The following is a 115,343-nucleotide window of genomic DNA, read 5'->3' on the forward strand; positions in this document are numbered from 1 at the left end:
TTCTTCGGGCTCTTTTACTCCTCTTATCCTTTGTAAAATTGGGTTGCTCTTAGCGTAGGTATGTGCTGGATATTCTTTTTTACACTTTATTATAAACCGATCCTCACGTGTTTGTGTTTCAACTGCTTGTCTATAATGCTCATTGGTATTAAAATAGATGGTTTCTGCCTCTGTCATTAAATCAAAAAACACCTTGTCAAAATCAGTTAACCAATATATAGTTTGAATTCCAGAGACATTTGTAGCTGCTTCCTTTGTTAATTTTTCTCCTTCCCAAACAGCAATATGCGCGTTAGTTTCCCTTACAAATAACACCTCTCTATGTTTAGGGTCTATAGCATCTGGAAAAAGCACAAGAATAGTTTCTTCTTGGTCTGCTCCAGACAGATAAAAAAGGTCTCTATCTTGCTCAAATGGTAAGGTACTATCTGCCCCAATGGGATAAATGTCATTTGCATTAAAAACAGCAATACTATTTGGCTTCATCTGCGCCATGAATTTCTTTCTGTTTTTTACAAATAATTGACTGTCTATTGGGTTGTATTTCATATATCCTGTTTTTTTCAAAATTAAGGAATGCCCATTGCATAGAAAAACCAACGGTTTTTAAATAAGTATTAGAACGAACGAATATAGTGCTCTACTTGCGGCTAACCGGACTAATTACTACCTTTCTACAGACTAATTCAACCAGAAAAAATGAACAGATTTTATTTGCTATTCGCCCTTTTCTTAACAACGGTTCTACAAGCGCAACTTAGATCAACCTCAGAAGAAAAAACCATTGAAGCATTACAACTAAAAGCAAAGCTAGATTCTACTTCACTTTTAAAAAATTTAAAATTAAAGAACATAGGACCTTCCATTATGAGTGGTAGGGTTGTAGATTTAGCCGTTAATCCGAAAGACCCAACGGAATTCTATGTGGCATATGCCTCTGGTGGGCTTTGGCATACCACGGATAATGGCATCTCTTTTACCCCTATAATGGATAATTCCCCAACTCAAAATCTGGGAGATATTGCCGTGCATTGGCCAACCCGAACCATATGGGTGGGTACGGGAGAAAACAACGCCTCTAGATCTAGTTACGCAGGCATTGGATTGTTAAAATCCACTGATAACGGTAAAAATTGGAAATTTGCTGGTTTAGCGGATAGTCATCATATAGGTAGAATATTAATTAACCCAAACAATCCAAACCATGTGGTAGTTGGTGTAGCTGGGCATCTGTATTCCACCAACGACCAAAGAGGGGTTTACAGCACAAAAGATGGGGGTAAAACGTGGAACAAAACCCTCTTTATCAATGACCAAACAGGTATTATTGATTTAGCTAGTGCCAGCAACAACTTTAATGTGTTGTATGCCGCTGCCTGGCAAAAAGACAGAAAAGCTTGGAATTTTGATGGAAACGGAACTGGATCAGGAATTTATAAAAGCACGGATGCGGGTGAAAACTGGGAGCTAATTAGCACTGCCAATAGTGGTTTCCCAACGGGGAACGGTGTGGGTAGAATTGGTCTTTCGGTTTATAATGATTCTATTGTTTACGCGGTTTTAGACAACCAAAACCGAAGAGAAAAAGAATTAAAAACCGTTATTGATGGAGATAAACTGGTAAAGGATGATTTTAAAACCATGAACAAGCGTAGCTTTTTAAAACTGGACAACAAAAAGCTAAACACCTTTTTAAAAACCAACGGTTTTCAAGAAAAGTATAGGGCAGAAAACGTAAAATCCTTAGTTAGGGACGATGTTGTTGAACCTATAGATTTGGCCAAGTATTTAGAAGATGCCAACTCCCTTTTATTTGACACTCCTGTTATTGGCGCAGAGGTATATAAGAGTACCAACGCAGGTAAAACCTGGGTAAAGACGAACACAGACTACATAGACGATTTATTTTATAGTTATGGGTACTATTTTGCTCAAATTAATGTAGACCCAACTAATTCAGATATTATCTATCTAGCTGGTGTTCCTTTGATACAATCAAAAGACGGTGGCAAAACCTTTGAGTCTATAGATAAGAACAATGTACATTCTGACCACCATGCGTTATGGATAAACCCAAATAAACCGGGGCATTTAATAAATGGCAACGATGGGGGTATTAATATAACCTATAATGATGGTAAGGTATGGAGTAAAAACAATGCACCAAGTGTAGGACAATTTTATGCTATAGCCGTGGATAACGAACAACCTTACAACGTTTATGGCGGATTGCAAGATAATGGTGTTTGGAAAGCGCCACACACTTCAGAAAACAACAATGATTGGTTGGCATCTGGTAAAAACCCTTGGGAAATGCTCATGGGCGGAGACGGAATGCAGGTAGAAGTTGATGCAAGAAATACCAATATTGTATATACGGGATTTCAATTTGGAAATTACTTTCGTCTTAATCTAGAAACTGGGGACAGAAAATACATTCAACCAAAACACGAATTAGGAGAAGCTCCTTATCGTTTTAACTGGCAAACTCCCATTAGGCTTTCTCAGCATAATCAGGATATTCTTTATTTAGGAAGCAACAAATTGCATCGATCCATGGATAAAGGGGAAACTTGGACCAGCATTTCAGACGATTTAACAAGGGGCGGTAAAAAAGGTAACGTGGCGTATGGAACTATTACCACAATTTCGGAATCTCCATTTCAATTTGGCTTATTGTACGTAGGTACGGACGATGGCTTAATACACGTAAGCAAAGATGGCGGTGCCAACTGGACCAATGTGGCAAACCCGCTACCCAAAGACCTTTGGGTAACGGAAGTTGTAGCTTCTAAACATAAAAAAGAACGTGTGTATGCTACCTTAAATGGATACCGTTGGGATAATTTTACTACCTATGTTTATGTGAGTGATGATTACGGTGTAAGTTGGAAAAACATTGGAGAAACTCTACCCTTATCTCCCGTGAATGCTATTGTAGAAGACCCTGTAAACGAAAATTTATTATTTGTGGGTACAGACAACGGGTTATACGCCAGTCTAGATGCTGGCAATCATTGGCAATCCATAACTAATGGACTTCCTAATGTGGCTATTCATGACCTTGTAATACAAAACAGAGACAAACATTTAGTAGTTGGCACCCACGGGAGAAGCATTTATAAAATGAACATTGCTAGCCTACAAAAAGTAGATTTTGACCTTAATAGAGAAAGTTTAAAACTTTTTGATATAGCCAACATTAAACATTCTAGAAGATGGGGAAATAGTTGGAGTTCTTGGGGCACCCCAAATACACCTGGCTTAAATGTTGATTTTTATACCAATACCAAAGCAACTTTTAAAACCAAGATTAAAACTACAGATGGTGTGGTGGTAAGCTCTGGAGAATTAAATGCAGATAAAGGTTTTAATACATTACAATATGATGTTGCCTTTGACAAGGAAGGTAAGGCGAACTACCTATCTAAAAACAAAACAAAATTAGAAACGGCCAAAAATGGTAAAACCTATTTACCAAAAGGTGAATACTCTGTAGAGGTTAGTGGCAACGGCGCTACAAAAAGCTTAAATTTTAAAATAGAATAATGAATTTGACCCTTAGCATACCCGCCTTATTATTTCCGGCAATTTCTTTAACCATGCTTGCATATAACGCAAGATATTTAGCAATTGCAGGTTTAATAAGGCAATTGCATGGGCAGTTTACAGAAACCAAAGCAGCACCGCTAAAAAAACAAATTTCATCTCTTAAGAAACGTTTAGAAATCATAAAAGGAATGCAGGCAACCGCAATTGCCAGTTTTCTGTTAGCGGCGGTAACCATGTTCCTAATTTACATTGAACTTGTTGTTTGGGCTAATGTAATTTTCGGAATAAGTTTAATTCTCCTGATGATTTCTCTGATTTTATCTTTTGTAGAGGTGCAACTCTCTACTAAAGCATTGGGGATACAATTAAAAAATATGGAAGAATGAAAATAGTTGACCAAAATACGATACAAGCTGTTGGAGTGACCCATGACCCTGACATTAAAAAAAAAGTTTTTATCACCAAGGGCGAGATTAGCCAGTTAATGATGTTTGGCTCTGCTATCTTAAAACCTGGCCAAAAAGTTACGCCACATAGCCATGAAACCATGACCGAAGTATTTTACATTCAAAAAGGTAAAGCGATTTTTACGGTTAACGGCGAAAACCATATTTTAAAAGAAGGGCATTGTATAACAATTGAAGCCAAAGAGCTACATAGCCAAGAAAATCCTTTTAAAGAGCCTGTAGAATGGATCTATTTTGGTGTTGCTTTGGATTAAAACCTTTGATTTGGTTAACTTTAACCATACTATTTTATGGTTTTCATCTAATTTTTAAGATTTAATTAATAGTCCTGTTGTATTTTTGTAGTCCATCTAAAACGATTTACCCATGGAAAGAGTGACAGACATCGCTTTTTTCGAAAATATTAGAGAAATAAGGGAGTATAATTTTGGAAAATTCTACTTCTTTGATAGGCTTGTTATATCTGAAATTAAAGAGGGCGTAACCTTTGATTGGAATATGGCAAAGCGGGTAATAGAAGCCGCCTACGAAGTATATGACGCTAATAATTTGCCTGTGGTTTATGTTTCAAATAGAATAAACCGATATCAAATTGTTCCTAAAGACTGGCTTAAATTCTACAAAAACAGACATAGTTTAAAGTGCTATGGTGTGGTTGCAAAAAACAAGTCAACCTACGCCAATGTAGTTTTAGAGCGTATGTTCTTTAAAAATGCAATTAGGCAATTTACCAATTTGGAAGATGCCGTTTCTTGGGCGCAAGAACGAATTTTAGAAGAAAATAATACCACGATCTAATGCCCTACGTGGTACAAAGCATCACCTTGATTAACAACCGCCTGATTATTTATACAAAAGACATACCCATCAAAAGGTGCTTTAATCCTTTTTATTTTTTGATCGTTGGTATCCGTTATATACCCCAAAGACTGTCCCTTTTCAATTTTACTACCATTAGCAACTTCAGATAAAAACATACCTGCTCTTGGAGCTCGTATCCATCTTCTTTTGGTCAAAGCAATAGAATTCTTTTTTAGCGGTGCTTCGTTCGTTTTAATCATTTGCAAATGATTTAAGACATTTAAAATACCTGATTTGGCAATCCGCATGGCTTCTGCACTAAAACGCATGCTTTCTCCCGCTTCATAGACCAATACTGTTTTTCCCAACTTAAAGGCTTCGTTTCTAAAACTTCCTCGAATAAGACTAGATGGAAAATTGAATGGCGCGTTAAAAACTTCTGCTAAGGTTTTACCTCCTAAATCTTCTGCCGTATAGCGTATCTGCGGATAATTGTAACGTTGACCACCTCCTGTATGTAAATCAATAGCTATATCTGCCAGTGGCAATACCTCTTGTGCATAGGTATAGGCTATTCTACTTGCCAATGAACCTTTATTGCTACCAGGAAAACTTCTATTAACATCTTTACCATCCGGAACATCTCTAGAAAAATGAATAAAACCAAATAGGTTAAGAATGGGCACAACAATAAGTGCTCCCCTTTTTAATTTTATTTTCTTATCTACCAATAGCTTACGCAAAACTTCCACACCATTAATCTCATCGCCATGCAAGCCTGCTTGCAGCAAAACCACCGGCCCTTTCTTTGATGCATTAAAAACATGAACCGGTAAATCTATGACTGTGCCAGTTGGGAGTTTGGCTATCTCTATTTTTACCAATTGCTGTGCGCCCGGAACAATTGTTTGTCCATTAAGCTTTAAATCCGCATTACCTTTTCCTTCCCACATTTTTCTCTATGTACTGTATTATTTGCTTGGAAACGTTAATATCCGTAGCGGCCTCTATCCCTTTAAGACCAGGAGAAGCGTTAACTTCTAACAATAAGGGGCCTTTTCTAGACCTAATTAAATCTACGCCTGCTACACCCAGCCCTAAAAATTTGGTAGCTTGCAAGGCTATATACTTTTCCCTAGGTGTTAAAACTACCCGTTCCCCTAAACCTCCTCTGTGGATATTGGAGCGAAATTCATCTATATCACTAGTACGTTTCATACCAGCAATTACTTTTTTACCAACCACTATTATTCGTATATCCGTGCCGTTTGCTTCTTCTATAAATTTTTGCACCAAAATACTGGTATCCATTTTGTAAAAAGTGTCTATTATAGATTTAGCAGATTTTTTGCTTTCTGCCAAAATAACACCTAGACCCTGGGTACCTTCTTGTAACTTAATAATAACCGGAGGCCCACCTAACAAACGCAGTTGTTCCTCTATGTTATTTGGGTTTATGGAAAATAAAGTTTCTGGAATTGGCAATCCTTGTTGCGCCAATAATTGTAAGGTCCTAACCTTATTTCTTGCGTTGGATATAGCTACCGCACTAGCTGTAGTAAATACACCATTATCTTCAAATTGTTGTACAATTGCCGCACCATGTCTGGTAACCTTTGTGCCTATTCTTGGAATAATGGCATCAAACTCATGGGTAACATCCTCTTCTTCTAAATAAATTTTAGGCTTTTCTGCACCTAGTTTTACGGTACACTTGGTATGGTCTATTAACTCTACATAGTGGCCAGCTGCTTGTGCTTCCTCTACTAATCTACGTGTAGAGTGCACATGTAAGCTAACAGAAAGAATGGCTATATCCATTTAAATTATCAAGGGTTGTAAAATTAAATTCAATATCGCGCAAAAAAAACAAATGGTTGGGTAATTCTGATATTAAATAAAGTTTAACAACTCATTTTGTTCAATTTATAGACAGACTTGTAACCAAAATCAGTTGAAATTATCAAACGTTTTCGAAAATTGCTTATAACGTTTCTAAATAAGCTGCTTTGCAATGTTTAAAGCTTGTTAAAAACTTGATCCTGCCGTAAATTTGCTAGTAAAACTAATAACTAATGAGTGGATTGATAAAATCTTCAATTGCCAGAAAGCTAGTGATGGCCCTTTCTGGACTTTTTCTTGTGGTTTTTCTTACCCAACACTTTGTCATCAATTTTACTTCTGTTATAGCGCCAGAAACCTTTAACCAGTGGTCTCACTTTATGGGTTACAACCCTTTAGTGCAGTTTGTATTGCAACCTATCTTAATTGCTGGGGTTGTTATTCACTTTGTAATGGGCTTTATTTTAGAAGCAAAGAACAAAAGCGCACGCGGTGTTTCTTACGTAAAGTATAATGGAGGTGCCAACGCATCTTGGATGTCTAGAAACATGATTTACACCGGATTGGTTGTATTGGCTTTCTTAGGCTTGCATTTTTACGACTTTTGGGTGCATGAGATGGCTTACAAGTACGTAGAAGTAAAAGTAGAGGACCCTACAAGATACCATGCAGAAACAGTTGAAAAATTTGCGCCAATATGGAGAACGGTACTTTATGTAGTTTCTTTTGTGCTACTAAGTCTACACCTATGGCACGGCTTTGCTTCTTCTTTCCAGTCTATGGGAGTAAACAATAAGTACAGCCCGGTTATTCAAAAAATTGCTAAAATATTTGCGGTGGTTATTCCTTTGGGCTTTGCCTTTATTGCAATTTACCACCACCTTAACCCAATAACACATTAATCATATGGGAGTATTGGATTCCAAAATTCCATCTGGGCCGTTGGCCGACAAATGGACAAAACATAAAAATGAAATTAATCTGGTTAACCCAGCCAACAAGCGTAACATTGATGTTATTGTTGTAGGTACAGGTCTTGCCGGAGGTTCTGCTGCGGCTACTTTAGCAGAACTAGGTTATAACGTAAAAACCTTTTGTTACCAAGATTCACCAAGACGTGCGCACTCTATTGCGGCACAAGGTGGTATCAACGCAGCAAAAAATTACCAAGGGGATGGAGATAGTCCTTATCGCTTGTTTTATGACACTATTAAGGGAGGAGATTACCGTTCTAGAGAAGCAAACGTGTACCGTTTAGCAGAAGAGTCTGCCAATATCATTGACCAATGTGTGGCTCAAGGTGTTCCTTTTGCACGTGAGTATGGTGGTTTGTTAGACAACCGTTCTTTTGGTGGTGTATTGGTATCTAGAACCTTTTACGCTAAAGGACAAACAGGGCAACAGTTATTATTAGGCGCCTATGCAGCCATGAACCGCCAAATTAATCGTGGTAAGATAAAGTCTTACACCCGTCATGAAATGATGGATTTGGTATTGGTAGATGGTAAGGCTAGAGGAATTATTGCTAGAAATTTGGTGACCGGAGCGATTGAGCGTCATTCTGCACACGCCGTAGTTTTAGCTACCGGTGGTTACGGAAACGTATTCTTTTTATCTACCAACGCAATGGGTAGTAACGTAATGGCAGCGTGGAGAGCACACCGTAGAGGAGCCTTCTTTGCAAATCCTTGTTTTACACAAATTCACCCTACTTGTATCCCAGTATCTGGAGAACATCAATCTAAATTAACTTTAATGTCAGAGTCGTTACGTAACGATGGTAGAATCTGGGTGCCTAAGAAAAAAGAAGATGCTATTGCAATACGTGAAGGTAGATTAAAACCAACGCAGTTAGCAGAAGAAGATAGAGATTACTATTTAGAAAGAAGGTATCCTGCATTTGGTAACTTGGTACCTAGGGATGTGGCTTCAAGAGCTGCTAAAGAGCGTTGTGATGCTGGTTTTGGAGTTAACAAAACAGGCGAGGCCGTATATTTAGATTTTGCTGCTGCTATACAACGTTACGGTAAAGAAAAAGCGTTGACCTCTGGTATTAAAAATCCAGACGCTGCAACTATTACAAGATTAGGAGAAGAGGTTGTAGAAGCCAAATATGGTAACCTTTTTCAGATGTACGAGAAAATTGTTGATGAGAACCCGTACAAAACCCCTATGATGATTTATCCTGCCGTGCACTATACCATGGGCGGTCTATGGGTAGATTACAACTTGCAAACTACCATTCCTGGGTGTTATGCCGCAGGTGAAGCTAACTTTAGTGATCACGGAGCTAACAGATTAGGAGCTTCTGCTCTAATGCAAGGATTAGCAGATGGTTATTTTGTATTGCCTTATACTATTGGAGACTACTTGTCAGATGATATTAGAACTGGTGCTATCCCAACAGATTCACCAGAATTTGAAGCTACCGAAAAAGCTGTTCGTGAGCGTTTAGAAAAACTAAAAGCTGGTTCAGGACAAAATTCCGTTGATTACTACCACAAGAAGCTAGGTAAAATTATGTGGAACAAATGTGGTATGGCTCGTAACGAACAAGGCCTTAAAGAAGCCATTGAAGAAATTTCCGCACTTAGAAAAGACTTCTGGGAAAACGTAAGAATTCCTGGTGAAATCAATGCTAAGAACGCTGAACTTGAAAAAGCAGGTAGAGTAGCCGATTTCTTAGAGTTAGGTGAATTGTTTGCAAAAGATGCTTTAGAAAGAAATGAATCTTGTGGTGGTCACTTTAGAGAAGAGTACCAAACCGAAGAAGGAGAAGCATTAAGAGATGATGAAAACTTTAAATATGTAGCGGCTTGGGAATACAAAGGCGAGCCTAAGGATGCCCAGCTACATAAAGAAGATTTGGTGTACGAGAATATAGAATTAAAGACAAGATCTTATAAATAAAATTGCTATGAAATTATTTCTAAAAATATGGCGTCAAAAAGATGCCAGTACCAAAGGACAAATGGTAGACTATACCTTGGACGGGGTAGAAGGCGATATGTCCTTTTTGGAAATGTTGGATATCTTAAATGAAGATCTTATAAATAAAGGTGAGGAGCCCGTAGAATTTGATCATGACTGTAGAGAAGGTATCTGTGGTACATGTTCTTTACAAATTAACGGGGAGCCTCATGGACCAGATAGGTTAGTTACTACTTGCCAATTGCACATGCGTAAATTCAACGATGGTGATACTATTGTAATAGAACCTTTTAGAGCAAAAGCTTTCCCAGTTATTAAAGACTTAATTGTTGATAGGAGTTCTTTTGACCGTATACAACAAGCTGGTGGCTACATTTCTGTAAATACTTCAGGTAATACGGTAGATGCCAACGCAATACCTATTGAAAAGCACGCAGCAGACTCTGCTATGGATTCTGCTACTTGTATTGGCTGTGGTGCCTGTGTAGCCGCTTGTAAGAACGCAAGTGCTATGTTATTTACGTCTGCCAAGGTGTCTCAGTTTGCGCAATTACCACAAGGTCGTGTAGAAGCTACGGACCGCGTTATGAACATGGTTAGACAAATGGATTTAGAAGGATTTGGTAACTGTACCAATACCGGTGCTTGCGAAGTGGAATGTCCAAAAGGTATTTCTTTAGAAAATATAGCTAGAATGAATAGAGAATATTTAGCAGCTAGCGTAAAAGGATAATTCTTTTAAGTTAACAATACAATTAACCCGAACTATTTTTATAGTTCGGGTTTTTTAATTTAGTACTATGGCATCATATACGGAACATCCCATAAAAGTACCTCGTTTTAATGAAGCTAATGGGTTTTATACCACACCAGAACGTTCTAAACTTATGGGCAAAATAAGAGGTAAGAATACCAAGCCAGAACTCGCTTTTAGAAAGGCCCTATGGCACGCAGGATACCGATATAGAATAGATTATAAAAAGCTTATAGGAAAGCCAGATATTGCTTTAAAACAATACAAAACGGTTATTTTTATCGATGGTGAGTTTTGGCATGGAAAAGACTGGAATACACGCAAACAAAAACTGAAATCCAATAGGGAATTTTGGATTGCCAAGATAGAACGAAACATGCAACGAGATCTAGAGGTAAATAGAAAACTTAGCCAAATGGGTTATACTGTTTTTAGGTTTTGGCAAAAGGAAATACAACAAAACCTCAATGGCTGCTTACAACAAATTACACAACACCTAGAAATTGTTAAGGTAAGGGCATAAAAAAGCCCGAAACGAATTTCGAGCCAATAATTTTTTAGGAACTTTAATTTTGGTGGCTTTTATAACATAAATAGCTTTTTAACCAACCTCATAAATCCGCTGAAAAAATCAGTTCGGTAAACCTGAATATCCTCTTCAAAGGCTACAGATTCTTGGTTAAAATTAGAAGTCATGGGAACAAATATTTTATAGGGTTAATTTGGGAATTTTTTTAATCATTTCAAACTTAACCTAAAAGTATTTTTTAAAAAACAATTTGTTGCAGATGCATTTAATCTTGTTGTAAATGCATCTTTTTAACTAATTAACCGCTATTGTTTATTAAGAAACCTGTTAAAGCTGCATTTCTGGTATATTCCCTTCTACTATTAAATTACCTTCTGTAGCTGCTTTAATTTCTTCTACGGAAACACCCGGAGCACGCTCTAACAACATAAAACCATCTGCTACTACTTCTAATACCGCAAGATTGGTAACTATTTTGGTAACGCAACCAACTCCTGTAAGTGGTAAAGTGCACTTCTTTAAAAGCTTAGATTGGCCAGCCTTATTGGTATGCATCATTGCAACTATAATATTATCCGCAGAAGCAACTAAATCCATTGCCCCGCCCATTCCTTTCACCATTTTACCCGGTATTTTCCAGTTTGCGATATCACCGTTTTCTGAAACTTCCATAGCACCTAAAATTGTCAAATCAACATGCTTGCCTCTTATCATTGAAAAACTAGTTGCCGAGTCAAAAAAAGAAGCGCCCGGTAAGGTGGTTATGGTTTGCTTACCAGCATTGATCACATCTGCATCTTCATCACCCTCAAAAGGAAAAGGACCCATGCCCAAAACCCCGTTCTCACTTTGAAATTCTACACTTATATCATCTCGCACAAAATTGGCCACCAAGGTGGGGATACCTATACCAAGGTTTACGTAGAAACCGTCTTTAACCTCTTTTGCAATACGTTTAGCTATTCCATTCTTGTCTAACATACTATCTAGGTCTTACGGTTCTTTGTTCTATTCGCTTTTCAAACTTTTCTCCTTGAAATATTCTTTGTACCAAAATACCGGGCACATGAATCTCATTTGGGTCTAATTCTCCGGCTGGCAACAACTCTTCTACTTCCGCAACCGTAATTTTGGCAGCACCACACATAACCGGGTTAAAGTTACGGGCCGTACCTTTAAATATTAAGTTGCCCGCCTCATCTCCTTTCCATGCTTTTACTAAAGCAAAATCTGCTTTGTACGCTTCTTCCATTACGTACATTTTACCATTAAATTCTCTGGTTTCTTTACCTTCTGCTACTTCTGTACCGTAACCAGCAGGTGTATAAAATGCAGGAATGCCTGCTTGTGCAGCCCTGCACTTTTCTGCAAGCGTTCCTTGGGGCGTAAGCTCTACCTCCAATTCCCCAGATAACATCTGGCGTTCAAATTCATCATTTTCTCCCACATAGGAAGAAACCATTTTATCTATTTGCTTTTTTTGAAGCAACAAACCAAGACCAAAATCATCTACACCGGCATTATTGGATATGCAAGTAAGATTTTTGACATTTTGTTTCACTAGATGTGCTATGCTATTTTCGGGAATTCCGCATAAACCGAAACCACCCAACATAAGCGTCATACCGTTTTGGACACCATCTAAAGCCTCCGCAACGGAATTTACAGTTTTGTTAATCATATGCAGTCTATATCAGTAAGTTTAAAAGTCTAAATCATCCAAATCATCATCGGTGTCCATATCTTCTGTAAGCTCCTTAACTACCTTGGTGCAATCTACGTTAATAGACAAATCACTTGGTTTATCAAATGCCGATTTGGATACTGCCAACTCCTCATTGTCATAGTTGGCCTTCATGTATAAACCCCATATAGGTAAAGCCATAGAAGCGGCCTGTCCGTAGGTTAAAGACCTAAAGTGGGTTGCTCTTTCTTCGCCCCCAACCCATACTCCGGTAACTAAATTAGGAACAATACCCATAAACCAACCATCACTTTGATTTTGTGTTGTTCCTGTTTTTCCCGCTATAGGATTCGTCAAATTATAAGGGTAACCCGTCATAATTTCCTTATAAACCCTAGAATTCTTATTGTAGGAATGTCTTAACCTACCTCCTGATCCAAATTGGGTTACACCCTCCATTAAGTTAAGCATGGCATAGGCAACATCTCTACTTAAAACATCTTTGGTTTCCGGTACATACTCAAACAAAACGGTACCATGCTTATCTTCAATACGCGTAACCATCACAGGTTTTACATAAACACCCTGATTGGCAAATGTACCATAGGCACCAACCATTTCATAAACATTAACGTCCGGCGTGCCTAACGCGATAGAAGGCACTTCTGGTAAGTCTTTGGTAATACCCATATTCCTTGCCATTTTAACCACGGAAGCCGGCCCAACATCATCTATAAGCCTAGCGGTAATTGAGTTAACCGAATTGGCCAATGCATTTTTCAAGGTCTTTTTTTCCCCGGAATATTTACCATCAGAATTCTTAGGGCACCAAGCTTCAATGTTACCATGCTTCATGGGTTCTATACAATACTGCGTATCTGGTAAAGAATCACAAGGCGATAAGCGCAATTGATCTATAGCTGCCGCGTATACAAAAGGCTTAAAGGTAGAACCAGCCTGCCTAGCTCCCTGTATTACATTATCATATTGAAAATGTTTATAATCTATACCACCAACCCAAGCTTTTACATGGCCGGTTTGTGGCTCCATGGACATCATTGCCGTACGTAAAAACGTTTTGTAGTATTTGATCGAGTCTAAGGGAGTTAAAATAGTATCCTTTTCATAAGAATCGCTATTCCAATCAAAAACGGTCATTTCTGTTTTCTTTTTAAAGGAAGCCCTAATTTCACTTTCGCTTTTGCCTGCCCTGCTCATGGTTCGCCATCTTGCGCTAGATTTCATGGCACGCTCTAAAATATTATCTATTTCGTGCTTCTCTAAATCCAAAAATGGTGTTGTAGGGTTTCTTTCTGGTGTATTTTGTACAAAAAATTCGGCCTGTAATTTTTTCATGTGCGCTTCTACTGCCATTTCTGCATTCTGCTGCATTCTAGAATCAATGGTAGTATACACCTTTAGACCATCTAGGTAAATGTTATATTTTTCCCCATCTAATTTAGGATTGTTTTTAACCCACTGGTTTAACCAGCGTTGCATATACATCCTAAAATAAGTGGCCAGACCCTCCCTGTGCGACTCAGGATTAAAATTTAAATCCATCTTTGTTTTTTGAAGGGAATCTTTTTCTTTTTCTGAAATGTAACCATATTTAGCCATCTGCGCCAATACCGTATTTCTACGATTAAACACCAATTCTTCCCTCCTTATAGGATTGTAATACGATGAGTTCTTAAGCATCCCCACCAACATTGCCGATTCTTGGATCCTTAAATCTTTAGGCTCTTTACCAAAATAGATTCTTGAGGCAGAACGAATACCATCTGCGTTATAGTGAAAATCATAAATGTTCAAATACATTGCTATAATTTCCTCTTTGGTATAATTACGCTCTAAACGAGTTGCCAAAACCCATTCTTTTAGTTTTTGGGTAATTGCTTCAAATTTATTCCTAGATCTTACCCCAACAAATAATTGTCTTGCCAATTGCTGGCTAATTGTACTTGCACCGCCCTTGCTTCCTAAATAGGCAACCGCCCTTAAGGTGCCCCTGGCATCTATACCTGCATGATCAAAAAACCGCGCGTCTTCCGTGGCTACAAGGGCATTTACCAAATTGTCTGGTAATTGATCAAACGGTACCGGCGTACGGTTATCTTCTAAATAGTATTTTCCTAATGTTTTGCCATCTGCAGATATTAACTCTGTAGCTAAATTGGTTTCTGGGTTTTCTAAATGTTCATATTCTGGCATTGGCCCCAAAAGACCCCATGAAGCAAATAGAAAAGGTAATGCCACTAACACAACACCACATATAAATAATATCCAGAACCACTTTATAAATTTCAAAAATGGATTTTTGGTTTTCTTTTTTGTCGTTGCCATTTTATTCCTGTATCGTTTCTAATTGCAGTCCAACATCGGTAATACCTTTAAGACTTTGCAAGCCCTCTACCATCCCGTTTTTACGCATGGCATGTTGCACCTTTAAGGTATATACGCCAGAATCTGGAAATTTGATGTTTTCGCGAAGCCAAAGTTTATTTTCTTTAGTACTGCCCGTACCTGTACCCAACCACTCGCCATTTGGCAATGCCATTTCATACTCCAGTGTATCTACTTGTGCTTGTTGGTTAGGCTTTATTAATTTAGTGATTAGAAAAAGATTACTAAACTCATAGTCGTTATCATTTCTAACGTTTAAAAAAAGGTTGTAACTGGTAGTGCTATCCAAGTCTTTTATCTCAAAATCCAAAGTGTCCGCATTGTCCCAAATCCCATTGTTCAATGTTTTATATTCGGTATAGACCACATTAGAATTACATGCTATAAAAAGTAAAGCAAAGAGCATGGAAATACATAACCTACTTGCCATTGTTCACCTTATTTTTAGGATTTCTATTTCTTCTTCCCTTACCACCCTTGCGCTTTTTGTTCTTTTTACGTTTTGGGGCATCAAAACGGGTAAGACTATCTTGGCCAACTACATTTTCAAATACTAGCTTTTCATCCAAGGCTTCGTCTACCACGGCGAATGCTTCCAAGCTTTCAATTTTTTGCTCCTTTTTATTTAATGCTATTAATTCTAAAACCTGTTCTTTTTTTAGGGCATGCCAATTAGAAACATCTCCGCGATAAGCAAACCATAACGTTTCTTTGAAAATATCTACCTTCTGGCAAAAAGCTATGCCTTTCTCTGTTAATAACTTGGTGTCAGATGATGGGAAATCCTTTAAGGCTTCCAAATACATATCCAACTCAAAATTGAGACAACATTTTAGTTTACCACACTGGCCCGCCAATTTTTGCGGATTTAATGCGAGCTGTTGATATCTAGCAGCAGCGGTACTTACCGACCTAAAATCTGTTAACCAAGTAGAGCAACACAATTCTCTACCGCAAGACCCTACACCACCTAAGCGCTGTGCCTCTTGGCGGTAACCAATTTGGCGCATTTCAATACGGATACCAAAAGCCTTGGCCATGTCTTTTATTAACTGCCTAAAATCTACCCGATCTTCTGCTGTGTAATAAAACGTAGCCTTAGAACCATCTCCCTGAAACTCTACATCACTAAGTTTCATTTGTAGATTTAAGGAAATAGCAATTTCTCTTGAACGCTTTTTTATTGCTTCTTCGCGTTCACGACTACTGATCCAAATATCAATATCTTTTTCTGTGGCTTTTCTATAGATTTTTGGTAAAGCATCGTCGGTAGGATCTACCTTTTTCTTTTTCATTTGAATCTTTACCAGCTCGCCCGTAAGGGTAACCGTACCAATATCATGGCCAGATTTGGCTTGGGTTGCCACCACATCGCCAATTGCTAAGGCAAGCCCTTCTGAATTTCTAAAGAATTCTTTTCTACTATTTTTAAACCTTACCTCTACACAATCAAAAGGTGCTTGCCCATTGGGTAAGGACATGTTGGAAAGCCAATCAAAAACGGTAAGTTTATTGCATCCGTCCGTGCCGCAAGTGCCGTTGCTCTTACAACCACGTGGTTGGCCATCCTTACCGGTAGCACAACTACTACATCCCATATATTATATATTGAGTTAGGCAACTTTTGTTGCCCAACAAAGGGTTCATAAAAATGTTGAAAGTAAAGATAGCACAATTTAACAATACGCTTGTCTAGCGTTTAAATTTTAGCACTTCTGATCTACCCTTTTTGAAAATTTTATTACTTGCCTTCTTACCTTTTCTTAGTTTCTTTTGCTCCTCAAAAGGTAAGGCGTTTACTTCCTTACAATGATCGGAACAACAATTGTCCATTTTGGCCTTGCAATCATCGCACTGAATAAATAGTAGATGGCAAGCCTCATTGGCACAGTTGGTATGCGTATCACAAGGCGCGCCACATTGGTGGCATTGTGCAATTACATCTTCAGATATACGCTCTCCCCTTCTGTGATCAAAGACAAAATTCTTACCTAAAAACTTATTTTCTAAATTCTTATCCCTAACCTGACGGGTGTACTCAATAATACCGCCCTCTAGTTGGTATACATTCTTAAAGCCTTTGTGTTTGTAGTATGCACTCGCTTTTTCACAACGGATGCCTCCCGTACAATACATAACCAATTTTTTATCTTCCTTATGTTCGGCCAGGTTTTCCTCAATTATGTCTAAAGAATCCCTAAAGGTATCTACGTCTGGGGTAATTGCGTTCTTAAAGTGTCCTATTTCACTTTCGTAATGGTTTCGCATATCTACCAAAATGGTATTTGGATCTTCTATTAGCTCATTAAACTCTTCTGCTTTAACATGCAAACCCTTATTGGTAACATCAAATGTGTTGTCGTTTAAACCATCGGCAACTATTTTATGCCTAACTTTTACCTTTAATTTTAAGAAAGACATATTATCTTGCTCAATAGCAATATTTAAACGAACTCCTTTTAAAAAAGAGATGCTATCCAAATGTTTTTTAAATGCTTTAAAATTCTCCGCAGGAACAGATAACTGAGCGTTAATGCCCTCTGTAGCCACATAAATTCTACCTAGAACTTCCAAATCGTCCCAAGTAAGAAATAAATGGTCTCTTAAAATTTGCGGATTACCAATGTGTGCATATTTATAGAAAGATATGGTAAGCCTGTCCTTACCAGCCTCTTTAATAAGAGCGGCTCTTTCTTTTGCACTTAATTTATTGTACAGTTGCATGCTATACCAATATTTAAGTTAAAGAATAATTTTTTTTGCAAAAATACACAAAGTATAAGGGCGCCCAAATGTTTGGGCGCCCTTAGATTAACCATCTTTCTTTTTCATAGAAATATATGTTTACCATTAAAAATGATAAACGGAGATTGAGTTAGTTCAAATAATAGATGTAAAAGATTAAAAATGGTTGCGTTAGGCAAAAATGGCAAAGAAGTGGTATTTTAGTCTCCTAATTTTTTAAAAACACTATGAGCAAAGATAAAGACGCCAAATTAAAGGCACTGAAGTTAACCTTGGATAAGCTGGATAAAACCTATGGCAAGGGCGCGGTAATGAAGATGGGAGACAGTGTTGTTGAAGATGTAGAAGTAATACCCTCTGGATCTTTAGGGTTAGATTTGGCATTAGGTGTTAGTGGCTACCCAAAAGGGAGAATTATTGAAATTTATGGCCCGGAATCTTCTGGTAAAACCACATTAACCTTGCACGCTATGGCCGAAGCACAAAAAGCAGGTGGCATAGCTGCATTTATAGATGCAGAACACGCTTTTGATCGTTTTTATGCTCAAAAACTTGGGGTGGATATTGACAATTTAATCATTTCGCAACCAGACCACGGAGAACAAGCTCTAGAGATAGCAGATAACTTAATACGGTCTGGCGCTATAGATATTGTTGTAATTGACTCGGTTGCCGCATTAACCCCTAAAAGCGAAATTGAGGGCGAGATGGGTGATTCTAAAATGGGATTACATGCTCGACTAATGTCTCAAGCCTTAAGAAAGCTTACCTCTACCATTAGCAAAACGCAATGTACGGTAATCTTTATTAACCAATTGCGTGAAAAAATTGGTGTTATGTTTGGCAACCCAGAAACCACGACTGGTGGTAACGCATTAAAATTTTATGCCTCTGTACGTCTAGATATTAGACGATCTACACAAATTAAAAGTACGGACGGTGAAGTAATGGGTAACAAAACAAGGGTAAAAGTGGTTAAAAATAAGGTGGCACCACCATTTAAAACTGCTGAGTTTGATATCATGTATGGAGAAGGGGTTTCTAAAGTAGGTGAAATCCTTGATTTGGGCGTAGCTTATGAAATTATAAAAAAGAGCGGTTCTTGGTTTAGCTACGGCGATACCAAATTAGGACAAGGTAGAGATGCCGTTAAAACATTGATTGACGACAATCCTGAACTGGCCGAAGAGCTAGAAGGTAAAATTAAAGAAGCAATTGCGGCTCTAAAAGAATAAAGTTTTCTTAAAAACGTAGGGAATACGCAACCCCTAGAGCAAGTTATCATCTTTATAGTGTTGAAACTAAAGACTATGAAGAAACTAGTTCTAGGGGTTGTTCTATTTTCATTTTGTTTGTTTTTCTCTAATTGCGACGTGGATACCGGAGAAAATTTTCATTTTGAAACCTTGGCCATAACCAATGCCCAAGTACCAGATACGTTTAGACTTAATGAAAATTATAAGATTGCAGTATCGTTTATTCGCTCAGATAATTGTACCTTTTTTGAAGGATTTGATGTTGTATCCGGTGATGGTGGTGTGCGATACATTACAGCCGTTGGTTCTATTTTAGATGGAAATGAATGCGCAGTATTGAATGACACGGTAACCGCGAATTTGGATGTGACCATTCTAATAGACCAAACGTATGACCTTAAATTTTATGCTGGATTAGATAGTGACAATAAAGCTAAATATTTGGAATATACCGTTCCGGTAGAATAATTACGAACAATACTAATTACCCAACCAACAACTTGAGTCTAGAAGAACTCATAAAAAACTGTAAAGCGAACAAGCGTAGCGCGCAAGAGCAATTGTACAAGCAATATGCTGGAATTCTCTATGGAATTTGTTTAAAATATTCTAAAAACAAAACAGAAGCCGAAGACAATTTGCATGACAGTTTTATGACCATTTACGAAAAAATAGGGCAATATACTTTTAAAGGTTCTTTTGAAGGTTGGATAAAAAGGATTACCGTAAATACCGTCTTACAGAAATATAGAAAAGACGCATACTTAGATGTCGTTTCTGAAAACTGGCCAGAAAATGAAGATGAAGATGAAGAATTACCAACTATTAATTTAAGTACCCTATTAAGTTACATACAAGAATTACCCAACAAATACCGGGTAACATTTAATCTTTATGTTTTAGATGGATATTCCCATAAAGAAATTAGCGAATTATTGGGTACCTCTCCGGGAACATCCAAATCTAATTTGGCACGGGCACGGAGCATTCTAAAAGAAAAAATAATAAAAGAAAGCATAAACATTGCTTAAATACCTACAGTGATAATGAGAAGGAATAATTTGGATAAACTCTATCAGGAGCAATTTAAAGATTTTGCGCCGCCACCAAACCCGGAGGTTTGGCAAAGAATAGAGGCATCTTTAAATGAAAAGAAAAACCGGAGGGTAATACCCATTTGGTGGCGTTTTGGTGGCATTGCCGCAATATTAATTTTGGGGCTAATCACTTTTAGCATTTTCTTTAGTGAAAATAACCAACCACCTACAGAACCAAAAATTACTACCACAACTATTAAAAAAATTACAGAACCAACCGAAATTGATAATTCTGTTAATAATAACGATGCCCTGGTAAATAGTAATCCCGACTCAAAAGAAGATGGTACTAATGCCATAACCACTAATGCTACTCCAAAGGCTAAAGAAGGGAATAGAACTAGTGTAGAAAATTCAATTTTAAAAACAACTAGTTCCGTTGTTTCAAATAAAACCCAAAAAAATAATGTGGGTTTTCTAGCTACTGAAGCAACTCTAAATAAGCAATCAACCCATAAAACTTCTGCTGATATAGTAGGGACTAATAATAAGTCTAATGACAATGAAACTGACATCGCCATTTCTAAACAAAATAAAAAAAATGGTATTTTAAATGGAGAATCTGAAGTAGCCCAGAATGAAGCAACAAAAGACACCCTTACAAATCAGCAAAAGAAATCCATTTTTGAAGCTATTGAAGAAACAGAAGAAGTAGTAAAACAAAAAGACGGTGAAACTAAAAAATGGTCTTTAGGCCCATCTGTAGCGCCAGTTTATTTTGATGCTATTGGTCAGGGCTCCCCTATACATTCTACTTTTAACACCAATAGCAAATCTGGTAATCTTAACTTAAGCTACGGGCTTACGGTTGCGTATCAAATAAGTAACAAAATTAGCCTACGTTCTGGTATACACAAAGTAGATTATGGGTATGACACTAAAGGTGTAAGCTTTTCTTCGTCTTTAAGTGCTTTAAATAATGGACAAATAGAAAACATTGATTATTCGCAATCTGCAAGAACTATTGTGGTTTCTAGTGCCAAAGAACGGACTGCTGCTTTTAGTGATAATGCAGAAGTAGCCAACACCATTGCTCCCCTATCTGGTAGCATGGTGCAACAATTAGGCTATTTAGAAGTGCCCATGGAATTAAACTATCGTTTATTAGACAATAAGTTCGGTATAAACGTCATTGGAGGTTTATCATCTTTATTCTTATTAGACAATGCGGTTTCTTTAGAAAGCAATGAGCTGGTTACAGAAATGGGCGCCGCCAATAATGTAAACGATGTAAGCTTTAGCACCAATATTGGCCTAGGTCTAGACTATAAAATCAACAACGCGCTAAAAATTAATCTAGAACCTATGTTTAAATATCAATTAAACACATTTAATAATACATCTGGAGAATTTAGACCTTATACCATTGGTGTATACAGCGGTCTACGTTTTCAGTTTTAACTAAAGAAGTTGGTTAGGTTGGTCGATTTATCGACAATCTTTGAGACCCCGTAGGAGCTTACGGGGTCTTTAAATTTTAAATTAATTCTTGATAAAGTAATTGCCATGTCTGTTGTTTCAACATCTGTGTATCGCTTACATCTAGCAATTCTGTAGGCACAAACGGAAATGTCTTTACCCTTAAAGGTCCTGGTGCCCCACTAAAAAACTCCCAAGGAAATCGTTTTTTACAATCATAAAAAACCATGGAAACGATTGGTATATTATGCCTAATTGCCATACGAAATGCACCATCCTTAAATCGGTCTAGTACCACATGACTTTCTGGAACTCCGCCCTCAGGAAAAATACAGATACTTAAGCCCTGCTGTAATCTAGCCTGTACCCTCTTGTAAACCGCCGCCCTACTTTTAGGGTTCTCCCTATCTACCAAAATACAAACCCTCTTATAAAAGAACCCAAATATTGGAATTTTAGCTAGCTCTTTCTTACCCACAAAAACGAAAGGATTTTTACTTACATATAGCATAAGCATTATATCTAGCATACTAGTGTGGTTAGCTACAAGCATATAATTTTTGTTTTCCTCCATTTTCTCTACTCTAGTAATTTTTGGGAAACAGCCCATGCCGTATAAAATTGTTTTGCCCCAAATATTACGTGCCAACCAATAAAACTGAGGATAGGTTTTCTCAGAAAAGGTAGTAGCCAAAAGCAACGGAGAAAAAACCAAAATTGGTATTGTTACCAGCAGGTAAAACCATATTCGATATAATGTATGGCCTATATACTTCAAAATCTTTATCACCGGGTAAAAATACTTATTCTAGATTATACCGTTCAAAACTAAATCTAATGCTTGTTTTTTTGTAGTTGAATCCATTTTATAATCTTCTGCATATTGCTACTTTTACCTTTTTAAATTACTATGGCAAGAGTATTAACAGGAATACAAAGTACAGGAGTACCGCATTTAGGAAATATTTTAGGCGCTATTAAGCCTGCAATTGAGCTTTCTAATGACCCAAAGAACGAATCGTTCTTATTCATAGCAAACATGCATACCCTAACTCAAATCAAAGATGGGGAATTACTTAGACAAAATACCTATGCGGTTGCCGCAACTTGGCTGGCGTTTGGCTTGGATATAGATAAAACCGTTTTTTACCGTCAAAGCGATGTACCTCAAGTAGCCGAATTATCTTGGTACTTAAGTTGTTTTTATCCTTACCAACGTTTAACCTTGGCGCATTCATTTAAGGATAAGGCAGGCCGCTTAGAAGATGTAAACAGTGGTTTGTTCACTTACCCCATGCTAATGGCCGCAGATATTCTGGCATATGACGCAGATATTGTACCAGTTGGTAAAGATCAATTACAGCACATAGAGATGACTAGGGATGTAGCTAATCGGTTTCATAACACAATGGGAGACACCTTTGTGATTCCAGAGGGTAAAGTACAAGAAAACACCATGTACATTCCAGGAACAGACGGTCATAAAATGAGCAAGAGCAGGGGTAATACCATAAATCTTTTTCAAACCGATAAAAAGTTACGAAAGCAGATAATGGGTATTGTTACGGACAGTACACCAATGGAAGAACCAAAGAACCCAGCAAAAGATAACATTTTTGCCCTTTACAAATTGCTGGCAGCACCTGAGCAGATAGAAGAAATGAGTGCGAACTATTTAGCGGGCAATTATGGATACGGCCACGCCAAACAAGCTTTGTACGAAGTTATTTTGGAAAAATTTGCAGAACCTAGGGAGCGTTATGAATATTACATGAACAACCTTAAAGAGGTAGACGAAGCGCTAGCGATAGGAGCAGAAAAAGCAGCTAAAATCGCAAACAACGTAATTGACAGGGTACGAAATAAAGTTGGCTATTAGATTACAACCAGAAAGAGACGGATAGCTAATTTAAAGAACTGTATTTAGTCGACAATTTTTGTGTAAAAGACTGTATACAAGCATAGAAATTGTAGTTGAAAATTTTATCGATTATCCTTTTAATAGGGATAAAAGTCAAAATAATCCTGCTCAATCACTAAATCCATTGTACCAAACAGTCTGGTATAAAAAAGAAATAGAAGTAATCGTTTAACCGCCTAGACCACCTCAAACAATTTACCTGGTAACGGGCGTATCAAACCTTTCATTTCCATGTTTAACAATGTGGAAGACGCTTTGAATATGGGCAAATTACACTCTAAAGCAACGATATCTAGTAGCTGTTTTCCGTTTAACTGCAAATAATTGTAGATAGACTTTTCTGTTTCGTCCATAGATACGAACAACTGTTTTTGAATAACTTTCTCCTCTTGTTTTTCTAGTTGCCAACGCAATAAATAAATCAGCTCTGCAGCGCTTGTAAGCATTTGGGCCTTTTGGTTTTTAATAAGATTGTTACATCCTAAACTATAATTATCCGTAACCCTACCCGGTACCGCAAAAACTTCACGATTGTAGCTATGGGCCAAATCCGCGGTTACCAAACTACCTCCTTTATCCGCAGACTCAACTACTATGGTTGCCTCACTTAAACCCGCTATAATCCTGTTACGCTTTAAAAAATTCTCCCTATCTGGTTTACTATTACTCCAAAACTCGGTGTAAAAACCACCATTTTCTAACAATCTGGGCACATACTTTTCATGTGCTTTAGGATAAATCTGATTTAGACCATGGGCCAAGCACCCAATTGTTTGTAGTCCATTATCCATAGCGGCACGTTGAGCAGTAATATCTACCCCATAAGCAAAACCACTAACAATTACTGGGTTTAGCGGTGCAATTTCTTCTATAAACTCATTGCAGAACCGTTGGCCATAACTGGTTATTTTTCGGGTTCCAACTATACTAATCAATTTTCGGTTTTGCAGGTCAATATTCCCCTTTTGGAATAATAATAAAGGACTGTCTATACAATGTTTTAAGTACCTTGGATAAGCCGGGGATTTATAATGCGCATAGCTAATGTTGTTTTGTTGTATGTAGTTAAGCTCCGCTTCTGCTTCTTCCAAAAAAATTGGGTCAAAAAACTGCGCTAACATTACAGAACCAATACCGTCAATTTTTTGAAGCGTGCTTTGTTTCTCGTTAAAGAGGGTAGAAACATCGCCACAGTGTTCTAATAATTTTTTAGCATTTATTGCCCCAATTTTGGGAATTCGCTGCAATCTTAACAACCCAAGTAACTCACTATCAGTTAGTGGAGTATTCATTCAAAAGTTTTTCACAATATACCCAAAACCAAATGTTAATAAAAAGTTACTCGTAGATATTTTACACTCGTTCATTTTTTACAATATTTGCCCTTATGCGTTTGGAACACTATATAGCAGAATTATTATACCGTTACAATTGTGTAGTAGTACCCGGGTTTGGGGCTTTCTTAGCAAATACAAACTCAGCTCGTATAGTGGGCAATACCATTCATCCGCCTTCTAAAAGTCTTTCTTTTAATCAGCAACTTCATAAAAATGACGGTCTGTTGGTATCTCATATTGCCAGTAGCAAACAATTATCTCATGACGCCTTGTTAGAAGAGGTGGTTTCCGTAGCCAAAAACTGGAAGGAAAAATTAGTTGCGGGTGGTGAGTTACGATTAGAAAAGATAGGCAAATTATGGATGGGCCAAGAAGAGCGTATCTTGTTTGCACCAGAAGGGCAAGAAAATTATTTAGCCGCTGCTTTTGGTCTTAGCACCGTTAGCGGCCAAAAAGTTACCAGAGAAATTCTAAAAGAAGAGGTAGAAACTTTGGAAGAGGCTATTCCATTTTCAATTACGCCAGAAAAAAGAAGTAATCCAATACGCCCTTTGTATAAATACGCTGCTGTGGCATTACTATTACTTGCAACCGGCACCACTTCGCTATTGTTGCACAAGCAAAACCAATCCAATAAATTATTGGTTGCAGAACAAGCTAGGGAAGCGGTAGATAGACATATACAAGAAGCCACTTTTTTTCAAACCTCACCGTTGGAATTGCCACCGTTAGATGTTAAGGTTACAAAAAAAGAGACCGCTGTAACATACAACCACCATATTATTGCGGGCGCATTTAGAGAAAAGGCCAATGCAGACCGTAAAATTAGCCAACTGAAGGCTATGGGTTATAAAGCAAGATATTTGGGCACCAACAAATTTGGACTTCACCAAGTGGCCTACCAAAGTTTTGTAGAAAGCAATGAAGCTTTACGTTATTTACGTAAAATAAAACGAACGGTATCTATGGATGCCTGGATGCTTTCTGAAAAGTAAATAAACGACCCTAATTAAGCATATTTATTTAACTACCTTTGCGCAAAATTTTAAACATGCGCACAAAAACACCTAGCGAATCCCGTACAATTATGACCGATATGGTTTTACCAAGTGAAACCAATCCGTTAAATAATTTATTTGGAGGCGAATTGCTGGCGCGTATGGACCGTGCCGCAAGTATAGCTGCAAGAAGGCACAGCAGAAGAATTACCGTAACCGCATCTGTAAATCACGTAGCTTTTAACCGCTCCGTTCCTTTGGGCAGTGTTGTTACCGTAGAAGCAGCTGTTTCAAGGGCTTTTAACTCTTCTATGGAAATTTATATTGATGTTTGGATGGAAGACCGCATAAGTGGTGAAAAAGTTAAAGCTAATGAAGCTATTTATACTTTTGTGGCGGTAGACGAAACCGGTACACCTACAGAAGTGCCTAAGTTAAAACCCGAAACAGAACTAGAACAACAACGTTTTGATGCGGCGCTACGCAGAAAGCAACTTAGTTTAGTACTTGCTGGTAAAATGAAACCGGACGATGCCACTGAGCTTAAGGCTTTGTTTACAAAATAAAACGCCTTAAAAATCAAAATTATCTGGGTCTGGCCCAAAGCGATGTTGCTTATCCATACCATCTAACAAGGCCACATCCTCTGCGGATAGTTCAAAATCAAATAGGGCTGCATTGGCAACAATACGGTCTTTTTTTGAAGATTTTGGTATGGTAACCACACCTTTCTGTAAATCCCAACGCAATACAATTTGAGCGATGCTTTTATTGTACTTTTTGGCCAATTCTTTAAAGGCGTCCATCTCAAATATTTTACCCTGCATCATTGGGGACCACGCTTCGTATTGTATCTGGTGTTTTTTACAAAAATCAATTAAATCTTGCTGCACCAAATACGGATGAAATTCCATTTGGTTAACCATGGGAACAATTTCGGCAGTGGTAAGTAAGTCTTCTAAATGATGCTGCAAAAAATTACTGACCCCTATGGCTCGTATTTTTTTATCCCTGTACAATTGCTCTAAAGCTTTCCAAGTCTCTTTATATTTTCCTTTTACCGGCCAATGAATCAAATACAAGTCTAGATATTCTAATTGTAATCGCTCCAAGCTTTCGTTAAAGGCTTTTATAGTACTTTCATAGCCTTGGTCTGCGTTCCATACCTTAGAAACCACAAAAATGCTTTCTCTGGCAATATTACTTTCCTTTATGGCCTGGCCCACGCCTTCCTCGTTTTTATAAATAGACGCTGTATCTATATGCCTATAGCCAGCTTCTAAGGCCCATTTAACCGCATTAATAACTTCCGTACCATCTTCTGACAAATAAACACCTAATCCAAAATAAGGCATTTTAACACCATTATGTAATGTAAAAGTTCCTTGTAAGTTTGTTATTTGTTCCATAAATCTACATTTGGTAAATCCATTGCTCTGGATTTAATTTAACGGTATTTTGATAGAGGTAAAATTTTAATTTGGTTTCGTTATTCAATGCATTGGTATATACCTCGCCAATAGCTTCCTTAACTTTTACCTTATCTCCCTTTTTAACATATACACTGGCCAAATTAAAATACATACTTATGTAATTTCCGTGTCTTACATAAACTCCTTTTTGGCCCGTTCTTAACGACATAATCTCAATAACTTCGCCCTCAAAAATGGCTCTAGCCTTTTCGCCTTTATCGGTGGTTATGGTAACGCCATTATTTTGGTGTTTAATTCCTGGATATAACTTATCTGCATACACCCCATATCCTTGGCTTTTAACTCCTTTTTCTACTGGCCAGATTAACTTTCCCTTATTTGCAGAAAAATTATTAGCAATAAGTTTGTACTCTGGTGTCAATTCAAACTTAGAGGAACTTTTTCCCCCAGTTTTCTTATTACTACTGGCAATTGCACTTTTAATTAATCGGTCAATTTCCCGGTCTATCCGTTTAGATTCTTTCTGTTTGTCCGATATTATTTTGGCATATTTACTCTCATTGGAACGAATGCTTTTTAATAAATCTTTTTGGGACGCCACCTCTTTTGCCAATTGATTTTTTACCTGAGTATTTTCTTGTACCAATTGGTCTTTTATCTTACGCTGTGCAACCAAATCTTTGTTTAAGGCGGTAAGTTCTTGCGTACGGGCAATAATCTGTTCTCCCTGGGTTTTACGGTATTTGGTATACTGTTTTATATATTGTAGACGTTTAAAAGCTTGAAAAAAATTCTCTGCGGATAACAAGAACATGATACGGTTCTCGTCGGTCTTGTTTTGATACGATTTTTGAATCAATGTGGCATACTCTTCCTTAAGCGCCTTTAGTTCTTCCCTAAGCTTACTAATCTTACGTACATTGGCATTGATTTGCCTGTTCAACAAATTAGCTTGCTGGTTGGTAACTTTAATTAATTCTTGACTTTTGTTTATTTTTTGATCTAGTGCGTCTAATTGATCAAGAACATTACCCCTTTCTTTTTTTTCTTGAAAAAGTAAGCGGTTCATTTCTTTTATTTCTTTCTGAATCCGCGCTCTTTTTGCCTCTAGGGCCTTTTGTTCACTAGATTGAGAAATACCCCAGTAAGGCAGTAATACCAAAAGCCCTAATAGTAACCCTTTATGTATCCAAAGCCTATACATTAGCGAGCACTAATATTTTTAAAACCACTTGGTATTTTATAGGGAAAATTTAAAGCCTTGCCCAGTTCTAAGTTTCTATACTCTAAGTTGATATTGGTGTTTTCACCTTTATTATCAATTTGAACACGTACCGTATTTGGAATAATCTTACTGCTTACTTGTTGGTAGGTGTAATCCATATCAAGAGACCGTGCTTCTGTATGCTGGATCAATTCCTGTCTAGATATTTTGAAGTATTTAGGGTCCATAAAAAAGAAAATACTGTACAAATCTTCTTGTTTCTTAGGTGTTAATTTATAGGTGTTGTTTACTACGTTTGCCTCATACTTTTGATTTTGTAAGTCTAAGATGGCATTACCCAACAACAAGTTTTGGACTTTTTCAAAATTCATTTCGGTACCCAGCATTTCGGTAAGATAAGCAAAGTCACCATCAAAATACTCGTTATCCAAACGGTTGTAAAAACTCACTCGGTCTGGAGTAATCAATGCTTTAAACATCCCAAAAGGGGCACTTAACCAAATGGCCTCATCTCTTTTCATTCGTAAACTTACGGATACCGCCTGATTTGCATCAGCGCTGGTATACTCAATCTTTAGCTTAGCTGTCAAGGTACTATAGTCCGTTTGGTTTTTGTAATGTTGTTGTATTATTTTTTTAGCTGTTAAAGAAGGTTCTGCCGTACCAGAAGACAAAACCGCAGCACTTTTACAGCCCCCCATAAAAAGCAAGGTTAAAAAAATAAATCCCAAATAAATATTCCCTTTCATACAATCGAATTAAAAACCTGGTCTAATTTTATTTCTATAGAAGTTAGCCTTGGTTGGGTTATGCATGGCCGTATAGGCTTCTGCCAATGTATTGTAAAATTTATTGGCCAGCTTTATATCATCAAACAAATAATCCAGACCACCTTCTAAAACCTCAATTGCTTGGTAATTTTTACCTTTTTTATGCAAGGCAAGACCATGGGCATAATAAAAATAGGGTTGTAAAGGATAGGACTCTAGAGCGGATGCTGCTCGTAGTTCTACAATCCCATAATTTTCCATCTTAATTTGCTGCTCCAAATTAAATTGAATACTAGATACCGGATTGCCCTGTTGCCTAACTACGGTGCTGGAAAACGTTTTTTGAACATTGTTTTGCCTTCTACTTAAGGCATCTTCTACCTTTACCGTTAAGTTGTTTTTAAAATCACCATTGGTAATTTTTTCTAGCTGCTCTTTGGCCAACGTATAACTACCTAAGTTGTAATAAGCCAATGCCAGATTCTTTCCTATTTTCTCATTATCCAAATCTAAGTTATGGTCTATTCCAACCAAATTGGTGTTTTGCGTATTTAAAAGCTCTACCAAAGAATATAAGTACCAGTAATTTTCTGGCTCATTGGCCAATGCTTCCAAAATAAACTCCTGCGCTTTAACATAGGACTTATCCAAGGCATAAACCTTTCCTAGCTCATGATTTAGAACATTAGAATTGGGCTCTAACTGTTTGGCTTCTAAAAACAGGTTAATTGCCCTATCGTAATTTTCAATGCTTTTTTGCCGTAGACCATCAAAAAACAACTCCTGAAACCTATCGGTATAATCTCCAAGAAATACTTCGGCAGATTCTTCTACCTGGGGAATAGAATCGTTATTGTTTTGAGCAAGGCTTTTTAGGCCTGTGAGGAAGCAGGCAATATAAATTGCTAAAACAAAATAACTTTTCTTCATAAAATTTTATTCCAAAGTAGAATAATCACCTATGCTTATGGTTTCAAAATTACCATTGTATTTTACATGATTTCCAATCATAGCATTGTCCAAATTAGCATTTTTGATAGAGGAATGCGCTTGGATTAAACTATTTTTAACGGTAGAATTCTCAATAACGGTATTGTTTCCTATTGAAACAAACGGCCCTACCGTTGTGTTCTTAAGAACCACATTATCCCCTATAAAACAAGGTGGTATAATATTCGCATTTTCTTCTTGTACGGTATCCGAAATTAATTTTTCTCCATCTTCCTCTAAGAACCCTAACATACGTTGGTTGGTTTCTACGGTTACATTTTTGTTACCACAATCCATCCATTCACTTACCTTACCTGTTACAAAAACCTTACCATCTGCCATCATGCGCTTGATACCATCGTTTATTTGATACTCTCCCCCATTAATAATATCGTTATCTAATACATACTGCAATTCTTTTTTAAGTACGGCAACATCTTTAAAATAATAAATGCCTATTACGGCTTGGTCGCTAACAAAAGTATCTGGCTTTTCTACCAACTCTACTATATGGTTATTCCCGTTTAGGTTTACTACACCATAAGCAGAAGGATTAGCTACTTTTTTGGTCCAAATAACGCTATCTGCTTCTTTATCCAAATCAAAATCTGCCCGTATAAGCGTATCTGCATAGGCAATTACAGCAGGGCCAGACAAGGATGGCTCTGCACACATTATAGCATGGCCAGTACCTTTAGGGTCTAGCTGTCTGTAAATTGATGCCTTTGCGCCTAATTCTTGGGCAAGGTTCTCTAAGCTAGTTACCACATCTGCTCCAAAAAACGCTGGGTCTCCTAAAATAAAAGCAATCTCTTCTATAGGTTCGCCCAACACTTTGGCAATATCGCTCACCAAACGATGTACAATAGGTTTACCTGCAACAGGGATCAAAGGTTTTGGAACGGTTAAGGTATGTGGGCGTAGTCTAGAACCACGACCGGCCATTGGTACAATGATTTTCATTTTCTTATTCAGTTAGTTGTCGTTTATACACGACTAGTTTTACTTTTCAATTTTTATCCTAAAAAAGGGACTATTTATACTATAGTTATTTTACACCAGTACTGCCAAATCCGCCGGCTCCACGCGCTGTTTCAGTAAGTTCGTTAACTTCCACCCATGTTGCACGTTCATGTTTGGCAATAACCAATTGCGCCACACGCTCACCATTTTCAATGGTAAATTCTTCATTGGACAAGTTCACCAAAATAACACCAATTTCACCTCGGTAATCGGCATCTACCGTTCCCGGGGCATTAAGTACGGTAATTCCTTTTTTTGCTGCCAGCCCACTTCTTGGACGCACTTGAGCCTCAAAACCAACAGGTAGTTCAATAAACAAACCCGTTTTAACAATTGTTCGTTCTAATGGTTTTAGGGTAATAGGCGCTTCAATGTTAGCCCTTAAATCCATACCAGCAGACGCTAAAGTTTCGTAATGCGGCAGGGCATGAGCCGATTTGTTGATAATTTTAATTTCCACGTTTAATGAATATTGCTTTTAACTTATCGCCTTCCATCTTATAAATGACTCCCAAAAATAGGCAAAGCAAAAAGGAACCAACGATTAAGTTACGGTTAAAAATATAGAATGATGAAAAGGAGAATAGAATAGACAACCCTCCATAAAATAAAATCTTACGCATGTTATACGGTACAGGATACAATTTTTTGCCCAAGTAATAACTCAAACACATCATTACTGTGTAGGCACTTAAGGTTGCTATTGCTGAGGCCATATACCCCATTTTAGGTATAAAAATAATATTGATGACCAAGGTGATGATGGCACCAATTACCGAGATAAATGCACCATAGCGGGTTTTATCCGTAACCTTATACCAAACGGACAGGTTATGATATATACCTAAAAAGAAATTGGCCAGAACAATAAACGGCACAATTTTTAAGGCCTCCCAATAAGCTTCATTGGGTATTAAGACATGTTTTATTAAATCGGCAAAAACAACTACCCCTAGTAAAATGATACTTCCAAAAATGACAAAATAACCCGTAATCTGAGCATAGCCTTTTTGCGGATTTTTAGAATCTGCATGACTAAAAAAGAAAGGCTCTATACCCAATCTAAAAGCTGTAGAAAAAAGCGTCATAAAAACCGCCAATTTATAACATCCGGAGTATTTTCCTATTTCAGATTTAGAGATATCTGCCGGTAGCAGCCACTCGAGCAAGTACCTATCAAAAACCTCATTTATAGCATAGGCAATACCCGCAATTAATACTGGTAGGGCATAGCGCATCATTCGTCTCCATAGCGTAGCATCAAAAGTGTAATCGGTATCTAGATAAATACCACCTACCCACAAAAAGGCTATACCGCTAGAAATGGCATTGGCTATAAAAACATATTCTACCTGAAAATCCTGTACATAAATTGCCTGCCACAAAGCGTTATCGCCTACTTGTAGCATCGGCAGTATGGACAAAAAGAATAAATTGAGAAATAAATTAATTGCCACTGTGGTTACTTTAACCACTGCATAGCGCATAGGGCGCTCTTTGGCACGCAACCAAGCAAAAGGGATAATGGTCAACGCATCAAAGGCCAAAACCGCTACAACGATTAGAAACAAGGTGTTGCCTAACTCTAAAAATGCTGCGATACCCGACTTAAAAATCCAAGAAATTATTACAAAGCCAAATGTGGTGGCTGCAACACTTATTAGACTAGTAGAAACTACGTTTTGTTTGTTGGCCTCTTTATTAAAAAAACGAAAAAAAGACGTTTCCATTCCGTAGGCTAAAACCACATTACAAACAGCGATAAAAGTAAACACCAAAGAGGTTTCACCATAGGTACTGGTATTCATTACCCCAGTATGAAAAGGCACTAATATAAAAGAGAGTATCCGTGGTAAAACCGTGGCCAAACCATAAATAAATGTTTGCTTAAACAGTTTGTTGAGGATGCTCAATTGGGTAGATGTTTAACAGAAACCCCGAAGTAAGACTCCGGGGATATTTAGACGATAAAGGTACACATTTTAAGCCTACTGATACATTTTTGGCTTTAGTTCCTTTATGTTTTCAATTTTAAGATATTTGAGCTCTCCGTTTTCCGTATAGCTGATTACACATTCATTTTCTGACAGTTCAAACGGATTTTCCTTTTGCAGTTTTGGAGGTTTGTTACCCACTTCTTTCTTTGGGTCTGCATGCATTACAATGTCTGGTTTATCCATTTTATTACTAAAATTTGCCTCGGCATACATTTCATCTGAGTTCTTCACTATTTTTAAATCCGCAACTTTGCCCCTAAAAAAAGCTTGGGCAAAAGTTACTCCTTCTTTATCTATTTGACCAACAGGAATTTTTAGTTTGGTGCCCGAACCACTTTCCGCCCTACCACCGGCCCAATACTGGCAAGTAGCATTACCCGTGGTAAATGGGGCTTCCTTAACAAAAACCTTTTGGGATGAACAACTACTTAGCGAAAACAACAAACTAAAAAATATATAGGTAAACCATTTCATTTTGTACAATTTATTATTCTTATAAAGATAGAAAACCAAAATTAGTGCCAAAACAAAAAAAGCCCCTGAAATTCAGGAGCTTTTCTAGAACTATACGTTCTTATTAGTTGTTTAAAATAATTGATAAGCTATCTGTCATTGAATCTATTTCATATGAGTTCCAATTTGGAATCATACGAATTGTATATATACCTGGAGCCAAACTGGTTCCAGACAAAGGGTTATAGTAACTATAATTAATTTCGTTATTATTTTGATCAAGTAGCACTAACCTGTACGAACTATAACCAATGGATATATTGTAGGTAGTAACTAACTCTGTGATTGTAAAGGTATATTCTAACAAATCGTCAGTATCTGATTTGGTAAATTCTATGTTATATGATTGTGAAAAGGGCAGTGTAAGCTCTCCTAAATCAATATCGGTTGCGTTAGGTTCGCCTATGGCTAGTTTTAAAGTTCCAGAATCACTGTAGTAACTATTAACGGAAACAAAATACTTGCCAGGGACATTAAAATTTCCATAAACCTTTCCATAGCTTGAATAACTTGTATTTATATAATTGCCATTTTCAGATATAATCTCAAAATTTAGGTCTGTATTAGCATAAAAAGAAAAACCTGTAGCTTCTGCAACATCAATAGTATAAGTAATCCTAGAGTCTGGCTCTACTGATAAGTCAAAGGTAGTTTCTAAAATTTCAGTAGTACTAAGTTGACCTAAATCTAGATTCGTTTCTTCTGAATCTTTAAAGTTGAAATTAATGGTTCCCGAGTCTGTTTGGTTATAATAACTATTAAGGTAAACCAAATAAGTTGTCCCTGGAAACAAGCTTGGAACTTTTATGCCTCCGCTTGTACTAGAATAATTAACATAATTACCATTTTCGTCTCTTATGTATAAATCATAATAATTATCAACGGTGATTATTGCGCCAATTTCTTCTTCTACCGTGAATTTATAAATTATGGCATTATCAATTTCTTCACTTAAATCGAATATGTATGATTCAGTAAACGGAGCAATAACATTGCCCAGGTCAACATCAGATAAATTAGCATCTGCTAATTGAATAGTTAACGCAGAATTACTTGACGAATAATAGGATTCTACTTCCACATAATAATTTCCAACTTCTAAATTAAACCCATTTACAGAGTTGTAATTAGAATTTATCAAGTTGCCATTTTCATCACGCAAGATTACATTATTATCACCAGCTTCTATTAGATAATCTGAAGGTTCTGTAATAGAGAAAGTAAATCCTATTCGGTCGTCTGGCTCCTCTTCAGCCAAAGAAAATTCTTGTGATGTTATAGATGGAAAATCCAGTGAACCCAAATCTATATCCGTAGCTCTAAATTCATAGACTTGCTCTATAAACGTTTCTTGTGCAGAACCATCAGAAGCAACCACTTTAATGGTAATAGGTTCGTTCAGTAAATCATAGAAATTGTTGTTATAATAATAATAACCCCGGTTGTAATAACTATCCACACTTGTATCGTCCGTAATCAGTTCATCATTAATGTAAACCGTATAAACAATTGAATCTCCGTCAGGATCATCCGTTAAGCTCCAAAAAATCTCTATACTGTCATAGCTATAGAAATTAAAATAAATGTTTTCAAACTCAAATTCGTTAGGAGAGCGATTTACATTCAATGTTTTAATTGTACTTTCATTAGAGAAGGAACCATTTCCATCATAGGCTCTTATTTCTATTCCCAATACAACATCAACACCGCTTTTACCTGCAAAATTGGCAACTCCATTTTTATTTATTTTAACCTTATTTCCTTGATTTGCAATATATTCCTGAACATCTATTTCCACAGAGGTTTCCAAATAATCAGCAACCAATATTTCATTGTTCACGATTACTTCATAGGTAACAGAATCACCATTATCATCTGTTGCTGCATCCCAAGTAATGTTCACTAAAGTACCTTCAAGAACCGTTGCCTTAATGTTGGTTACCCTTGATGGAGGTACATTAACATAAACCTCTTTGACTTCTTCATCTGAATCATCTTTGGAACACGAAAAAAACATGCCTAAGCAAAAAAGGGTAATAAATAATCTAGTAATCTTCATTTTAATTAGGTTGGTTATAAAAAATAATATACATCGTTGAAAAGGCCAAAACTCCGTTAAATGGCTTAAACATCTCCGAATTCATATACCAGAAGGTTAAATATAGACTTTATTGTTTAATAGAAAATATTCGGCATAAAAAAAGCCCCTGAAATAATTCAGGGGCTTTTCTGGAACTATACGTTCTTATTAGTTATTTAAAGCTTCGGCACCACCAACTATTTCAAGAATTTCGTTGGTAATGGCGGCTTGTCTTGCTTTATTATACGTTAAGGTTAACTGGTCTCTTAACTCACCAGCATTATCCGTAGCCTTGTGCATAGCGGTCATACGCGCTCCATGCTCACTGGCAAAAGAATCTCTAATTCCCTTATACAATTGAGTTTTTAAAGACTTAGGAATCAATTGCTCCACAATTTCTGGCTTAGAAGGCTCAAAAACGTAATCTAAAGCCACTTCGCTACCTTCTGATGCCACCGGCACAATAGGTAAAAATTGTTCTGTAGTAACAATCTGCGTTGCGGCATTCTTAAACTTATTGTAGATGATAAGAATTTTATCATACTCCCCAGCCACAAAACGCTGCATTAAATCTTCAGCAATGGCCGCTACATTATCAAAAGTTAAGTCATCAAAAACCGAACTATGATTAGCAATTACCGTATCCGCTTTGGTAAGGGCATCATTGGCTTTTTTACCTATAGTAACAAAGTTTACTTGCTTACCTTGATATTGTTGCTTTAAAGCTGTTGTTTGTTTAATGATATTGGCATTAAACGCTCCGCAAAGACCCCTGTTAGAAGTAATGGCTACTACCAATACCTTCTTAACCTCTCTCTTTTCTGCGTAAACACTACCAGCATCACCTTCTAAACTAGCGCTTAAACTTTGCAATAACTCCGTTAATTTATCTGCATAAGGACGCATAGCGGTAATGGCGTCTTGTGCTTTCTTAAGCTTAGCAGCAGATACCATTTTCATGGCACTGGTAATCTGCATGGTAGACTTTACCGATGAAATCCTATTACGTATTTCTTTAAGATTTGCCATCCTTTAGATTAATTTTTAAGCTTTATATTTTGCAGAAAGTTCTTTACTAACAGCTGTTAACGTTTCAATTACTTCATCTGTTAGTTTACCCGCTTTTAACGTATCTAGAACATCTCTGTGTTTAGCATTTAAGAACTCTAAGTAATCTCTTTCGAACTCTTTTACTTTATCTACAGGAACATCTCTTAACAAGTTCTTAGAACCTGCAAAAATAATCGCTACCTGGTCTTCTACCGTAAATGGATCGTTTTGAGCTTGCTTTAAGATTTCTACGTTACGCTTACCTTTCTCAATTACGTTTAAGGTAGCCGCATCCAAGTCAGAACCAAACTTAGCAAATGCTTCTAGTTCACGGAACTGTGCCTGGTCTAACTTAAGTGTACCAGATACTTTCTTCATAGACTTAATCTGCGCAGAACCACCTACACGAGATACAGAGATACCTACGTTAATTGCAGGACGCACACCTTGGTTAAATAAATCTTGCTCTAAGAATATCTGACCATCTGTAATAGAAATTACGTTAGTTGGGATATAGGCAGAAACGTCACCTGCTTGCGTTTCAATAATTGGCAATGCTGTTAAAGAACCACCACCTTTTACAATTGGCTTTAACGATTCTGGCAAATCGTTCATGTTCTTTGCAATTTCATCATCTGCAATCACCTTAGCGGCACGCTCCAATAATCTTGAGTGTAAGTAGAAAACATCTCCAGGGTAAGCCTCACGTCCTGGTGGTCTTCTTAATAACAAAGACACCTCACGGTAGGCAACCGCTTGCTTAGACAAATCATCATATACAATCAATGCTGGTCTACCTGTATCACGGAAGTACTCACCAATTGCTGCACCGGCAAATGGAGCATATACTTGCATTGGCGCAGGATCAGATGCGTTTGCAGCTACAATTGTAGTGTATGCTAAAGCACCTTTTTCTTCTAATGTTTTTGCAATAGCAGCAACGGTAGAAGCTTTTTGACCTACAGCAACGTAAATACAGTATACAGGCTCACCTGCATCATAAAATTCTTTTTGGTTTAGAATGGTATCTATACAAACGGTAGTTTTACCTGTTTGACGGTCACCGATAACCAACTCACGCTGACCACGACCAATAGGAATCATAGCATCAATAGACTTGATACCCGTTTGCATTGGCTCATTTACTGGCTGACGAAAGATTACCCCAGGCGCTTTACGCTCTAATGGCATCTCATAAGTATCTCCAGAAATTGGACCCTTACCGTCTATAGGAGTACCCAAAGTATCTACAACACGACCAACAATGCCTTCACCAACTTTGATGGAAGCAATACGCTGTGTACGCTTAACAGTAGCACCTTCAACGATTTCTTTTGAAGGACCTAAAAGTACCACACCTACGTTATCTTCTTCTAGGTTTAATACGATACCTTGCATACCGCCATCAAACTCTACCAACTCACCATATTGTGCGTTAGAAAGACCGTAAACACGTGCAATACCATCACCTACTTGAAGTACAGTACCCACTTCGTCTAAAGAAGCGGATGCTTCAAATCCTGATAATTGCTCTTTTAAGATTGCTGATACCTCAGCTGCTTTTACTGCTGCCATTGTTATAGACTATTTGTAAATTCCCTTTTTAAACTTTTTAATTTGCTTACCACACTTGCATCATATTGCAAGTCGCCAACACGTAGTACAAAACCACCGACCAATGCTTCATCAACCTTATTTTCCAAGGTAACTTTTTTGCCGGTTAAGCTAGCTACTTGTGCCAATATTTTATCTTCTAATGCCTTTGTTAAAGGCACAGCAGACGTAACATAAGCCACATCTTCTCCCTTACGCTGTTCGTATTGGGCTATATATTTTAAAGCAACCTCGTTCAACAAATCCAAACGTTTGTTAGCCATTAAGGTATCTAACAAGCCCATGGTTATTTGCTCACCATCTTTAAAGATAGCTTTTAAACTAGCTTTTTTGATTTCTGACTTTACGACAGGGCTAGAAAGAACCTGTTTAAGTTCATTGCTTTCTGCAATAGTAGCAATGATATCTTTCATGTCTTTCTCTACCTTATCAGCGGCTTTTTGCTCCATGGCAAAATCTAGCACCGCCTTGGCGTAACGTGTAGCTGCTCTTGAATCGCTCATAGGATTCTTTTCTTACTATTAATTTAATTTGATATCACCCAACATATTTTCTACAAGCTGTAATTGCTTGTCTTTGCTGGACAATTCTTCTTTGATTACTTTTTCTGCAATATCTACAGAAAGGGTAGCCACTTGAGATTTGATTTCTGCCATAGCTGCTTTCTTTTCACTCTCGATAGCTGCTTGCGCCTGAGTAATCATTTTATCACCTTCTACTTGCGCTTGTTCCTTGGCGTCAGATATCATTTTTTCTTTGATTTCTCTTGCTTCTTTCAACATGGTTTCGCGCTCCGCTCTAGCTTCTTGCAACAACCTATCATTATCTGCCTGCAAGTTTTGCATTTCTTTACGCGCATTTTCTGCAGCGTCTAATGCATCTTGGATTCCTTTTTCCCTTTCATTCAAAGATTGCATAATTGGTTTCCATGCAAATTTTGCTAGTAAGAAAATCAACACCAACAAAATGATGGCCTGCATCACAAATAAGCCCGGTGAAAAATCGTTTAACAAATCCATTTTAAAATACTTTTATCAATTATTATTTAATCGCAAATCTTTAAAAAACACTTCCTGCAACCAACCGTTGCAGGATGAGTGTTCTTTGTAATTAGTTTCCTAGGATTAACGCACCAAAGGCCAAACCTTCTAAAAGTGCACCGATGATGATCATCGCAGTTTGGATTTTACCAGCTGCTTCTGGTTGACGAGCGATACCTTCCATCGCTTTACCACCAATCTGACCCAAACCGATACCACCACCGATAACGATTAATCCAGCTCCAATTAAGTTGTACATAGTAATTGACTTTATAAATAATTAAACAATAATAATTCTAAACAAAATTCTCTCTTACATCTTCTACATCAGAAACCTCATCTCCGTGCGCATCGTGCTCATGGTCGTGATCATGCTCAGCAACTGCCATACCTATAAAAAGGGCAGAAAGCATGGTAAAGATAAACGCCTGTAAAAACGCTACCAACAATTCTATAACCGTGATGAACAAAGTCAACACAAAAGAGATTCCCGTAGAGCCAACAGCTCCAAAAGAAGATTTAAGTAACACCATTAAAGCAATTAAGCTCATTACCACAAAGTGCCCTGCGGTTATATTTGCAAACAAACGAATCATTAAAGAGAATGGCTTTGTAAACATTCCCAAGATTTCAATTGGCATTAAAATAATTTTCATGGGTACCGGCACTCCTGGCATCCAGAAAATATGTTTCCAATAATCCTTATTAGCACTAAATTGTACAATCAAAAATGTAAACAAGGCCAAACAAAATGTTACAGCAATATTACCGGTTACATTAAAGCCAAGTGGCGTCATCCCCAACAAGTTCAACACCCAGATAAAGAAAAATACCGTTAACAAGAAAGGCATAAAGCGTTGGTACTTTTTCTCGCCAATATTAGGCCTTGCAATCTCGTCTCTTACATACAACACCAACGGCTCTAAAACACGACCAAAACCGGTAGGCACGCTTTTATTTTTGTATTGCTTTGCTAAAGAAGCAAAAGCCCACACCAACAATAAACCAGCTAACAACATACCAAAAACACCTTTAGTGATAGAAAAATCTAACACCTTATGCGCATTGGTTGGGTGGTGTGCCTCATCAAAAGCAACTTCGGCAACCCCATTATCTAACTCGTATATTTTCTCGTGAATCTTTACAAATCTAGACCCTCCTTTTTCTACAATCACATTTCCTGCATCATCATGATGAAAGGCAGAAGACATAAATGTTTGCAACCCATTACTGGACCAAACAATTACAGGTAACGGAAAACCAATATGCTTACGCTCGCCGTGAGAATCTGTATAGGAAAATACATGAAAGTCGTGTGCGTCTTTAAGGTGATGCTGAATGTACTCGTTAACCTCTTCTTTGGTATTTACCTCACCACCATGGTCAGTAGCATGTTCTTTGTCAGAAATGGCAAATGATTGAACGGATACAAACAGTGCAAAAAGCAAACTAGCAATACCTAGATTTTTCTTCATCATGATAAATTTCAAAAATGAGGCTCGTCAAAATTTTGCGCAAAAGTAATACATCTTGCTGTAATCCAAACCATTTTCATCGAATATTGTTTGATGTATCTATTTTGGTCAAGATTTTTGCGATGAAATACACCTCTAGCAACAGACTTAAGAAAAAGGGAATCAGCAAAGAAAGTAATTCTGACTTGGGTGTTTCTTCTTCTGCAAACAAAGGTTCTTTAAACAACAAAACAAACAGACCCATTTTTACAAACAGCATAGCCAAGTAGACGATGCCTAGTGAATTTTTCAAACTGGCTTGTTTGGATAAGAATTGAATGGACAACACCAAAACCAGCGAAAAAGTAAAATGGAATATGTAGGTGTTGGTTAAAAAAGTCCTAAACGGACCATTCTCCAAAAAAAAATTGGTGTGCAATCCGTAAGAAAGGATGGCAACACCAATAAATAATGCGATTATTTTTAAAGCTTGTTTCAATATTGTGCTATTTACTCATGTCCATGGCCTTTTTAATTACAAGACCCATAGCCATAAAAACAGCTAGCAAAGTTATAATTTCTTCCCAATAAGTTGATGCAAACTTTTGATCCAACCATTCCCCTAATAAATTACCTAGATAAATGGTAACTCCCATTTGAATAGCTACTCCAGAGAAACTGGCAATATTTTTTAATAGTTGTTGGCGCTCGTTATGAGGCTTTTGCTGGTTCATTTTGTTTTGGCTGCTGTGTACGCTGTGCGTTTGGGTTAGGTTTACCCATGGTACAGGTAGCATTAAAAGTAGCACCTGGCTCAACGGCAAGTTTTGCCACATTTACGGTACCCTCAATTTTAGCGTCACTTTTTAAGGATAATAATTCAGACACATAAAGCTCACCATCAAAATTACCTTCTATGTCTGCATTTACGCACTCTACTTTACCTTTTATTAGGCCGCCTCTACCAATAACTACCTTGCCAGAAGTTTTTACATTACCCTCTAATTTGCCATCTATCCTAAAATCGGCCTCAGAAGTAATATCTCCTTTAATTACAGTGTTTTTTTCTATTCGGTTGGGCTGACCACCACCAAAGCCCTCATTTGGGCGTGGCTTTTTGTTGTCTGAAAACATTTTACTCACGGTTTTGGGGTTAAAATTTGTTCTTTATACGTTTCTAAATTTTTATGGACTAGGATAGTTTGGTAGTTCTTTGATAAAATTACGAAATTCTTATCCTTTATTTTGTAATCCTTATTGTTTTTTATCAGTTCTGCAAAGCCTAAGGCAAAGTCTTTTGATTTAAAGCCATGCACCACTACAAATTGGTCTTCTAATGTGTAGGTGTCTTTACTTACCGCATTTTTATATCGAAGATCTATTACCACCTCCTCTAAACGCTCTTTTAACGCCAAGGCCGCTTCATTATTTGAAATCTTAAACGGAAAGACCACCTTCCAGTTTCCTGTACCAGTTGCGCCAGTTTCCGGACTAAATTCTTTATTGGCCAACTTGGGAAGCTGTTGGGCAACTATTTGTTCTGCTTTTTTACCTTCTGGATTATTAGGATACGTTAAGGCCACATAATTAAGTGCTTCCTTAAAAGGTTCAAACCCTTGTAAACGCCCTATGGCGTTTGCCTTAAGCAATTCAAACTTGGGCACAATAGGATCACCCGTAAATCTATTGATCCATTCTTGGGACTGGGTAATAACCTCTATGAATTTTTGTTCTTGGTACAATTTAAAGAGTTGTGCATATCTAGCATCCGGACCCTCTTCGTTTAGACCCAAAACCGCTTGCGGGTTTAACAACAGCTCTGCGTACCTACTACCATCATGATTGCGGATAATGTCTTGTTTCATTCCTGCCGCAAGAGGACTACCCTCTTCTTCATATATTTTATACAAATTATACTTAGAAGGTAGTATTAGGCGTTCTTCTGGGTTTCCCTTAAGCACACGCTCTAGTTTCCCTGCTGCCAAAAGATTCTCTTTAAACTTTTCCTTGTAAATAAGCCCCAATTGGTAATTGGCAAAATTACGTTCTGCCGCTAGGCTATCTATGCTATGTGTGTCTGTTGGTACTTGGCTTAAATAATAGTCTAAAGAAAACTTTTCGTTTTCTGGTACCGCTACTTCTGTACTTGCTACCGCGTCTCCTGTTGCTTCGGATATAGCTACTGTATTTTTATTGCTCCAACGCCAATCGTCTTCCAAGGTACGTTCTCCCCATTGGGTTCTAAAAGCAGTTTTACCCTTGCCCAAACTTACAACATTGTAGAAATAGAACTTACCCTGATTTTGTTTACCACCAGATGAAGCCGCAAATTGCGCAAAACCAGCATTAGCTCTTTTTTCTTTCTCCTTTTCAAGTGCCTCTTCTTTAGCTTTTAAGTCTGCAATGTAAGCTTCAAAGTACGTTACCCGCTCTTCCTCTGGCATGTTATAAACGGTAATAACACTGTCTGCATATGTTACAATATCCTCGTAGGCAATTACATCTTCAAGATTGTCAAATTTTTTCTTGATAGTTCTATACTTTCTAGTGTTTTCCGTTAGGTTTTGTAATACACTATCATAATATGAACCCGCTTGCTTGTAGTTGTTTAAATCAAAATTATATGCGGCAAGTGTTTCGTAATTAAAGGCATTGAGTTTTCTATCGTTTTGAGTAGCCTTAATTGATTTGTTATAATAGACCAAAGCCAAACTATCCGAGCCTGTTTCTAAATGATAATTTCCAATTTGATGGTAAATTTTATCCAAGAACGGACGATTTTCGCGATTTTCTTCCAAATCCGTAAGGTATTCCAGTAAATACTCTTCATTTTCTGGTGTAACCTTGGTATTTAAAATCTTTTTTAGGTGCGCATTTACCATGTACACCCTAGGCGATTTCCGGTTTAATGCAATTACCTTGTCAAAGGCGTAGTTTGCACTGTCTTTAAACCCTAGTTGATTGTAAAGCTGCCCAATTATGAACAAATAGCGCCCTCGCTCTTCATTTTTTTTGGTGTAAGCTTGTGCAATTTTTAGTTTTTGTATTGCGGTATCTTTAATAGCAATATCTAAATACGATTGTGCCATTACCGCATTGGCATCTGCGTACTCTTGGTCTTTTAACCGTTCAAACTTTTGTAAGCGCTTTAAGTTTTTTATGGCCAATTCTGGATTACCCAAACGCATGTTGGTTTTTTCTCTCCAAATGGTAGCCTCATTAAGCTTATCACTAGACTCGTATTTCTTTAAAATGTAATTGAACGCTTCTAAAGCAGGAATGTAACGTTCGTCAAAATAACGGGCTTTACCCAAAAGCAAGAAGGCTTCGTCCGTTTGTGGATTGCGTTCCAAATCTTGTATGTCCATACTATGCTTTTGTATGGCCTTGGTAGCCTTTTCTTCTGCCCTTAAAAAGTTTGGGTTGTTATCTTCTGAATCTAGTTTTACCTGATCCGAAACTTCTAGCCGTTCTACGGGTAACAGGTCCCAAAAATCATCTTGATAATTGGCGTTTAATTCTGCTCTGCCTTCCTCAAAAGCAATATTACCATTGTACAAGGTATTGTACTTGGTATTTAATGCATGCCAGTTTCTGTTTACAAAGGTGTCTTTTTTAGTAGAACACCCAATTACAGCTAACAAAGCCGCTAAGGGAACGTAATTTTTAAAAGTATGAAGCTTCAACTTGTTGCAATTCTGTACCTATGCATAACTAAAAAAATAGCTATTTAGTATAGGCCTCATCGATAAAATGCAACTACACCAATTTTTCCCCCGCAAAAAACTGTTCCAATTCTTTTAAGGTTGCCTCAGAAGTGGCAATATCTTTTACAATTTCGCCTTTATTTAACACCACAATACGTTCACAAACCTCCGTTACATGTATTAAATCGTGACTAGAAACCAGAACGGTAACATTTTCTTTTGCCGCAAGTTCCTTTATTATGCCTTTTAACCGAATTTGAGTTGTTGGGTCTAAGTTTGCAAAGGGCTCATCTAAAATAACTACCTCCGGACTACCTATAAAACTTGCTACAATTCCAACTTTTTTCTGATTTCCCTTAGATAAATCGCGCAAATACTTTTTCTGACCCAAAATTTCACCATGGAAAAAGTCGCTAAACTGGGCCAGGTGTGCATTAACGTCTGCTCTGTTCTGCCCTCTTAATTCGCCAATAAAGTAGAAATATTCTTCTGGAGTTAGATAACCAATTAAAAAACTTTCATCTATAAATGCTGCCGTAAACGGTTTCCAAGCTTCACTTTGGTCTACTTGTATTTGGTTGTTAACAATATGGCCAGTTGTTGGTTTAATCAAATCTAGAAGCGCACTGAACAAGGTAGTCTTGCCAGCGCCATTATTGCCTACTAGGCCAAAACTTTGACCTTTTGGTATTTCTAGTGAATCTATATTTAACACGGTATTATCTCCGTAGGTTTTTGTAAGGTTAGTGGCTGTAATCATGTTTTTTTATGTTATGGTTGATGCTATTTCTTATTTCTGCTTGTAGGCAAGCAATGTTTTATATTTTTCCTCTTTGTAGATACTTTCTATCATTTTAAAAGCCTTTTCTTTAAAAACGAAGCCTAAAAGCCCTGTTAGGGCCACTAAAACATAACCTATTAGCGGACTCACTAAAAAATGACCAATGGTATACACTATAATTGGTAAAAGTAATTTAGGAAGGGTAAGTAAAAGGGTTTTTGAATTAAAGGCCTGTTTGTCTCCAAATGCTTTTTTGTTAGATGTTAAATCTATAGGCGTTTTTACGTAAGCTCCACCCCACAGTACCATATAGCTATTTACGCCCAAATTGTAAATACCCCCAACTAAAACGGCAGCATATGCTTCCCATCCAAAATAGAGATAAAATATACCTAAAAAGGTAGAGATAACCGTGGCAATGTTCACCAAGTACCACTTAGAATTTAGGTAATCCTTGTATTTTATGTTCTGGCTCATCATCAAAGGATAGTAACTACTGTCCCAACTGGGAACATACTGCCCAAAACCAAACATAAAACCACCGGTTACAAAAATACCCGCAAAAATTTTCATAAAAGGATTATCATAGGCCTCTATACCTCCGGTAAAAAAGAGAAGTCCGTAAAACAAGAACAGAAAACTCATAAGAACTGCTGTTTTGGCCCGTTTGTTTCGGCGTATCAGTTTAATATCATTTTTTAAAAATGTACCTAAAGTTCCGTATTTATTTAACCAATCGTATTCTTGGGTGTTAACGGCTACTGATTTTTTAGCTAAACCGCCATCTAAGTACATCCTGTTTAAAAAATAGTAGAATGCGGCAAAATATAAACCAATTGTTAATATCCAAGGTACAACTGCCGTCCAAGGCAAATCGTAAAAAGCATCGAAAACAGGTTGGGTATACAAGGTAATATCTAACCAGTTGTAATATTGTGCGGCACCCAGTAATGCAAATACGGCCAAAAAGGAATAAAAGACCACATCCCTATTGTTGGCCAAAATATTTATAAAGTTGTTGGCATATATTAATGCCATAATTCCCAAATGCCACCCTAGAACATTTATAAAAGGGTAATCGTTCATCAAAAGAATGATACTAAAGGGTATAAAAAAGAAGGCGTGTGTCCAATTAAAAAACGAACTTACTGTTTTGCCTAAGGTAAAGTTGACAATCTGACTTTTCTTTATGGGTAAATACAGCATCGGTTTTATGTTGGCTACCGGCATTTTTTGCAACATGTACCTAAACGCAAGGTCTACTACCCAATAGTAAATTAAGTATTTGTTTACCACCCTAAGGGGATCTCCTAGATTGGCTTTTTCCAAAAAGAAATAAGCGCCAATACCAAAGCCAAGAAGATAAATAGCTACAAAGAACGCACCTAGACCCATCAAGATTTTTATCCATAATTCGGTCTGGAAAGATGCTTTTCTAAAAAAAGATTTCCATTGAAGGTTTAATAAACGTTTAAACATGGTTGGTGGTTTTGTTTGGTTAATGAGTAGTGAAAAAATATAATTTGTTACACTATGATACCAATTTGTATTCTGGATACACTTCGGACAACATTTCTTCTGCCTTAGCGGGAATTATATACGCACTTAAGATATAAAGCAGTACTGAAAAAACTACTAATGCGGACCATAACAGCAAGCCCCAATTGGTGTCTAATAATCCAAGTGAATTATTAAAATTTAGTACATGAATGGGCAACAAAATTACTTGTAAGAATGCTCCTAGGTTAAATATCAATTCTTCTAACAACCACTTTTTAGGTTTATTATTTAGCTGTTTTTTTAAATGGAATGTTCGGATTAGTGCAACAATGGCCAATACCATAAATAATCCTACTAAAATTTCAAACTTAATGGTATTAAGAATCTCTAACCCTAATATGACATAGAGTAAAAAAATTACACCAACGCCCATGGCAAGCTTAAATAGGCTAAACCATTCAATAGTGTACCGCCAAAGCAGCTTTCTATACTTTTTGTTCATAGCTGCGGTTTTCTTTTCTACCACTTCCATAAAGCCAAACACTCCAAATTTTTTGAATTCCTTTTCCAAGCATAGCTCAAAAGAACGTTCTGGATACTGTTGCCATTGCTTTTCTATTCCTTGCGCCAAATGGTCTACCAATTCTATTTGTACATCAATATGTTCTACATAATGTGAACGCACGAATTTGTAAAGCTGTTCTATTTGTTCTTGTGTCAAAACTTTTTTCATATATAGAAATACTATCGCTTTTTACGCTTTAGCTAAAACCGTATTAGCTTCCTTTCTTTTCAAAAAAAACAATCTTAAAAACGCAAGTATAGAAGTAAGAATAAAGGAAGTCAATAGATTAGCAATTAATGGCCACTGTAACAAAAAATAATTATCATCTACCCAAAGGTTAAAATACAAGTTCATTACATACGAACTAGCTACTAAGGGCCAAGCCAGCATTTCTAGGCTAGAAAATCGATACCTTTTTTTGGGCAACGTACCAAAAAAATAGACCAAACCTGCACCAATTAGCGCAATCCAGATTGATTGCGCATACGGAAACGGAACCGTAGAAAATTTAGTCCATGCATATATAGTTACCACCGCAACGCAGAAACAAACTAGAAACTTAGGAGTTATCATTTCTCTACCAAGAATAAAGAAAGATGTTTTTTGCAACCGTTTTTTATGTAGTTCATAGTCTTTTTCTAAACCTTTTTTATTGATGGCCATATAGGATTTAAAGGCATCATAAAATTCAATATCACATTCTTCCATGTTATTTTCTATTGTACTGGCAACATGGTCAATTAACTCCAAGCGAACATCTAAATAATCAAATCCAGAATTACGCAAATAGTTATCTATAAAATTAAGTTCATCCTTACCTAAAAGTTGTTTCATAACAATTTCCATTTAGGATTCAACAAGGTTTCCATACTACGTACAAATTCTTCTAACTCCGCCAAACGATTCACCGTTTCCTTTTGGCCTTGCTCTGTTAACTTATAGTATTTGCGTAAGCGGTTATCTACTTTGGCCACCTCAACATCTAATAAACCTTCTGCTTCTAATTTATGTAGGGCAGGGTATAAGGCGCCTTCGGTTATCTTAAGCTCGCCTTTTGTTAATTGTTTTACTTTCTGGGTAATTTCATACCCATACATTTTACCCTCCTCGTCTAACAATTTTAGAATAATGGTATTTAAACTCCCTTTGTACAACTTTGAATTTGCCATATCCAAATATACATAAATTTCTTATGCATAAGTTTTTTAGGTATTAAATTTAGTCTTTGCTTTCCGTAGCTTTGCAAAAATTTTATTTGCTATGAGCGATTTTCACCCATTATCCGTTGCTGCAGTAACTAGTTTAACACCAAATTCGGTTGCACTAACTTTTGATGTACCACAAAATCTAAAGGAAACCTTTTCTTTTACGGCAGGGCAATACATCACTATTAAAAAAACAGTGAATGGTAATGAGGTAAGAAGAGCCTATTCTATCTCTTCTGCTCCTAGTTCTGGAAATTTAACCGTTGGTATTAAAAAGGTTGAAGGGGGTACTTTTTCTGTTTACGCCAATGATGAAATTAAAGCAGGTGATGTTTTAGACGTAATGCCACCAGAAGGCAGATTTGTATTTGAACCTAGTAACCAAACAAAGCATGTTGCCGCCTTTGCCGCTGGTAGTGGTATAACACCAATAATTTCTATTGCACAAACGGTTTTAGAAAGCCATGAAGAGAATACGTTTGTACTGGTTTTTGGCAACCAAACACCAGCAGAAACTATGTACCATACAGCGCTTTTGGAATTAAAAGGGCAGTTTAAAGACCGATTACACATAGAATGGGTCTACAGCAAAAGTACGGAGCCCGATTGCCTTTTTGGTCGCATTGAAAAATCTACGGTAAATCTTATTCTTAAAAACAAATTTAAGGATACCGCGTTTGATGCTTTTTACCTATGCGGTCCAGAAGCGATGATAAACACCGTGTCCGATACGCTAAAAGAAGGCGGAGTAGCTGCAGATAAAATTCATTTTGAATTGTTTACCGCTTCTGAAACAGAAGACTCCTTAGCCCAAAACTTAGAAGGTGCTACCCAAGTGGAAGTTCTGCTAGATGATGAGACCTTCAATTTAAACGTAGAAAAGAAAACCATCCTTTTAGATGCCATTTTAAAAGAAGATATAGATGCACCGTATTCTTGCCAAGGCGGTGTTTGCAGTAGCTGCATTGCGCGCGTTACCGAAGGTAAAGCAGAAATGGTAAAAAATCAGATTTTAACCGATGGGGAGATACAAGAAGGTTTAATTTTAACTTGCCAAGCCCATGCCACAACCCCAACTTTAAAGTTAGATTTTGACGATGTGTAAAGCTTAGTTTTTAAGCTGCGTAAATAGTTGTTCAAGATTGGTAAATTCTTTCTTTACCTGACTCACACCTATAGCGCCACCAGAAAATCCAGAAGTTGCTTTAATCAATTGCAACTTGGCTTCGTTTTGACCATTAAATTCAACATACAGTTGTAGTTTAAAGTACTTGTAGAACGCACCTAAAAGTATACGTGCTATTCTATTCCCTTTTTCATAAGTGCCATTGGTTTTATCTCCTTGGATTAACCGGTAACCACGATTCGCCAATAATTGGTGAACTTGATGGGTAAATTCCTCTTGTTCTACATCAGTATAATAAAACGTTTTCTGGTTTTTTACATCAGGATCTCTTTTTGCTAAAACGGCCATTGGTTTTCTTTTTAGTTGGTGTAAAACTAACGCGGTTTACCTCTGTAAAGTATCCCTGAAAACCGGGTTTATGGCTTGGTCTTTTCCAAATAAGTGTCCATAGCAAAATTGGCAGCATCATAGCCAATAGTAAATGCTTTTTCTATCCCCTTTTTGTCTAGAACGCCTATCTGGTCTAATTGAGCTGGTTCTATCAAAATATCGCACTCACAAATTTTTTCCCTACAAGAGGCATAAATCATAAGACCTGTTATACGGCTCGTAAGTTGTAGTGAATTGCTCAAGTCCTTTTTTTGTAATTTACCATTAACCGATACATTACTACCAATGACCAAATCTGCGTCTTGCTCCACATATTCTTTCGGAAAATTGTTCATAATACCACCGTCTGCATACAACACCTTGTCTATTTCCACAGGGCTAAAAACTGGGGTTAAAGCTGCAGAAGCCAGCAGGGGCATAATTAAGTCGCCTTGGTTAAATACCTTTTCTGTTCCTTGTAATAAATCCGTTGCTACCACATGTAAGGGCATGTTCAAATCCTCAAAAGAATCATGCGGGAAAAATTGTTGAAAAACACTAAAATAACGTTCGGTATCTATTAGTCCCGGTTTACCTATGGCAAAAAAACTATACTGGAATAAAGGGGTCTCTTTAAAAAAGGCCAACATTTCGTCTATGCTATTGCCATTGGCATACAAAGCGCCAACCAAGGCACCAATACTTGCACCGGCAACACTCTGGGCTTTTACCTCTCGCTCTTGCAATACTTTTAGTAAGCCAATATGGGCCATTCCACGAATGCCTCCGCCAGATAAAACCAATCCTATTTTCTTTCCAGTTAACATGTAGAAAATTTATAGGTTAAAAGTACTGTTTCACAACTAATTATTTTGTTTTCACACTTTAAAAAAAGGTTTTATATATTTTTTCTCCAGCATTTAAAACCTTAATGAAAACAACTCCGTAGGTAACAAAAAAGAATCAAGAATAGTTTTTTAAGAAAAAACCTGTAATTTGAATTCGTGTATTGCGAACCAATACACCTATTATAGCTTTAGATTGCAAAAAAAAGCCAACCATACCGCCATTTTAGTATTTGCACAAAGTGCGAAGCTAGAAGCCCTGCGAAAACCCATACGTAACGGCGAGGCAGTATTTGATGCTTTAAACAGGCACACGCTTTCCGTAGTGCAGGCATCTGGTTTACCCTATTTAATTTGGGATGAAGAAAAACAAATTGGCAAAACCTTTGCCGAACGTTTTTCTAACGCATTACTGGCCGTTTTTGGCCAAGGCTATAAAAATGTAATTTCTATTGGTAACGATAGCCCTAACTTAACGGTTTCCAAACTTAAACAGGCTTACCACCAAATCTGCAAAGGCAAAACAGTTTTAGGTCCTTCTACGGATGGGGGCTTATATCTAATAGGTATTAACCGAACCCATTTTAATTACAACGATTTTAAACGCTTGCCTTGGGAACGCATTTCGCTTTTTAAACGTATTTCGGAATCTTTTGGCTTAACGGGTCAAATTCATCAGTTAGAAACCTTGACCGATGTTGATTCTGAAGAAGATATACTAAAGCTACTCCAGAAACGTCTAGCCCGGGCTTTAAAAAAAGCATTGATGCTTGGTCTATCCAGACAAGCATCGCCTAAAAACGACACACACCTTAGCTATACAACACACTACCAGTCTACCTTCTATAACAAAGGCTCTCCCCAGTATACCTAAGCTGTCCCCCCAACCTACATTTTAGAAATCTCAACATTACAAATGAAAAATATACTTTTGGGTATGTTATTGTGCGTTTGCGCAATTACCCAAGCACAAATCAATATCAGCGGTACGGTTACCGATGCCAATCTAGAACCGCTACCCTTTGTCAATATTTTACTGGTACAATCTACTACTGGTGCTACTACAGATACCAATGGTAACTTTTCTATGGCACTACCTGCGGAAGGTGGTCAATTGCGCTTTTCGCTTTTAGGTTTTAAGACCAAAACCATTTCCATTACCAGTGCTACCAACAACCTCAACATCATTTTAGAAGAAAGCTCAGAATTGCTTAACGAAATAGTCTTGACCGCACTTGGTTTGGAACGCGAAACCAAAGAATTGGGTTATGTAGTGCAAAGTTTAGATGCACAAGGGGTAACCGAGGTAAAATCGGTGAACTTTTTAGATAACCTTACCGGTAAATTAGCAGGGGTAACCATTAACCAAGGTCCAACCGGCGTAGGGTCATCTAGCCGCATCAGCATAAGGGGCGAAGCTTCTTTCAGTAATAACAATCCATTGTTTATTGTAGACGGCGTGCCCATTAACAACAACACGGTTTTTAACTTTACCAATGAGGCGGCGGCTGGTTTTCAAGAAGTAGATTTTGGAAACGGTGCCATGGAAGTAAATCCAGATGATATTGAAGAGGTATCCGTTTTAAAAGGCCCTAGTGCCGCTGCGTTATACGGCACAAGAGCTGCCAATGGCGTGGTGGTGATAGCTACTAAAAATGGTAGTAAAACCAAAGGATTGGGTATTAGCTACAACACCAGTCTATTTTTGGAAAGTGCTTTTCAGTTGCCCGACTTTCAGAATAGCTACGGCCAAGGAAATTCCGGTCAATTTGAATATGTAGATGGTCTTGGCGGCGGTATAAACGACAATATTACCTACAGTTGGGGGCCGCGATTGGACCAAGGCACTTTGATTCCACAGTTTGATAGTCCTGTGACCTTGGCGGACGGGACTGTGGTTCGTGGTGGTGATACTGCCCTTTACAACGGTTTGCCTATTACGGCAACACCATTTGTTTCTAACCCGGACAACCTCAAGGATTTTTACGAAACTGGAACTACTTTCATCAATAATCTCGCAATTTCTTCGGGATTTGATAAGGGTAGTTACCGTTTGTCTTTTACCGATTTGCGTAGCGAAAGCATTATTCCTGGAGTAAATTTGGACCGCCAAACGGTTGCAGCGCGACTCAATTTTAAACCTACGGATAAGCTTCAGATTAATTCGTCTATTAACTACGTTAATTCGCAAAGCGATAACCGCCCTTCTAATGGTTACGGTTCCGAGAATGTGAATTACTCTTTGGTAGCATGGGGTCCGCGTTCCCTTAATATTGATAATCTAAGGAATTATTGGCAACCCGGCCTAGAGGGCAGACAGCAATATTCTTTTAACTATACTTTTTTTGACAACCCCTTCTTTATTCTACATGAGAATAGAAACTCATTTAACCGGGATAGGGTTTTTGGGAATATATCCGCAAAATATCAGTTTACACCACAACTTTCGGCTACGGTGCGCAGCGGCATGGATTATTCCGATGAAACCAGACAACTGCGCCGCGCTTACAGCTCTAACCGTTTTCAAAATGGAGGCTATGCGGAACACGATGTGTTTTTTAGGGAAATCAACACCGACTTTCTCTTGAATTATACCAATCGTTTTAACGACTTTAAGGTGGCCATTTCTTTAGGTGGTAACCAGTTGGACCAAAAAGCCTTTACGAGCCAGTCCCAAACCACAAGTTTGGCACAACCAGGTATTTTTAGGTTAAGCAATGCCGCATCGCCTGTTGAAGTTTTTGAATTTGAATCCAACAAACGCATCAACAGTTTGTATGGCTTGGCCAAAATAGGTTACAAAGATTTTCTGTTTTTAGATATTACCGGTCGTAACGATTGGTCCAGTGCCTTGGCTACGCCATTTTCGGTAGACAATGTTTCGTTTTTCTACCCATCCGTGTCTTCCAGTTTTATTCTTTCGGAGGTTGCAACACTGCCTTCAGCTATTTCATTCTTAAAACTTAGGGCCAGTTGGGCACAAGTAGGTAACGATACCAATCCCTACCAAACTTCAGGTGCGTTCGTAGCACAGACCCCTTATTTAGGGCAAGCTACTTTTAGCGAACAGAATTTTATTGCCAATCCAAATTTACGTCCGGAGCAAACTTCCGCAGTAGAATTTGGGGCGGATATTCGTTTTTTTGGCGACCGATTAAATTTTGATGTTTCGTATTACGATGCATTGACTAAAGACCAGATTCTTTCATTACCTATTGGTATCGCATCTGGCTTTACTCAGCAGGTAGTAAATGGCGGTGAAGTACGTGCTAGAGGATTAGAAGTTATTCTGAACACTACCCCAGTGGTTACTGATAATTTTAAATGGAACAGTACCTTAAACTTTAGTCGCTCAAGAACTACGGTAGAAGATTTACCCCAAGAAGATGGGCGTTTAACCTTAGCCTATTCCCGTATTTATGATAGTCAAAACCAAACGGTATTTTTACAAGTAGAAGAAGGTGGCCGTATTGGCGATTTGTACGGTACGGGCTATTTAAGAAATGAAAATGGCGATTTTATCCTAACCGAAGAAGGACGTTACATACCAGATAATAACTTACAAAAACTGGGTAATTACAATCCAGATTTTATGCTAGGGTTCAACAACCAATTCAGCTATAAAAATTGGGATTTAGGCTTTCTTTTAGATTGGAGACAAGGCGGTATTGTAGTATCTCGTACACGTGCCTTGGGTAATGTGGGTGGTCAATTGGCAGAAACCGCTTTTAGGCCAGAAGAAGGTATTGTGCCACAAGGAGTGGTTAACACTGGAACGGCAGAAAACCCCATTTACGTAGAAAATACGGTAGCCGTAACCCCAGAGAGTTATTACCGCCAGTTTTATGACCGTAACCATGAGGAAAACAATGTTTATGATGCTTCCTTTTTAAAATTACGGCAAGTAGTCTTGGGCTACACTTTTAAAAACTTGAGTTTTCTGCAACAGAATGCCAGTTTACGCGTATCGTTAATCGGTCGTAATCTATTTGCGATTACAGAAAATCCGCATTTTGACCCTGAGCAATTTGCCGTTCAAGGTAATGGATTTATTGGTGGCGTAGAAGACATGTCCTACGCCACCACAAGAAGCATCGGTTTTAAAGCAGGTTTTAATTTTTAAGAAGGTATCCAAATGAAAAATAGAAATAAAACAATTAGTATATTATTTACTTTGGTGCTTATTACTGGTTTGTTCCAAGCTTGTACCAAAGATTTTGAAGACATCAATACTAATCCCAATCAGCCTATTGCTGTAGAACCCAATTTGCTGCTGCGCCAAGTTATTTATGACTATGGTGAGCAAATGTCTTACGAGGGTTTTACCGCTGGTAATTTGTTGGGGCAGTATAGTACGGCCTTAGATTTTAATCTTTTTGACCGTCACGATTTAAAATCACCACAGTTGGGTGGTAATCCTTGGCCCATTATTTATAAAAATCTAAGGGATAACGAGACTATCTTGGAATTGGCTCTAGAAAATCCTACCCATGAAGTTTATGAAGGTCCGTCTAGAATTTTAAAAGCCTATATGGCAATGACATTGACGGATTTATTTGGTGATGTTCCTTATTACGAAGCTTTCCGAGGCGATGCAACCACGGTTACCCCAGCCTATGACCCTCAAGAAACCATTTACCTAGGGGAAGAAGGCATACTGGATAATCTGGATAAAGGCATTGCCGCCCTAGAAAATTATGAAGGTGCTATTGCTTTGGAGGGCGATATTTTATTTGAGGGCGATTTAAATGGATGGGTTCGCTTTGCGAATTCTTTAAAACTAAAAGCTTTGGTGCGTATTGGTAGTCAGCAAGACCCTAGTACGGAATTGCAGGCACTGTTTGATGCTGGAAATTTTATCTCGCTGAATGAGGAAAACGCGGTGTTCGACTTTACCAACGGAGAACCCAATAATTTTAGGTTGGCCCGCTTGCGTGTTGGCGACTTTAACAATTTTGTGCTTTCCGAAACTATGGAGGACCTATTAAAGGATTTAGAAGACCCACGTATAGCCACCTTTTTTAGGCCCTTTGCCAATAGCGATTCCGAAGATTTTAATGGGTTACTTAACGGTATCGATGCCTCACAAACTTCCATTAACCTAGCGGATTATTCTTTAGCGGGAACCACTTTCAGGGAGGAAACTGGTAGGTTGGATGCAAACTTTATGACGGCATGGGAAACTAATTTTTTATGGGCAGAAGCAGCCGAACGTGGATGGATTACCGCCAATAGTGCGGAATTATACAATACCGCCGTGACACAAGCCTTCATCTATTGGGGCACCGATTTACCTGAAAATTATCTAACAGGGCCTGCCGCTTTATCTAATGGCGATGCCTTGCAGCAAATCATCACCCAAAAATGGATTGCCAATATAATTAACGGGTATGAAGGTTGGATCGAATTTAGAAGAACTGGCTTTCCGCAATTGCAAACCATCTCGGCCAGTTTAAATAACGATTTAATTCCTGTTCGTATGCCTTACCCAGCAGAGGAGCAGGCACTAAACGCAGAAAATTACCAGACCGCAGCAGCCAATACCAATGATAACAGTATAAATGCCCCTGTTTGGTGGGATAATGAATAACATGCAGCCCTATTTAGACATATCGCTATTAAACCTTAACCCTGGCAGTATTGGTGTACTGCAATGGGGTTTGGTGCTTTTGTCTAGCTTGGCTTTCATCCTATTATCACCGTTAGCTAAAAATACCGAACAGTTTTTTAAAGCGCAAGTCAATCATAAAGCGCCCAATACCTTTATGCTCATGGGTAGCTTGGTTATCTCTTGGATTTTTGCCAAGAGTATTACCAATGCGGCTAACTTAGGTTTGGCCTATGGGTTAGTTGGTGGCGTAGCTTATGCAGCTTACTATCTTAGTTTTATAGTTGCCGGTTATGTTATTTATCACATGCGGACTAAAGGTGGATTTACCAGCATACATCAATTTTTGACCACCCGTTTTGGCAAAGGCGCTATGCTCTTGTTTTCGGTACTTATCGCTATTCGGCTGTTTAATGAAGTCTGGAGCAACACCATGGTCATTGGTTCCTATTTTGGCGAAATGGGTAGTCTACCTTACTATAGTTCCATTCTTGTTTTTACAGTTTTAACCTTAGCTTACGCCCTAAAAGGAGGCTTGAGCAGTAGCATTTTTACCGATGTTATACAGATGGTACTGTTTGCTATTTTACTTTTTGTGGTACTAGGCACTATTTTTTCTTCGGAAAGTGATTTTACGCCGGCTACAGTAGTTGCTTCTGGCGAATGGAAATGGGAGATGGGAGTAAACCTTCTCCTAGTGGCCGTACTACAATCATTCAGTTATCCATTTCACGACCCGGTGTTAACGGACCGTGGCTTCATCAGCAAACCAAAAACAACCCTAAAGGCTTTTTTATGGGCAGGATTGGTTGGTGGTTTATGTATTATACTTTTCAGTATAATCGGAGTTTATGCACAACATCAACATATGGAAGGACAAGCAGCGGTTCAAGTGGCTAGAGCTTTTGGCGCCATTATCTTATTGGTCATTAACTTTATTATGATTACCTCTGCAGCCTCTACTCTTGATTCTACCTTTTCTTCTTTTTCTAAACTGGCTACCCTAGATTTAAATTTAGGTACAAGTTTAAGCTTTGGAAGATGGGCAATGGTGGTCATTGCCATTTTGGGTACGTTACCCATTTTTATGGATGCGGAAATTTTATCGGCCACCACCATAAGTGGTACTATGGTTATTGGCCTGACTCCCGTTTTTGTATTGTGGAAAAAAGAAGTCTCTTCTACTAATTATTACTTAAGTGTTATTGGCGGATTGGTCTTTGGTTTCTTATTGGTTTTTGGGGTATTCCCTAAAGCCCTCATTTTCACCCATGGTAAATATGCCGATTTACTTTGGGTTAATTTTTGGGGTATTCTCGTATGTTTCCTCTTATATTTAATACCGCTATGGAGAAGAAAATAATGCATTTGGAGGTCCAAACGGACCGTGTACTGGTATTTGGCGGGGTCTACAGCAACCTGCAGGCCCTACAAGAGCTTAAAAGCATTGCAAAAGCTGAGGGTATTGCGCCAGAACACTGTATTTGTACTGGCGATATTGTAGGTTATTGCGCACAACCAGAAGAAACCGTTCAGTTGTTTCGCGAATGGGGCGCAATGAGCATTTCGGGCAATGTGGAACAGCAATTGGCAGAAGGCAGTGACGATTGTGGCTGTGACTTTACCGAAGGTAGCCGCTGCGATGTATTTTCCAGAACGTGGTTTCCATTTTCAAAAGAACAGTTGTCTCAAGATTCCATAGATTGGATGGCGACGCTTCCAGAACATCTAAAATTTAGCTTTGGTGGTAAAAAAATAACCGTTGTACACGGTTCTTACGAACATGTGTCCGACTTTATATTTGAGTCTACTTCCCTAGAAAAAAAACAAGCTGGCTTTAGTGCATCGCAAAGTGATGTTATTATAGGTGGTCATTGCGGATTGCCATTTCATCATGCATTTGAAGATAAATTGTGGTTGAACCCAGGCGTTATCGGTATGCCTGCCAATGATGGTACACCACGGGTTTGGTACTTGCTCCTAGAATTGGTAGATGGCCAAATAAAATATACCCATCGTTCTTTTGAATACGATTACCACACAGCAAAACAACTGATGCACCTCAACTTTTTACCGGAAGCTTACGCTGATACGTTGCAGACCGGACTTTGGGACAATATGGAAATCTTGCCCGAACTAGAAAAAATGGCGCAAGGTATTCCTATCGATTTTAATACAAATTCAAACATAAATAAAAACACAAAAGATAAAACCATGGCAAATAACTATTACGACCCCGCAGACTTAAGAAAATTTGGTAAAATCACAGAATGGAGCGAGGAGCTTGGTACCAAATTTTTTGATTATTACGGTAAGGTTTTTGAAGAAGGCGCACTAACTGCTAGAGAAAAGTCTTTGATTGCCTTGGCGGTCTCTCACGTAGTTAAATGTCCGTATTGTATAGATGCGTACACTAAAGATGGACTACAAAAGGGAATTACCAAAGAAGAAATGATGGAAGCCGTGCATGTTGGCGCCGCCATAGAAAGTGGAGCCACATTGGTACATGGTGTACAAATGATGAACAAATACAATAAACTATCGCACTAATGGAAAAGAGTATCATGAATGACCTGAAGAAGGCGAAAAAACCCAAATTAAAAACGCTACAAGCTAGGGAAAATGACCTTGCGCAACCCAATAAGCAGTTGGCGATATTAAACGGAGGTCTATTTGCCGATGGCGAATTACCTTATTTTAAGGATAAAATCAGTGAGATAGGACAATTTCCGCTTCGCCCTAATAAATTGGAAATTCTACAGATAAACGTAGGGTATATGTGCAACATTACCTGTGAGCATTGCCATGTAGATGCGGGCCCTACCCGAAAGGAAATCATGACGGTGGAAACTATGGAGCAATGTCTGGAGGTAATTAGAAATACTGGAGCGCATACCTTAGATTTAACGGGTGGTGCACCGGAGATGAACCCAAATTTTAGATGGTTTGTAGAAGAGGCTTCCAAAGCTGGTATTAAGGATTTTATCGTGCGGTCTAATTTGTCCATCATTTTGGCCAATCCAAAGTTTAACGACCTGCCAGAATTCTTTAAAAAACATAATGTACACGTGGTGTCTTCCTTACCGCATTATACGCGTGGTAAAACGGACAAGCAGCGTGGGGATGGGGTTTTTGACAAATCGATAAAAGCGTTACAACTATTGAACGAGGTGGGATATGGAATGCCCGATAGTGACTTACGCTTAGATTTAGTGTACAATCCGTCTGGAGCGTATTTACCTGGTGACCAAATAGCTTTGGAGCGCGATTTTAAAAAAGCACTGGACGAAGATTTTGGTATTCAGTTTCATAACCTTTTCGCGATAACCAATTTGCCCATTTCCCGTTTCTTGGATTACTTAATAGCATCTGACAATTACGAGGATTATATGTATTCTTTGGTAGAAGCTTACAACCCGTCTGCGGTGAGTAGTGTTATGTGTACCAATACCATTTCGGTTAGTTGGGATGGTTGGCTGTACGACTGTGATTTTAATCAGATGTTGGGCTTGAAAGTGGCCAACAAAATAAAACACATTAAAGATTATAACGAGGATTTGATTAATGACAGAAACATCATCATTTCCCAGCATTGTTATGGGTGTACTGCAGGTGCGGGTAGTAGTTGCCAAGGAACGGTGGCGTAAGAGCTTGTTTTACTAAAGTAACTCCGTTATTTTGGCAACAACGGTATCTGGAGAAATGGTGTCGATTGCCTTCTCGTAACCTTCCGGAAACTTATTTCCATAAACGGAAGTAGGTATTAAAGGGTAGGTTTCCAGGTTGGGTAAAATACTATGTGATATAGGTTGATTAAAAGGAACAAAGCCTGCATAGGGATGGGTAACGCCCCATAACGTAACCACAGGCACTCCGTAATTTGCCGCAAGATGACCGTTACCACTGTCCATGGCTAACAAAACCGATAGGTTTGCAATAAGGTCCAATTCCGCCTTAAAAGGCACACTAAACGTCATATTGACTACTCGGTTATTGAATTTACTAGCTAAGGTATCTAACAGTTCCTTTTCTTTGGGTCCACCACCAAAAAATAGAATTTGCGCATTAGTTTGTGCAAGCAAATCATGAATAACTAATTCAACTTTATCTAGCGGATACATTTTACTTTTGTAGGTCGCAAAAGGAGCTATACCTATCAAGGATTTCGTAATATCAATTTTGGAGATAACTTCTTTTGGTATTGCGGGTTTTGATAATACCCCATCTTGGGATAAATCCACCAAAAAACCAAGTTTTCGAAACACATCCGCATAACGTTCATGGCTACTCTTTAGCGGCCGCATCACTTTATTAGCAGAGCGGGTCAGTGCCTTTTTTTCCTTTCGTCCTTTGTCAATTTGGATAACGGGTACGCCCACACTTTTAAAGAAGATTTTCAGCACATTACTACGCAACACATTGTGTAGGTCTGCTACGGCATCAATCTTTAATTTTTTTAAACTAGAAAACAATCGGTATAAACCTAAAACTCCTTTGTGCGTTCCTTTTACGTCAGCATGCACAACGGTAACCCTACTTAAATCTTTAAAAATAGGGGCAAAGCTTTTTTTTGTGAGTAAGGTTATCTTTAAGTCCGGGTGATTTTGTAAAACCGATTTTAAAACCGGAATAGTCATGGCTACATCGCCCATGGCAGACAATCTAATGACTAAAAGATGATGGTATTTAGGCTTTTTGCCCACGTAGAACAGGGTTTAGTTCGTCATCATTATACATTTTCATCTGCTTGTAAACTTTCATGTACTTATTCCCGGCTTCTATATCTGCTAATAACTCATCAATAGCAGTTGATAAATCCTTTTTTTGCTCTAGTAGGATATTTAATTTGGCAGCACATTCTTTTCGATGTTTGTCGGTGGCATCTGCACGTTCTGCCTCTTCCTTCATATGGTATATCTTAAGCGCTAAAATGCTTAATCGGTCAATAGCCCAAGCTGGACTTTCCGTATTAATACCAGCATCAGCCTTAATTTCTACCGATTGGTATTTGTGTAAAAAATAGCTATCTATAAACTCCACTAAATCGGTACGGTCTTGATTACTCGCATCAATTTTTCGTTTTAACTCCAACGCGGCAACCGGGTCAATTTCTGGGTCACGAATTAAATCTTCAAAATGCCATTGAACTGTATCAATCCAATTTTTACGATACAACAAATGTTCAATACTATCCTTATTATATGGATTATTGAAGGGCTGGTCTACCGTATCTAAAACATGATAGGCTTTTATGCTTTCTTCAAAGATATTGAAGGCGTTATGGCTAAACATAGAAAAAATTTTTACAAAGATACATTATTGCATTAGGGTTAGGCATAGAAAAACTATGCCCAAAATAATTACCGCCCAAAGAAATAGTTCTTTAAAACGCGGTTTTCTAATGCTATTGGTATAGTTGGTTAATACAATAGACATGGGAAAAAAAGTATATAGCACTTTGGGTTCAAAACCTTCTTTTGGTAGAAGAATTAATATAACTGCTGTAAACAAATATCCTAATACCACCCTTAGACGCAAGGTTTTGCCTTGTCTACGATAACCAATTTTACCAAAAACGAACAATGCCAACAAAACGGCAAAAATAAGATAAGCCAACAGCCCATAAGGGACTTCTTGAAATAATCCAAAGCCAAATTGAAGCGTAAAGTATTTTAATAAGGCATCCATTCCTCCTGTATTAATGGCTAGGGCAAAAATGATAAGGGCAAGGGCAAATAAAGCGGCAAAAGGCATAAACCAAAGTCGCATTTCATTATTCCAAAATTGACCTAAGGCTAAGTATAGGGGCACAACAAATAGGATAGCCCATGGGTCTATTATAGCTGCAATAAATAACCATAAAGCAGCTTCAAAAACCTTTTCCTTTTTGTTTTTTTGGGATAATAAAGTAATTATACGACCCAATGAAAGCATTAAAAATAACGCCGCATAAATTTCTTTTATATTCAAGAAAACGGCATTAAACCAAAACAGCAATAAAACAAAGAAAAAAATAGCAAAGGAATTTGTACCTGTAAGTTTATTGAACTTTGCTATTTGACTTGTTCCTAATACGCAAACAACCAAACCAATATTTCCTAAAACAATATACCAAAGGTTAGATTTTAACCCAGCAATACCATTTACGGTTGCCCAAACCAACCAGTAGCCTAGAACCAAAATTCCGATAACCACGGCTTGGTTTGCCGGTTTGGTTTTGCTAAAAAAATTGGAAATCATATATTAATTAGGAAGAATTTAGGTAAATCTCTTATTTTTGCACCGTAAATATACAGTATATCATGAGCAATTTGTTTTACGGAATTGAAGACTTGTTTGTTAATGTGCTATTTAAGCCATTAGACGCATTACGATTTATGGATAGCTGGTGGGCCGCTAATACCCTAAACTGGTTGTTTATGATTATAGGCGCCATAGCTATGGTATACTGGATGGGTCAATTGAAAAAATTCAATGACAATAATGAAGAGGACAAAACAAGTACCTCTCACTCCTTTTTATAGGTCGAATCCAATATCTTTACGGTAGTACATACCATCAAAATTGAGGGTTGAAACATTTTTATAAGATGTTCTCAACGCCTCTTCTTTTGTTTCACCAAAGGAAGTAACGGCAATTACTCGACCACCATTGGTTACCAATTTTCCATCTTTTTCTATGGTACCTGCGTGAAATATTAGTGAATCTGATGGTGAATCCGCACCCGTAATTTCCTTGCCTTTTTCGTAAGCTTCTGGGTAACCACCAGAAACTGTCATCACCGTTGTGGCAAATCTAGCATCTAGTTCTAAAGACACTTGGTCTAAAGACTGATTGCCAACGGCCAGAAGTAAATTCATTAAATCAGATTTAATTCTCGGAATCACCACCTCCGTCTCTGGGTCGCCCATTCTAACGTTATATTCAATCACCTTTGGGTCGTTCCCAACTTTAATCAAACCAATAAAGATAAAACCTTGATACGGGATGTTATCCTTCTTTAAACCCTCTACGGTTGGTTTTACGATGCGTTCTTCTATTTTAGCAAGAAAAGCCTCATTAGCAAAAGGAACTGGCGACACAGCTCCCATTCCGCCCGTATTTAGCCCTTTGTCTCCTTCGCCAATACGTTTATAATCCTTGGCGTAGGGTAAAATCTTATAATTTTCACCATCCGTAAGCACAAAACAGCTCAGTTCTATACCATCTAAGAACTCTTCAATAACTACGGTAGTACTGGCATTCCCAAACTTGGCGTTAACCAGCATGGCCTCAAGCTCTGCTTTCGCCTCATTTATATCGTCTAGAATCAATACCCCTTTACCAGCAGCTAAACCATCTGCTTTTAACACGTAGGGTGGATTTAAACTATCTAAAAATTGGAAACCTTCTGTTAAATTCTCTGAAGTGAAACTTTGATATGCTGCAGTAGGCACCTTGTTACGCATCATGAATTCTTTTGCGAATTCTTTAGACCCTTCTAAAGTAGCTGCTAATTTTCTAGGTCCGACAACAATTAAATCGTCTAGACCAGCTTCGTCTTTAAGATAATCATGTATTCCCTCTACTAAAGGCACTTCTGGACCCACCACAACCATTTTGATGTTGTTGGTTTCAATAGCTTCTTTAATCGCTTTAAAATCGGAAACCCCTATAGCTAAATTTGTGGCAACCTTACTGGTGCCAGCATTACCTGGCGCAACAAAAAGTTGGTCTACTTTATCACTTTGTGCAATTTTCCAAGCTAGGGTGTGTTCACGGCCACCAGAACCGATTATCAAAACGTTCATAGAAAGAATTTTGGCAAAAATAAGTTTTGCCATAAAAGTACACTACGATTTAGTAGAAAAATCCCTGTGTTCCTTTTTAGCAAGTTCTTCTGGAGAAAGCGATTTAAAGTACTCAAAAACCTTTTTTAGTCCCTCTGAACGGTGTACACGCGGCTCCCAATCTAATATTTCTTTTGCCCTGGAAATATCTGGTTGCCTTTGGAGTGGGTCGTCTTGGGGTAATGGTTTGTAAACTATTTTCTGATTTGTACCCGTAAGCTTAATTATTTCTTGAGCAAATTCTAGAATAGTTGTCTCGTCAGGATTCCCGATATTAATGGGTTCTACGTAATCGCTCTTTAACAATCTGTAAATACCCTCCACTTGATCATCTATGTATGTAAATGAACGCGTTTGTGAACCATCACCAAATACCGTTAAATCTTCTCCTCTTAAAGCCTGCCCCATAAAGGCTGGAACTACACGACCATCGTTAAGTCGCATTCTTGATCCATAGGTGTTAAAGATACGAACAATACGTGTTTCCAAACCGTGATGACGATGGTAGGCCATGGTTATGGACTCCATGAATCTCTTGGCTTCATCATAAACACCGCGAGGGCCAATAGGGCTCACGTTACCGTAATACGATTCATTTTGAGGATGGACCAAGGGATCACCATAAACCTCCGATGTAGATGCCACCAAAATACGAGCATTATGGTCTTTGGCGAGACCCAATAAATTTAAGGTACCTAAAGAACCCACTTTTAGCGTTTCAATAGGTATTTTTAGATAGTCTATAGGGCTAGCGGGCGAAGCGAAATGTAAAATGTAGTCCATTTGCCCGGGCACATGCACAAAGGTTGTGACATCATGATGGAAAAACTCGAATCTTTTTAAGTGAAAAAGATGTTCTATATTTTTTAGGTCGCCGGTAACAAGATTATCCATCCCAATTACATGATAACCTTCTGCAATAAATCTATCGCACAAATGAGAACCTAAGAAACCTGCCGCTCCTGTTATGAGGATTTTTTTCATTTCTAATATGCTTTTTCCTCGCCCTTTATAGCGTTTAAAAACGTTTGTAAGATTATTTTCAAGTCTAAAAACATAGACCAGTTTTCTATATAAAAAATATCAAACTTTGTTCTGTTTAAAATATCAGATTCTTGCTCAATTTCGCCACGATAACCTCTTACTTGAGCTAGGCCAGTAATACCCGGTTTAACAAAATGACGAACCATATATTTATCGATTTTAAACGAATATTCATTGGTGTGCTTCACCATATGTGGCCTTGGACCAACAACAGACATTGTCCCAAACAAAACATTATAAAATTGAGGTAACTCGTCTATACTAGTTTTTCTTATGAACTTGCCTATTTTAGTAATTCTCATATCATTTTTGGTGGCCATAATAGAGTCCGCATTTTTGTTGGGTGCCATGGACCTAAATTTATAACAATAGAATTCCCTGTTGTCGATCCCGTTCCTTGTTTGACGAAAAAACACAGGCCCTTTTGATTCTAAGGTTATTAAAATGGCCACTAAGGGTGTTAACCAAGAAAGCAAACCTATTATAACCAACAAGGAAAAAAAAATATCGAACGTTCGTTTTAAAAATGCATTAATGGGGTCATCTAGAGGAATATCCCTTAGTGATAAAACTGGGATGTAATCGTAATATTCAAACTTTAACTTTTTTGAAAAAATGTTTTTGTTGTCTGGTATAAATTTTAAAGTTTTTAAGTTGTTGTCCGCAAAGTTTATTAGTTCGACTATTTGTTCGTTTTTTAATTCCGAGACCGAACAATAAATTTCATCTATCTTGTTATCATTTATGAAATCAAAACATACGTTTAAATTAAAACCTAGTGTCTTGGTTTGAAACTGCTTTAAAAAATTATATCCAAATTCAGAACGCTCCTTGAAAACTTGTATCAACTGATTGGTTTTCTTGTTTGCCCCCAATACAACTACATTACGCAAATTCCCTTTTACCTTCTCTCTGTATTTCATCAATAAATAGTAACTGAGAAACTTAATAAAAGAAATTAGTAAAAAAACGTAAATAAAATATTTAGCCAAGGCCAAACGGCTCATTAACGGTTGTTTAAAGAAACCTATAAATGCATAGAGTATTAAAAAAAAGAAAACAAATTGCGTGAATAGCTTTTTGTAAACTGTAGGTACCTTAGAATATCTATGAATTTTATAGAACTCGTTTTTAATAGATAAAATAATCCATGAAAAAGATATGTACGAATGAAAAAGAATAGGTTCATTCAGATTAATAGGAAGGGAGTATGAAAACAAATTAATTACCGCCAAATCTATTAAATAAGACGTTGGTGTTATTATGTTAGAATACCTGTGTTGTTTAAAAATCATGTGGTTATTCAAGATATCCTCTTGGTAAATGTTCTTAAACAATTTAATAAATAGTTCTCATAATGCGAATTTATTCTATCCCATGAATACAAGGAATCTATTTTTTCTTGATTTAAAATTCCTTTGTCCAAATGTTCTTTTTTACTTAGACTTAGTAGATTCTTGACATCTTCACTATTTCTAAAATAGAAAGCTTCATCTCCCAAAATGCTCTTATTAAAAATGTTTTCGTTAGCTATTATAAAAGCATTTGACGCCATAGCTTCCAGCAATGATGGGTTAGTACCACCAACGGAGTGACCATGAAAATAAAGGTTTGAAAAATACCGAAGGTTGTCCAAATGATTTTGATTATAAACCCCTCCTAAAAACTTGATGTTCTCATTGTTAGAAAATTTATTTTTTAAGTATTCGCCATATTTGGTTTGATGCTTGCCTATAACTAAAAAGGGTTTATTCACATTCGATTTGGTCACGCCGTCTAAAATTACTTCAACATTGTTTTCTGGTTCCAATCTTGCTATAAGCATGTTAAAGCCAAAAGGTTGCACTCCATAATCTTTAACAATCTGCTCATTAGGGTTTTTAAACAAATCTGCCCCATATGGAATATATTCAGACGCTGACCCATACTTCTTTTTTAAATAACTCTGAATGCCTATTGAATCGGAAATTAAGCAATTACTGGTTTTAATTGCCAGTTTCTCGGCGATTTTTAAAAACCCTCTTACCGGCTTAGAATATTTTGACCTTTTCCACTCCAATCCATCCATATTGGTTACGATTACAGAAGCTTTAGGCAAATACCAGCCCCAAACCGAACTGCTTGTATAGCCTAACTGGAGAACTATATCAAAATCTCTTTTTCTGGCATCTTTTATACAATTAAAATCATAAATAAATTGTCCTATTGTACCTACTTTGCTCTCTGGGTCTTTACAGTGGATCAGTTTTACATCATAATAGATATTGTCTTGAAATGGATGGTTATGGGAACAATATACATATACGTTGTGCCCCATTTTGGCCATATGAACAGAAAAGTACTCTGCAAATTGTTCAAAACCTCCATGGTGATTGGGTATTCCTCGTGTTCCAATGATTCCTAACTTCAAACCTTTTGATTTTTAATTAAAAATAGTACGTTAAAAAAATAAAAGAACAGTATTCCCTTGTTTCTTATCAGTACAACCTCAAACAAAAATACAAATGTACAAAGTAGTAAAAATGCCAGAAAGATAAAGTCTTGATTATAATAGGCTATCTTGAAACATAAAATTAAATACAGTAAGAAAAGTAATAGTACAAGAATGCCATAATTAAGGAGAATATGTAAATATTGGTTGTGCACGTTGAAACCTGCGTACCAATTTGGCCCTAAATTGTAGGAATATAAATAGTAATCAAAATAATCTTGAGCAATAGCTGGACCGTATCCAAAAAAAATCTTGTCGTCTTGTATTAAATGATATACACTGATTTGCAACATTAAATACCTTAAATCCAAGTCACTAATTGCTTGCTTTTCCTCATATGTGAACCGGATTTTTTCTTCAAAGTTGTTCGTCGGCTGAAATTCAACAATATTTTCAGAAAGTATCAATCCAGAATAAAACCGTTCTTTTAGAAACCCCAATCTCGTCGCCGCAAATAGAACAATAATCATTATTGAAAAAAGAACAGCTCTTTTCTTTAAAGATATTTTGAATATGCCAATATATAATACAAAAATTACCATATTTATTGTCAATATGGCTTTGGAGGCACTAAGTAACAGCCCTAGCAAAAGAATCAAAATGCCTAACCCTCTGTACAAATTAAAACCTAGTTTAAAGGTTTGTTCAAAAAAACCAAAAAGTGCAAGCGATGCGTAAAGCGAAAAATAAACTGGATGTTGGTCTAAAAGTGAACTAAATTCATGAAACGTTAACTTGGCCATAGTTTGTCCTTGCAAGAGTCGTACAAAAAAATTAACCAGCAATACACTTATAGCCCCTACAACTGCCCAATTAAAAGTAGTAATCAAACGATTGTAATGAATTGATGACGGTTTCTGGTTGGCAAGCACCAACGTTATCAATACTGGAATTAGATGCCGATCCAGCCTGGAAATTCCCTCATAAAATTCCTTTCCAAAAAAGGCCCAAATAAGTACAACAAAAAAAAACAGGACTGGAAATAGAAAAACAAAATGTTTTAACCTTACCAAATTACTTGGTTTCAGAAGAAAAACGTTAAATGCAAATGCAAGAATAAGTGCAAAATTGCCAATATTTATTTTAAATGGAATGGCTACAACGACAAAGGCCAACAATAAGAAATTAACCCTTTGCTTATTTTTTAAGATATTCAAAAGAATGTTATCCGCCATTAAGTTCCAGTAAATTCAATATGGTTTCGGTTTTATTCACCCATGAATGTTCATTTAAATCAATTGGCTTCTTATTATTTGAAGCATTTTCCAACACTTTGACAAACTCTTGAGGTGTATTTACAAGATAAACATGCTCAGACAATTCTTCAAGCCCATTCGACGGTGTTCCTACAACTTTTTTACCGGTTGCCAAATATTCATAGACTTTGATTGTATTGGCTCCAGATTTTTTACTCTCATCTACAATGTAGGGAACCATACAAATATCGAAACTGTTTACATAATTTGGGTATTCATCATAATGTTTGTCACCCAAATAGTAAAAATTGTCAACTTTATTGATGGAATCGAATACTTCCTTGCTTAAGATTTGACCTACAAATACAAACGAAACGTTCTTTGCCTTATCCATGGTGTCATTTATCAAATTAACATCTAATAAATGTGTGATTTTGCCTCCAAAGCCTACAATAGGACGTGGGATGTTCTTAATGTCGGTTGGCTCCTCAAAATTCCTAGCGGTAAATCTATTTACATCAACGCCATTTTTAACCAAATGTATCCCACGGGGATTAAAATTTTCAATAAAATATTGAACGTTGTCTGAAGAATTGGTTATCCAAAAGTCGCAATTTGTGGCTAACGAATCGTAGGCTTTATGAACACGTTCCCTAATATTTGAATAGACATCAAATTTCATGAAGTTATCCCATGCATCAAAAACCTTTTTATCGGCATTTAATTTTTTTGTTAAAATTGGCGCAAAGATATTTTGGTTCAAGATTTTGCAAGAGTTTTCGTTTGTGCCTATAAAATTGATTGATTGATTAATAAATTCAATAAAATTATTGTCCCCATATCTCTCAATGAACCACTCAAATTTTTTAAAGACCTGTCCCAGAATATCATTAGATATATAGTCTATCAAATAAAGCCCATTATCTAGTTTATATAAAGAAAAATTTCTGTTCTTTGAAAGAAATTCCCCATTTATCAGTCCAGGTTTTCGTTTGAGGTAAATTTCCACGAGAGTGGTAGGTCGGTTGATTATCACTTTTGGACCAGGAAGTTTGGCAAGTTCTTCAATAAAATGAGAATCCCGGGTCCTAAAACCTTCCATTTGTATTTTTCTCCAATCATGAAATGGCACGACCAATAAGATACTTTCTTTTTTGCTATTACCTTCTTTCATCGAAATTCAATTTTCATTTTTTTGCTCAAAAGTGGGGACGAGGTTATAAATGGTGTCTTGGTCCCTCCTTTGCGCTCAATGTTTAGTATGTTGCTATTTTCAGAAAACTCCAAGAACCTATTCGATATAAAAAAGTGCTCCAAAATGTTACCGTGAATAATAATTTTTTTACCTCTACAACTGATATCAATCCTATCTATTACAACTGATTTTTGATTCAAGTTTCTACCCAAATCAATTCTGAATTTTAAGGGGCATTCATCAATCAATTCAAAAGTGATAATCTCATCTACATTTCCAGCATTTAATTTGTGTCTAATCTTTCTGTTCTCACTGAATTTTTCATCCAACGAATCTAAGGCATAAAAAAAATCAAAGAAATCTTCCTTCTCTGCTCTAATATATAAACTTAATTTAAATGAATTTTCATTTATGGCATTGTATTCCAATACTTCAACATTGTTATTTTCTTTAGTGCTACAGCTAAAAATCAAAGTAACCATTGTTAAAAGGCTGGGGCCAATAATCATTTGTTTGATTTTACTATTCATGGTTGATATTTCTTTTATTTGATTTTCTCATCCAAATACATTAGTGAAAGACAAATGGCAAGGTCTGAATATACATTAGTCATTAACAAATAGAACAAGATGAGTCCAAAAAACATCTTTCTATATCTTGATTGAAGTCCCAACGTCCTGGAGATTGTCCAGCCCAAGAAGACAACTGCCAAGAGCCCTATTATTCCCAAATCGTTGTATGCCCAAATAAGCTGCGAAAAATGTTGTGTCTTTTTAAATTCACCCGTAAAGATATTAAAGTAATCGTAAGGCCCCTCGCCAATTATCTTTATAGGCATTTGAGTCGCATAAACAATAATGATTTGTAACCTTTTGGCGTTAGTTCTTTCAAAAGCAACATTAGAGCTTTGAATACTATAGTTCGATTGAAAGTTTTGATAATGGCCATTTATTATTGGTACTTTTAGGGCTAAATTGAAAATTAGTACCGCTGCAAATGCTATAACAAAAATTCCAAGAAATTTCAATTTATTATATAGCCATAGAAATAAATAAAAAGAAAGAACAATTATCAAAAAAACCTTAGATAGGTTAGACTCCATTAAAAGAATGGTAGTTCCTATATATAGCATAATGAACCACGGCTGCTTCTTGGTACCTTTGTTAGATTCTATCAATATGTACATCAAGTAAATCAACATAAAAAATCCCAAGGCATGATCAGCACGAATAAAAAACGTTCCGAACATAAAGTCGTAATCTGCTATGGCTTGGTTTGACCGGTTCAGGTCTATCAAATAATCATACCCATATTTCTGAATAAGTATAACGGGAAGCTGAACTAATACAACTACTTTGGCAAAGCAAGACAGGGTTCTTTTTATTTTAATCTTTCTTCTTCTACATATCTGTATTAGTAAAAAGATTCCCATAGGTATAAGGGCGAACATGGAGTAAAGTAGAACCTTATATATGCCGGTGTGGTTCCAAAAACCACTGATTATAATTACGCAGCAAAGTAAAATCGAGACGAACACCACTTTATTTACCGAAATTTTTAGCGTAACACTCCAATCGAGAAAAACAAGTAGATAAATAAATATTAGAACAAAAAGTGAATAAACGGTGCTGGATATCCCAATAAAGTATTGCAGTGAGCCGCCTAATAAAAAAACAAGAATAAAAATAGCAACAATACCAAGGCGTAGAATTTGGTTCATACTAATCAACACCTTTTGTCTTTTTGAACTTTGTATTTATTTGAACCCATAAGAATTCCAATTTTTTCTTGTTGAGGAGTAATTGTATCAATATAACTATAACAAACAGGGCAATCTTGATAAAGATACTAAGGTTCGGCACATAGGCAAGAGCCGAGAGCAAAAGAAAAATGACCGGCACTAGTATTAATAGTTTATGGTTATATGAAATGTCTACAAACTTTTTATATGTAAACATTAGAGTTAATGATAAAATTATTTTAGCTAGTAAAGTGGCAAAAGCTGCTCCAATAAAACCATATTTTCCAATCAAAATATAATTTAAAAAAATATTTATCAAAGCCGAAAGTATAGTGTAAATTGGCAAAGCCCGACTTCCTTTTCCGTTAATGTCATAAAAAAATGGAGTGGAAAAAAGGTAATATAAAGAATGAAATACAAAAGCAAAGGCAATTATTGGTACAATATACCATGCATTGTGGTAAGATGACGGAGTAATCCAAAGAATTATATCTTCAGAAAAAAGTGACAATCCAAATGCTAGTGTGCAATAAACATGTATTATGCTAGAGGCAAAAAGGGTGATACCTTTAGTATTACCATGTTTAACCTGTTGGTTAAACCAAGGCACAAATGCCTGTTGAACTCCTGAAGCGACCAAGAATACTACCCCTCCGAAAGTACTCCCTAAGTTATATATGCCCGTTGTTGAGGTTGAAAGCATGTTATTTATAAAAACTCGGTCTATCATTGCCGTGGAGACACCTGAAATAGAGTGGGGTACCAAGGGTAGTGAGTAAATTAGGGCTTTTCTTAATACCAATATGTCTATCCCAAATTTTATTTCTTTCCCAAAGCGCGCTATTGTAAGTATAAAAAAGACAATATTAGTAATTGCCAAGGAGGCAAGGACTCCTTCCGCCTTCATTCCAAAGAACACAACAAACGTTGCCAATAAAATTAGATTGGTTAAAAAAAATAACATGTTGTTCTTACCAAACTTTTTCCCTTCCTGCTTAGCTTGTAATGTATTCTGGTATATGGTAAAAACAGGATTGAACAATACTGATATCATACCCAAAACCATATATGGATAAAAACTAACCTCATTTAAAAATGGGTCTAAAAGACAAGAATGGCCAACAAACAAAAAAATTGAAATGATAATGCTGAATAAAAAAACAAAGGTAACAACGGTCCCGAATAGTACTCGAATTTTTTCCTTATCATCTTTGTATTCATAATAAAACCTGTTCAGGCATCCATTTAAGGAAAGAAGGTAAATCACATTTAGAAATGCATTTATTGCAGTAATGACGGCTACTATACCATAGTCCTTCGGCGATAGAAAAGCGGTGAGCACAGGAACAAGCAAAAAATTTATTCCCTTCTGTAACAAGTTAATAATGGTGTAAATGCCAGAGTTGGCCAATATTTTACTCATTATACTGTTTTGATGCGCTTTTTTCTGTTATAAGGCCTGCTATTTTCTCTGAAGTTTTTCCATAAAACTCAGAACCGACTGCAGCATTATAATATTTGGCCCTATCTTTAATATTCGGCTTAAATTCCCGTAGTTCTGAAATCTTGAAAAGCAAGGCTTTTACACTACCAAAATTTTCTACTAAACCATTTTTTATATATCCATAATAATCAAACCTATTGTGGGCTGTATAGCAAAAATATAGGGGATATACATTAATTAAAACTGCTTCCAAATGTATGGAAGATTCTCCTGCTATTAATACATCTATTCTTTTTAGAAAAGAAAATACATCTTCTTTCTTTGAATCTGAAACTAAAACATTTGGCGGTATATCTACTAGTTGTCTTGTGTCTCCTGGGTGTGGTCTTAAGACAACTGAAATTTCGGGATAGGATTCTGCTATCTTTTGCGCCAAGGAAACTACATCTTCAATGTCATCAATCATATTGTATGCGATTCCGATGGAATCCATATTATCATTGATATTTTCACTTTTGGTATGCATATCAAACTTGGGCATTCCCAAAAGTTCAACAGTTGAATTAACAGGACCACAGCAGCTATATTTGTCCAAGGTATCCTGACCATCCAAGAGTGCATAATCAAACTGTAATGGAGGGAAAAACTTAGATACGGACGCATGAGGAATATAATACGTCAGAACGCCAAGATCCTTAGCTGCCAATAACATACTTCTTGCTTCTACTAAATGATCATTGGTGAACACAATTGCCCTTGGCGTTACGTTTTTAATTAAGCGTTTTGATTCTTCATAGGTACCGTTCACCGTAAAAAACAAATCATAATACCTTATTGCCTTTTTAGGGTTCTTGATAAAATAGAAAAGTAATGTAAAGGGATAAATTAAATCCCAGAAGATTCGGAACCTTAAATTGTAATAAAAAGTTGATTTATTTATTGTACTACGAAATCTAAAAAAGGATATCATAATTGAATGTTCTGTAAGCTGTTGAACATCCTTAAGGGAATCGTGATTGTTCTTCGTCAGAACAAGAAACCAAATTTTGTTTTTAGGAATTTGGTCCTTTCTAAATAACCTTAAAAAATCTGCTGTTATATGCTTTATTAAGAGAGCAGATTTTTTTCTGAATTTAGTAGGCGAAATATTATCTGTAAAGGAGTCTGGTAAAGTATCCAATATCCCATTAGTCCACATGTGTGCAATGTTGTCCCATCTATCCAAAAACCCCATATCCTTTATTTAGTTTGCGGACATATAATCCCCAATTAAGCATTCCGCAATCTTCCAATCAAGTGCTGTGTCAATATCGAGCGATGAAAACTCGTCCATTACATACTTTTTAACCTTTTTAAACTTTAAGTGACTTTCCCTAATCAGCGAAGCAGGGTTTATCACATAGATAGATCCATTATATTCCCACACCTTTGGACAATCCTGCCTTCTATTAAAACTTGCCTTTTTGGATTTTTCCAGCCATCCACTATCATTCTCCTCAAAAAGCACATAGTATGGATTAGAGCTGGTTTCTTTTACCGAAACTACCATGTCCAAATGTTTGTTATATAGTGATAGGGCCTGAGCAATGTCGGTTTTGGAACGAAATGGTGATGTGGCTTGAAGAAGAACAATGACATCTGGAACGTACCCGTTGGATTTGTAAAATGAAAGGGCATGTAGCAGCACATCATAAGTGCTCGAGGTATCTGTTGATAAGTAGTCTGGTCTCATAAAAGGCACCCTAAGGCCCCTTTTTTCGACCTCTTGTTTTATTTCCTCCGAATCAGTCGAAATGCATATTTGGTGGTCTTCAAAAACCTCTTTAGCCCTATCTATAGTGTGTTGAATAAGTGGTATTCCATTCAAATACCTTATGTTTTTACCTGGAACACCTTTAGATCCTCCTCTTGCAGGAATTACTACTAACGGCTTATTTATATTGCTAAATTCTTTCAAGTTCATGTTTCATCATAATATCGATAAGTTCTTTAAACTTGACCTTGGGTTCCCAGTTTAGCTTTTGTTTGGCGCTGCTAGGGTCCCCTACTAATAAATCTACTTCTGTCGGCCTAAAATAATAAGGGTCTATGCTAACTAGTACATTTCCAGTTTTTGAATCTATTCCGATTTCATCTACGCCCTTGCCTTTCCATTCAATTTCTATATCGATGTAGGAGAATGCTATTTCCACGAATTCACGCACCGTGTGTGTTTCTCCTGTTGCAATAACAAAATCCTTAGGACTGTCCAATTGAAGCATCAACCACATTGCCTCTACATAATCCTTAGCATATCCCCAATCTCTTTTTGCATCCAAGTTACCCAATCGTATCTTGGATAATGTGCCTTTTTTGATTTTCGCAACAGATTCGGCAATCTTTTTGGTAACAAAGCTATTTCCCCTTCTTGGACTTTCATGATTAAACAAGATGCCATTACATGCATAAATCCCATAGGCCTCTCTATAGTTTATAGTAAGCCAGTATGAATAGATTTTTGCCACCCCATATGGGCTTCGAGGATAAAATGGTGTTTTCTCGGTCTGTGGAATTTCTTGTACCTTTCCAAATAATTCACTGGTCGAGGCTTGATAAAATTTCGTCTTTTGTTCAAGGCCCAATATTCTTATCGCTTCCAATATTCGTAAGCTGCCCAGAGCATCTGCATTTGCCGTATATTCAGGAATATCAAAAGAAATTCTTACATGGCTTTGAGCAGCTAAATTATAAACCTCATCGGGTTTAATTTCCTTAAGCAATCTCATTATGTTCGAAGAGTCCGTCATATCCCCATAATGCACATGGAAATTTAACTCCTCACTGCCTACGCCTTTATAAAGATGGTCGATTCTTAATTTTTGTTCCAAGCTTGATCTTCGGACCATTCCATGAACTTCATAGCCCTTTTCCAATAAGAATTCAGCTAAATAGCTACCATCTTGCCCGGTAACCCCGGTTATTAATGCTTTTTTCATTATTTCTTGTTGATTTTTCTTATAGTATTTATGATTCTATCTTGTTCTTTTTGCGTTAATGCAGGATAACTCGGTATATTAAGACCACGGTCATTTATATCGTATGACACCAAACAGTCATTAGATGATTGGTAAAACGGCAATTTGTCGATAGGCGTGAAAAATGGTCTTGTTTCGATATTATCAGATTCAAGTGCTTTAATTGCTCTCTCTTTTTCCAATTTAGAGTTAAAAATAATAGAACACATCCAATATGAGGAAACAGCCGACTCAGGAATTTGTTGAAATGTTACAACATCTGAAAGCCCATCCTCATAGGTTTGTTGAATTCTACGTTTTAGTTTTAGTATTTCTTCCAATTTATCCAATTGTGCCAAACCTATGCTGGCCTGAATATTGGTCATCCGATAGTTGTAGCCCAGTATATCATGATAATATCTTATCGTCTCAGAATTTCCTTGGTTCTTTAGTTTTCGGATTTTCTTGCTTAAATCATAATTAGATGTTAAAACCATACCTCCTTCTCCGGTGGTAATTGTTTTGTTTCCAAAAAAGGAGAATGTAGAAATATCGCCTAAAGTTCCAGATTCTTTGGAATCATATGTTGCTCCAAAAGATTCTGCTGCATCTTCTATTAGATAAATATTAAAATTTTCCGCCAACTCTTTAAGTTTATAATAATCGGCAGGAGTACCATAAACGTTGGTATATAAAATCGCCTTGGTCTTCGACGTTATTTTCTCCTCTATCTTCGCAGTGTCTATATTCCAACTCGATGAATCGGCATCTACAAATATCGGTTTAGCGCCTACATACAAAATAGCATTAGTAGATGCCACATAGGTAAAGTTGGTGGTTATCACTTCGTCGCCTGGTCCCAAATCCAGTGCCAATAAAGCTAAATGAATGGCTACGGTACCATTGCAAACAGAAATGGCATGCTTTGCCCCAGTATATTTTTGTACGCGTTCTTCAAACTTTTCAATAAACTGTCCTTGGCTTGAAATCCATGTAGAATCCATACATTCCAAAACATTGTTTCTTTCCTCTTCTCCAATATAAGGCTGATAAATTGGTATTCTATCCATGACTTTTTAACAATGAGATCTGATTTGTTATTTCTTTGACCGTTATATTTTTTACTTCTAGTATATGAATTATGTCTGTAAAATCCTTAATAAAGTTTAAAAACCAGTAGTTATTGTCCAATGATTGGTTGGTATCCTTTTCACCGGAATTGTCACTATGATGTATATATTTAACATATGGCTTCAATTTATTTACCGCATCAATTTTATTAAAGACCAAGGCGTTGGCGGACACCTTTAAATGCGCTGTATCTAATAGTATGCCAAAGTTTTTTTTACTTATGTTATGGCAAAGTTCAATCATCTCATCCGCAGTGGAACAAAGCAAGACTTCTTGTCCATCTTTTCTTAGATTGAATGGGGCCGTAACATTATTCTCTATATAAAAGGACATTCCGAGGCTTTCTGCTACACCAATAATTAGGTTTACGGAATCTAAAAATAGAGTCCAATTTAAATTACGGTCCATCTTTTGATTCACATCCAACGGGTTGCCAAGCATATCTGGGTCCGGATCAATACAAAACCCCGCATGTGCAGAATAACAATCAACCCCAGCTAGTTTTGATATTTTTAGGCCTTGTATACAATGTGCAATGGATTTTGTCCTTATATCATGGTTGGTGCTGGCCAAGTTAAGAACAAAAGGCTGGTCTGGAGCTGGAAAATAATTGTGTGCCAATCTATTTATTTTAATAGATTGAAAAAACTCCACCATATCAGACATGTGTGGAAAACTAGAACTGAACTCAATCATCCAATCATAAGTTTCTGCAAGTTGAACAATTTGTTCTCTCGTTGATCTACCAAAAGCCAATGTACTTACCCCAATCTTCATTAAACTAGTTATTTTATAATTCTTTGATAAATCCCATAATGATCTTTTGAGTTCAACAGAATAAAACCATGCTTTTTATAAAGAGCAATAGCTTTATCGTTATTATTGTCCACTGAAAGCTTTATCCGTTCAATTCCCATTTTGTCTCCATTTCTCAATAGCTCAAACATTAAAATGTTGGCCAAGCCTTTCCCTTGATAATTTTGCTTTATAACTATACCCAACCACACTGTATCATTTTCTTTATCGAGGTGGCCATATCCTATGGGTTTATCAGCATCTATTAAAAGTATTGTAAGCAAATGGTTTTTAATGACATCCAACTCCCTGCTCTTAAAATACCTAAAAGAGTCTTGCTCCTTATCCAAGTCTTTGACAAACTCCGCAAGAATTTCTTTGTTATTTGGGGTTACAAATAAGATTTCAGGCGTTATTCCCATATTATCATAGCTTCCTTTAATGGGGTATCACTTTCAATGTCCATAGATGCTCTTTTACCAATAATGTCATTCACCCTTCTTGGTTCGAGACCTGTTGCTGGTCTTTTATAAGTAATGTTGTCCATAGTAAATACCTCTCCTTTACATAAGGGTTTCTTTAGAATAATGCTTCTCCTCATACCCAGGATATTTCTTCTTTCATTATCTGATGGAACCTTTACGGGGCTACCTAGGCACTCTTCGGTCTTTCGAATACCCTGAATCAATAATTCAAACTGTTCCACATTGAGCGACGCACTGTGGTCCGGACCAGACAATTCTCGATCTAAAGTAAAATGTTTTTCGATTACAGTAGCTCCTAGTGCCACTGCGGCATAACATGCATAATTTTCTTCTATGTGATCAGAATAACCATACATTACACCCAATGCATTTCCCATGGTTACCATTGACCTTATATTAGCATCTTTATTGTCAGATGGGTAGTTTGTTGTGCATTGTAACAATACTATCTGATCATTTCCTGCATTTTTAATAACCTGAATTGCATCATATGCTTCAGAAAGTGTTGCCATTCCTGTTGAGAGAATCATAGGTTTTCCATATTGAGCCACATGCTCTAAAAATGAGAACTCAACCAACTGACCTGAAGCAATTTTGAATGCTGAAACACCCAAACTATTAAGAAAATCGGAATCTTCTTCATTATATGGTGTAGACAAAAACATTATCGAATTCTTATTACATTCTTCTATTATCTCTAAATAATCATCATATCCCAACTCAAGGTTCTTCAACATTTGGAATTGACTTTCTTCTGGGTTAGTGACCTTTAGTTGATATTCTGCCTTAGGAGCATTTTTGGTTATGACACTCTCCGCCTTAAAGGTTTGAAATTTGACACAATCCGCACCTATTTCCTTTGCCTTTCGAACTAGCTCCAGCGCCAACTTCAAATCGCCATTATGGTTTACACCCGCTTCAGCAATTATGAAGCAAGGAGAAGAAGTCCCTATGCGTTTATCTTTAATTACAATATCCTTTATTACTTGACCTAGCATATTATCCTTTTATTACTTGTGAATTTTGTTTAATAGTTAATTAAATTATTAAGGCTTGAGGCTAAAAGTTCTCAAGATTTCTTTCTACGATTCCATAAAGCAATACATCTGCATTGAACATTTCAATCCATTTTAGATTCAGATTAACGCGTCTTATAAAATAGGTCCTTTTAAAATTAAATGGGATAAACTTTAATAGCTCATTACTATAATTATCTCCAACTATTAATAATGTTTTGTCTTTTGCTAAGGTCTCGTTTTCAATAGCCACCGTATCTTGTCCTAAAAGAATTGTTTCGTCGAGATAATTTAATTTCATTTTTAGGATGATATGAAAATGATGATTCTGCAAAATAACCGTTTATATTGTCAATTCCAATAAAGTCCATCAAATCGCCATATATATAGTCTTTGTTTACCTCGATTTCTAATTCTGAAACTTCAAATGGACGAAGAACTTCGGCGACACTGTCCGAAATTTTATAATGAATTGATCATTTAATGAATATCATGGCCACAGATAGTATTTGAATAGGTGCAACCGCATCTTCCCATTTATCGCCGAATATAAAAAATATTATTTCATGTGAAAACAGCAGCAAGAACCCCCATTACAGGGTAAATTATTATTGCGTTTTGGAAACAACCCAATAAAGCACAAAAACAATTGGAAAAAAGAGAGCAAAATCTATAGAGTTAAAAAGCATTGTTTTTTTTTTGTTAAAACAGTTTTATGGGCTTTATAGGTCTCTGGCAAATATTTTAATTTTTGTTGCTTCTTGTTTTCATTATTACTGGGCGCTTGCTAAAAAGGGTAGTTGCAAATCCTTTTGTGACACTTTAATAAGGTTAACAGGCAATTGCCAATCAATATTTAAATTGGCATCATCATATTTAATTCCTCCTTCAGATGCTTTATTATAATAATTATCACATTTATAAAAGAACTGAGCAGTATCACTTAAAACAATAAACCCGTGAGCAAAACCTCTTGGAATAAACAATTGTTTTTTATTGGCACTTGTTAATTCCACGGATATGTGCTGCCCATAGGTTATAGAGTCCTTTCGCAAATCTACCGCCACATCCAAAACGCTGCCCTCTAGAACGCGAACGAGCTTTGCTTGGGCGTGCACCCCTTTTTGAAAATGAAGCCCTCTTAAAACTCCTTTCTTGGAGAATGACTGGTTATCTTGAACAAAATTTACCTCTTGCCCAATTGCCTCACAAAATGCTTTGTGATTAAAGCTTTCGTAAAAATAACCTCGTTCGTCTTCAAAAACCTTCGGTTCTAAAATAAAACAACCTTTAAGTTTAGTTTCTATCGCTTTCATTAATCTTCTTTATTCAAAATACCTAAAAGGTTTTTACCGTAGCCACTTTTCATGAGTGGCTCTGCAAGAACCTTAAATTGCTGTTTGTTAATATACCCCATTTCAAAGGCTGCGGCTTCAATTGCACCGATTTTTAAACCTTGTCTTTCCTCAATAACCTCAACAAACTGGGATGCCTGCATTAATGATTGAAAAGTTCCAGTATCCAACCAAGCTGTTCCCCTATCCAAAATACTTACGTTAAGGATTCCTCTTTTTAAATATTCTTTGTTTACATCGGTAATCTCCAGTTCTCCCCTTGGACTTGGTTTTATGTTTTTGGCAATGGAAACCACTTCATTGTCATAAAAATATATGCCCGGAACAGCAAAATTGGATTTGGGTTCCAATGGTTTTTCTTCAATACTTATGGCCTTTCCTTCGCTGTCAAACTCTACAACACCATAACGTTCTGGATCATGGACCCGATAAGCATAAATTATTCCACCTTGTGGGTTATTGTTGGCCTGTAATAATTTTGAAAGACCTGAACCATAAAAAATATTATCCCCAAGGATCAACGCCACCTTATCATTCCCGATAAACTTTTCTCCAATGATAAAAGCCTCTGCCAAACCATTTGGTGATTCTTGTACGGCATAGGAGAAACTGCAACCATACTTTTTGCCATCTCCTAAAAGTTCCTTAAAAAGAGGAAGGTCTTTGGGGGTTGAAATAATTAGAATTTCCCTAATCCCTGAATAAATTAACGTCGTCAATGGGTAGTAAATCATTGGCTTGTCGTAGATAGGCATTAACTGCTTGCTTACGGATAAGGTTAACGGATGTAATCTAGTTCCCGAACCTCCCGCCAAAATGATTCCTTTCATAATTTTCTGGCTTTATTGATATTGCTTTTTGTAATATTTTTTGTAATCACCTGAGGTAACATGGTCTAACCAATCTTGGTTGTCAAAGTACCAATCAATAGTTATTTCAAGTCCCTCTTCAAAGGTTACGGATGGTTTCCAACCCAACTCCTTGTTTATTTTACTTGCATCAATGGCATATCTTAAGTCATGCCCTGGTCTGTCCTTGACAAATGTGATCAACTCTTCAGATTCGCCTTCCTTTCTGCCTAATTTTTTGTCCATTAAACCACATAATAACTTTACCAAATCAATGTTCTTCCACTCATTAAATCCACCAATATTATAGGTTTCCCCATTTTTTCCTTGATGAAATACTAAATCAATGGCCCTCGCATGATCTTTTACATAAAGCCAATCCCTGGTATAATTACCATCTCCATATACGGGTAGAGGCTTTTTATTGATGATGTTATTTATGAATAGTGGAATCAATTTTTCAGGAAAATGGTTGGGTCCATAGTTATTAGAGCAATTAGAAATAACAAAATCTATACCATAGGTTTCACCATAAGCACGTACAAAATGATCAGAGGCGGCCTTGGATGCAGAGTAAGGCGAATTTGGACTATATGGTGTTTGCTCTGTAAATAACCCCGTATCACCTAAAGTTCCATAAACCTCATCTGTACTTACATGGTAAAATCTAAAATCAGATTTCTTTTTAGCTATTTCTAAAGACGCATTTAACAAATTAACTGTACCAATGACATTAGTGTTTACAAATGCGTTTGGATTGGTAATGGAACGATCTACATGCGATTCAGCAGCCAAGTGAATTACTCCGTCGAATAATTCTTTAGCAAAAAGTTCATTAACGAAACCAGAATTTACAATGTCTCCTTTAACAAATTCGTAATTATCAAATTCTGAGACATCTACAAGGTTTTCCAAATTTCCGGCATATGTGAGTGCATCTAAGTTGATGATTTTGTAATCAAGATATTTAGTTACAAACTGTCTTACAACATGGGACCCAATAAATCCTGCGCCACCGGTTATTAATATTGTTTTATTCTTGCTCTCCATACTTTTTCAAAAATCTATTTAAATCCCTCAAGGTCAAAACGATTAACACCAGTCCTAATAGTAACAAAGGCAATATAAACTTATAACTTTTCCAAAAACCTTTAACCTTGACACCTCGATTAGGAAAGTCACTTATTACATTTAAAATTGATGATTTATTGGCTCGCTCTTGGTTTAAAGCAACAAGGTTTCGTTTTAAGGTTTCTCTTTCCTTGACTAACGCCAGTTCTTTATTTTGGGATTGTCCATTTTCTGCCAAATTGATATTGGTTCCCTGCATCGGTTTCTCCGCTTCTTTCACCAATATCGTTTTATACAGTTGCTGCAAGCTATCTACTTCACTCAATTGTTGTGTTATGATAGAATCTTGTAGTTTTATATTTATGTCATTTATCTGCTTTTGTAATTTAAAATAGTCATTAGCAGAAATTGACTTAACGATAGAAGATTGCGCCTTTTTTGCAACACTATTATCCGTGCTTACCAAAGAAATTTGATGAAAACGAGCATCTAACGAATTAAAGTTTTGCAAATACGATTCAAACTCAATTGCCTTAATAGTTGATGTATCCAATTCCTTAACAAACTCATCGAACAGTTTTATTTTTTGATTTTCATCAGAATAAGAATCAACAAAAATCTCTTTTATTGAAGCGGCTTCTGGTATTGAAATCTTCAATGCTTCAGCAAGCGCAATGGAATCCTCCGCTTTTGCTAAATCATTATAAAATTCAATATTATTATATAGTTGTTGAACACTATTAAAATTGGGCTCTACAACCATTCTAGAAATAAATTTCTCAGTTTTATATAAATCCATAAAATAACCTGCGACAGCACCAATAACTAATGAGCCTAGAAGGATAATAATGTTTTTCTGAATAAACAGTAAAATGAGAATTATACCATTAAAAATGCCTTTGAAAACACTTGCTATAAAGTCGTACAATTTTTGAAAGACACGACCAATTAATTGAAACAATTGACCCAAATCAATCTCGTCAGTATTTATGTTCTTATGATGTTCTGACATTTTAAATTATATGATTAGTTAGTTTTAATTAATTACAAAGATACGTGGATTTTAAACTCATATACGATCAACTCGAAAAGTACTACCTTTTAGCGCATTTTAAAAATAGTTAAGATTATTGGCAAACTTATCCTTTCCTATTAGAATGATATGTTTTCCGATACTAACTAATATAATTGAAGATTGGGTTACTTATCAATCAAACCGCATTTATTTTGACAAGGCTGTTGGCCCTATTAAAGAAATCCTATAATTCAATTTCATTCATAATCTTATAAACTTACTTAGCTAAAGACTTTTATTTATTATAATACATCTTAGATTTTATTGGGTAATGGTGATTGAAATACCAATAAGTATAATTTATCCAAAAATCTGGTCTAAAATCTTATGTGTAATTAGGTATGTTGGTTTAACCCCGGTTGTACCTAACCCACCAGAAGCCAATGTGCTGCCGGTTTCCAAAGGATTGTCAGATGCGTAGTAGGCATATCTTACCTTAACATCCTTACTTACACTTTTTCTTACCCTTGAGGCCGATTGTATGGCTTTTTGGTAATGCACTCCTTCCATTTCTAGACCAATAACATTCCAAGTAGACTCGTAGAAAAACTTTAAAATGTCCTTATTCTGTAAAGACGTACCTAATACGGTAACCATGGTCCCTTCTAAAACTTTTAATCCGTGGCCTTCAAAATCTTTAGCACACAGTTCGTTCTCAAAAGGATAATTATCTGCCGTACCTTCAAAAATATGTGCAGAAGGTATCATCAAATCTCCCTTACCACCTTCTAGTATTCCAGCTTTACCCATTATGGAGACCGAGTCTACATTTAGAAACACCTTATCATCTCCTTTTTCCAGAGGTTTTAATAACTCGTCAATAGTTTCGTAAGCCTGTTCGCCAAAGGCATAATCCATTACAAAAATTACGGGTTTTTCATCTTCTGGAATGCTATTGTCTATATGATAACAACAGGCAGCATCATTAAATTTAGCCGTATCAAATAACTGTACGGAAATATTAGCTCCAGAAGCATCTTCTATTGGAATCATCCCATTAGCAATAGCTACTTTTTCAACTTTATTCCGTAAATCTTTGTTTTCTGATAAACTTAGGGCTTGATAAATTTCCAAATCGTCTTTACCCTCAAATTCTGCTGCGAGCACTTTTCTGGCGAAAAGCGAGTTCATTACACTGTGCATGTTAGCACTAATTATGTGTAACGGTCTGCCCAGTAGATTATATTTTTCTAAAGTCTCCTTTATAGTTGTGGCCCATCGATCTCCATGAATATGGTGACCCAATCGTTCTCTTAAGAGTGGACTAAAAGTTATTGTTCTTTTGTTTCCGGTGGCTACCTCTTCTATTGCCAACTTCCCCAACCAATAAATAAACTCCAGAAAACGGTCTGGCATAGCATCTGTAGCAAACTTCTTTTGTATAGCCACAACCTCTGCATACGTTCTACTAAGAATATTGGCCACATGTATATACGCAACTTCGCGCTCTTCTTCTGTACGTTCCGTTTGCTTAACAAAAGCTTCTAGCTTTTGCCAATCGCGAATGGTGGTATTGTCTTCTTCTATCCATACGCGTTCACATATTTTATCTGCCTCAATAAACAAAAATGTTAAGTGCGTTAAAATATCGTAGATGTCAGAGCGACCACGCGTAATTTCAATATTCATCTGCTCATCGTCTATACGATAACAGTTTCTTCTTCTTTTTGGCGGAATTATAGGCTGTAGATGCGATTTTGAAATGCCTTCATCTGACGTTAAATTGATATACCTACACTGTTCTATCCCCATAGGGAGACGCTCCAACACATAAATAAGTCCGTTTAACTCCCCCCTATCTTCTGAAACAGAACCATAAATTTCTGGTCTTAATACCAGCAAAGCATTACGCAATGCATTACCAGAAATACCAGAAGGTTTGTAAAATCCTCTATTTAACAAGTGCCGCATGGTAACGTACAAACGCTCTATGGCGTTGGTAGATTCTTGCGCACGTGTAGTTTCCTTAATTGCCGTCATATTCCGTATTTCGGTATAAAAATACGGGAAATCTTCTTATCCTATTTTAAATGCAGTTAAGGCTTCTGCTAATTTTCTGTCATTAGAAAGGCGTTGAATTTTGTTCTGACCTCCTAATTTACCTATAGATTGCATGTAAGCTTTAAACCCATCTTTTTGCACCTTAGCTATTTGCAAACGTTTTAAAACCTTGCCTTCTATTAAATCAAAATAGTAACTGTTCTGTTTTTGAAGCGATGTGTCTAAGGTTTGTATAAACAATTCCATGTTAGATGGCTCTTTCTGGAATTCTACAAACCATTCATGATAAGGCAATCCACTTTCTGGTGTGGTTTGGGGTGCCACGGTAAATTCGTTCACTTGGGCATCTGTTGCTACAATGGCATCTTTCATAGCTTGTTCTACTTCTTTGGCAATAACGTGTTCTCCAAAGGCAGAAATAAAATGTTTAATCCTTCCAGAGACAATAATCTTATAAGGGTCTTTAGAAATAAACTGAACGGTATCTCCAATATTATATCCCCATAAGCCTGCATCGGTAGAAATAATCATGGCATAGTTAACATGTAGTTCTACGTCTTTAAGGGTGATACGTTTTGCGCCTTCATCAAAAAATTCATCTGCCTTTACAAACTCGTAAAAAATACCGGCATCTGTAAGTAGTAGCATTCCTTTTTCCGCTTGGGAGTTCTGATATGCAAAAAACCCTTCACTAGCCGGAAATAACTCTATAGCGTCTACTTTACGTCCAATTAAACTTTCGAATTTGGCACGATACGGTTCATAATTAACGCCGCCATAGATAAACAGCTGAAAGTTTTTAAATAAATCGCCAACCTTCTTTTGGTGTTTTTCTTGTAATTTTTCAAAATACATCTGCACCCAAGATGGTATACCCGCTATAACCGTCATGTTTTCGTTTTCGGTTTCGGTAACAATGGCATTTACCTTGGTTTCCCAATCTTCAATACAATTGGTTTCCCAGCTGGGCAGTCTATTTTTTTGTAAATAGTTGGGTACGTAGTGTGCAGATATGCCTGACAATCTACCCAGCTTAATTCCATTTTTCTCTTCCATTTCTGGGCTACCCTGTAGAAAAATCATTCGCCCATCTACAAAATCGGCATTACCTGTTTCTTGAATGTAATTTAGAATAGCATCTCGCGAAGCGTTTACCTGATTTTTAATTGAAGGTTTTGTAATAGGTATATACTTGGCACCAGAAGTAGTGCCAGAGGTTTTTGCAAAATACAAAGGCTTACCGGGCCAAAGCACATCTTCCTTTCCATTCACCACTTGTTCTACGTAGGGTTTTAATTCTTCATAATCGCGAATAGGAACCCGCGCCACAAAATCTCCATGGTTTTTTATGGCACTAAAATTATGGTCTTTACCAAATACAGTATGTTCGGCAGATTTTAGTAGGTTTTTAAAAACCTTTTCTTGAGCTCCAATAGGATTGTTAATCCATTTACTGTTCTTTTTGGCAATTCTATTGGCAAAAATTTTGGCAGCGAATGCTTTTAAGGACATATTATTTAAAGTCTATAAAGTCTAATGGGTTGGTTGGCTTGCCATTTAGCCATAGTTCAAAATGCAAATGCGGACCAGTGGTAAATTCACCCGTATTGCCTACGGCGGCAATAACCTCACCTGCCTTTACCACATCTCCTTGGCTTTTACTTAATGATCCGTTATGCTTATAAACCGAAATCATATCGTCTTTGTGTTCAATAATAATCACATAACCCGTTTCTGAAGTCCATTCCGAAAAAATTACCATACCAGCGGCTACAGCCTTAACCGGTGCTCCTTCTTGGGCAACAACATCTACGGCAAAGTGCTTTTTATCCGCATTATAGGTTTCGGTTAAAGAACCATCTACTGGTTTAAACAATAAGTTTCCACCGTTTCCAACATTACGTTCAAATAAATTGTACTTATCTTCTAATTCTACCTCTTCACGCAATGCCAAATCTTCTTCAATTGGCTCAAGGTTTATGGTAGATGGATCTAGTTTATATCTTTCAAATAAAGAATCTCGTGTAAATTCATTGTTTTCTATTTCTCCGCGGAGCACCTTTCTAATATTCTCTAAATACCCATTGGTATAATTTAAAACATTTACCAAAGAATCTGTTTTATAGGTTAACTCAGTAGCCTGTCTTTTTAAACGGGTAGAAGAATATCCAGGTATGTATTCCCTTAATGGTGTAAAGGCAATTAATAAAGTGGTAAGTCCAATTAAAACTATAATAAAAAGCGTTCCGGTTACAAATACGTTTAACCTGTTTAGTTTAAAAGAAATTTTTTCTTCGAACGTATTCTCATTCAAAATAACCAACCTGTACTTGTGTAACAGCTTGCGTTTAATTTCTTTACGCTTTTTAGCTTTTTTTGCCATATATGGACAAAGATAAGTTTACAAATTAATTTACGTGCTTTTACCTTTACTTTAAGGGTATTTTAGCAATTTACAGCCGGTTAATTTACATTTTTTTGAAAGTAAAACTTCAAATTTTGGTATTTAACACCTATGCTCTGTTGAATTTTGTACTTTTGGTATTCATTTAAGACAGAAAGATTATGGTTTTAAGTACTATTATTCTTGGAATGCTTGGACCTTGGCAAATTGTATTGATTGTTTTGGCCATATTATTGTTATTTGGCGGAAAAAAGATACCAGAATTAATGCGTGGTCTTGGTAGCGGCATAAAAGAATTTAAAGATGCCTCTAAGGAAGACGAACAAATAGAAGGAAAAAAAGAGACCGAATAATATCGGTCTTTTTCTTTTTTAGGCTTCAATACATTTAGATACTGCCACTCCTTTACGTTTTTACTTCACTATTTCTTTGTTTCACAACAAAAATTAATCCACTACTTATTAACAATCTATTTTCGTAGCTAGTATGTACTTTAAAGTGCATGATGTAATCGCCTATATATCAAACTAAAACATTACAGGCCTTTTATAATCTAGCCATGAAAAAACTATTCTTACTACCGCTATTCTTATTTTGCCTAAGTATTTCGGCACAATCTGTTTCCTTGTTGGAATTTGAAGATGCTGAAATTGAGAGAATCATTTTGAATGAAAACAAAAAGAACGATAGCCTAACAAACAGTAAATCAGTCGCAAAAACTAATGTTAACAACAAGTTTATTAAAAGGGCAGACAGCTTTTTTGAAAAAATGTGGTATGCAGAGGCGGCTAAAGTTTATGATAAAGCTTTAAGTAGAAAACGAAAAGATTTTCCAGCGGCAGTTTGGTTAAGAGCAGGTGATTCCCACTACTTTAACTCCAATATGAAAATGGCAAGTAAGTACTACCAAATTGCCTATAAAAATGATGCTGATGCGGTTAGTAATGATGATTTATTTAAATATGCCCACGCTTTAAAGGGAACTGGCAGATATAAAAAAGCCAATAGAATCATGAAAATCTTTAATGCACAGGACATGCAAACCCTTTTGGCAAATAAAGAGGCCAATATCATTGAAAATAGTTTGGCAGAGAACAGCAAGCCTTATGAGGTAGAAATTAAAAACCTAAACATAAACTCAGAATATTCAGACTTTTCTCCAATGATAATTGGAGCGGGTAAATTCCTTTACGCATCTTCTAAAGATTCTGCATTTTTAAAAACCAGACGGTATAAATGGAACAAACAACCGTATTTAGATTTATATGTAGGCGAGGTTGGTGAAGATCTAGAAAAGGTCAAAAACGTAGAAAAGTTACCGCAGACCATTAATAGTAAATACCATGAGGCGGCGGTTACTTTTTCACCAGACAAAAACACCATTTATTTTACCAGAAACAACTATGGCAAAAAGCTTAAGCGCGATCAAAACGGTGTTAACCATTTAAAAATATACACCTCTACCAAAACAGAAAATGGTTGGTCAGAAGCTAAAGAACTACCATTTAATAGCGAAAACTATTCTACCGGCCACCCAGCCATGAACCAAGATGGAACCAAATTATATTTTGTTTCTGATATGCCGGGCGGTTTTGGTGCAACAGATGTTTATTACGTAACCATAAACGAAGATGGTAGTTATTCTGCGCCCATCAATTTAGGAGAAGGCGTAAACTCCAGAAGAAAAGAAATGTTCCCATTTGTTTCTGAAAATGCCTTATACTTTTCTAGTAATAGAAGCGAAGGCTTTGGCGGTCTAGATATTTATAAGGCAGATATAGTGGACGAGGGTTATAAAAACATTACTAATATAGGAGAGCCTATTAACAGTAACAAAGACGACTTTTCTTTTGTGATGGACGAGGAAAACAATTCCGGTTACTTTGCATCTAACAGAGATGGTGGTAAAGGTGATGATGATATTTATGCCTTTACTAATTTAGAGATAAAACCTCCTGTAGATATGCATGCTATAATAGAAGGAGTGGTCTTAGACGAGTTGACGGGAAATCCTATCCAAGAAGCGCTTGTAGCCTTATTGGATGAGGACGAAAATAAACTAGCAGAATTTGTTACGGATGAAAACGGAAGGTTTCAGTTTGATGATGTTAGCAAACAAAGTAATTATACTATTGTAAGTAACCTGCTAAGCTACATAGAGCATAGTAAAAATATTGCCACAGAAGACCAAGAGCGTGTAAGTTTAGAGTTATTAATGAAAAAAGAGGCAGCGCCCATTGTATTGGAAGACGGTGTTAAGAAGTTGAAAATTGACAACATAAACTTTGACTTTGACAGGTATTACATTAAATCTGAAGCGGCAAGTGAATTAGATAGGCTATTGGCTGTTTGGGAAGAGTATCCAGAAATGGTTATCAAAATTGAATCGCACACGGATAGTAGAGGTAGTAGCGCGTATAACCAGTATCTATCTGATAAGCGAGCCAAGGCCACAAGGGATTACTTAATTAAAAATGGTATTGACCCATCTAGAATTGCAAGTGCAGAAGGTTTTGGAGAAGACAGACCACTTAACAATTGTGAGGATGGTATTCCTTGTAGTAGAGACAAACACTTAGAGAACAGGCGTTCAGAATTTATAATTGTATCCATGTAAATAATGGCTAAAACATAAATAAAAAAGCCCCTTGAAAAAGGGGCTTTTTTATTAAATATATCCTAGGTTTTATTTGCTTGCCATCTCTGTTTCATTGGGAAACTTAAGCGTTTTTAATACCGCTTCCAATTCAAACATATAATCCCTTTTTTGCGTATTCGGGGCAAAAGTAAACCCTTCTAAAACCAATTTTCTGTTATTTGGTTTATCGTTGATAATGTACATTAAAAACGGACCAGCCATTGGATAACCGTTAATTTCCCAAATACCCCTAACTTCTGCTGCTTTTCTTCCTCCTATTTCTGCAGGAAACACATAAGGAGCAAATGCTTTTTCCGTCATCATATAAGTGCCTGCATCAGGACCGGGAACATACTTTTTACCTATACTATCCCTTAACTTAACAATATCTTGAACAAATGTAGAATCACTAGTAAACGTTTTATCTGGAATACTGTAGGCAATAATATTCATGTTACCCTTTGGTATTTGGCGATCAACCCAAACAAAGTTCTTTTCTTGCTTTCCAACGCGATATACAGAAGGTAAAGTGAGTTTAACACCTAATTCATCTTCTATGGCCGTTTCTTTGCTTAGAGAGCGGTTAAAACGTTCCTGTACGGCGGCAATCTCAACAGCTTTGAAGGCTGTAATGGCTTCTTTTGCAATTTTGTCTAGACCGGCAACTATTTCCGCATTTGTTTTACCCTTTACAACCGCTATATTTTGTGGGTCTGCGTATACATCTCGTTTAACATGGGCTATAGTCAACGTGTCTTTTTGAACAAAAAGAACGGAACGCGCGTGCGTAGTAGCTCCTTTAAATACTTGTGGCGGTATCTGTGTGAGTGTAAGAATGGCTTGTTCTGGCATTAAGCTTACGGCTGGGGCAGCAAAAACTTCGCGCACCTTTTCACCAACTTCTCCTTGCCACAAGCTGTTATCCATAACCACCATAAGGCTATTTTCACTCCCTGTAGAACCAGGCAAAAAGTTTGCCGCTTTTTTTTCTTGTTTACAGGAATAAACGGTCAGGGCCGCAAGGGCCAAAATGAATAGTGTTCCTAATTTTTTCATATCCTCTAATTTACGAAGAACAATTACACAATTTGAGTTTTGTTCCTGGTTTAAGGTTGTTGTTACTTAAACCGTTCCACTTTCGTAAGTTATCAATAGTTATGCCAGGATATTTCCTAGATATGGTCCAAAGAGAATCTCCTGATTGTACTACATGGATTTTAGATGGATCTGAGGGTAATTTTATAGGTTTTGCTGTTGCGGTCGTGGTGGTCTTTTTGCTAGTAGTGGTTGCAACTGCAACTGGTTTTCTAGGATAGATAACCAAACGCTGGCCAACCTTAAGGTTGTTATTTCGCAAACCGTTCCATCTTTTAATTTGGCTTACGCCAACTCCAAAACGCTCTGCTATTTTACCTAAATAGTCTCCACTTCTAACTTTGTACCTAACACGGTCCGTACTGGTGACCAATTCTGGCAATGTTTTTTCTTTCTTTTCAAACTCACTTTTAGCGTAAGAATAAATTGAATCTTCATTGCTTACAAACGCTCCAATATGCTTTAACGGCAAACGTAGCGGATACGTTTTACCTTCCACTTTTGGGATAATATCTAATTTATAAGATGGGTTCAAGAATTTTAATTCTTCTTCTGAAATTTTTACCAGTTTGGAAATGTGTTCAAAACCAATCATGTTTTTTACATGTACCGTATCCGTTTCAAAATAGGGTCTGTCTGCCCTTAAACCAACAATACCATGTTCATCTGCGTACTCAAACATATACATGGTGGCTAAAAACAATGGCACGTAATTGGCGGTTTCACGTGGAAGAAAAGGTCTAATATTCCAGTAATTAGTATGTCCGCCAGACCTTCTAATTGCTTTGTTTACATTACCCGGTCCAGAATTGTAGGCAGCCAATGCCAAATCCCAGTCATTGAAAATACTATATAATTTAGACAAGTATTTTCCGGCTGCTTGGGTAGATGCAATGGGGTCGCTACGTTCATCTACGTAACTACTTACATCTAGGCCATACATTTTTCCCGTTCCAAACATAAATTGCCATAGACCCGTAGCCCCCACCCTAGATTTAGCGGTAGGGTTTAATGCCGATTCCACAATGGCTAAATATTTCATTTCTAACGGAATGTTGTGAATATCTAGCTCTTGTTCAAATAGCGGAAAGTAAAATTGGCTCGCGGTAATCATTCTGTGGATTAAACCACGCTTTCTTTTTAAAAAAGACTGGATTACTTGTTCTAAATAAGGATTGTATTCTACGTTAAAGGGTGTTTTTGCATTTAAACGCTGTAGCCTTGCTTTTAACGTATCCGTAGATAAGTCTGCAGAAAATATAGAATCGTAATTTATACGAACCACCTCAGCATACATCTCATCATAAAATTTATGATTATCCCTTAGTTCTTTTAACCAAAGACTATCATAAACATATACTTTCTCAAACTCTTCCGTTGTAGTAAGTTCTTGCTTTTTAGCAATTGCAGGTATGTTTAATGGCGTATCATTAAGTACAGTTGTGGTTTGCGTACTATCCTGCTCTGTTGCCTTATGTGTGGTTTCTTGTGCAGTGGCAGTAAGAATACCTAGGGGAGCAACTATGCCCCAAAAAATTCGCTTTCTAATCATTTTTGACACCTCAGTTTGGAATGGGACGCGCTAAAATGCATCTTTTTGTTCAATAATTAAAATCCACTAAACAAAAAACAGCAATTTTAACGAACGCCCCTATTTCTATAACTAACTGATTATGCCATTATTGCAGCAATACCAGGTAAAGTTTTACCTTCTAAACTTTCTAGCATGGCACCACCCCCCGTAGATACATAGCTTACTTTTTCTTCAAAACCAAATTGCTTAACAGCCGCAACAGAATCCCCACCACCTACTAAAGAAAATGCACCTTTTGAGGTAGCCTCATCAACTGCGTTACCTATGGTGATGGTTCCCTTTGCAAAAGATTCCATTTCAAAAACGCCAACAGGCCCGTTCCATAAAATAGTCTTGGAGTTAAGAATTACTTGTTTAAAATTTTCCAAGGTTTTTGGTCCTGCATCTAGGCCTTGCCAACCATCTGGTATTTCTGTAACGTCTACAACCTGGGTTTTGGCGTTGTTATTAAAATCATCTGCGGCCAAAACATCTACTGGCAAATGCACAGCTACACCCTTCTCTTCTGCTTGTTTAAGAATATCTAGCGCCAATTCCATTTTATCGTCCTCACAAATAGAATCTCCTACCTTACCGCCTTTTGCTTTCACAAAGGTATAGGTCATTCCGCCGCCTATAACCAAGTTGTCTACCTTATCCAAGATGTTTTCGATTATGGTGATTTTTGAAGAAACTTTTGCGCCGCCAAGAATAGCGGTCACCGGTTTTTCACCGGTCTGCATAACTTTATCTATTGCTTTTATTTCTTTTGCCAATAAATAACCAAAACATTTATTTTCTGGAAAAAACTTGGCAACCACCGTTGTAGAGGCATGTGCCCTGTGCGCCGTACCAAAAGCATCATTTACATATATATCTCCAAAATGGGATAATTTTTCCGCAAAAGCTTCGTCACCATTAGTTTCCTCGTCATAAAACCTTAAATTCTCCAACAGGAGAATTTCTCCGTTTTGTAAATCTGCATAAGCCTGTTCTACCTTTTCTCCAACGCAATCTGCAACAAATTTTACTTGAACGCCTATAATCTCGCTTACTTTATCACAAATGTGAGATAAGGACAAGTCTGGATTACTCTGCCCTTTTGGTCTACCCAAATGGCTCATTAAAACAGCACTACCGCCATCTTCCAATACTTTTAAAATAGTTGGTTTGGCAGCATCGATTCTACTAGTATCCGTAACATTGAAATCCTCATCTAAAGGCACATTAAAATCTACACGAATCAAAGCCTTTTTGTCTGCGAAGTTATAGTCGTCTATTGTTCTCATATCAAAATTGGATTTAAGCTTCAAAAGTAACTAATTACCGACGCCGTGTAAAGGGGTTATTCTGAAAATTTGTAAAGTTTTGGTGCATTTTAGTTTAAATTTTTACATATCGCCAAATATGTATCTTTGACCATATGTTGTTTAAAGAAGTTTTAGGCCAGCACCATTTAAAAACACACTTAGCGGCCACCGCAGAGGCAGGTAGAATTCCGCATGCACAATTATTTGTGGGGCCAGAGGGTAGTGGAACCCTAGCAATGGCTTTAGCTTATGCCCAATATATACTTTGTGGCAATACTGGGGGCGAAAACCAGGGCGCTAATAACAGTTGTAATTTAAAATGTAATTCTTTTACCCATCCAGATTTACATTTTGTGTTTCCGGTTGCCAACTCTGACAAAGTTAAAACGCATGCCATAAGCGATAATTATATAAACGAATGGCGCCAATTTCTTAAAGAACAGCCTTACGGTAATTTATTTGATTGGTACCGAACCATTGGAATTGAAAAGAAGCAAGGCCTAATAGGGACTGAAGAAGCTCAAGAAATTGTAAAGAAACTAACCTTAAAATCTTATGAGGGTGGTTATAAGGTTATGTTGATATGGATGGCAGAAAAAATGAATGCCTCTGCCGCCAATAAATTACTTAAACTTATTGAAGAACCGCCAAACAAAACAGTTCTCATTTTAATTACGGAAGATGCGGAACAAATTATTAACACCATACGTAGCCGTTGCCAAATTTTACAATTTGGCCCTTTGCCAGAACCAGTTATTGTAGAACACTTGTTATTAAATGGGGCCTCTAGTGATGAAGCCAATAGGTTGGCACATGAAGCAAATGGAAATTACAACAAGGCTTTGGACCTATTGAACCAAGATTCTGAGGATTTGGTTTTTGAACGTTGGTTTGTTCAGTGGGTACGTACGGCTTTTAAGGCAAAGGGAAATAAAGCTGCTATTCATGACCTTTTATTGTGGAGCGATGAACTTTCTAAAACAGGAAGGGAAGTGCAAAAAAAATTTATACAATACTGCATTGGCATTATTAGACAGGCACTATTGTTAAACTATGGAGCCAATGATTTGGTGTATAGTAGTATAAGTGTAGATAACTTTGATTTAGCCAAGTTTGCACCTTTTGTTCACGAGAACAATATTATGGGCATAATAGAAGAATTGGAAAGTGCCATGCTTCACGTGGAACGTAATGGTAACACCAAACTTATTTTTACAGATCTTTCTATAAAACTAACGCGTTTGCTTCACAGCAAAGCCGCCTAAAAAACTAAGACATGCATTTACATTTTACGGAAAACGCAACGCAACTTATCCTGTTAACAATGATTATTATTGTTTTTATACAAAGTGGTTTAGATAAAATATTTGATTGGCAAGGAAACCTATCTTGGCTTAAAAGTCATTTTGAAGAAACTCCATTTTCAGGCTTTGTACCTGTGCTATTAGGAACTATTTTGGCAATGGAGCTTGTTGCAGGCATTTTATCCGTTATGGGGTTTGCCCACTTATTATTGTTTAATGATGTAAGTTTTGCCTTTTACGCAGCATTAATAGCAGCCGTGACTTTATTGATGCTTTTGTTGGGCCAACGTGTGGCCAAAGACTATGAGGGCGCAAAAACTATAGTTATCTATTTAATGCCCGTGTGTTTTTTACTCTTTTTGGTTACCAACTAAAATCTAATAAAAAGCGTATGGATAGTAGTTTATTCTTGTTTTTGAAAACGCTAAATACCTAGCAGCTAATTTTTAGTATAGAATATAAAAAAGGCCTTGGGTTACCAAGGCCTTTATTTTTTATTTAAAACACCGAATTACTGCTTATACTCGTCGTTTAAAATCTTAAGTACTTCTTCGGTCAAATCTTTTCCCTCTTCACCATAAAGCACACTACCACCTTCTCCACCGCCAAGGATGTAGGTGTAACCGTTTGCTTTACCGTAGGCTTCTATTTTTGCCTTCACCTTTTTTACCACACTATCCATTTTTTCCTGACCAGCTAGTTGAATAGTTTGTTCTTCTTGTTGTAAACTTTGACCCATCATTTGGCCGCGTTGTTGAATCATTCCGTATTCTTCTTGCGCCTTTTTCTGCGACATTGAATTTGCTTTTGTTTGAAAAGCTTGTACTTCCATTTGAAAGGCTTGCGAAATACTATCGCGCTTTCTATTTAACTTATCGGCTTTGGTTTTGTAATCTGCCTCTACGTCTAATTTTTCTTGATAGCCATCCATCAATTTTACGTTATCTACAAAACCAATTTTGTTTTGCTGGCAAGAAACCATAATTACCAAACCTAGTATTAATCCTAATTTTTTCATTCTATCGATTTAAGTTGCGGCTAAAATATAAAATCCATTTTAGGTAAGTAAATATTCTTTTTTAACAACATATAAACTCAATCTATAGCACCAAAAAGATGCTATAGATTTAAGCTATAGAAGTTGCGCCAATAGAAGCTTATTAGACAACTTTTTGAAGCTTTACCTATACAAACCATTGGCGTTAACCTTAAAAGCTGATTAAATAGGCTTATTTTGCTTTTTTAAGGATATAAATGTGAGAGGACCACTCTTTAGAACCTACAGCAACCAAATTACTGTAGAAACCATATAGAAACCCCTTAATAAGTGTATTTTTTACACCTTTATAGCGCTCCGAGAGCATGCTAACATAAAATGAATCAAAATACATAGGCTTAATCTTAAGCAACTTTAAATTATGTTTACCAAATAACTTTACAATACTACTCTTTGAAAAATGCCAAAGATGTCTGGGAACATCAAAAGCAGCCCAGTAATTTTTGTAATGCCGGGCGTCCCAACTTTTATAATTAGGCACCGCTATTACTAACACCCCTCCATCTGCTAAAAGCGAAACCAATTTTGAGATTGTTCCTTCCAAATCAGTAACATGTTCTAAAACATGCCAAAGTGTAATACAATCATAATTACCTGCTGCTAAGTCGTCCAATTCCTCATGTAATAAAATTCCTTTTGCACTAGCCAAACTTCTGGCTTTAGCATTGGGTTCTATTCCATAAATATCAAATCCACTTGTTTTGGCAACTGAAATAAAATCACCAGTACCAGCTCCAACATCTAGGAGCTTTTTACCGGCACCCACATAATTCTTCAAAAAAGAAACCTTTCGCTTTAAAGTGTATCTTTTGACAATTTGATACAATTTCTCAAACATTGAAGAGGCACCGTCTGTATGTGAAATGTACGCATCACTATCGTAATATTTACTTAATTCTTTAGGCGCTGGCTGGGTAACCAACATATCTAAAGAAGCATTATACATTAATTGAAACGACTCTTTTGTGACAGAATAATCTTTAGTTTCTAAATAAACCTTCATATTAATGCTAAAAAACAATAGCCTCAAAAGAGGCTAAAGTGTGTTGTTTTTTTTCGCAACTATGTTCCACGTGGAACATTAACGACCTAAATGAACCAAAAGCACAGAAATATCGGCAGGTGAAACACCGCTAATTCTAGATGCTTGTGAAATAGTCACAGGTTCAATTTCCTTTAGTTTTTCTCTTGCCTCAAAACTTAAAGATTTTAATTTAGAATAATCAAAATTTCGTGGAATCTTGATTCCTTCTAAACGTAAAAGTTTATCTGCATTGTTCTTTTCTTTTTCAATATAACCAGAATACTTAACCTGAATTTCGGTTTGTTCCAAGACATCTGTATTCAAGTTATTAGCAGCAACAAAATCTGAAACCGTACTCAATTGCAACATGTGGTCCATGGTTACTTTAGGCCTTGAAAAAACTTTAAATAGTTTGTCTGATTGCTTAACCAAAGATGAATCTAATGATTCTAAGATGGGATTTATTTCTTCTGGATTAAAACTGGTATTACGGAAAAAAGAAACAAAATCGTTAGATGCTTTCTCTTTATCTTCCATTTTCTTTAGCCTTTCTTCTGAAGCAAGCCCAATTTGATAACCCTTAGGTGTTAATCTTAAATCCGCATTATCTTGTCTTAATAGGGTTCTATATTCTGCCCTTGATGTAAACATACGATAAGGTTCTTCTGTGCCCTTTGTAATTAAATCGTCTATTAAAACTCCAATATAAGCTTCATCCCTATTTAATATAAAAGGTTCCTTTTCATGTACCTTTAAATGTGCATTAATACCTGCCATTAAACCTTGGGAAGCAGCTTCTTCATAACCAGTGGTCCCATTAATTTGCCCAGCAAAAAATAGATTCTCTACAAGCTTTGTCTCTAATGTATGTTTTAACTGTGTAGGTGGAAAATAATCATATTCTATAGCATAACCCGCCCTAAAGAATTTCACATTTTCAAATCCCTTTACTGAACGTAAAGCTTTAAATTGGACATCTTCTGGCAAACTTGTAGAGAAACCATTTACATAAACCTCTACAGTGTTCCACCCCTCTGGCTCAACAAATATTTGATGTCTATCCTTATCTGCAAAACGGTTAATTTTATCTTCAATAGAAGGACAATAACGAGGACCCAAACTTTTAATTCTTCCATTGAACATTGGAGATCTATCAAAACCCTCCCTTAATAAATCATGTACCAATAAACTTGTGTGAGTCATAAAGCAATCTCTTTGTACACTCAATTTATTGGTATCTAAATAAGAAAATTTTTCGGGTTTGATATCCCCAGGTTGTGGTATCATAACAGAATAATCTAAAGACCTACCGTCTACCCTTGGAGGTGTACCCGTCTTCATTCTGCCACTTTCGAAACCTAATTGCACCAATTCCTCAGTGATTCCTGTAGCGGCACTTTCACCGGCCCTACCCCCACCAAATTGTTTTTCGCCAATATGTATTAAACCATTTAAAAATGTCCCATTAGTAAGCACTACAGATTTAGCTTTTATTCGTAAACCTAAACTAGTTTTAACTCCGCTTATTTTACCATTTTCTATTAGCAAGCCACTAACCATTTCTTGATAAAAATCCACATTAGGTGTTTGCTCCAACAACAAACGCCATTCCTCGGCAAAACGCATTCTGTCGTTTTGGGTTCTTGGGCTCCACATAGCAGGACCCTTTGATTTATTGAGCATTTTAAACTGTATAGCAGAGCGGTCAGAAACGATTCCACTATACCCACCTAAGGCATCTATCTCACGAACAATTTGCCCTTTTGCTATACCACCCATAGCGGGGTTACAAGACATTTGCCCAATGTTTTGTAGGTTCATGGTTACCAATAAGGTACTAGAACCCATATTAGCTGCTGCTGCTGCTGCCTCTGCCCCTGCATGGCCACCCCCTACAACTATAACATCATATTCTTTATCAAACATAACTCTATTGTTCCACGTGGAACATCTTAATTGATTTGTTTTCTTCCGTTCTCATTCTACTAACATCTTCATCCGTTTTGTCCTTAAAACCCAACAGGTGTAAAACACCATGCGCCATAACACGAAGTAATTCATTAGTAAAATCTACTTGATGGATAACGGCGTTTTCCTTAACTCTTTCCATAGATATAAAAATATCCCCAGAAATATTATTACCATTAACATAATCAAAGGTTATAATATCCGTATATGTATCGTGTTTTAAATATTCTAAATTGATCTTGTGCAAATACCCATCATCGCAAAAAACGAAACATAAATCACCAACCTTTTTATCATAACTATTAATAATCCTAGTTAACCAATCGGTAAAATAGGATTCGTCACTTAACTCAAAATTGGTTTCGTATGCAAACTCAATCATTTCTATTAAAATAGGATTTAACCCGGTTTTTAAAATCAGTTTGCAAAGGTAATGGTTGTCTATTTAAAATTTCTATTTGTTCAAAATACTCACGCGCATCTTTATACTCCTTCTTGATTGTATTGGTAAAGGTACCACTCGTTTTTTCTGACTCACGTTGTGAATCCTTTCCTTGTTTTAGTTCGGCATCTTTAAGTTTTAGTAGTTGCTGTTGAATAACATTAACCCTATTTCTATTCTTGTTGGTAATTCCATTTTGTAGCAAGTTGTCTTCGAAATCCTGCATTTGTTTTATTAAACTTTTTGCCAAGTTTCGTTCCTCAGTATTCAGCATATCCTCTAATTGTTTTTCTAAACCAGAACGAATTTGTTGTTGTGCTTTATATATTTCAAAAATTTCTTGTAATTCCTCTTCAGAGATATCACATCCTCCTGAATCATTTCCAGAACCTCCGTTACCTCCACTATTTTTTCCACTTCCTTCTTTTCCATCACCGCTGCTATTTTCGCCCCTACCACCGTTTCCATTCTTGCCGCCAGCGTTATTTCCTTTCATTCCATTTTTACCACTCTTTCCGTCCTTACCTTGGCTTACCCCGGAATTTGAGTTTTCTCCCTTTCCCTTACCTTCTTTGCCATCACCTTTTTGTCCGTTATTTCCTTGACTCATTTTCTCCCCAATACTTTCTTGTTGTTTTATAATATCCGGAAGCTGAAAGTCCTGACCATTACCACCACCATTACCAGATTGCATACTATCCTGCATATTATCCAAAACATTTACCAAATAATCTGCTAAAGAATTTGAAGCAGTAAGCACATATTGTTGGTAACTCTTAGCCTGAAAAAGTTGATTTTCCGCAATACTAGCAAGACCTTTATCTATGTTATAATAGACTTCTTCAACCTGTACGTTTACAAAATCTGCTAACTCAACCTGCCTTAAGGATAGTGCAAACAAACTATCATCTACGTGGGTAAATAATTCCCGTAACTTCTTTTGTTCTTTAATACTACTTGAAAAACTATTTAAATCGCCCCGTTCAAAGTTCATGCTTTCCATTAAACCTTCTTGTTTAAAAGAAAAGATTAATAGATTATCTAATATTTGCCGTAACATTTCAGCATCTTCAGCAACTGTAGAACCACCACTAGAACTTGAAATTGATAGTTTTTCTCCTAATTCTTTCATTTTTGAACCGGCACTTCTTTGCTTGGATTGTACATTATTCTGAACCTTTTCATCTACATCCTTGCCGGCGTTTTCTTCCATCCTATGTTTACTTAACTCCTTTAATATATCTTCAACATCATTGTCTATACCCTCTAGTTTATTGTCATCAACATTTAGTTGAATGGGCTTTTTAAGGTTAGCGTTCTCTTTTAACAGTTCTCCAAATTTTTCTTTTAATGATGAAAATTTATCAGCAATAGTTTTTTGGGAAATTTGGTTGTCTTTATCCTCCAATTTTAATTTAGACAACAATTCTTGTCGTTCTCCCAATTTGAATATTTCTTCGGCTAATTGTTTGGCTTTTTCTGTTACATAGTATCGTTTGGTAAGCTCAACAATTTGTTCTAAGCTTCTTTTATTTGATGCTTGGGACTTTGCTAATTTGTCTAATTCTAATTGTAGCTCCTCCTTATTTATCTTATCCGCTACTTTTTCTAATTCTTCAAGCAACTTTTGATTTTTTTTAGCTAGTAATTCCTGCCTTTCTAATCGTTCTTGTAACAACTCATTCTTTTCCGCTAAAGTTTGTTTTAACTTATTGGAAAATTTTTCCATCAAACGTTCCTGGTTCAGTTGCTCTTGTAATTGTTTTTTAACCGCTTCCTTTTTATTAAAACCTAGTTCTTTTTGTGTTTTAAATTCTTTATCCAACTCATCTAATTGATCAAGCAGTTGTTCCCGTTTAGTAATTTGCTTATCAATTCCTTTAGATAAATTTTTACTTTCTTCTAACAGTTTATTCTCTAATTCCTCTTTACTAAGAATAGATGATGAAAACATTTGGGATTTGGTACTTTTACCACCACTAACCCCATCATTATCCGTTACCTTAAAATAAAAACTATACGCTTTTCCTGAATCCAGATTCAAACCTTCCGGAAATGTGTAGTAAAACTGACTAGACCTATCTAAATTCTTATCCAGTATTATGCTAGATTCTTTTGAACTACCTTCTTCTTTAAAGACCAATTCTATTTTACTAATACCATAATCATCTTGAACATCACCAGCAAAAAATAATTCGTTTATAACTAAGCTGTCTTTTTTTGATGCAACCGCTATAGAAGGATATTCATCCTTAATGACATCAATTCTATAAGGAATTGTCTCATAATCCTTTACCTTGGTATTACCTAATTGTATTTCATACTTAAAAGGATTGAATATCCTTTTTTGATATTCAAATTGATTTTCCTTTTGTTGAAAGGAAGAAATACTATCGCCTTCTATTAAATTGACATAATCTAAATTTGAACCACTAAGGTTCCATTTTACCCGTGTACCAAAAGGAACTTTAACATCACCAGAACCATTAACTACTTTATTTGGAATTCCTAGATATTTTGGAAAACTTAATTCTAATTGTAAACTACTTAACAAGGGCGTTTTAATAACAGATACATTATATCTTGGTGACTCCACATCACCCGCCACTAATTGAAACGAGAAATTCTCATTCTGAATTGGGAAACTAAAACGAAATCTACCATTAGTATTCTCTGCTAAGAAACGTTTTCCTTGAAAAAAGATATAAACCTCTTCAGGCTTTACCGATCCTTTTGTGCTAAAATCTAGGTTAAAGCTTTCATTATCAAAAGTCTGTAATTTAGAATTATCAATAGAAAAATGGAATGGTGCAGGCTTTATATAAGCTGTTTTGTAATCAGCAATACGCTGTATACCTTTAAAATAATCTCCAATAAAACCACTTAAAAAATATAATAATAATATACTAAACGGTATAATTAGAAGATAAGCGTTGCGCTTCACTTTACTAGAATCTACAGCATTTACAAAGGGAATGGAATTTAATTCTATGGACTTTTGATTAATTGCCGCCAAAATTAAATCGGAATCAGCCTTCTCAGATAAATCTAAAACATTGTTTAAACGATCATCTACATCCTTAAAATGATTACCAATGATTTTAGCTGCCTCTTTAGTCCCTATACCTTGTTTTACTTTAAGCAAATAAAGCAAAGGGTTAATTACGTAATAGTATATAAATAATACAGATAAAATTATCCCTAGGACAAAAAGACCTAAACGAAGATTTGGAGTTAACCATAAAAAACTTTCAACAGTACCCAAAAGAACTAATAACAACATACTTATTGTAACAAATACAATAGCACCCTGTAGCAGCCTAGTTAAATAGTACTTACGGATAAAAGACTGTAAATTATCAATTACTGTCTGAAAGTTATTCATATAAACATCATTTATTACAAGTTAATCCAGCGAAGCAAAAAAATTTTAAAATAAACTGTTAAATCCAATAAAGGATCCCAGTTTATTAAAACTAATAACGACAATTGTAATTGTATATTTGCGAAAAATTGAATTCATGTCTTTAGAAACTCGTGTACGATTTGCCCCTAGCCCAACCGGCCCATTACATATTGGTGGATTAAGAACTGCTCTTTTTAATTATCTATTTGCCAAGAAAAACAACGGTAAATTTATATTACGTATTGAAGACACCGACCAAAACAGATATGTAGAAGGCGCAGAAGTGTACATAGAAGAAGCTTTAAAATGGTGTGGTCTTGAACCCGATGAAAGCACAACAAATCCAGGAAAATTTGGTCCTTACAAACAAAGTGAACGGAAACATTTATATAAACAACACGTTACAAAACTTATAGAAAACGGCAAGGCATACTATGCTTTTGATACTCCAGAAAGTTTAGACAAGCATAGAAAACAACACGAAGAAAAGGGTAAAACCTTTATTTACAACTGGCACAACAGAGAAAAATTAGAAAATTCTTTGTCTCTTACTCCAGAACAAATACAAGAAAAACTAAATACTGGACAACCTTACGTAATTCGGTTTAAATCACCAAAAGACCGTGAACTACTTTTACACGATGAAATAAGAGGAACCATTAAAATAGATACTAACATTTTAGATGACAAAATTCTGTTTAAAAGTGATGGAATGCCTACTTACCATCTAGCTAACATTGTAGATGATCATCTTATGGAGATTACCCATGTTATTAGAGGTGAAGAATGGTTGCCCTCTTTAGCCCTACATTATCTTTTGTATGAAGCTTTTGACTGGGAAGCGCCAAAATTTGCTCATTTACCTCTAATTATGAAACCAACTGGAAAAGGCAAACTAAGCAAACGCGATGGCGATAAAGGTGGTTTTCCCGTATTTCCTTTATCTTGGAACGAATCTAAGGGCTACAGAGAAGAAGGCTATTTTCCTGAAGCAGTAATTAACTTTTTGGCTTTATTAGGCTGGAATCCTGGAACAGAACAAGAATTATTTAGCAAGCAAGAACTAATTGCCGCATTTAGTTTAGATAGGGTAAACAAATCTGGTGCGCGATTTGACCCTGAAAAAAACAAATGGTATAATCATCAATATCTACAACATAAAACCGCAGAAGAATTAAAAAGTTCATTGCTTCCTATATTAAAAGAAAAAGGAATAGCGCAAGATTTAATCACTTCTTTACCACTTGAAAAGATAATTAGTCAAAATCAAGAACGAGCTAACTTTATTGGGGACTTCTGGGGATTGATTGATTATTATTTTGAAGCCCCCTCTCAGTACGATTCCAAAGCTGTAAAAAAACAATGGAAGGAAAAAACTCCTGAACTAATGAACGATATAATTTCAGTTTTAGAAAGTATATCCCAATTTGAGACAGAAATAATAGAAACTTCTGTTAAACAATATATTTCTCAAAACGAACTAGGTTTTGGACAAATAATGCCTCCATTACGCCTATCCATAGTTGGAGCTATGAAAGGCCCTCATATTTTTGATATAATGGAAATTTTAGGCAAAGAGGAATGCATTAATAGAATAAAACAAGCTATAGCCAATTTGTAACAAAATTGGAATAAATAAGACTAATCCTCTGGTAACTGTTGTACCTTACAACAAATTAATCAACATTAAATCTATAATTATGGGGAACTTCTTATTTATTCCAATTTTAATACTTGTCATCTTTGCGGTTTTATCGGGGGTGTTTATTGTAAAACAACAAACGGCTGTTCTAATTGAAACCTTTGGAAAATTTACGAGTGTAAGACATTCTGGTATTCAATTTAAAATTCCTTTTGTTCAACGTATTGCTGCAAGAGTAGGTCTAAAAATTCAGCAATTAGATGTAATAGTTGAAACCAAAACTTTAGACGACGTATTCGTTAAACTTAAAGTTTCCGTACAATATGTGGTTATCAAAGAAAAAGTATACGAGGCATTTTACAAATTGGAATATCCACACGATCAAATAACTTCTTATGTTTTTGATGTTGTACGTGCAGAGGTTCCAAAAATGAAATTGGACGATGTATTTGTAAAAAAAGATGATATAGCAATTGCAGTAAAAAGCGAACTACAAGACGCCATGCTAGAGTATGGTTATGATATCATTAAAACCCTAGTGACGGACATAGACCCAGATCCGCAAGTAAAAGCGGCCATGAACCGTATTAATGCTTCTGAGCGAGAAAAAATTGCAGCCCAATTTGAAGGTGATGCTGCCCGTATTCTTATAGTTGAAAAAGCAAAAGCAGAAGCAGAAAGCAAGCGCTTACAAGGGCAAGGTATTGCCGATCAAAGAAGGGAGATTGCTAGAGGTCTAGAAGAATCTGTTGAAGTTTTAAATAAAGTTGGTATTAATTCACAAGAAGCGTCTGCACTAATTGTGGTTACCCAACATTATGATACTTTACAATCAATTGGAGAAGAAACCAACACGAATCTTATATTACTTCCAAACTCACCACAAGCAGGAAGCGATATGTTAAATAATATGGTGGCTTCTTTTACCGCTAGTAATATGATTGGAGAAAAAATGAAAGAAGCCTCTAAAAAGGAAAAAGAGTAATTCCTAACGATTTCCACAAAAAAACAAACCCAATCACGTAAAATGATTGGGTTTTTTATTAAAACACATTTTAAGCCTTTTTAACGCCACATTTAATCTTAAGCCAAGGAAGCATGCCAAAATTATAAATAACTAACCGTTGCGGCTTTAAAATATACCGTTTTGTATAATAAAATGTAATAGACACATTAAATATGATAGATATTTATAATAGTCCTATTTTTCTTTCAATTTTGCCCAAGTATCCCTAAGACCAACAGTTCTATTAAAAATCAAATTTTCATTAGTTGAATCTTCGTCCACATTAAAATAACCCAAACGTTGAAATTGTACTTGATCACCAATTTGTGCATTTTTTAAACTTGGCTCCAAATATCCGGTTACCACTTGCAGCGATTCTCTATTTACAAATTCCATAAAATCCTTTTCCTTATCGGCATCTGGTGTTTCATTAGTAAATAACCGATCATATAATCTTACCTCAGCAGTCTTAGCATGTTTAATAGATACCCAATGTAAGGTACCCTTAACCTTACGTAGGCTTTCTTCTGTTCCGCTCCCACTTTTACTTTTTGGGTCATAGGTACACTGTACTTCGGTAATATTACCATCCACATCTTTAGTACAGCTCTCCGCTTTAATAATGTAGCCGTTCTTTAACCTAACCTCTCCGCCTAACTTTAAACGGAAAAACTTCCTATTCGCTTCTTCTTTAAAATCTTCCTGCTCAATATAAATATCCCTTGAAAAAGGTACTTCCCTTGTTCCCGCGCTTTCATCCTCAGGGTTGTTCTCTGCTGTCAACCATTCTTCTTCTCCTTCAGGATAATTGGTAATCACCACTTTTAATGGGTTAAGTACGGCCATTACCCGTGGTGCAACTTTGTTTAAATGCTCTCGCACATGAAACTCCAATAAGGATACATCCACAACATTATCCCTTTTAGCAATACCAATGGTATCTACAAAGTTTCTAATGGCTTCCGGCGGATATCCTCTTCTACGCATTCCAGAAATAGTTGGCATTCTAGGATCATCCCAACCAGAGACCACACCATCTTCTACCAATTTCAATAGTTTACGTTTACTTACAACCGTGTGCGATAAATTTCTTCTTGCAAACTCTCGCTGTTTAGGTCTAAGTTTATCGTTAGATACCAATTGGTCTAAAAACCAATTATATAATTCCCTATGAGGAAGAAATTCTAAGGTACATAGCGAGTGGGATACCTGTTCTATATAATCACTTTCACCGTGGGTCCAATCATACATAGGATAAATACACCAATCGGTATTTGTGCGGTGGTGTGCCCTATGTATAACCCTATACATAATAGGATCGCGCATTAACATGTTAGTGCTGGCCATATTAATTTTAGCCCGTAAAACGTGAACACCTTCTTCAAACTCCCCATTCTTCATTTGCTCAAACAAGGCCAAGTTTTCAGCAACGGTTCTGGTTCTAAACGGGCTTTCAACACCGGGTTCCGTAGGTGTTCCTTTTTGTTTTGCCATTTCTTCAGAAGATTGGCTATCTACATAAGCTTTACCATCTTTTATTAATTGTACTGCCCAATCATATAATTGCTGAAAGTAATCCGAAGCATAACATTCTTTATCCCATTCAAAACCAAGCCATTCCACATCTCTTTTTATGGCATCTACGTATTCCTTTTCTTCTTTAGCTGGGTTGGTATCATCAAACCTAAGATTAACCGGTGCGTTGTAACGTAGCCCAAGACCAAAATTTAAACAAATAGAACTAGCATGTCCTATGTGTAAATACCCATTGGGTTCTGGTGGAAATCTAAAACGTAAATCATTTTTAGAATAGTCTTTGTCGAGGTCTTCCTCAATAATGTGTTCTATAAAATTCAAGGACTTTTTGGTCTCTTCCATATAAAATTTATTGTAGGGCAAATGTAGCTAAAAACAACAGTTATTAGCAATTTATCAACAGTATAACCTATAAGAAATAACGTTTCACAACAGAAAACCTATTCACCACAACAATAACTTTAAGTAGTTAATAAATATGTGAATATTTGATGTTGACAAGGTATGTAGAGCCCTGTTTTTAAAGCAAATAACACCCCAAATATCAACTAAAACTATGCTTCTGAGACATCTTTTTACATACCAACCCCAAATAGAACCTACACTTATGAAAACAAAAATTAATCAAGGTTTATGTGTGTTAGCTTTCCTGTTCATTGGATTGGCAACAGGTAGTGCACAGACATTGAACAAACCTACACCGGCAGACAATCCAAACCTATCAGGAAACTCAGAATGGCAAAATGCTTGTGGCTCTGCTAACTTTAATGAGTACTTTGTAAACTTTACCTGGAACCCGCCTTTGGTAGATGCCAGTAACGAATTTATTCTTGAACTATCAGATGCCAGCGGTAATTTTAGTTCTCCAGTAGAGTTGGCACGTGTTTCTGATAAGAATCAAGTATTTGACTTTGATATTGAATTTCAATTACCCGAAGATACCCAAGGTGAAGGGTACCGAATGCGTGTTAAAAGTACAAATCCAGAAAAGGTAAGCGAAGTTTCGGATCCATTTGCGATGTACTACATTGGTTACAATAGCCCAATTCTTATTAGTAAGGATGGTAATGGAACCATACCTCCTGGTGGTGTTATAGATTTATGTGATGGCGAATCATTAACACTAGCTACTCATAATGTATCCAATGCTACCCAATACAACTATAGTTGGTATAGAAGTGGAACAGCATTATCTGGAAACAGCAATAGCATTAACATAACAGAGCCCGGAATCTATTATGTAGAAATGAATTATGGCGCCTGTTCGGGGTCTGCAAATACACTTTCTAATAGTATAGAGGTAAACATTAATGCTGCCCAAGGCGTAGCCATTAACACGCCCACAAAATCTGTTTTGTGTAGTGAAGATACGGTTACCTTAACTGCTAGCGTGCAAAACCAAGGATATACCTATACTTGGTACAAAGACAACCAAATTATACAAGCCGCAACCTTAGAGGGCTTTAGTTATACAGTTGATGCGGCAAACGCAGGCTTTGAAGGTGATTATCAAGTAGAAATTGAAGGAAGCGGCATTTGTGTTGAAAAATCTGATGCAGTTACCATATCCAGTGCTGGATCATTTACGGTGGCTTTAGACAATACAAATGGAATTGCCTTATTACCAGGTTCAACCGAGACCATTACCGTAACCACGGATGCGGCTTCGGCTACCTACCAATGGTATCAAAATGGAACTGCAATAGCTGGTGCAACCAACGCTAGTTATACTATTACGGCAGTAGGAGACTATTATGCTACCGTTACCGAAACCGGTGGTGCATGTACTTCTGTTACCAAAACTACAGAAACGGTATCCGCAGCGTATCCTTCTGCTTTAAGCATAGCTATTGATTATATGACTGCATATACTCCGTGTGAGAATACAAACATAGAATTAGAGGTTAGCAATATTACTGCTACGGACGCAAATGGCAACACTACCGATGTTACCGAAAGTTTAAAAGCTGACTTTGCCTACCAATGGATAAAAGACGGCGCTGCCATTGATGGTGCAACATCTTCTTTATTATCTATTCTTAATGCGGATGAAAATGGTGCATATACACTAGAAGCAAACCTAGAAAGTTTTAATCTGGTTTCCAATGAATTATCTGTTGTGCTAAATGCTAATGATCCTATTACAATTGCTGCAGACGGAACCCAAATATGCGATGGTGTTATTGTTACCCTTAGCACCGATTATGATTTAAACAATGTTGATTTTGAATGGTATAAGGATGGTAACAAAATAACTGCTACCACAACAAGTTTAACGGTTACGGAAGCTGGTAACTACCAATTAAAAGTTTTAACCAATGGTTGCCCAACACTTTCCAACGAAATCGCGGTCAACGCATTTGACGAAAGTATAGTGCAATTAGATAAAGAAAACAATATAGTAATCCCAGAAGGCGAAACTACCACTGTTAATGCTACTGGAGCCGATAGTTATGTGTGGTTTAATGAAGCCAACGAAAACTTAAGTACCTCTAGTAGTGTTACCTTGACAGAAGAGGGCACCTATCTACTTGTAGCGACAATTGGTAATTGTAGCGTAAGCAAAACCGTTACCCTAGCATTCAGAGATAATTTTGATATACCAAATGTGGTAACTGCTAATGGAGATGGTGTAAACGACCTTTGGATTATTCCGAATACCTATTCTAGAAAAGCGAATACAAGAGTAATTATCTATAACGAAAACGGAGAAGAAATAGTTAACCAATTGGATTACCAAAACAATTGGCCTAATTCTACTACCGGTTTTACTAAAAAGAATCAGCTCTTTTATTACAAAATAGTAGAAGCAACCAAAACCTTACGACAGGGTACCATTACGGTTATCCGTTAACCTAACAAACAAATGAACAAGTATAACAAACTAATCCTAACACTTATGGCAGTTCTTTCTTTTGGTGCCCTTACGGCCCAAGAGGAAGATCCGTTCGTAGCTTATGATTTACCTACCCAGAACTTGGTAAAATTCAATAGATATTTATTGAACCCAACCTTTTCTACGGTTAGGGAAAACAAATCATACATCAACTTATTTCACAGAAATGAGTCGGTTTCTTTTGATGACAACCAGCAGACGTATTTTTTAAGTTATAGTGGTAGAATTGGAGACCGTAGTGGTGTAGGTGTTAGTTTGTATAACCAAAGAGAAGGTATCATAGACAACTATGGTTTATTGGCCAATTACGCATATGGTGTAAAATTGAGTGAAAAAAGCAATTTAACCTTTGGCGCCAACTTTTCTTATTATAAGAGTGGAATCAATCAATCTAGGGCAAATACCCTAGATCCAAACGATCCAATTCTACAAGGTTCTAATGATATCTCCTTAATTACCGTACAACCTGGGTTTAACCTTTCTTACGGTCAATTTGACTTTGGTGTTATTGCGGACAACCTTTTTGATTATAATTTAAAGACTAGTGAAACCCTTACCAGTTTTGATGCTAAAACCTTTACGGGCCATTTACAATATACCCACGAGTTTACCAATAATAGTGGTTTACTAGAACAAGGTAGATTAATGCCATTGGCAAGAGTACGTTCTATTGCTAATGAGGATATTAGCCTTGGTGGAAGTTTAATCCTTGATTTGCCCAAAATAGGATGGTTACAAGCAGGTTATGATCAATTCTATGGGGCTGCGGCAGGTATTGGTTTTAACCTGAACAAAAGAATCTCTTTAGGCTATAACATTGAAAAGGGTCTTTCTAATAATATTGAACAATTTGGTGTAAACCATGAAATATCCCTAGCCTACAGTTTTACACCAACCCTTACCGAAGATCGTGTTCTTCTTGAAAAAGAGAATGAGGACCTAGTAAACAATGACGAGGAGGAAACTCCAATTGAAGAACTTACGCTATCTGAAAAAGATTTAAAGATCGCAGAATTGCAACAAAAACTTGCGGAAAACGATGCAATCATTGAAGAATTGATTTTTCGTCAAGATTCTATTGAATCTAACAGACAAAGTGATTTAGAAAGACGGTTTGCCATGGTAATGCGAATGGTTAAAAGAGAAACCGAAGGCAACAGACCGGACATAGAAAAAAGAGCTCAAGAATTATACTTGGCAAATTCTAATACCACTTCCGCTTTGGTTCAGAATGATGCCATTCCCAGTAATGATATTAAAGAAGCAGAACCAAATAACACTTCAAACATTGATGATATTATACAAGATCGTATAAATTCCTCAGATGCGGTAGTAGAAGTGGTAAAAGAGAAAAAAGAGCCTACTGAAAACGTAAGTCTTGGAAATTCTTATACCAAAAAGTATAAAATAGAAGAGCCTTCACAGTCTAACCGTTCAACTCTATTAGCTGAAACGAAATCCACACTAGCGGAAAATAATAAAGACAACACAAATTATAACAATCGTTCTAAACGATATAAAGCATTCTCCATTCCAGATGTAGAGAGCGGTAGCTACGTAATTGCCAATGTTTACAAGGGCACAAAATACATGTCAGAATTTATGGATTCAATGACGGACCAAGGAATAGAGACAGATTACTTTACCAATCCAAGAAATGGTCTTAACTATGTTTATATCAAGGGTATACAGAACAAAAAAGATGCAATAGCAGCCCAAAAAAGTAATTTAAACGGTCAATACCAAGGTAATACTTGGGTAATGGATGTAACCAATAGTTATACAGAAGGAGCATATGTAGAGAACTCCCCCAAGTCTTCCTCTACTTATAATGATTCCGTCTTGGAACAAAACTTAAACCATGCAAAAAGTCAAAAATCAGGTATAGCTTATGAGACTTTACAAGTAAAAGGTTTAAAAACTGGTTACTACATAATTGCCAATGTATTTGCTAAACCAAGAAATGCTACCCGTTTTATAAAAGAACTTAATGATCAAGGATTACATGCCAGTTATTTTATTAATCCAGAAAACAACTATAGGTATGTATATCTTAAAAAACATCAAGAATGGACAGATGCCTTAGTGTCTTACTATTCTAACATTAACAATGCATACGGTGATCCTATGTGGATCATGCGTGTAAAACCTAACTATAGCGCATAACTAATCATAATGAGTAAGCCCCAACTAACCAAGTTACTCTTTGTAACCCTATGCCTCTTTACCCTGCAATCTATATTTGCACAAGTAAAGAACGATTTTGATCCTAGATATAACGACAATCTAAGAGGTGATTTAACCTTGATAGGAAACAATATTGTTAACAGGGACGGAGGAACTAATACTACAGAACCAGAAGACCCCTATAACACTACAGGATTTAGGCTTGTCTACTACAGAGGGCGACTCTATAGAGTTCCAAATGCTACAGCTAATGATAGTTTTGATATGCAGTACATAGATGTGGATAACGATCCTTCCACATTTAGTTCTAGTAGCGCAGATTTAAACGTACCAGACACAGATTGTTCTAGAGTAAGGTATGCGGGTTTGTATTGGTCTGCTGTTTACGTTAATAACAATAGAAATGGTATAGATCAAGTACGTTTACGTACGCCAGGTTCAACCAATTATATAGACATAAATGCTACTGAGGTATTATTTGATGGTCTTGGAGATACCGATTTTGGATATTATAGCCCATATGCCTGTTACGCAGATATTACAGGATTAATTACAGGTTTGGCAAACCCAAACGGTGAATATACCGTGGCCAATATTTTAGCGAGCAATGGTGGGGGTATCTCTGGAGGAATTTCCGGAGGTTGGACCATGGTGGTGGTTTATGAAAACCCAAACTATCCAGGTAAGTATATAACTACTTTTGATGGTTATGCAGGTATAAAATCAGGGGAAAGCCTAGATATTCCAATTTCTGGTTTTACCACCTTGCCGGCTCCGTTTCCTGTTAATGCACGTTTAGGTGTAAGTACTTTAGAAGGTGATAACAATATAGAAGGAGATGGCCTTGCCTTTAGAGCAAACATGAACGGTGGTTTTACACCTTTGGGCAATGGTGCCAACCCAAATAATAACTTCTTCAACAGTAATATTACCTTTGAGGACAACGTAATTATGGACCGTAACCCAAATAGTATTAACACACTAGGTTGGGATATAGACCATTTTACCATACCCAACACACTTAACAATGTAATTCCAAACGGAGAAACAGGTGCCGTTTTAAGAGCTTCTTCTTCCCAGGATAAATACGATATCTTTTTTACTTCTTTTGATGTAGAGATTATTGAACCAAACATTCTTTTAACCAAAACCGTAGAGGATATTGGTGGTAACGATATTACTGGACAAGGTGTAAATCTTGGACAGTTATTGGATTATGTATTAACCTTTGAGAACACGGGTAATGATGATGCCATTAACTATCAAATAAGAGATGTTCTACCCATTAATGTAACTTTAGATGAGAGTAGTATAGTTATGCCTACAGGCGTTACCTATACGTTTGATGCGCCCTCTAGAACCATTACATTTAATGTGCCAGATAGTTTGGTAGAAGAATTTGATCCCGCATCGAGTATTCGAATGCGCGTTCAAGTTGCAGAGAACTGTTTCGACTTTATTAATGCCTGTTCAGATTTAATAGAAAACCTTGCCTATTCTACGTATAGAGG

The 115,343-nt window shown here is 36.7% G+C and carries 105 protein-coding genes and 1 pseudogene (2 of these 106 only partly in view); 33 read left to right on the forward strand and 73 right to left on the reverse strand.

The window, feature by feature from the left end:
* A protein-coding gene (locus ACXAGS_RS01250; RefSeq protein ID WP_474903873.1) for an aminopeptidase P family protein crosses the window boundary here: on the reverse strand, positions 1–549 show its start. 744 nt of this gene lie to the left of the window's left edge; 549 of the gene's 1,293 nt are visible here — the first part of the coding sequence; it begins with the start codon at positions 547–549; its stop codon lies off the left edge, out of view.
* Positions 550–699: 150 nt separating this feature from the next.
* On the opposite strand from ACXAGS_RS01250, the gene ACXAGS_RS01255 reads away from it, so the two are divergent.
* The 4 genes from ACXAGS_RS01255 (at position 700) to ACXAGS_RS01270 (ending at position 4,817) form a co-directional block, all read left to right on the forward strand.
* The gene (locus tag ACXAGS_RS01255; RefSeq protein WP_474903875.1) at positions 700–3,549 is read left to right on the forward strand and encodes a WD40/YVTN/BNR-like repeat-containing protein; all 2,850 of its coding nucleotides are present in this window, start codon (positions 700–702) and stop codon (positions 3,547–3,549) included.
* Complete coding sequence (locus ACXAGS_RS01260) at positions 3,549–3,938, forward strand: DUF2721 domain-containing protein (protein WP_474903877.1); 390 nt, start codon at positions 3,549–3,551, stop codon at positions 3,936–3,938. Before ACXAGS_RS01255 ends, ACXAGS_RS01260 begins: the two co-directional genes overlap by 1 nt.
* Positions 3,935–4,273 (forward strand): cupin domain-containing protein, encoded by a 339-nt coding sequence (locus ACXAGS_RS01265; RefSeq protein ID WP_474903879.1) that lies wholly within the window; start codon positions 3,935–3,937, stop codon positions 4,271–4,273. The genes ACXAGS_RS01260 and ACXAGS_RS01265 overlap by 4 nt, the downstream gene beginning before the upstream one ends.
* A gap of 112 nt (positions 4,274–4,385) precedes the next feature.
* Complete coding sequence (locus ACXAGS_RS01270) at positions 4,386–4,817, forward strand: hypothetical protein (protein ID WP_474903880.1); 432 nt, start codon at positions 4,386–4,388, stop codon at positions 4,815–4,817.
* Here the strand turns inward: ACXAGS_RS01270 and ACXAGS_RS01275 are convergent.
* Both ACXAGS_RS01275 and ACXAGS_RS01280 read right to left on the reverse strand, forming a co-directional pair.
* Positions 4,814–5,773 (reverse strand): succinylglutamate desuccinylase/aspartoacylase family protein, encoded by a 960-nt coding sequence (locus ACXAGS_RS01275; RefSeq protein ID WP_474903882.1) that lies wholly within the window; start codon positions 5,771–5,773, stop codon positions 4,814–4,816. The two genes, ACXAGS_RS01270 and ACXAGS_RS01275, sit on opposite strands and share 4 nt — an antisense overlap.
* Entirely contained in the window at positions 5,754–6,641 is an 888-nt protein-coding gene (locus tag ACXAGS_RS01280; protein ID WP_474903884.1) for a RimK family alpha-L-glutamate ligase, read from the reverse strand. The genes ACXAGS_RS01275 and ACXAGS_RS01280 overlap by 20 nt, the downstream gene beginning before the upstream one ends.
* A 254-nt stretch (positions 6,642–6,895) precedes the next feature.
* Here ACXAGS_RS01280 and ACXAGS_RS01285 point away from each other — a divergent pair, with 254 nt between their 5' ends.
* The 4 genes from ACXAGS_RS01285 to ACXAGS_RS01300 all read left to right on the forward strand — a co-directional run bounded on the left by ACXAGS_RS01285 (position 6,896) and on the right by ACXAGS_RS01300 (position 10,870).
* Positions 6,896–7,564: a succinate dehydrogenase cytochrome b subunit gene (locus tag ACXAGS_RS01285; protein WP_474903885.1), complete on the forward strand. Its 669-nt coding sequence runs from the start codon at positions 6,896–6,898 to the stop codon at positions 7,562–7,564.
* 4 nt (positions 7,565–7,568) lie between these two features.
* Positions 7,569–9,572, forward strand: a complete 2,004-nt coding sequence (locus ACXAGS_RS01290) for a fumarate reductase/succinate dehydrogenase flavoprotein subunit (protein WP_474903887.1) — start codon at positions 7,569–7,571, stop codon at positions 9,570–9,572.
* Positions 9,573–9,579: 7 nt separating this feature from the next.
* Complete coding sequence (locus ACXAGS_RS01295; RefSeq protein ID WP_010516181.1) at positions 9,580–10,326, forward strand: succinate dehydrogenase/fumarate reductase iron-sulfur subunit; 747 nt, start codon at positions 9,580–9,582, stop codon at positions 10,324–10,326.
* 67 nt (positions 10,327–10,393) lie between these two features.
* On the forward strand, positions 10,394–10,870 hold the full coding sequence (locus ACXAGS_RS01300) for a very short patch repair endonuclease (protein WP_474903888.1): 477 nt from the start codon (positions 10,394–10,396) through the stop codon (positions 10,868–10,870).
* Positions 10,871–11,203: 333 nt separating this feature from the next.
* Here the strand turns inward: ACXAGS_RS01300 and ACXAGS_RS01305 are convergent, their stop codons facing one another.
* The 6 genes from ACXAGS_RS01305 to trhO all read right to left on the reverse strand — a co-directional run bounded on the left by ACXAGS_RS01305 (position 11,204) and on the right by trhO (position 17,690).
* Positions 11,204–11,857 (reverse strand): CoA transferase subunit B, encoded by a 654-nt coding sequence (locus ACXAGS_RS01305; RefSeq protein ID WP_474903890.1) that lies wholly within the window; start codon positions 11,855–11,857, stop codon positions 11,204–11,206.
* A gap of 1 nt (position 11,858) precedes the next feature.
* Positions 11,859–12,557 carry a CoA transferase subunit A gene (locus tag ACXAGS_RS01310; protein ID WP_474903892.1) on the reverse strand — a complete coding sequence of 233 codons (699 nt, stop codon included), beginning with the start codon at positions 12,555–12,557 and terminating at the stop codon, positions 11,859–11,861.
* Positions 12,558–12,578: 21 nt separating this feature from the next.
* The gene (locus tag ACXAGS_RS01315) at positions 12,579–14,906 is read right to left on the reverse strand and encodes a penicillin-binding protein 1A (protein ID WP_474903894.1); all 2,328 of its coding nucleotides are present in this window, start codon (positions 14,904–14,906) and stop codon (positions 12,579–12,581) included.
* 1 nt (position 14,907) lies between these two features.
* Positions 14,908–15,396: a gliding motility lipoprotein GldH gene (locus ACXAGS_RS01320; protein ID WP_474903896.1), complete on the reverse strand. Its 489-nt coding sequence runs from the start codon at positions 15,394–15,396 to the stop codon at positions 14,908–14,910.
* On the reverse strand, positions 15,386–16,564 hold the full coding sequence (locus tag ACXAGS_RS01325; protein ID WP_474903898.1) for a PSP1 domain-containing protein: 1,179 nt from the start codon (positions 16,562–16,564) through the stop codon (positions 15,386–15,388). Before ACXAGS_RS01325 ends, ACXAGS_RS01320 begins: the two co-directional genes overlap by 11 nt.
* A gap of 94 nt (positions 16,565–16,658) precedes the next feature.
* Complete coding sequence (trhO, locus tag ACXAGS_RS01330) at positions 16,659–17,690, reverse strand: oxygen-dependent tRNA uridine(34) hydroxylase TrhO (RefSeq protein ID WP_474903899.1); 1,032 nt, start codon at positions 17,688–17,690, stop codon at positions 16,659–16,661.
* Positions 17,691–17,938: 248 nt separating this feature from the next.
* On the opposite strand from trhO, the gene recA reads away from it, so the two are divergent.
* The 4 genes from recA (at position 17,939) to ACXAGS_RS01350 (ending at position 21,465) form a co-directional block, all read left to right on the forward strand.
* Complete coding sequence (gene recA, locus ACXAGS_RS01335; RefSeq protein WP_010516196.1) at positions 17,939–18,946, forward strand: recombinase RecA; 1,008 nt, start codon at positions 17,939–17,941, stop codon at positions 18,944–18,946.
* Between the two features lie 75 nt (positions 18,947–19,021).
* Complete coding sequence (locus tag ACXAGS_RS01340; protein ID WP_474903901.1) at positions 19,022–19,435, forward strand: hypothetical protein; 414 nt, start codon at positions 19,022–19,024, stop codon at positions 19,433–19,435.
* Between the two features lie 32 nt (positions 19,436–19,467).
* Positions 19,468–19,998 carry an RNA polymerase sigma factor gene (locus ACXAGS_RS01345; protein WP_474903903.1) on the forward strand — a complete coding sequence of 177 codons (531 nt, stop codon included), beginning with the start codon at positions 19,468–19,470 and terminating at the stop codon, positions 19,996–19,998.
* 15 nt (positions 19,999–20,013) lie between these two features.
* Positions 20,014–21,465 (forward strand): outer membrane beta-barrel protein, encoded by a 1,452-nt coding sequence (locus tag ACXAGS_RS01350; RefSeq protein WP_474903905.1) that lies wholly within the window; start codon positions 20,014–20,016, stop codon positions 21,463–21,465.
* A gap of 76 nt (positions 21,466–21,541) precedes the next feature.
* On the opposite strand, the gene ACXAGS_RS01355 is transcribed toward ACXAGS_RS01350, so the two are convergent.
* A complete protein-coding gene (locus tag ACXAGS_RS01355; protein WP_474903906.1) occupies positions 21,542–22,273 on the reverse strand; it encodes a lysophospholipid acyltransferase family protein in 732 nt (243 codons plus the stop codon).
* A 120-nt stretch (positions 22,274–22,393) separates the two neighbouring features.
* On the opposite strand from ACXAGS_RS01355, the gene trpS reads away from it, so the two are divergent.
* Positions 22,394–23,362 carry a tryptophan--tRNA ligase gene (trpS, locus tag ACXAGS_RS01360; RefSeq protein WP_474903907.1) on the forward strand — a complete coding sequence of 323 codons (969 nt, stop codon included), beginning with the start codon at positions 22,394–22,396 and terminating at the stop codon, positions 23,360–23,362.
* 218 nt (positions 23,363–23,580) lie between these two features.
* On the opposite strand, the gene dprA is transcribed toward trpS, so the two are convergent.
* Positions 23,581–24,696 carry a DNA-processing protein DprA gene (gene dprA, locus ACXAGS_RS01365; protein WP_474903909.1) on the reverse strand — a complete coding sequence of 372 codons (1,116 nt, stop codon included), beginning with the start codon at positions 24,694–24,696 and terminating at the stop codon, positions 23,581–23,583.
* 95 nt (positions 24,697–24,791) lie between these two features.
* Here dprA and ACXAGS_RS01370 point away from each other — a divergent pair, with 95 nt between their 5' ends.
* The gene (locus ACXAGS_RS01370) at positions 24,792–25,736 is read left to right on the forward strand and encodes an HU domain-containing protein (RefSeq protein WP_474903911.1); all 945 of its coding nucleotides are present in this window, start codon (positions 24,792–24,794) and stop codon (positions 25,734–25,736) included.
* A 56-nt stretch (positions 25,737–25,792) separates the two neighbouring features.
* A complete protein-coding gene (locus ACXAGS_RS01375) occupies positions 25,793–26,305 on the forward strand; it encodes an acyl-CoA thioesterase (RefSeq protein ID WP_474903913.1) in 513 nt (170 codons plus the stop codon).
* 6 nt (positions 26,306–26,311) lie between these two features.
* On the opposite strand, the gene ACXAGS_RS01380 is transcribed toward ACXAGS_RS01375, so the two are convergent.
* The 24 genes from ACXAGS_RS01380 to ACXAGS_RS01495 all read right to left on the reverse strand — a co-directional run bounded on the left by ACXAGS_RS01380 (position 26,312) and on the right by ACXAGS_RS01495 (position 48,650).
* Positions 26,312–27,148 (reverse strand): aldo/keto reductase, encoded by an 837-nt coding sequence (locus ACXAGS_RS01380; RefSeq protein ID WP_474903915.1) that lies wholly within the window; start codon positions 27,146–27,148, stop codon positions 26,312–26,314.
* A gap of 4 nt (positions 27,149–27,152) precedes the next feature.
* Positions 27,153–28,376, reverse strand: a complete 1,224-nt coding sequence (locus ACXAGS_RS01385; RefSeq protein ID WP_474903917.1) for a murein hydrolase activator EnvC family protein — start codon at positions 28,374–28,376, stop codon at positions 27,153–27,155.
* Positions 28,376–29,146, reverse strand: coding sequence for a lipoprotein insertase outer membrane protein LolB1 (lolB1, locus tag ACXAGS_RS01390; RefSeq protein ID WP_474903919.1), 771 nt, complete (start codon positions 29,144–29,146; stop codon positions 28,376–28,378). Before lolB1 ends, ACXAGS_RS01385 begins: the two co-directional genes overlap by 1 nt.
* Before the next feature lie 9 nt (positions 29,147–29,155).
* On the reverse strand, positions 29,156–30,097 hold the full coding sequence (locus ACXAGS_RS01395; protein WP_474903921.1) for a tetratricopeptide repeat protein: 942 nt from the start codon (positions 30,095–30,097) through the stop codon (positions 29,156–29,158).
* Positions 30,098–30,103: 6 nt separating this feature from the next.
* A complete protein-coding gene (locus ACXAGS_RS01400; RefSeq protein WP_474903923.1) occupies positions 30,104–31,120 on the reverse strand; it encodes a sugar nucleotidyltransferase in 1,017 nt (338 codons plus the stop codon).
* Between the two features lie 85 nt (positions 31,121–31,205).
* A complete protein-coding gene (gene dut / locus ACXAGS_RS01405; RefSeq protein WP_474903925.1) occupies positions 31,206–31,640 on the reverse strand; it encodes a dUTP diphosphatase in 435 nt (144 codons plus the stop codon).
* Positions 31,630–33,093, reverse strand: coding sequence for an oligosaccharide flippase family protein (locus tag ACXAGS_RS01410; RefSeq protein ID WP_474903926.1), 1,464 nt, complete (start codon positions 33,091–33,093; stop codon positions 31,630–31,632). The genes dut and ACXAGS_RS01410 overlap by 11 nt, the downstream gene beginning before the upstream one ends.
* Before the next feature lie 75 nt (positions 33,094–33,168).
* Positions 33,169–33,651, reverse strand: a complete 483-nt coding sequence (locus tag ACXAGS_RS01415) for a hypothetical protein (RefSeq protein WP_474903928.1) — start codon at positions 33,649–33,651, stop codon at positions 33,169–33,171.
* Between the two features lie 103 nt (positions 33,652–33,754).
* The gene (locus ACXAGS_RS01420) at positions 33,755–35,749 is read right to left on the reverse strand and encodes a hypothetical protein (protein ID WP_474903929.1); all 1,995 of its coding nucleotides are present in this window, start codon (positions 35,747–35,749) and stop codon (positions 33,755–33,757) included.
* 189 nt (positions 35,750–35,938) lie between these two features.
* A complete protein-coding gene (atpG, locus tag ACXAGS_RS01425) occupies positions 35,939–36,799 on the reverse strand; it encodes an ATP synthase F1 subunit gamma (protein ID WP_474903931.1) in 861 nt (286 codons plus the stop codon).
* Between the two features lie 15 nt (positions 36,800–36,814).
* Positions 36,815–38,395 carry a F0F1 ATP synthase subunit alpha gene (atpA, locus tag ACXAGS_RS01430; protein WP_474903932.1) on the reverse strand — a complete coding sequence of 527 codons (1,581 nt, stop codon included), beginning with the start codon at positions 38,393–38,395 and terminating at the stop codon, positions 36,815–36,817.
* 2 nt (positions 38,396–38,397) lie between these two features.
* Positions 38,398–38,937 carry an ATP synthase F1 subunit delta gene (gene atpH, locus ACXAGS_RS01435; RefSeq protein ID WP_474903933.1) on the reverse strand — a complete coding sequence of 180 codons (540 nt, stop codon included), beginning with the start codon at positions 38,935–38,937 and terminating at the stop codon, positions 38,398–38,400.
* 18 nt (positions 38,938–38,955) lie between these two features.
* Positions 38,956–39,453, reverse strand: a complete 498-nt coding sequence (locus ACXAGS_RS01440) for a F0F1 ATP synthase subunit B (RefSeq protein WP_474903935.1) — start codon at positions 39,451–39,453, stop codon at positions 38,956–38,958.
* A gap of 91 nt (positions 39,454–39,544) precedes the next feature.
* Positions 39,545–39,733: an ATP synthase F0 subunit C gene (atpE, locus tag ACXAGS_RS01445; RefSeq protein WP_167989059.1), complete on the reverse strand. Its 189-nt coding sequence runs from the start codon at positions 39,731–39,733 to the stop codon at positions 39,545–39,547.
* A 37-nt stretch (positions 39,734–39,770) separates the two neighbouring features.
* Positions 39,771–40,949, reverse strand: a complete 1,179-nt coding sequence (gene atpB, locus ACXAGS_RS01450) for a F0F1 ATP synthase subunit A (RefSeq protein WP_474904786.1) — start codon at positions 40,947–40,949, stop codon at positions 39,771–39,773.
* A 76-nt stretch (positions 40,950–41,025) separates the two neighbouring features.
* Positions 41,026–41,427, reverse strand: coding sequence for a DUF6168 family protein (locus tag ACXAGS_RS01455; RefSeq protein WP_474903937.1), 402 nt, complete (start codon positions 41,425–41,427; stop codon positions 41,026–41,028).
* A 7-nt stretch (positions 41,428–41,434) separates the two neighbouring features.
* Positions 41,435–41,662 carry an AtpZ/AtpI family protein gene (locus ACXAGS_RS01460; RefSeq protein WP_474903939.1) on the reverse strand — a complete coding sequence of 76 codons (228 nt, stop codon included), beginning with the start codon at positions 41,660–41,662 and terminating at the stop codon, positions 41,435–41,437.
* Positions 41,640–42,062, reverse strand: a complete 423-nt coding sequence (locus tag ACXAGS_RS01465) for a bactofilin family protein (protein WP_010516250.1) — start codon at positions 42,060–42,062, stop codon at positions 41,640–41,642. Before ACXAGS_RS01465 ends, ACXAGS_RS01460 begins: the two co-directional genes overlap by 23 nt.
* A 5-nt stretch (positions 42,063–42,067) precedes the next feature.
* Positions 42,068–44,614 (reverse strand): type IX secretion system periplasmic lipoprotein PorW/SprE, encoded by a 2,547-nt coding sequence (porW, locus tag ACXAGS_RS01470; RefSeq protein ID WP_474903941.1) that lies wholly within the window; start codon positions 44,612–44,614, stop codon positions 42,068–42,070.
* A gap of 73 nt (positions 44,615–44,687) precedes the next feature.
* Entirely contained in the window at positions 44,688–45,395 is a 708-nt protein-coding gene (locus ACXAGS_RS01475) for an ABC transporter ATP-binding protein (protein ID WP_474903943.1), read from the reverse strand.
* A gap of 30 nt (positions 45,396–45,425) precedes the next feature.
* A complete protein-coding gene (locus ACXAGS_RS01480) occupies positions 45,426–46,895 on the reverse strand; it encodes a DUF5687 family protein (protein WP_474903945.1) in 1,470 nt (489 codons plus the stop codon).
* Positions 46,896–46,947: 52 nt separating this feature from the next.
* Positions 46,948–47,649: a hypothetical protein gene (locus ACXAGS_RS01485; RefSeq protein WP_474903947.1), complete on the reverse strand. Its 702-nt coding sequence runs from the start codon at positions 47,647–47,649 to the stop codon at positions 46,948–46,950.
* A 21-nt stretch (positions 47,650–47,670) separates the two neighbouring features.
* Positions 47,671–48,315: a hypothetical protein gene (locus ACXAGS_RS01490; RefSeq protein ID WP_474903949.1), complete on the reverse strand. Its 645-nt coding sequence runs from the start codon at positions 48,313–48,315 to the stop codon at positions 47,671–47,673.
* Positions 48,312–48,650 carry a PadR family transcriptional regulator gene (locus tag ACXAGS_RS01495; protein ID WP_474903950.1) on the reverse strand — a complete coding sequence of 113 codons (339 nt, stop codon included), beginning with the start codon at positions 48,648–48,650 and terminating at the stop codon, positions 48,312–48,314. The genes ACXAGS_RS01490 and ACXAGS_RS01495 overlap by 4 nt, the downstream gene beginning before the upstream one ends.
* A 91-nt stretch (positions 48,651–48,741) precedes the next feature.
* Here ACXAGS_RS01495 and ACXAGS_RS01500 point away from each other — a divergent pair, with 91 nt between their 5' ends.
* Complete coding sequence (locus tag ACXAGS_RS01500; protein WP_474903951.1) at positions 48,742–49,791, forward strand: 2Fe-2S iron-sulfur cluster-binding protein; 1,050 nt, start codon at positions 48,742–48,744, stop codon at positions 49,789–49,791.
* 3 nt (positions 49,792–49,794) lie between these two features.
* Here the strand turns inward: ACXAGS_RS01500 and ACXAGS_RS01505 are convergent, their stop codons facing one another.
* Positions 49,795–50,160, reverse strand: a complete 366-nt coding sequence (locus tag ACXAGS_RS01505; protein ID WP_474903953.1) for a hypothetical protein — start codon at positions 50,158–50,160, stop codon at positions 49,795–49,797.
* A 68-nt stretch (positions 50,161–50,228) separates the two neighbouring features.
* A complete protein-coding gene (locus ACXAGS_RS01510; RefSeq protein ID WP_474903954.1) occupies positions 50,229–51,008 on the reverse strand; it encodes a patatin-like phospholipase family protein in 780 nt (259 codons plus the stop codon).
* Between the two features lie 169 nt (positions 51,009–51,177).
* Here ACXAGS_RS01510 and ACXAGS_RS01515 point away from each other — a divergent pair, with 169 nt between their 5' ends.
* The 7 genes and pseudogenes from ACXAGS_RS01515 (at position 51,178) to arsS (ending at position 60,281) form a co-directional block, all read left to right on the forward strand.
* Positions 51,178–51,900, forward strand: coding sequence for a TIGR04282 family arsenosugar biosynthesis glycosyltransferase (locus ACXAGS_RS01515; protein ID WP_474903956.1), 723 nt, complete (start codon positions 51,178–51,180; stop codon positions 51,898–51,900).
* Positions 51,901–51,942: 42 nt separating this feature from the next.
* The gene (locus tag ACXAGS_RS01520; protein WP_474903957.1) at positions 51,943–55,149 is read left to right on the forward strand and encodes a SusC/RagA family TonB-linked outer membrane protein; all 3,207 of its coding nucleotides are present in this window, start codon (positions 51,943–51,945) and stop codon (positions 55,147–55,149) included.
* A 12-nt stretch (positions 55,150–55,161) separates the two neighbouring features.
* Complete coding sequence (locus ACXAGS_RS01525; RefSeq protein ID WP_474903959.1) at positions 55,162–56,616, forward strand: SusD/RagB family nutrient-binding outer membrane lipoprotein; 1,455 nt, start codon at positions 55,162–55,164, stop codon at positions 56,614–56,616.
* A 1-nt stretch (position 56,617) separates the two neighbouring features.
* Positions 56,618–57,997: a sodium:solute symporter gene (locus ACXAGS_RS01530; protein ID WP_474903961.1), complete on the forward strand. Its 1,380-nt coding sequence runs from the start codon at positions 56,618–56,620 to the stop codon at positions 57,995–57,997.
* Positions 57,997–58,611, forward strand: a pseudogene (locus ACXAGS_RS01535) (metallophosphoesterase family protein); the annotation flags it as partial. The gene ACXAGS_RS01530 and the pseudogene ACXAGS_RS01535, both read left to right, overlap by 1 nt.
* Positions 58,612–58,848: 237 nt before the next feature.
* Positions 58,849–59,184, forward strand: coding sequence for an arsenosugar biosynthesis-associated peroxidase-like protein (locus tag ACXAGS_RS01540; RefSeq protein WP_010516278.1), 336 nt, complete (start codon positions 58,849–58,851; stop codon positions 59,182–59,184).
* On the forward strand, positions 59,184–60,281 hold the full coding sequence (gene arsS, locus ACXAGS_RS01545; protein ID WP_474903963.1) for an arsenosugar biosynthesis radical SAM (seleno)protein ArsS: 1,098 nt from the start codon (positions 59,184–59,186) through the stop codon (positions 60,279–60,281). The genes ACXAGS_RS01540 and arsS overlap by 1 nt, the downstream gene beginning before the upstream one ends.
* A gap of 12 nt (positions 60,282–60,293) precedes the next feature.
* Here the strand turns inward: arsS and ACXAGS_RS01550 are convergent, their stop codons facing one another.
* The 3 genes from ACXAGS_RS01550 to ACXAGS_RS01560 are packed head-to-tail and all read right to left on the reverse strand — an operon-like array spanning position 60,294 to position 62,874.
* The gene (locus ACXAGS_RS01550; RefSeq protein ID WP_474903964.1) at positions 60,294–61,337 is read right to left on the reverse strand and encodes a glycosyltransferase family 9 protein; all 1,044 of its coding nucleotides are present in this window, start codon (positions 61,335–61,337) and stop codon (positions 60,294–60,296) included.
* Positions 61,321–61,926, reverse strand: coding sequence for a DUF4254 domain-containing protein (locus tag ACXAGS_RS01555; protein ID WP_474903965.1), 606 nt, complete (start codon positions 61,924–61,926; stop codon positions 61,321–61,323). Before ACXAGS_RS01555 ends, ACXAGS_RS01550 begins: the two co-directional genes overlap by 17 nt.
* 24 nt (positions 61,927–61,950) lie before the next feature.
* Entirely contained in the window at positions 61,951–62,874 is a 924-nt protein-coding gene (locus ACXAGS_RS01560) for a DUF6427 family protein (protein ID WP_474903967.1), read from the reverse strand.
* A gap of 62 nt (positions 62,875–62,936) precedes the next feature.
* On the opposite strand from ACXAGS_RS01560, the gene ACXAGS_RS01565 reads away from it, so the two are divergent.
* On the forward strand, positions 62,937–63,158 hold the full coding sequence (locus ACXAGS_RS01565) for a DUF6341 family protein (protein WP_474903969.1): 222 nt from the start codon (positions 62,937–62,939) through the stop codon (positions 63,156–63,158).
* Here ACXAGS_RS01565 and purD read toward each other — a convergent pair.
* The 24 genes from purD to ACXAGS_RS01685 all read right to left on the reverse strand — a co-directional run bounded on the left by purD (position 63,153) and on the right by ACXAGS_RS01685 (position 88,727).
* Positions 63,153–64,424: a phosphoribosylamine--glycine ligase gene (gene purD / locus ACXAGS_RS01570; protein ID WP_474904788.1), complete on the reverse strand. Its 1,272-nt coding sequence runs from the start codon at positions 64,422–64,424 to the stop codon at positions 63,153–63,155. The two genes, ACXAGS_RS01565 and purD, sit on opposite strands and share 6 nt — an antisense overlap.
* 42 nt (positions 64,425–64,466) lie before the next feature.
* Positions 64,467–65,447 (reverse strand): UDP-glucuronic acid decarboxylase family protein, encoded by a 981-nt coding sequence (locus ACXAGS_RS01575; RefSeq protein WP_474903970.1) that lies wholly within the window; start codon positions 65,445–65,447, stop codon positions 64,467–64,469.
* Positions 65,448–65,449: 2 nt separating this feature from the next.
* On the reverse strand, positions 65,450–66,802 hold the full coding sequence (locus ACXAGS_RS01580; protein ID WP_474903972.1) for an undecaprenyl-phosphate glucose phosphotransferase: 1,353 nt from the start codon (positions 66,800–66,802) through the stop codon (positions 65,450–65,452).
* An 8-nt stretch (positions 66,803–66,810) separates the two neighbouring features.
* Positions 66,811–67,917: a DUF1972 domain-containing protein gene (locus ACXAGS_RS01585; protein ID WP_474903973.1), complete on the reverse strand. Its 1,107-nt coding sequence runs from the start codon at positions 67,915–67,917 to the stop codon at positions 66,811–66,813.
* Positions 67,914–68,741, reverse strand: a complete 828-nt coding sequence (locus tag ACXAGS_RS01590) for an O-antigen ligase family protein (RefSeq protein WP_474903975.1) — start codon at positions 68,739–68,741, stop codon at positions 67,914–67,916. Before ACXAGS_RS01590 ends, ACXAGS_RS01585 begins: the two co-directional genes overlap by 4 nt.
* 421 nt (positions 68,742–69,162) lie before the next feature.
* Entirely contained in the window at positions 69,163–70,368 is a 1,206-nt protein-coding gene (locus ACXAGS_RS01595; RefSeq protein ID WP_474903976.1) for a glycosyltransferase, read from the reverse strand.
* Entirely contained in the window at positions 70,365–70,919 is a 555-nt protein-coding gene (locus ACXAGS_RS01600) for a hypothetical protein (protein ID WP_474903978.1), read from the reverse strand. The genes ACXAGS_RS01595 and ACXAGS_RS01600 overlap by 4 nt, the downstream gene beginning before the upstream one ends.
* A 14-nt stretch (positions 70,920–70,933) precedes the next feature.
* On the reverse strand, positions 70,934–72,109 hold the full coding sequence (locus tag ACXAGS_RS01605; protein ID WP_474903979.1) for a hypothetical protein: 1,176 nt from the start codon (positions 72,107–72,109) through the stop codon (positions 70,934–70,936).
* 1 nt (position 72,110) lies between these two features.
* The gene (locus tag ACXAGS_RS01610; protein ID WP_474903981.1) at positions 72,111–73,553 is read right to left on the reverse strand and encodes an oligosaccharide flippase family protein; all 1,443 of its coding nucleotides are present in this window, start codon (positions 73,551–73,553) and stop codon (positions 72,111–72,113) included.
* Entirely contained in the window at positions 73,546–74,808 is a 1,263-nt protein-coding gene (locus ACXAGS_RS01615; RefSeq protein WP_474903983.1) for a hypothetical protein, read from the reverse strand. Before ACXAGS_RS01615 ends, ACXAGS_RS01610 begins: the two co-directional genes overlap by 8 nt.
* Positions 74,809–74,817: 9 nt before the next feature.
* The gene (locus tag ACXAGS_RS01620) at positions 74,818–75,537 is read right to left on the reverse strand and encodes an acylneuraminate cytidylyltransferase family protein (protein ID WP_474903984.1); all 720 of its coding nucleotides are present in this window, start codon (positions 75,535–75,537) and stop codon (positions 74,818–74,820) included.
* Entirely contained in the window at positions 75,518–76,549 is a 1,032-nt protein-coding gene (gmd, locus tag ACXAGS_RS01625) for a GDP-mannose 4,6-dehydratase (protein WP_474903985.1), read from the reverse strand. Before gmd ends, ACXAGS_RS01620 begins: the two co-directional genes overlap by 20 nt.
* Positions 76,549–77,637 (reverse strand): DegT/DnrJ/EryC1/StrS family aminotransferase, encoded by a 1,089-nt coding sequence (locus ACXAGS_RS01630; protein ID WP_474903986.1) that lies wholly within the window; start codon positions 77,635–77,637, stop codon positions 76,549–76,551. The genes gmd and ACXAGS_RS01630 overlap by 1 nt, the downstream gene beginning before the upstream one ends.
* Positions 77,630–78,475 (reverse strand): sugar phosphate isomerase/epimerase family protein, encoded by an 846-nt coding sequence (locus ACXAGS_RS01635; RefSeq protein WP_474903988.1) that lies wholly within the window; start codon positions 78,473–78,475, stop codon positions 77,630–77,632. Before ACXAGS_RS01635 ends, ACXAGS_RS01630 begins: the two co-directional genes overlap by 8 nt.
* 8 nt (positions 78,476–78,483) lie before the next feature.
* Positions 78,484–78,915 carry a GNAT family N-acetyltransferase gene (locus ACXAGS_RS01640; RefSeq protein ID WP_474903990.1) on the reverse strand — a complete coding sequence of 144 codons (432 nt, stop codon included), beginning with the start codon at positions 78,913–78,915 and terminating at the stop codon, positions 78,484–78,486.
* Entirely contained in the window at positions 78,906–79,976 is a 1,071-nt protein-coding gene (gene neuB, locus ACXAGS_RS01645; protein WP_474903991.1) for an N-acetylneuraminate synthase, read from the reverse strand. The genes ACXAGS_RS01640 and neuB overlap by 10 nt, the downstream gene beginning before the upstream one ends.
* A gap of 61 nt (positions 79,977–80,037) precedes the next feature.
* A complete protein-coding gene (locus ACXAGS_RS01650; protein WP_474903993.1) occupies positions 80,038–80,328 on the reverse strand; it encodes a hypothetical protein in 291 nt (96 codons plus the stop codon).
* A gap of 439 nt (positions 80,329–80,767) precedes the next feature.
* A complete protein-coding gene (gene rfbC, locus ACXAGS_RS01655; RefSeq protein ID WP_474903995.1) occupies positions 80,768–81,310 on the reverse strand; it encodes a dTDP-4-dehydrorhamnose 3,5-epimerase in 543 nt (180 codons plus the stop codon).
* Complete coding sequence (rfbA, locus tag ACXAGS_RS01660) at positions 81,310–82,179, reverse strand: glucose-1-phosphate thymidylyltransferase RfbA (RefSeq protein WP_474903997.1); 870 nt, start codon at positions 82,177–82,179, stop codon at positions 81,310–81,312. Before rfbA ends, rfbC begins: the two co-directional genes overlap by 1 nt.
* Positions 82,180–82,191: 12 nt before the next feature.
* On the reverse strand, positions 82,192–83,247 hold the full coding sequence (rfbB, locus tag ACXAGS_RS01665) for a dTDP-glucose 4,6-dehydratase (protein WP_474903999.1): 1,056 nt from the start codon (positions 83,245–83,247) through the stop codon (positions 82,192–82,194).
* Positions 83,231–84,280, reverse strand: a complete 1,050-nt coding sequence (locus ACXAGS_RS01670; protein WP_474904000.1) for a hypothetical protein — start codon at positions 84,278–84,280, stop codon at positions 83,231–83,233. Before ACXAGS_RS01670 ends, rfbB begins: the two co-directional genes overlap by 17 nt.
* A gap of 363 nt (positions 84,281–84,643) precedes the next feature.
* Positions 84,644–86,323, reverse strand: coding sequence for a DUF6909 family protein (locus tag ACXAGS_RS01675; protein ID WP_474904002.1), 1,680 nt, complete (start codon positions 86,321–86,323; stop codon positions 84,644–84,646).
* Between the two features lie 36 nt (positions 86,324–86,359).
* Positions 86,360–87,856, reverse strand: coding sequence for a GH3 family acyl-acid amido synthetase (locus tag ACXAGS_RS01680; protein WP_474904003.1), 1,497 nt, complete (start codon positions 87,854–87,856; stop codon positions 86,360–86,362).
* Position 87,857: 1 nt separating this feature from the next.
* Positions 87,858–88,727, reverse strand: coding sequence for a M23 family metallopeptidase (locus ACXAGS_RS01685; protein WP_474904004.1), 870 nt, complete (start codon positions 88,725–88,727; stop codon positions 87,858–87,860).
* A 182-nt stretch (positions 88,728–88,909) separates the two neighbouring features.
* On the opposite strand from ACXAGS_RS01685, the gene tatA reads away from it, so the two are divergent.
* Together tatA and ACXAGS_RS01695 are read left to right on the forward strand one after the other, a co-directional pair.
* On the forward strand, positions 88,910–89,101 hold the full coding sequence (gene tatA, locus ACXAGS_RS01690) for a twin-arginine translocase TatA/TatE family subunit (RefSeq protein WP_010516327.1): 192 nt from the start codon (positions 88,910–88,912) through the stop codon (positions 89,099–89,101).
* A 206-nt stretch (positions 89,102–89,307) separates the two neighbouring features.
* Complete coding sequence (locus tag ACXAGS_RS01695) at positions 89,308–91,365, forward strand: OmpA family protein (RefSeq protein WP_474904006.1); 2,058 nt, start codon at positions 89,308–89,310, stop codon at positions 91,363–91,365.
* Between the two features lie 69 nt (positions 91,366–91,434).
* Here ACXAGS_RS01695 and ACXAGS_RS01700 read toward each other — a convergent pair whose 3' ends face one another.
* The 3 genes from ACXAGS_RS01700 to ACXAGS_RS01710 all read right to left on the reverse strand — a co-directional run bounded on the left by ACXAGS_RS01700 (position 91,435) and on the right by ACXAGS_RS01710 (position 95,343).
* Positions 91,435–92,442 carry a DUF4837 family protein gene (locus ACXAGS_RS01700; protein WP_474904007.1) on the reverse strand — a complete coding sequence of 336 codons (1,008 nt, stop codon included), beginning with the start codon at positions 92,440–92,442 and terminating at the stop codon, positions 91,435–91,437.
* Positions 92,443–92,452: 10 nt separating this feature from the next.
* Positions 92,453–94,033, reverse strand: coding sequence for a LysM peptidoglycan-binding domain-containing protein (locus ACXAGS_RS01705; protein WP_474904008.1), 1,581 nt, complete (start codon positions 94,031–94,033; stop codon positions 92,453–92,455).
* A 119-nt stretch (positions 94,034–94,152) separates the two neighbouring features.
* The gene (locus ACXAGS_RS01710; protein WP_474904010.1) at positions 94,153–95,343 is read right to left on the reverse strand and encodes a phosphoglycerate kinase; all 1,191 of its coding nucleotides are present in this window, start codon (positions 95,341–95,343) and stop codon (positions 94,153–94,155) included.
* A 134-nt stretch (positions 95,344–95,477) separates the two neighbouring features.
* Between ACXAGS_RS01710 and ACXAGS_RS01715 the strand changes: the two genes are divergently transcribed.
* Together ACXAGS_RS01715 and ACXAGS_RS01720 are read left to right on the forward strand one after the other, a co-directional pair.
* Positions 95,478–96,629: a DNA polymerase III subunit gene (locus tag ACXAGS_RS01715; RefSeq protein WP_474904011.1), complete on the forward strand. Its 1,152-nt coding sequence runs from the start codon at positions 95,478–95,480 to the stop codon at positions 96,627–96,629.
* Between the two features lie 11 nt (positions 96,630–96,640).
* The gene (locus ACXAGS_RS01720; protein ID WP_474904013.1) at positions 96,641–97,042 is read left to right on the forward strand and encodes a DoxX family protein; all 402 of its coding nucleotides are present in this window, start codon (positions 96,641–96,643) and stop codon (positions 97,040–97,042) included.
* A 137-nt stretch (positions 97,043–97,179) separates the two neighbouring features.
* Here the strand turns inward: ACXAGS_RS01720 and ACXAGS_RS01725 are convergent, their stop codons facing one another.
* From ACXAGS_RS01725 to ACXAGS_RS01745, 5 genes are all read right to left on the reverse strand, one after another.
* On the reverse strand, positions 97,180–97,686 hold the full coding sequence (locus ACXAGS_RS01725; RefSeq protein WP_474904015.1) for an OmpH/Skp family outer membrane protein: 507 nt from the start codon (positions 97,684–97,686) through the stop codon (positions 97,180–97,182).
* Positions 97,687–97,897: 211 nt separating this feature from the next.
* Positions 97,898–98,728 carry a class I SAM-dependent methyltransferase gene (locus ACXAGS_RS01730; RefSeq protein WP_474904017.1) on the reverse strand — a complete coding sequence of 277 codons (831 nt, stop codon included), beginning with the start codon at positions 98,726–98,728 and terminating at the stop codon, positions 97,898–97,900.
* 78 nt (positions 98,729–98,806) lie between these two features.
* A complete protein-coding gene (gene mnmG / locus ACXAGS_RS01735; RefSeq protein WP_474904019.1) occupies positions 98,807–100,675 on the reverse strand; it encodes a tRNA uridine-5-carboxymethylaminomethyl(34) synthesis enzyme MnmG in 1,869 nt (622 codons plus the stop codon).
* Positions 100,676–100,679: 4 nt separating this feature from the next.
* Positions 100,680–101,099 (reverse strand): rRNA maturation RNase YbeY, encoded by a 420-nt coding sequence (gene ybeY / locus ACXAGS_RS01740; protein ID WP_474904021.1) that lies wholly within the window; start codon positions 101,097–101,099, stop codon positions 100,680–100,682.
* A complete protein-coding gene (locus ACXAGS_RS01745) occupies positions 101,092–104,544 on the reverse strand; it encodes a hypothetical protein (RefSeq protein WP_474904023.1) in 3,453 nt (1,150 codons plus the stop codon). Before ACXAGS_RS01745 ends, ybeY begins: the two co-directional genes overlap by 8 nt.
* Positions 104,545–104,680: 136 nt before the next feature.
* Between ACXAGS_RS01745 and gltX the strand changes: the two genes are divergently transcribed.
* Positions 104,681–106,186, forward strand: coding sequence for a glutamate--tRNA ligase (gene gltX, locus ACXAGS_RS01750; protein WP_474904024.1), 1,506 nt, complete (start codon positions 104,681–104,683; stop codon positions 106,184–106,186).
* A gap of 79 nt (positions 106,187–106,265) precedes the next feature.
* Positions 106,266–107,192, forward strand: a complete 927-nt coding sequence (locus tag ACXAGS_RS01755; RefSeq protein WP_010516349.1) for an SPFH domain-containing protein — start codon at positions 106,266–106,268, stop codon at positions 107,190–107,192.
* A 216-nt stretch (positions 107,193–107,408) separates the two neighbouring features.
* Here the strand turns inward: ACXAGS_RS01755 and ACXAGS_RS01760 are convergent, their stop codons facing one another.
* On the reverse strand, positions 107,409–109,091 hold the full coding sequence (locus ACXAGS_RS01760) for a glutamine--tRNA ligase/YqeY domain fusion protein (protein ID WP_474904025.1): 1,683 nt from the start codon (positions 109,089–109,091) through the stop codon (positions 107,409–107,411).
* A gap of 265 nt (positions 109,092–109,356) precedes the next feature.
* On the opposite strand from ACXAGS_RS01760, the gene ACXAGS_RS01765 reads away from it, so the two are divergent.
* The 3 genes in view from ACXAGS_RS01765 to ACXAGS_RS01775 are tightly spaced (at most 12 nt apart) and all read left to right on the forward strand, a layout consistent with a single transcriptional unit that may run on beyond the window.
* Positions 109,357–111,603: a T9SS type B sorting domain-containing protein gene (locus ACXAGS_RS01765; RefSeq protein WP_474904026.1), complete on the forward strand. Its 2,247-nt coding sequence runs from the start codon at positions 109,357–109,359 to the stop codon at positions 111,601–111,603.
* A gap of 12 nt (positions 111,604–111,615) precedes the next feature.
* Positions 111,616–113,811, forward strand: a complete 2,196-nt coding sequence (locus ACXAGS_RS01770) for a PorP/SprF family type IX secretion system membrane protein (protein ID WP_474904028.1) — start codon at positions 111,616–111,618, stop codon at positions 113,809–113,811.
* Between the two features lie 9 nt (positions 113,812–113,820).
* Positions 113,821–115,343, forward strand: partial view of a T9SS type B sorting domain-containing protein gene (locus ACXAGS_RS01775; protein WP_474904030.1) — the 5' end (the start) only. It continues 12,775 nt past the right edge of the window; 1,523 of the gene's 14,298 nt are visible here — the first part of the coding sequence; the start codon lies at positions 113,821–113,823; the stop codon falls past the right edge of the window.

The sequence above is a fragment of the Croceivirga sp. ABH4_376 genome, assembly GCF_056160685.1.

Coding starts and splice junctions, on each gene's coding strand:
- ACXAGS_RS01255 (WP_474903875.1), top strand. CDS start 700: ATGAACAGATTTTATTTGCTATTCGCCCTTTTCTTAACAACGGTTCTA.
- ACXAGS_RS01260 (WP_474903877.1), top strand. CDS start 3,549: ATGAATTTGACCCTTAGCATACCCGCCTTATTATTTCCGGCAATTTCT.
- ACXAGS_RS01265 (WP_474903879.1), top strand. CDS start 3,935: ATGAAAATAGTTGACCAAAATACGATACAAGCTGTTGGAGTGACCCAT.
- ACXAGS_RS01270 (WP_474903880.1), top strand. CDS start 4,386: ATGGAAAGAGTGACAGACATCGCTTTTTTCGAAAATATTAGAGAAATA.
- ACXAGS_RS01275 (WP_474903882.1), bottom strand. CDS start 5,773: ATGTGGGAAGGAAAAGGTAATGCGGATTTAAAGCTTAATGGACAAACA.
- ACXAGS_RS01280 (WP_474903884.1), bottom strand. CDS start 6,641: ATGGATATAGCCATTCTTTCTGTTAGCTTACATGTGCACTCTACACGT.
- ACXAGS_RS01285 (WP_474903885.1), top strand. CDS start 6,896: ATGAGTGGATTGATAAAATCTTCAATTGCCAGAAAGCTAGTGATGGCC.
- ACXAGS_RS01290 (WP_474903887.1), top strand. CDS start 7,569: ATGGGAGTATTGGATTCCAAAATTCCATCTGGGCCGTTGGCCGACAAA.
- ACXAGS_RS01295 (WP_010516181.1), top strand. CDS start 9,580: ATGAAATTATTTCTAAAAATATGGCGTCAAAAAGATGCCAGTACCAAA.
- ACXAGS_RS01300 (WP_474903888.1), top strand. CDS start 10,394: ATGGCATCATATACGGAACATCCCATAAAAGTACCTCGTTTTAATGAA.
- ACXAGS_RS01305 (WP_474903890.1), bottom strand. CDS start 11,857: ATGTTAGACAAGAATGGAATAGCTAAACGTATTGCAAAAGAGGTTAAA.
- ACXAGS_RS01310 (WP_474903892.1), bottom strand. CDS start 12,557: ATGATTAACAAAACTGTAAATTCCGTTGCGGAGGCTTTAGATGGTGTC.
- ACXAGS_RS01315 (WP_474903894.1), bottom strand. CDS start 14,906: ATGGCAACGACAAAAAAGAAAACCAAAAATCCATTTTTGAAATTTATA.
- ACXAGS_RS01320 (WP_474903896.1), bottom strand. CDS start 15,396: ATGGCAAGTAGGTTATGTATTTCCATGCTCTTTGCTTTACTTTTTATA.
- ACXAGS_RS01325 (WP_474903898.1), bottom strand. CDS start 16,564: ATGGGATGTAGTAGTTGTGCTACCGGTAAGGATGGCCAACCACGTGGT.
- trhO (WP_474903899.1), bottom strand. CDS start 17,690: ATGCAACTGTACAATAAATTAAGTGCAAAAGAAAGAGCCGCTCTTATT.
- recA (WP_010516196.1), top strand. CDS start 17,939: ATGAGCAAAGATAAAGACGCCAAATTAAAGGCACTGAAGTTAACCTTG.
- ACXAGS_RS01340 (WP_474903901.1), top strand. CDS start 19,022: ATGAAGAAACTAGTTCTAGGGGTTGTTCTATTTTCATTTTGTTTGTTT.
- ACXAGS_RS01350 (WP_474903905.1), top strand. CDS start 20,014: ATGAGAAGGAATAATTTGGATAAACTCTATCAGGAGCAATTTAAAGAT.
- trpS (WP_474903907.1), top strand. CDS start 22,394: ATGGCAAGAGTATTAACAGGAATACAAAGTACAGGAGTACCGCATTTA.
- dprA (WP_474903909.1), bottom strand. CDS start 24,696: ATGAATACTCCACTAACTGATAGTGAGTTACTTGGGTTGTTAAGATTG.
- ACXAGS_RS01370 (WP_474903911.1), top strand. CDS start 24,792: ATGCGTTTGGAACACTATATAGCAGAATTATTATACCGTTACAATTGT.
- ACXAGS_RS01375 (WP_474903913.1), top strand. CDS start 25,793: ATGCGCACAAAAACACCTAGCGAATCCCGTACAATTATGACCGATATG.
- ACXAGS_RS01380 (WP_474903915.1), bottom strand. CDS start 27,148: ATGGAACAAATAACAAACTTACAAGGAACTTTTACATTACATAATGGT.
- ACXAGS_RS01385 (WP_474903917.1), bottom strand. CDS start 28,376: ATGTATAGGCTTTGGATACATAAAGGGTTACTATTAGGGCTTTTGGTA.
- lolB1 (WP_474903919.1), bottom strand. CDS start 29,146: ATGAAAGGGAATATTTATTTGGGATTTATTTTTTTAACCTTGCTTTTT.
- ACXAGS_RS01395 (WP_474903921.1), bottom strand. CDS start 30,097: ATGAAGAAAAGTTATTTTGTTTTAGCAATTTATATTGCCTGCTTCCTC.
- ACXAGS_RS01400 (WP_474903923.1), bottom strand. CDS start 31,120: ATGAAAATCATTGTACCAATGGCCGGTCGTGGTTCTAGACTACGCCCA.
- ACXAGS_RS01415 (WP_474903928.1), bottom strand. CDS start 33,651: ATGAAATGGTTTACCTATATATTTTTTAGTTTGTTGTTTTCGCTAAGT.
- ACXAGS_RS01420 (WP_474903929.1), bottom strand. CDS start 35,749: ATGAAGATTACTAGATTATTTATTACCCTTTTTTGCTTAGGCATGTTT.
- atpG (WP_474903931.1), bottom strand. CDS start 36,799: ATGGCAAATCTTAAAGAAATACGTAATAGGATTTCATCGGTAAAGTCT.
- atpA (WP_474903932.1), bottom strand. CDS start 38,395: ATGGCAGCAGTAAAAGCAGCTGAGGTATCAGCAATCTTAAAAGAGCAA.
- atpH (WP_474903933.1), bottom strand. CDS start 38,937: ATGAGCGATTCAAGAGCAGCTACACGTTACGCCAAGGCGGTGCTAGAT.
- ACXAGS_RS01440 (WP_474903935.1), bottom strand. CDS start 39,453: ATGGATTTGTTAAACGATTTTTCACCGGGCTTATTTGTGATGCAGGCC.
- atpE (WP_167989059.1), bottom strand. CDS start 39,733: ATGTACAACTTAATTGGAGCTGGATTAATCGTTATCGGTGGTGGTATC.
- atpB (WP_474904786.1), bottom strand. CDS start 40,949: ATGAAGAAAAATCTAGGTATTGCTAGTTTGCTTTTTGCACTGTTTGTA.
- ACXAGS_RS01460 (WP_474903939.1), bottom strand. CDS start 41,662: ATGAACCAGCAAAAGCCTCATAACGAGCGCCAACAACTATTAAAAAAT.
- ACXAGS_RS01465 (WP_010516250.1), bottom strand. CDS start 42,062: ATGTTTTCAGACAACAAAAAGCCACGCCCAAATGAGGGCTTTGGTGGT.
- ACXAGS_RS01475 (WP_474903943.1), bottom strand. CDS start 45,395: ATGATTACAGCCACTAACCTTACAAAAACCTACGGAGATAATACCGTG.
- ACXAGS_RS01480 (WP_474903945.1), bottom strand. CDS start 46,895: ATGTTTAAACGTTTATTAAACCTTCAATGGAAATCTTTTTTTAGAAAA.
- ACXAGS_RS01485 (WP_474903947.1), bottom strand. CDS start 47,649: ATGAAAAAAGTTTTGACACAAGAACAAATAGAACAGCTTTACAAATTC.
- ACXAGS_RS01490 (WP_474903949.1), bottom strand. CDS start 48,315: ATGAAACAACTTTTAGGTAAGGATGAACTTAATTTTATAGATAACTAT.
- ACXAGS_RS01495 (WP_474903950.1), bottom strand. CDS start 48,650: ATGGCAAATTCAAAGTTGTACAAAGGGAGTTTAAATACCATTATTCTA.
- ACXAGS_RS01500 (WP_474903951.1), top strand. CDS start 48,742: ATGAGCGATTTTCACCCATTATCCGTTGCTGCAGTAACTAGTTTAACA.
- ACXAGS_RS01505 (WP_474903953.1), bottom strand. CDS start 50,160: ATGGCCGTTTTAGCAAAAAGAGATCCTGATGTAAAAAACCAGAAAACG.
- ACXAGS_RS01510 (WP_474903954.1), bottom strand. CDS start 51,008: ATGTTAACTGGAAAGAAAATAGGATTGGTTTTATCTGGCGGAGGCATT.
- ACXAGS_RS01520 (WP_474903957.1), top strand. CDS start 51,943: ATGAAAAATATACTTTTGGGTATGTTATTGTGCGTTTGCGCAATTACC.
- ACXAGS_RS01525 (WP_474903959.1), top strand. CDS start 55,162: ATGAAAAATAGAAATAAAACAATTAGTATATTATTTACTTTGGTGCTT.
- ACXAGS_RS01530 (WP_474903961.1), top strand. CDS start 56,618: ATGCAGCCCTATTTAGACATATCGCTATTAAACCTTAACCCTGGCAGT.
- ACXAGS_RS01540 (WP_010516278.1), top strand. CDS start 58,849: ATGGCAAATAACTATTACGACCCCGCAGACTTAAGAAAATTTGGTAAA.
- arsS (WP_474903963.1), top strand. CDS start 59,184: ATGGAAAAGAGTATCATGAATGACCTGAAGAAGGCGAAAAAACCCAAA.
- ACXAGS_RS01555 (WP_474903965.1), bottom strand. CDS start 61,926: ATGTTTAGCCATAACGCCTTCAATATCTTTGAAGAAAGCATAAAAGCC.
- ACXAGS_RS01560 (WP_474903967.1), bottom strand. CDS start 62,874: ATGATTTCCAATTTTTTTAGCAAAACCAAACCGGCAAACCAAGCCGTG.
- ACXAGS_RS01565 (WP_474903969.1), top strand. CDS start 62,937: ATGAGCAATTTGTTTTACGGAATTGAAGACTTGTTTGTTAATGTGCTA.
- purD (WP_474904788.1), bottom strand. CDS start 64,424: ATGAACGTTTTGATAATCGGTTCTGGTGGCCGTGAACACACCCTAGCT.
- ACXAGS_RS01575 (WP_474903970.1), bottom strand. CDS start 65,447: ATGAAAAAAATCCTCATAACAGGAGCGGCAGGTTTCTTAGGTTCTCAT.
- ACXAGS_RS01580 (WP_474903972.1), bottom strand. CDS start 66,802: ATGATTTTTAAACAACACAGGTATTCTAACATAATAACACCAACGTCT.
- ACXAGS_RS01590 (WP_474903975.1), bottom strand. CDS start 68,741: ATGGCCAAGTTAACGTTTCATGAATTTAGTTCACTTTTAGACCAACAT.
- ACXAGS_RS01595 (WP_474903976.1), bottom strand. CDS start 70,368: ATGAAAGAAGGTAATAGCAAAAAAGAAAGTATCTTATTGGTCGTGCCA.
- ACXAGS_RS01600 (WP_474903978.1), bottom strand. CDS start 70,919: ATGAATAGTAAAATCAAACAAATGATTATTGGCCCCAGCCTTTTAACA.
- ACXAGS_RS01605 (WP_474903979.1), bottom strand. CDS start 72,109: ATGAACCAAATTCTACGCCTTGGTATTGTTGCTATTTTTATTCTTGTT.
- ACXAGS_RS01610 (WP_474903981.1), bottom strand. CDS start 73,553: ATGAGTAAAATATTGGCCAACTCTGGCATTTACACCATTATTAACTTG.
- ACXAGS_RS01615 (WP_474903983.1), bottom strand. CDS start 74,808: ATGGGGTTTTTGGATAGATGGGACAACATTGCACACATGTGGACTAAT.
- ACXAGS_RS01620 (WP_474903984.1), bottom strand. CDS start 75,537: ATGAACTTGAAAGAATTTAGCAATATAAATAAGCCGTTAGTAGTAATT.
- gmd (WP_474903985.1), bottom strand. CDS start 76,549: ATGAAAAAAGCATTAATAACCGGGGTTACCGGGCAAGATGGTAGCTAT.
- ACXAGS_RS01630 (WP_474903986.1), bottom strand. CDS start 77,637: ATGGATAGAATACCAATTTATCAGCCTTATATTGGAGAAGAGGAAAGA.
- ACXAGS_RS01635 (WP_474903988.1), bottom strand. CDS start 78,475: ATGAAGATTGGGGTAAGTACATTGGCTTTTGGTAGATCAACGAGAGAA.
- ACXAGS_RS01640 (WP_474903990.1), bottom strand. CDS start 78,915: ATGGGAATAACGCCTGAAATCTTATTTGTAACCCCAAATAACAAAGAA.
- neuB (WP_474903991.1), bottom strand. CDS start 79,976: ATGCTAGGTCAAGTAATAAAGGATATTGTAATTAAAGATAAACGCATA.
- rfbC (WP_474903995.1), bottom strand. CDS start 81,310: ATGAAAGCGATAGAAACTAAACTTAAAGGTTGTTTTATTTTAGAACCG.
- rfbA (WP_474903997.1), bottom strand. CDS start 82,179: ATGAAAGGAATCATTTTGGCGGGAGGTTCGGGAACTAGATTACATCCG.
- rfbB (WP_474903999.1), bottom strand. CDS start 83,247: ATGGAGAGCAAGAATAAAACAATATTAATAACCGGTGGCGCAGGATTT.
- ACXAGS_RS01670 (WP_474904000.1), bottom strand. CDS start 84,280: ATGTCAGAACATCATAAGAACATAAATACTGACGAGATTGATTTGGGT.
- ACXAGS_RS01675 (WP_474904002.1), bottom strand. CDS start 86,323: ATGACGGCAATTAAGGAAACTACACGTGCGCAAGAATCTACCAACGCC.
- ACXAGS_RS01680 (WP_474904003.1), bottom strand. CDS start 87,856: ATGTCCTTAAAAGCATTCGCTGCCAAAATTTTTGCCAATAGAATTGCC.
- ACXAGS_RS01685 (WP_474904004.1), bottom strand. CDS start 88,727: ATGGCAAAAAAAGCTAAAAAGCGTAAAGAAATTAAACGCAAGCTGTTA.
- tatA (WP_010516327.1), top strand. CDS start 88,910: ATGGTTTTAAGTACTATTATTCTTGGAATGCTTGGACCTTGGCAAATT.
- ACXAGS_RS01695 (WP_474904006.1), top strand. CDS start 89,308: ATGAAAAAACTATTCTTACTACCGCTATTCTTATTTTGCCTAAGTATT.
- ACXAGS_RS01700 (WP_474904007.1), bottom strand. CDS start 92,442: ATGAAAAAATTAGGAACACTATTCATTTTGGCCCTTGCGGCCCTGACC.
- ACXAGS_RS01705 (WP_474904008.1), bottom strand. CDS start 94,033: ATGATTAGAAAGCGAATTTTTTGGGGCATAGTTGCTCCCCTAGGTATT.
- ACXAGS_RS01710 (WP_474904010.1), bottom strand. CDS start 95,343: ATGAGAACAATAGACGACTATAACTTCGCAGACAAAAAGGCTTTGATT.
- ACXAGS_RS01715 (WP_474904011.1), top strand. CDS start 95,478: ATGTTGTTTAAAGAAGTTTTAGGCCAGCACCATTTAAAAACACACTTA.
- ACXAGS_RS01720 (WP_474904013.1), top strand. CDS start 96,641: ATGCATTTACATTTTACGGAAAACGCAACGCAACTTATCCTGTTAACA.
- ACXAGS_RS01725 (WP_474904015.1), bottom strand. CDS start 97,686: ATGAAAAAATTAGGATTAATACTAGGTTTGGTAATTATGGTTTCTTGC.
- ACXAGS_RS01730 (WP_474904017.1), bottom strand. CDS start 98,728: ATGAAGGTTTATTTAGAAACTAAAGATTATTCTGTCACAAAAGAGTCG.
- mnmG (WP_474904019.1), bottom strand. CDS start 100,675: ATGTTTGATAAAGAATATGATGTTATAGTTGTAGGGGGTGGCCATGCA.
- ybeY (WP_474904021.1), bottom strand. CDS start 101,099: ATGATTGAGTTTGCATACGAAACCAATTTTGAGTTAAGTGACGAATCC.
- ACXAGS_RS01745 (WP_474904023.1), bottom strand. CDS start 104,544: ATGAATAACTTTCAGACAGTAATTGATAATTTACAGTCTTTTATCCGT.
- gltX (WP_474904024.1), top strand. CDS start 104,681: ATGTCTTTAGAAACTCGTGTACGATTTGCCCCTAGCCCAACCGGCCCA.
- ACXAGS_RS01755 (WP_010516349.1), top strand. CDS start 106,266: ATGGGGAACTTCTTATTTATTCCAATTTTAATACTTGTCATCTTTGCG.
- ACXAGS_RS01760 (WP_474904025.1), bottom strand. CDS start 109,091: ATGGAAGAGACCAAAAAGTCCTTGAATTTTATAGAACACATTATTGAG.
- ACXAGS_RS01765 (WP_474904026.1), top strand. CDS start 109,357: ATGAAAACAAAAATTAATCAAGGTTTATGTGTGTTAGCTTTCCTGTTC.
- ACXAGS_RS01770 (WP_474904028.1), top strand. CDS start 111,616: ATGAACAAGTATAACAAACTAATCCTAACACTTATGGCAGTTCTTTCT.